Here is a 115,343-nt window from a genome sequence, read left to right on the forward strand (position 1 = left end):
GGCGTCGAACCCGCCGGCCTGAACACCGACGGCGACATCCAGATAAAGCCCGACCGCCATTCCGCGTTTAGCAGCGAGATCAGCGCATGACTGTAGCTGGGCCGCCGCGCACCATTGCACGAACTCGACGAACTTCACCTCCTCGCGCTGTAGGCCGTTGCATATGGCTTGAATTCCAGCATCAGTCGGGCGGCGCCACTCTTCCGGCCACAGCCACCAAGGCGACGGATCGAATTTCCGCCGCAACACTTCGAAGCAGGCGTAGCGTTTCAACAGTTCGCCTCTCTCCTTCCTGAAGATTTCGAATTCGGCTTGCGCGGCCTGATCATGCTGAAACTCCGAAAAAGCCTGCCGGAATGCGGCGTATTTCAGTTTCGCAACCGCCGCATAATCGACCAGTTTGCCTTCCCGGACCCGATCGAGTTGTTCACGATGTTGCCTCAGCCACGCGCTCGAAAAATTCGGCATCCGCTCGGGATCGATATAAAGCGGATTAAGAAACAGCCGGCTGTTTGGCGCATAGGGGCTGCATTCAAGAGGGCGATCATCGAACAGGGCGTGAAGCGGATTGAGGCCGATGCCGTGGCATCCCCAATCCGAGGACAGTTCGATCAGTGATGCAAGATCGGTGAAATCACCAATTCCCCAGTTGCGCGACGATGACAGCGCGTACAATTGAACAGACAGGACCCAGACGCGCTCGAACGAGCCTTGAAAGGCTTTTTCAGGCGTGACCAGCAACGGAACTGAATCGATGATGGTGCCGTTGCCACTTTCGAGCTCCAGTCGATAAGTACCAACCGCTATTGAACGCCGGATATCGATCGTTGCCGAAGCGATGTATCCTTGGGCGAGCACCGCATCACGTTGCACAAGTCGCCAAGCGATGCCGTTCGCCTCGGCTTCGACAGGAATGCGAGACTTAGCCCTGTCGGCGACGATGACCACGGGCTGTTTCAAGAAGCGATGGCGCGGGGGCGATGGCAAACTCTCAAAAAAGGCGCGCAATCGATCATTTTCCAGGAGATGACGGCGGCCTAGTCCATCGACAAAGTCCAGATTGATGCCCAAATCGCGCGCTTTTGAATAGATATCCATCCCCGTACCCCGAACCCGGGCATGAGTGTCAGGCCCCTCACAGAGGGAACAAACTCGGGAACAAAAGGGCAGTTCCATTGGGAACTTTGCGACTGCGCCGGGGTTAGCTTTCGAGTCTTTCATTATTCATCAGCAGGTTAACGGCGCGTGATGTCCGTATCGACGCAAAAAAACATGCCGTTGCGTGCAGACGAAAGAGGCGCAACCGCCGGCGCATTTCATATTGAAGACGTTTATCCCAGCATCGACGCCGGACGCTTTCCCGTTAAGCGCCTCGCTGGCGATAGGATCGATGTCTGGGCCGACATCTTCCGAAGCGGGCATGACGTCATCGTCGCACAGTTGATATGGCGGCATGAGCAGGATCGCGACTGGCAAAGGTCGGTTATGACCCTGCAAGACAATGATCGCTGGTTTGGAATCTTCGCGCCGGCCGAACCAGGACGTTACGTTTATGCCATAGAGGCCTGGACCGACGAATTCGCCACCTGGAAGCGTGATTTCGAACTCAAGCAGAAGGCCGGTCAGGACATCACCCTCGACGCACTCGAAGGCGCCGCGCTGCTGACGCGCGCGCAGTATGGCGACAAGGAGGCGACCGCGATCATCCTCCGTCAATGCGAAGACTTTCTTCACAAGGGTGACCCCGCCAGCCTGCTCGTGCCGGAACTGACGAGCGCCATGGCCGAAGGTTGCGTCCGCTCCGATCTCACACGCTCCCGGTCTTACCCGCTGACGATCGACCGCACCCTCGCCGTCGCAGGAGCGTGGTACGAGATGGTGCCACGCAGCCAGAGTGCCGTCCCCGACCAGCACGGCACGTTCCGGGATTGTATTGCTCGGCTGCCCGATATCGCGGCCATGGGATTTGACGTCCTTTACTTCACGCCAATTCATCCCATCGGCAGAACCAATCGGAAGGGGCGCAACAATGCGCTGACGGCCGCCGCCGACGATCCTGGCAGCCCCTACGCCATCGGCTCCAAGGAAGGTGGGCACGACGCGATACACCCCGATCTCGGCACTTTCGACGACTTCCGAGAGTTGATAGCAGCCTGCAAGACTCATGGCATGGAGATCGCGCTCGACATCGCCGTGCAGTGTTCGCCCGATCACCCCTGGCTCACCCAGCATCCCGACTGGTTCAAACGGCGTCCGGACGGCTCGATGCGCTATGCGGAAAATCCACCCAAAAAATATGAGGATATTGTCAATCCAGATTTCGGTTGCGAGGACGCAGGGTCACTATGGAACGCGCTTCGCGATGTGATCCTATTCTGGATCAATCAGGGCGTGCGCATCTTTCGAATCGACAATCCGCACACCAAGCCGTTCAATTTCTGGGAATGGCTAATCCGCGAGGTCCAGACCAAGGAGCCCGGCGTCATCTTCCTTGCCGAAGCGTTCACCCGACCCAAGGTCATGAAGGGTCTCGCCAAGCTCGGCTTCACACAATCGTATACCTACTTTACCTGGCGAACCCAGAAATGGGAGATCGAATCCTATCTCAACGAGCTGACGGGATATCCTGAGCGCGATTATTACCGGCCCAACTTTTTCGTCAGCACACCAGACATTCTGCCTTACCACCTGCAAAGTGGTGAGCCGTGGATGTTCAAATCCCGGGTTGCCCTGGCAGCAACACTGTCGAGTACCTACGGAATCTACAACGGCTTCGAGCTTCTGGAGCACGAGGCCATTCCGGGGCGCGAAGAATACCTCAACTCGGAGAAGTACGAGATCAAGGTTCGCAATTGGGATACACCCGGAAATATCAAATCTTACATCGCTGCGCTCAATCGGGTGCGACGCGCCAATCCAGCGCTTCTGCAAACTCGTAACCTGAGGTTTCTCCCTGTCGACAACGATCAGATCATCGCTTTCACCAAGCAATCCGACGATGGCTCCAACACGATCGTCGGAGCCATCGCGCTTTCGCGTGAGAGCCGTGAATTCTGGCTGCCACTTGATTTGATCCGAATGGAGACCGCAAGCGGATCAAAGCCTCCCGTCGCAATCGAAAACCTCATGACCTGCGAGCGTCACGCCATTGAGTGGGGCGGGGTACGCTTGAGACTTGATCCATTACGCGATCCCGCGCTCTTGTTTCAATGTTTGGCGTGAGGTCCGTTATGAACGAAATGTCGCAGATAGATGCCGACAGATACGTCCAGACCGACGATCTCTGGTATAAGGACGCTATTATCTATCAACTTCACGTCAAGGCATTCGCCGACAACAACAACGACGGCATCGGCGACTTCGTAGGCTTGACCAGCAAGCTTGACTACCTTCAGGAGCTCGGCGTCACCGCTCTGTGGTTACTGCCGTTTTATCCATCGCCAGGGCGCGACGACGGATACGACATTGCCGATTACGGCTCGGTCAATCCTGATTTCGGCACCATGAAGGAATTCCGCCGGTTCATCTCGGAAGCAAAGCGGCGTGGCTTACGCGTTATTACCGAACTCGTCATAAATCATACATCCGATCAGCACAGATGGTTCAAGCGAGCCCAGCGCAGTCCGCCAGGATCAAGCGCGCGCAACTGGTATGTCTGGAGCAATACCGACAAAAAATATCAGGACACCAGGATCATATTTACAGACACGGAAAAGTCGAACTGGGCCTGGGACGCCGAAGCCAACGCCTACTATTGGCATCGCTTCTTCAGTCATCAACCGGATCTTAATTTCGACAACCCGCGGGTCGTCCGATCTGTCATCCAGGTGATGAAGCGATGGCTCGACACGGGCGTCGACGGGTTTCGGCTGGATGCCATTCCGTATCTCTGCGAGCGTGAGGGCACCAACAACGAAAATCTCCCTGAAACGCATGCGGTGATCAAACATATTCGCGCCGAGCTTGATGCCTACGCCAAGGGGAAAGTGCTTCTTGCCGAAGCCAACCAATGGCCGGAGGATGTTCAGTTCTATTTCGGGGACGGCGATGAGTGCCACATGGCCTATCATTTCCCCTTGATGCCGCGCATCTACATGGCGATAGCTCAAGAGGATCGCTTTCCAATCACCGACATTCTGCGGCAGACGCCCGACATTCCCGACAGTTGTCAGTGGGCGATGTTCCTACGAAATCATGACGAACTGACCCTTGAGATGGTGACCGACATCGAGCGTGATTATCTTTGGTCGACCTATGCCGCAGATCCTCGCGCGCGCATCAATCTCGGTATTCGCCGCCGCCTTGCACCCTTGATGGATAACGACCGGCGCAAAATTGAGCTGATGAACTCGTTGCTGATGTCGCTTCCGGGGACGCCGATCATCTACTACGGCGACGAAATCGGGATGGGCGACAACATCTACCTCGGCGACCGCAACGGCGTTCGCACCCCGATGCAATGGACTCCGGATCGTAACGGTGGATTTTCTCGATGCGATCCGGCGCGGCTCTATGCTCCTCCTGTCATGGATGCCGTCTACGGCTATGAGTCTGTCAATGTAGAGGCCCAGTCGCGAAGCCTTTCTTCGTTACTGAGCTGGATGAAGAAGCTGATCTCGGTACGCAAATCCAGCCACGCTTTCGGCCGGGGAACGATGTCATTTGCGCGTTCTTCGAACCGGAGTGTTCTCGCTTATGTGAGACAATACGACGATGAGGTCGTGCTCTGCGTCGCCAACCTGTCGCGATCAGCGCAAGCCTCCGAACTCGATCTGTCCCACTGGAAAGGTCGTTCACCGCTTGAAATGCTGGGACGAACGACCTTTCCCGATATCGGCGAGTTGCCGTACCTAACTACGCTCGCGCCTTATGGATTCTATTGGTTCCGGCTGAATGAAAAGCCGCCGTCCCCGAACGTTGCGACCGCGACCGTACCTGATTACGAGACGCTGGTCGTACCGCTGGGTGCGACCTGGATGTCGCTGGCACGGACACGCTCGATCTTCGAGCGTGATGTGCTGCCATCCCATCTCGCCCGCGCGCGCTGGTTTCCGGAGCGATCCGCTGGCGCCATCACTGCGCGCGTACCGGCGGCGGTACCACTCACGAAGGATCAGGAATCCAGGCCGTGGCTCGTGATCTTCGACGCCGCCCATCGCGGACAATCAGGGCGATATGCGATACCGATCCGAATCCGGTGGGATCGACTGGACCGCCGAAACTATGACGCCAAAAACCTCGCCGCCGTGCGGCAAGGCTCGCGCGAAGGAACGCTGATCGACGCCGCCTATGAGAGTGATTTGATCGCGGGCATCATCGACGATCTGCGCCACTGTGCAACCTTTGAGGAAGGCTACTTGAGGCTTGCTTACGTTCCTACGGAGCGGCTGGCTTCGATTGCGGAAGAGCCCATTGAGAACGTGCGAGCAGTTCAGACCGAACAGTCGAACAGCACCGCGCTGGTCGACCAAAAATTTGTGGTCAAACTCTACCGAACGCTGGAGAATGGCATCAATCCCGAAGTGGAAGTGGGACGCTTCCTGACGGACGTTGCTGGATTTACCAATACGCCTGCCCTGCTTGGCAGCGTGGAGTTGACGGGGCCTGACATCCAGACCGCCATCGCTATCGTCCACGCCTTTGTCGGTAACCAGGGCGACGCATGGACCGTCAGCAGCGCCGCACTGGATCGCTTCGTCGACGAGCAGCGGCTTGTCGGGGCGAACGATTCAGCTCCAGCACTTGAAGAAAAAGCGGCCTATCAGCGTTACATGATGCAAATCGGTAAGCGCGTCGCGGAAATGCACGTGGCACTGGCCAGCCGCGACGATATCGAGGATTTCAGTCCTGAGCCTGTCACCGCTTCGGATATCGCACATTTCATCGATCGACTGATGGCACGTTCGGAGCAAACGTTTGATCGACTCGCTCAAGCTAAGCTTTCGGAAGCGGATCGGCTTCTTGTCGACGAAATCCAGAGTCTCCGCCCAGATTTGCATGGCTTGCTCACCGAGTTGCTGCCGTCATCGATTCAAATGCACAATATCCGGCATCACGGCGACTTTCATCTAGGGCAGGTTCTCGTCGTTCGCGACGACGTCTTTATCATCGATTTCGAAGGCGAACCGCGACGAAACCTTTCCGAGCGGCGGATGAAGGCGCCGGCAGCTCGCGATGTCGCCGGGCTGATCAGATCCATCGATTATTCCGTGACCTCGGCGCAAGAGCGCGTTCTAAAAACCGGAGCGGATGGCGATGGACGATTGACGGAGGCCCTGTCGGCATGGCGTGACGAGGCGACGCAGACCTTTATGGCCGCTTATCGAGAAGCGATGTCCGATTCGCGATTATGGCCGGAGGAGCAGGACAATAAAGGCGGGATGCTACGATTCTTCCTGCTCGAGAAGGCGCTCTATGAGATCGACTACGAGCTGGCGCATCGCCCGGATTGGCTGCGGGTCGCGCTGGATGGCGCACTGCGGGTGCTGCGTAACAGGAAGCGAGATCGGGCATGACCGAATTGTCATCCGAAGCACGCGCCATCGTTGAAGGGCGACATTCGGACCCCTTTCACTATCTGGGCTGCCATCGCGAGACCGATCGCAACGTGGTTCGCGTTTATCTACCCGAGGCATCCGAAGTACGCTTGGTCGATGAGACCGGCGAAGAGGTCCCTCTGACGCGGATTCATGACGCCGGACTTTTCCTTGGAAATTTGCCGGACGGGGCGGAGCACTACCGTCTTCGCGCTCGGTATGGTGCCGACATGGTTGAGCTTGAGGACCCTTATCGCTTTGCGCCCATCCTAAATGATTTCGACCTTTATTTGCTCGGAGAAGGAACGCACCAGAGGCTGTACGACAAGCTTGGCGCTCATCCCATAACGATGGAGGGGGTGGACGGAACAGGATTCGTCGTGCTGGCGCCGAACGCTCGGGCAGTGGCCGTCGTCGGCGATTTCAACTGCTGGGATCAACGCCGACACCCGATGCGTGTACGGGGTAACGGATATTGGGAGCTGTTCATCCCCGGTGCGCAGGTGGGTGATCGCTACAAATTCGCGATTACGACTCAAGATGGCTTTCTGCTCCCGCTGAAATCCGATCCGATGGCGTTCGCTACCGAGGTCCGACCGAACACGGCGTCGATCGTATTCGACGAAACAGCCTTGCCCCGCCCGACACCGACGGCCGCCACGATTAATGCACGTAACGCGCCTATCTCGATTTATGAAGTTCATCTTGGATCATGGCGCCGTGGCGACGGCAATCGCTGGCTATCCTATCGCGAGCTTGCCGAGACCCTGCCGCGCTATGCACGCGGCCTCGGATTTACGCATATCGAGCTGATGCCGGTGAACGAGCATCCGTTCGACGGTTCATGGGGCTACCAGCCAACCGGCCTCTACGCCCCGACCAGCCGCTTCGGTACGCCCGCCGATTTTGCATATCTGGTCGAAGCCTGTCATCGCGAAGGACTCGGTCTCCTGCTGGATTGGGTGCCAGGCCATTTTCCTGACGATCCGCACGGGCTCGGCCGTTTCGACGGAACGGCTCTGTACGAACACGCCAACCCATTGCAGGGCCGTCACCTCGATTGGGATACTCTCATCTACAACTACGGCCGCACCGAAGTTGTCAATTTTCTCGTCGCCAACGCACTGTTCTGGCTCGAACGCTATGGCGTGGATGGTCTTCGCGTCGATGCTGTCGCGTCGATGCTGTATCTCGATTACAGCCGCCCCGAAGGCGGATGGATTCCGAACAAGCACGGCGGCCGGGAGAATCTGGAAGCCATCGACTTTATGCGCCGGTTCAACAGGGAAGTATTTGGCAGATTTCCGAACGCCACAACCGTGGCCGAGGAATCGACGGCATGGCCACAGGTCTCGCGACCGACCGAGTTCGGCGGTTTAGGGTTCGGTTACAAATGGAACATGGGCTGGATGCATGACACGTTGAGCTATTTCGGCAAGGACCCCATTCACCGCAAGCACCACCATGATCAAATCTTGTTTGGACTACACTACGCGTTCTCGGAAAATTTCATTCTGCCGCTGTCGCACGACGAGATGGTGCACGGCAAGCGTTCCATCCTTGGCCGCATGCCGGGCGATGACTGGCAGCGGTTCGCAAACTTGCGCGCCTATTACGCCTTCATGTTCGGCCACCCCGGAAAGAAATTGATGTTCATGGGGGCTGAGTTCGGCCAGGAGCGCGAATGGAACCACGATCACTCGCTCGACTGGCATCTTCTCGATCAAGCTCGTCACCAAGGGGTCCAGGCTGTTGTTCGGGATCTCAACACGCTCTATCGCGATGTGTCGGCGTTGCACGAACTCGATTGCGATCCAGCCGGCTTCGAATGGATTGTAGCCGACGATGCAGATCACAGCGTCTTCGCATGGATGCGAAAGGGTGAGAGCGGGCGGGCCCGCTGTCTCGTAGTCGCGAATCTTACACCGACGGTGCATCGCGATTATCGCGTGCGCGTCCCCTTCACCGGGCGGTGGCGCGAAGCGCTTAACACCGACTCCGCTCATTATGGTGGGACCAACGTCGGAAATGTTGGCGTGGTCGAGACATCAGGGGACATCATTCCTGAGCTCAGGCTGACATTGCCGCCTCTTGGGGTGATTTTTCTGGTTCCGGAAACTGCATGACGAGAATTTCAGAAGGTACACATGTCCGCCTCGGCTCGACTTGGGACGGCCGCGGAACGAATTTTGCACTTTTTTCCGCGCACGCGGAAAAGGTCGAGCTTTGCTTGTTCGACAGTAAGGGCCGCAGAGAGATCGAGCGTATCGCCCTACCCGAGCACACCGAAAACGTCTGGCACGGCTATCTGAACGATATCGCGCCCGGGCAGCTCTATGGCTATCGCGTCTATGGCCCCTACGATCCTCAGCGCGGCCATCGGTTTAATTCTCACAAGCTGCTGCTCGATCCTTATGCGAGGAAGATCAGCGGGCGACTGGTCTGGAGCGATGCACATTTCGCCTACCGCGCCGGAAGTCCGCGTGAGGATTTATCCTTCGACAGACGCGACAACGCCCGCGCCATGCCTAAAGCCACCGTCATCGACGAGACCTTCAACTGGGGGAGGCGTGAACCGCGGCCCAGTGTCGCTTGGGAAGACACGATCATCTATGAAGCTCACGTTAAAGGCTTGACCAAGACGCGCCTGGATATCCCTCCGGAACTCCGGGGCACGTACGGTGCGCTGGCTGCGCCGGCCATGATCAACCACCTTCGGCGCCTGGGCGTCACCACGATCGAACTTCTGCCGATTCATGGCTTTGTCGACGATCGTCACCTTGTCGAGCGCAAGCTAAGCAACTACTGGGGATACAACTCCATTTCGTTCTTCACGCCGGAGCAGCGTTATGCGAAGGACGCAGCGCTGGACGAACTCCGCATGTCCGTGGCCCGTCTTCATGACGCAGGCTTCGAGATCATGCTCGATGTCGTCTACAATCATACCGCGGAAGGAAATCACCTTGGCCCGACGCTGTCATTCCGCGGCATCGATAACGCCTCCTACTACTGGCTGATGCCGGACAATCCCCGCTACTACGACGACTTCACAGGAACCGGCAATTCGCTAAATCTGACCCATCCGCGCATGCTCCAGATGGTTATGGATTCGCTGCGCTATTGGGTCGAAGTCTGTCACATCGACGGCTTCCGGTTTGATCTCGCAAGCACACTGGCGCGAGGACCCCACGGTTTCGACCGCAACAGCGCGTTTTTCAATGCAATCCGGCAGGATCCCGTTCTCGCTAACGTCAAGCTGGTCGCGGAACCGTGGGATGTCGGCCCCGGCGGTTATCAGGTCGGCGGCTTTCCCTCGCAATGGTCGGAATGGAACGACCGGTACCGCAGCACAATGCGCCGTTACTGGGCCGGCGAAGGAAATTTGATCGGCGATGTCAGCGGCCGCATGACAGGATCATCCGACCTTTTCAATCATGACGACCGCGCGCCGCGCGCCGGCATCAATCACGTCACCGTCCATGACGGCTTCACCATGGCGGATCTGTTTTCCTATAACGAGAAGCACAACGAAGCCAACGGCGAGGACAATCGCGATGGCTCCAATGATAATCTCAGCAACAATTGTGGACACGAAGGGCCAACTGACGATCCTGTAATCCTGATGCTCCGCCGTCAACTTCGCAAGAACCAGCTCGCATGCCTGCTGCTAGCCCAAGGGGTGCCGATTCTTCTTGCGGGCGACGAGGTCGGCAACAGCCAGAGTGGAAACAACAACGCTTATTGTCAGGACAACGAGATCGGCTGGATCGATTGGGGCAATCTTGGCGACAAGGACAACGACCTGACTAACCTCATCGGACGCCTTACCGCAATCCGAAGGAGCTTTGCCCAGATCAGGTCAAGACAATGGGTGACAGGGAAAAGGATAGACAATTCCTACGGCGTGCTGTGGCTCACGCCGGAGGGCAACGAAATGATCGAGGCTGACTGGAATTTCCCCGAAGGGAGGTTTCTTTCCTACGTGCTCGGACCCACGGAGCCACACCAGCAGGCGCTTTACATCGTCCTCAACGCGGCGCCGGAGCCGATCGAGTTTAAAATTCCGAACCTGGAAGAGTACAAGACGTGGTCGATCGTGCTTCATACCGCCAACGACGACGTCGACGTCGCCTCGCACCACCCTAACGCGACCCTGCAGGCACCGCCTCGCAGCGTCATCGCGTTCGCAGGCCAGCCATGAGCGTCGGCCGCTTCGGCCCTACTCTCACGCCAGACGGCGCAGCGTTCCGGCTGTGGGCGCCGGCGGCCGGCAAAGTGGCCATCGTTACCGATACCGCACACATGATGGAAAAAGACAGTAGCGGCTGGTTCGTCGCGGAAGTGGCCGCAGCAAGCGCTGGTACGCGTTATCACTACCGGATCGATGATGAGCTAGACGTACCGGACCCGGCGTCATCCTATCAACGCGATGATGTGTTCGGTCGGAGCGAACTTATCGACCACCGCCGTTTCCGTTGGAAGGCAATCGACTGGCGCGGGCGGCCATGGCATGAAACGGTCATCCTAGAATGCCATGTCGGCACCTTTACGCCTGAGGGCACCTATCGTGCCATGATCGACAAGTTCGATCATCTGGCGTCAACCGGAATCACCGCTCTCGAGTTGATGCCGCTCGCAGATTTCGCGGGATCGCGAAATTGGGGTTACGACGGCGCGCTGTGGTATGCGCCTGATCATGTTTACGGCACGCCGGACGATCTGAGAGAACTTATCGATCAGGCTCATCTGCGTGGACTGATGGTCTTTCTCGATGTTGTCTACAACCACTTCGGGCCGGAAGGAAATTATCTGGGACGCTACGCACCGCAGTTTTTCTGTGATGTGAAGACCCCTTGGGGAGCGGCGATTGATTATCGCGTTCCCGAGGTTCGCGCCTTCGCCGTAGACAATGCATTGCACTGGCTAGGCAACTATCGATTTGACGGTCTTCGCCTCGATGCGGTGCATGCCATCCCCGAGCCAGGCGAGCCGTCAATCTTGAACGATATCAGCCGAGCTGTCGGGATTCTGGCGCGGCAAGATGGACGCCATATTCACATCGTGCTGGAGAACGACGACAATCGCGCGGGTCTGCTCGATCCTTCTTCAGGTGTGCCGAACGGGAAGTATCGTGCACAGTGGAATGACGACTACCATCACGTCTGGCACGTCATCCTCACTCAGGAAACCCACGGCTATTATCAAGATTATGCCATCCATCCACGCCATCTTCTCGCGCGAACACTCCGGGCGGGTTTTGCCTACCAGGGCGAGGCCTCTGCTCATCGCGGCGGGCGAGCTCGCGGAGAATTGATCGGCGGCCTGCCCCCAGCCGCTTTCGTAAACTTCCTTCAGAACCACGATCAGATCGGCAACCGCGCGCTGGGCGATCGCCTCGAATGGTCCGCTGACGCGCGTGCTATCGAGGCGGCGCTAGCGATCACATTGCTAGCGCCGATGCCGCCACTGATGTTCATGGGCGAGGAATGGGGAGCAACCACGCCCTTCCCTTTTTTCTGCGACTTTAAAGGCGATCTCGCCGATGCGGTACGAACAGGCCGGCGGAGGGAATTCGCCAGCGCCTACGAAATGTTCGGCAATGACGTGCCGGATCCCCTGGCGCTGTCCACATTCGAAGCAGCGGTTCTTGCCTGGCCCGACCCAGGCCAGCACCTACCGCGTCATGCACTCGTCAAGCGGCTATTGCAGGTCCGCCGAAATGAACTCATGCCGCATCTTGGCAACGCAATGTTCGCATCCGCTGAGCTTTGCCAGAACGACCGTCTGCTGATCGCACGCTGGTCGCTGGGCAACGGCGCGCAGTTGCACCTTCGCGCCAATATTTCGGATCATAACGTGACTGATGACACGTCCCCGATGCCGGGACGACCGATTTGGGGTGGTGAGTTGCCAGCACGCCTGCCGGCATGGTCAGTTTTCTGGTCCATGGGAGCGACCTGATGGACAGGGCATTCCGCGCGTAAGCGGCGAACAAAGGTTCCACAGACAGAACAGGAACGATATAGTCGGAAACTAAAGGTCAGCGCCGCAAAACCGCCAATTGATCCCGGACTGCAGAAGGCGTCACTAACTCTAAGTCGTGCAAGTCGCGGCTCGCGAGTTGATCTAGGCGGAAACAGATTCGGGAGATTGGATGGTTTTTGAGATTTGGCCAAAGCGACTTCGCCGCCTCCAAGAGGACGCATCGGTGTGGCCCGAGTTTGAAGATGACATCGTCGCGGACATCAAGAGTGCGATCCTGTCCAAGATCGTTCTGGTGGCGGGAAAGGACGTCAAACATGCCAACATCCACGACTGGTACATAGCCGCGGCGCTGACGCTGCGTGATCGCATCGTCTACCAATGGTTCAAGTCCGATCGGGCCACTCAGAATCATGGCGCTAAGCGCGTCTATTATCTCTCGCTTGAATTCCTGATCGGGCGGTTGCTGACAGACGCGCTGACGAATATGTCGCTGATGGGACCATTTCGAACGGCGATCGAGGACCTCGGCATCGACTTCGACGAGTTACGCGATGTCGAACCGGATGCTGCGCTCGGAAACGGCGGCCTCGGCCGACTTGCCGCATGTTTCATGGAAAGCATGGCGTCGCTCGCGATTCCGGCACAAGGTTATGGCATCCGCTATGAACACGGGCTTTTCCGTCAGATCATCTCAAACGGATGGCAGGAAGAATTTCCCGAACAGTGGCTACTCTCAGGAAACCCGTGGGAGTTCGAACGCGATGATGTCGTGTTCGACATCCAGTTTGGTGGACATCTCGATCGCATTGAGAAGGACGGGCAGGAAGGCCAGACCCTATGGATACCCGATGAGACCATCCAAGCGATCGCGTACGATACGCCGATCGTCGGCTGGCGCGGCCGTCACGTCAATGCGCTGCGGCTGTGGTCCGCGCGCGCGGTCGATCCAATGCGCCTCGATACCTTCAACAGCGGCGATCACCTCGGCGCGATGTCCGAGATGGCGCGGGCACAAGCGATATCGAAATTTCTATATCCAAGCGACGAGACACCAGCCGGGCGCGAGTTACGCCTGCGTCAGGAATACTTTTTTGTTTCCGCCTCGTTGCAGGATATTCTCAACCGCCATCTCTACACCGATGGAGATCTCCGGTCTCTGCCGTCCCATGCGTCAATCCAGCTCAACGACACCCATCCCAGCCTGGCCGTTCCCGAACTGATGCGGCTGCTGATGGATAAATATCACATTGGCTGGAACGAGGCCTTAGAAATCACAACGAAGACAATCTCCTACACCAACCACACGCTGTTGCCTGAGGCGCTCGAGACATGGCCGGTCGAACTGTTCGAACGCATGTTGCCGCGGCATCTCGATATTATTTACCGGATCAATGTGAATCATCTTGCAGCTGCGGAGAAACATTTTGGAGCAGACACGCGGTCCCAAGCCTCGGTGTCGCTGATTGACGAAACCGGCGGCCGTCGTGTCCGCATGGGTCATCTTGCGTTCGTCGGCTCTCATCGCATCAATGGCGTTTCAGCCATGCATAGCGAACTCATGCGTGAGACAGTATTTGCCGATCTGAACAGCCTTTATCCGGATCGCATTACAAACAAGACCAATGGAATTACCTTCCGCCGCTGGCTGCATCAGTGCAATCCGGAACTCACCTCCTTGCTGCAGGATGCATGCGGAGCCGCAGTTCTCGATGAGCCCGAGCGGTTACGGATGCTGGAGCGGTTGTCGGATGACCCTGCATTTCAGCAGCAATTTCGGGCCATAAAGCGAACGAACAAGATTGCGCTCGCCCAGATCATAGCCAGACAATTCGGGATAGTCGCCGATCCGTCAGCACTGTTCGACGTCCAGATCAAGCGCATCCACGAGTACAAGCGCCAGCTTCTCAACGCGGTTGAGATAATCGCCCTTTACCAGGCCATCCTGGCGGATCCCCAAGGCAACTGGACGCCACGCGTCAAGATTTTCGCCGGAAAAGCCGCCGCGAGCTACCGGCAGGCCAAGCTCATCATCAAGTTCATCAATGACATTGGTAATGTCATTAATAACGATCCTCGAATCAGGGATCTTCTCAAGGTCGTCTTCATTCCCAATTACAATGTCAGCGCTGCCGAAGTAATCGTCCCGGCGAGCGATCTATCCGAACAGATTTCTACCGCACGCATGGAAGCGTCAGGCACCGGTAACATGAAGCTCGCGCTGAATGGTGCAATCACCATCGGAACGCTCGACGGCGCCAACATTGAAATTGCCGAACATGTCGGCGAAGAAAATATCTATATCTTCGGCATGAAAGCGGATGAAGTTGTACGGCGCCGCGCCATGGGGTTGGATGCAACCGATGTCATAGCGTCGTCGCCGAAGCTGGCTGGCGTGATCGAGGCCATCGAGCGCGGTGTATTTTCGTCGGATGACGTTTCACGTTTCGTGCCCATTGCTCACGCGCTGCGGTTTCTGGACTACTATCTGGTATCTGCCGATTTCGACGATTATTACCGCACGCAGCGCGCGATCGACACAAAGTGGGACAGTCCGGAATGGACTCACTCCAGCATACTCAATGTCGCGCGCATGGCCTGGTTTTCTTCGGACCGCACGATCCGGGAATACGCCGAGGACATCTGGAACATACCCGTGGCTTGATACCGGTTACCAAGATACCGGCAAAAACCTCGGCCCAATCGGCGCCTGCGGATGAACCGTAGGCAAGCCTCAACATCGAACCAGCGCCTGGAAAAACAAGGGCCCCGAAGGGCCCCTGCATCACACCGCGTCTTTCGCAGCCTTGACCGGCCGCGCTCTGACGATCTTTCGGGCAGGTTTCGCCTTGAAAGTCATGGGTTCACCGGTGAAAGGGTTGGTTCCTTTGCGCGCCTTGGTCGCCGGCTTCTTGATAACCACGAACTTCGCAAAACCCGGAACCAAAAAGACACCGGTCTTTTTAAGCTCTTTGTAACCTGTCGTCGCAAGCGCCTCGAGAACGCCCTTTACGTCACTTTTGGACAATCCGGCCTGAGCCGAGATCTTCTCAACGAGCTGCGATTTCGTCATCTGGGTTGCCATCATCGATCCTGTCTGTTGATTCGGCCGAGAAAACAATATTTCCAAATCCAACGAAAAAAACACGCCTTGTGGGATTTATAACAGCTTACTTCGACCGCAGGGCTGGCTTCCCCCAGCGATTTACAAGCAAAAGCCACGGTCGGGGCGGTTGGACGAGCAGGAATTGCCCGTAGCCGCCTTTAGGAACGCTTCGACTCGAGCCGGCGCAGCCCGCAGATGTAAAGCGCGGCTGCGGTTCACGCAGCCTTCCCGCGGCGGCAAATTGTGCTATGCGCCAGCGATGAAGATTCTCGTCCGCATCGGCGCTTTCGTTCTGATCATGGGGGTCGTGTTCGCAACACTTGGGCCGGCGCGCTATCGTCCGCATGCCCCGCTCGGACAAGATGGCGAACACGCGCTAGCCTTCGTTCTGCTTGGTCTCGCGGTGGGCCTTTCGTTTCCCCAGCGACGGCTACGCGTCGCGGCGGTAGCCATCCTCCTGATCGGCCTTCTTGAGATCATGCAACTGTGGGCGCCCGGCCGCCATGCGCGGCTGGAGGATTTTCTGGTTGATGCCGCGGCGGCGTGTCTCGGCCTGGTCGGTGCTGCCGCGATCGGCTGGCTTACCGCGCGATTGCGTGGATCAGTATCCCGATAACAATGAGCGTCGTTAACCGCAGCTCAACCGCTTTATAATCAGAACAATTCGCAATAACAGAGTCTGCAAATGAAAGACGCTTACGCAATCGGGCCGCGCTTTTATCCTGGGTAGCGGGCTGCTAAACCCCGCAGATGTCACGCCTTGCCTCCAAGTCAAAAACCAAAGTCGCCGCCATCTCGATGATCGCCAGCGGCAGCATGGCGACGATCAAACTCGTGGTCGGCATTGCGATCGGCAGTCTGGCGCTGATTTCCGAGGCGCTGCACAGTTCGATCGATCTGGTCGCCACGATCGTCACGTGGATTGTAGTGCGGATTTCCGACCGTCCCGCCGATGCCGAACATCATTATGGCCATGGCAAAATCGAAAGCCTCTCGGCCCTCGGTGTCATTGCGATGCTGTATGTCCTTGCCGGTGGCATTGTGGTGCAGGCTTACGTTCACCTGCGCGAAGGCGTGCCGCCGCCGACCCTCTCCGCCATTCCGTTCGTCGTGCTGGTCGCGGACATTGTCGTCAATGCCTGGCGCGCCCGTGCGCTGCACCGAACCGCGCTCGACACCCGCAGTCAGGCGCTGGAGGCCGACGCCCTGCACTTTGCCTCCGATGTCCTGGGATCCATCGCGGTCATTATCGGGCTAACGCTGTCCGGACTGGGCTACGCGTGGGGCGACGCCACTGCTGCGATCGGCGTCGCCGTCCTGATTTCCATTCTGGGTTTACGGCTCGGACGCGCCACCATCGAAACCCTCCTGGACCGTGCGCCGGATGGTGTTGCCGAACGAGCAGACGCGGCGATCAGAGCGCTGCCGGATGTCGTCGGCATCGCGAGACTAAGGGTGCGAATGGTCGGTCCTCGGCATTTCGTCGATGTGACCGCTGAGGTCCCTCGAACCTATCCGATCGACCGCATCGACGCCATCAAACAGCAGGCGCAGAACGCAGTGTCCGCCGCTCTCGGCGATGCTGATTTGACGTTTACTGCGATACCGGTCGCTCGCGACAACGAAAGCGTACGCGAACGCATCATGGTGATTGCCCGCAATTCAGGTCTCGCGATTCATCACGTCACGGTGCATGACCTTGGAGAAAAGCTGACGGTCAGCATCGACCTCGAGGTCGACGGCGAAATGCCGCTGGTGGATGCCCATGCAATCGCGCATCGGCTGGAGCATGATATTCGTCACGAGTTCGGTGCAGATGTCGAAGTGGATACGCACATCGAGCCATTGGAGCCTGAGCTTCCGCTCGGGACCGATGCTGTCCCCACGCGTATCCACGCCATCCGGACAGCCTTGTCCGGTTTCGCCGCGGGCGGGGCGATCCACGACATTCACAACGTGCGAGTCAGAGACACCGAAGCCGGCGAAATCGTCAACTTCCATTGCCGCGCCGCGCCGTCGATGAGTGTCGCCAAGGTGCACGAAAGCGTCGATGAGATCGAACGGGCTCTGCGCCGCGCGTTCCCAAGCGTTAAGCGCGTCATCAGCCACGCGGAGCCACCGCGCGAAAGCTGAAAGTCCTCGCCGCCCCCACGTTCCTGTTTCGGACTCAACCGGCGGCGGCAGCTAGGTACTGAATTTCTCTGTTGGACAAATTTTCTCGCGTTAACGAATCGTTGACTCTCGACAGATTCAAAAAAGTGGATTCAAATCGGAGTGATTCGGAGAAGTCAGAAATTACTCCGATGTGCGGAAAAATTCACACGGGGGCTAAAGGCATGGCGCGCGCTCAGGCGGCGAGCGCTTGCGCTCAATCCGATTCGATCAAAGGATTGGCGCAATCGATCGCAAAACCTGCCTATCGTAGACTGCTGACCGCCGAGCCTTTGCTTCGACGTGCCGTCCCAGCCCTGATTATCGCTTTCCTTGTGACGATATGCGTTGGCGCGCTGGTGCAAGTCATCGATCAGACGCGGCAAAAGCAGATAATGACGAAACATGATCTGCTGGCACTTGCCGATCTTCTGGCAGAACAGCTTGAGCATGCCGGCGTCGTCGATCAAAAGCGCCCCGCCTCTATCGAGCGCTTCCAAAACCTTTTGCCAAAGCTCATTCCATCGTGGGGCGTTGCCGCCGGCCGCCACGTCATCGTCACCGGCGCCGATCAACGCGTTCTCGCGCGGGTGCCGATCGGGGCCGAAGCCGGCGAAAGTGACCGGATATTCGAACTCATCAGCATCACACAATCGCCGGCCTTGCGCGGCACGTCGCCCGCGAGCGTCGCCGACATCGTCCTGCTGGATGGCAGCAGCGCGCTTGCGGTTCAGCGAGTCGTCAGATCATTGCTGGGCCAGGTCACCGTCGTTCAGGAAGCCGACACAGTGTGGCGCCCGGACACCGCGTTGTCGATCACCCTGTCGGCCACGACCGGGTTTGTTGTCCTGATTTTGGGCTTTGCCTTTCACTGGCAATCTACCAGAGCCCGCGAAGGTGATCTGATCAATGATGCGGTCCGTGGTCGCATCGATACCGCGCTCAATCGCGGCCGATGCGGACTTTGGGATTGGGATTTGTCGCGCGGCCGGATCTTCTGGTCGCAATCGATGTTCATCTTGCTCGGACTGGAAAGTCGCAGCGACCTACTCACCTTCGGCGAGGTGACCTCACTGATGAATCCCGAAGACATCGACCTGTTCGAAATAGCGGACCAGCTCATCTCGGGAAAGATCGATCATATCGATCAAAGTTTCCGGATGCGGCATAACAGCGGACACTGGATCTGGTTACGCGTCCGTTGCGAACTCAGTCGCAATGCGAGCGGCGGCGCTCATCTGATCGGGATTGCCGTCGATATCACGGAACAGAAGAGCCTGGCGGAAAGATCGGTCGAAGCCGATCTGCGGCTGCGGGACGCGATTGAATCCATTCCTGAGGCCTTTGTGCTGTGGGATGCAGACGACCGCCTGGTACTTTGTAACTCTCACTTCCAGCGGCTCCACAAGCTTCCAGACAGCGCAGTCGTGGTCGGTACACCCTACGAGACCGTGGTCGAGGTCGGCCGCATGCCCGAAATCAGGGCGCGGCAATCTGAAACCGGGACGGTGATATTGGAGGCGCATACCTTTGATGCGCAGCTCGCAGACGGTAATTGGCTTCACATCAGCGAGCGCCGCACCAAGGACGGCGGCTATGTGTCGGTTGGAACGGACATCACCCGCATCAAGGAGCATGAGCAAAAGCTTGTCGAAAACGACCTCCGGCTGCGGGCGACCGTTATCGATCTTAAACGAACGCAGGCAACGCTTGAGCAACAAGCCATCGAACTCGCGGACCTGGCACAGAAATACGCTGACGAGAAAAATCGTGCCGAAGACGCCAATCGGGCGAAATCAAAATTCCTCGCTAATATGAGCCACGAACTGCGAACGCCGCTTAATGCCATTATCGGGTTCTCCGAGATCATGAGCAACGGCATGTTCGGAACCCTCGGCTCGAAGAAGTACAGCGAATACTGCCGCGACATTCTGGCTAGCGGCCAATATCTCCTTGAGGTCATCAATGACGTCCTGGATATGTCCAAGATTGAAGCCGGCCGGATGAATCTTGACCTGGAGGCGCTCGATCTCACCCGGGTGCTCGACGAATCGTTGCGGGTCGTCTCGGGCCGCACCAGCGACAAGGGCCTAACCTTCGACGTCAGAAGCGATGATGACATCTCCATCCAAGCTGATCGTCGCGCGGTCAAGCAGATCATCGTCAATCTGCTTTCCAACGCAGTCAAATTCACGCCGGACGGCGGGCGAGTCGTGGCGCGAAGCAAGATATTCGAGAATTCTATAACTCTGACGATTGCCGACACCGGAATCGGCATCGCATCACACGCGCTCCGCAAACTTGGCAAACCGTTCGAGCAGGTCGAAAGCCAATTGACCAAAATCCATGCGGGATCTGGCCTTGGCCTTGCTATAGCCAAGTCGCTGGTCAACCTGCACAGTGGCTCGATGCGGCTTCGCTCGAAACCCGGTGCGGGGACCGTAGTTCGCGTCACCCTGCCCCGTCACTGCCAAGAGCGAACGGCAGCCTGAGCGCAGATCAAGTCTTCCCTTCTAACAATCTGAGAAATACGGCACGCACATCTGCCTGAGTATCGCGAACGCGCGCCTCGAGCGCCGAAAAATCGGGAGCGTCCCCCGCTCGCGCCAGCACCGGCAACAAATCATCGCCTGCCGTTTCCGGCTTGAATTTGTCGCTAACACAGAGCCGCAGGATTTGGGTCAGGTCGTGATAGAGCCGCGCTGCTGGCCGCAGGATTTCCGCATCCGGCAGCGACAGCACGCCAAGCCGCTGCGCGTTATCAAGGGCCTGCTGGGTATCGACGTTGAGAATGTCCGGCATGTCCGCAGCGTGGACGAGTTGAAGATACTGCGCGATGAAATCAATATCGACCATGCCTCCAGCGGCATTTTTCAGGTCCCATATATCGTCCTCGCCTTTTTCCAGCGCGATCGCGCGGCGCATCTCCGCGACATCGCTGGCGATAAGACGGGCGTCGCGCGGTCGCATCAGGATATCGCGAATAACTCGCTCGATCCGCTCACAAAAGTCGGGTGACGACGAAATCACGCGCGCCCGCGTCAGCGCCATGTGTTCCCAGGTCCACGCTTCATGCTCCTGGTATTCGGCAAATGAATCGATATGCGAGGCGACGGGACCGGAACGCCCTGACGGGCGCAGCCGCATATCGACCTCGTAAAGAACGCCGTAGTTCGTTCGCGTGGTGAATGCACTGATAAGACGCTGGGTGAAGCGCGCGAAGTATTGCGCGCCCTGCAGCGGCCGCGCCCCGTCGGAATCCGGATGATCCGAATCGAAATCATACAGCAGGATGAGATCGAGATCGGACGATGCAGTCATTTCACGACCGCCAAGCTTGCCCATCGCAACAATCGCAGTCTCCTGCCTGGAGATCTGGCCGTATTGATTTACGAACTGGTGATTCACCAGCCCATGCACGGTATCAACGATACCCTCGGCAACATCGGCGAACACATGTCCCGCCTGCCGCGCAGATACGGTGCCGGACAGGATGCGGGTGCCGATTAGAAAAAGGCTTTCCTGGCCGAACAGCCGTATCCGGTCGAGAAATTCCTCGTAGGAATCCGCGTCCTGGAGCGTGGCCGAGAGCCGCGTGGACAACTCAAGCCGATCCGGCATGGCGCCGAAAAAGCGAGGATCAATCAGCCCGTCCATGATCTGGGGCCGTCGAGCCAGCATGTCAGCGAGACGTGGCGCCGCACCGAGCACAAGTGCAACCAGCGCGACGAGATCCCTGTTCTGGCTCAGCAGCGATATCAGCCGACCGCCGCGCTGCAGCGCTTGCAGGAAACGATCAAACGTGACCACGGCGCTATCCGGCTCCTCGGCACGGGCCAAACCGTCGATCAGCGTCGGCACAAATGCTTCAAACGCGATACGCGTCGCCTCGGCCTTGAGGACTCGATATCCGCCTGCCATCCATTGCTGGATGGTGTCGGCAACCATTCTCGGCTGCTTAAAGCCGAGCTTCGTCAGATGATCGAGAAGTCGCGGGTCGTCGGGTCCGGACCTGTAATCCGCGACCGGGAGCTTTGCCGCACCCGCGGGGTCGCCCTCGAACAACCGGCTGTAGTGCCCTTGCACGCAATCCAGGTGCGCCAGCAGCTCTGCGGCAAAACTCGCCCGATCCTCAAACCCCAGGAAGCGAGCGAACCGCTCCATCGCCTCGGTGTCCGCGGGCAGAGCGTGGGTCTGCTCGTCGGCGACCATCTGGATGCGGTGCTCGACCCTTCGCAGAAACAGATATGCGGCGGTCAGTTCATCCCGGGCCTGATGGGTGATCCAGTCGCTTGAGGCGAGAATATTCAGCGCATCGAGCGTGGGACGCACCCGTAACTCGGGGTGCCGCCCGCCTGCCACCAACTGCTGCGTCTGCGCGAAGAACTCGATCTCGCGGATACCGCCGCGTCCGATCTTGACATTATGGCCTTCGACCGCGATCTCGCTTTGCCCTCGGAAGGTCTGCATCTGCCGTTTCATGTCGTGAACTTCGGCAAGAGCCGCGAAATCGAGATGCTTGCGCCAGACAAAGGGCGATATCTCCGCGATCAAGATCTCGCCAGCCTTCTGGTCGCCAGCGCAGGGCCGCGCTTTGATCATGGCGGCACGCTCCCAGGTCCGTCCTTCCCGCTCGTAGTAGTCGAGCGCGGCGGCGGTCGAGACGGCGACCTGCGTTGACGCGGGATCCGGCCGCAGGCGCAGATCGACCCGGAAAACATAACCCTCACCGGTCCTTTGCTGCAGCAGGCGCGCAAGTCCCTGCGTCAGGCGCACGAAGAAAGGCTGCGGCTCAATCCCGCTCGCGAGCGTCGGAGCCGCAAGATCGAAAAACACGATCAGATCGATGTCGCTGGAATAGTTGAGCTCGCCGGCGCCCATCTTGCCCATTGCGAGCACCACCAGGCCGCTACCGCCTTCTGGATGGTCGATATCAGGAGGGTTCAAGCGGCCGCGCCCCGTCTCTTGCCGCAACAGGAATCGCAACGCGCTCTGGACCGCGGCGACGGCAATGTCGGTTAATCCCGCCGTGATCTGCATCACCGGCCAGACCCCGCCGATGTCGCACAACGCAATCAACAGCGCGGCCTCCGCCTTGACCGCCCGAAGCCGCCGCATGGCTTCGGCTTCATCGGCAGCCTCCGCTGCTTCCCAAATCTTGGCGATCAGCCGCCCGAGACGGCCTTCGGGATCGCCTTGTAACAGACGAAGTATCCGGTCGGAATCGGAGCACACCAGATCAAAAAGATAGGGCGAGGACTCCGCGATGCCGAGCAGGATGGCTTTGACCTGCGGAAATGTACCGGCCAGCGTCCTGATCTCGCCCGATTGCTGCGGTGTCAGATCGGACAGCCAATCTTCCAGCCGGCGTTCGGTCTCGATAGGCGCGAACAGTTTTGGTCCGTCCGCAAGACGCGCCGCCAGACAGGCCGCGTCCGCGTCGCCCTTAACGGATGAAATCATGCATCAATCTGTTGCACGTCCACCGTCGGGGCTGCAAGCCCTGAGGTGCTTCGCGCGGGGAGCGACAGCGTGGCGCGCAGACCCGGCTGCGCATCGTCGAGCGTGAGATCGCCGCCGTGCAGCTTGGCTACCGCCGACGTCAGGCTCAGACCGAGCCCGGATCCCGCCAGGGTCCGGCTGGTCTCGAGCCGTACAAACCGTTCGACCGCGTGCTTGCGGTCGGCTTCGGGAATTCCGCAGCCATGGTCGGTCACGGCGAGAATAATCCGATCGCGGTCATGGCGAGCTTCGATCAGTATCGTGCCGCCGGCCGCGGCCTCATCCGCGCCGAGCGGCTGAGCAGCCTGGGCCGGCTGCCCGTACTTGATCGCGTTTTCGACGAGGTTTGCGAGCGCCTGGCCAATCAGTTCGCGATTGCCATGCAGCGGCGCAAACTCGGTCTGAACGCGGAGTTTCAGCCCGTTGTCTTCGGCTAGCGGCTCGTAGAGTTCGTGAATTCCCTGCGTGACCACTGCCGCATCGAAATCGGCCATGTTGTCGCGCGCATGCCCAGATTCCGCCCGGGCGATCATCAAAAGCGCATTGAAGGTGCGGATCAAACCATCGGATTCCTCGATAGTCTGTTCCAATGCCGCGCGATAATCGCTTTCATTGCCGGACCTGGCGAGCGCTTCCTCGGCGCGATTGCGTAGCCGCGTGAGCGGCGTCTTGAGATCGTGGGCGATATTGTCGGACACCTCCCTCAATCCATTCATCAGCGCTTCGATGCGTTCGAGCATCGCATTGAGGTTTTCCGCCAGCCGGTCCAGTTCGTCGCCGCTACGACCGACCGGAAGCCGGCCGCTCAGGTCGCCGGCCATAATGCGCTTCGTGGTCCCGGTCATAGCGTCGATCCGGTGCAGCACCCGCCTCGCCACGAAGATGCCGCCGCAAAGGCCGAGAACCACGACGATCAGCAACGACCATTGCGCGGCGGAGGCAACCACGCCGAAAATGCGATGACGCTCCTCCAGGTCGCGGCCGATCAGCAGGCGGAAACGGTTCGACAGTTCGGTCACGCGCACCAGCGCGTGGTGATGGGCCTGGTCCTGTTCGTCCAACCGGCGATAGGCGGTTTCGGCCCAGCCAGTGGTCTCCATCACGCCTGACTGAAGCGATCCGACATTGCCCGCGACCGCCAGTCCTGCCGGCGTCGTCACCAGATAAAGATTGGAGCCCGGCCGCAGCGCCCGATTTTCGATAGCGCCGATCAATCCGCGCAAGCCACGGCGGTTGAACACGCCCGTGAGCAGGTCGATTTCCTCGCTGACTGTCGTGGCGATTTGATCGGTGATCAGGCGTCGGGTATTCCAGGCGAAGTACCCGAGAAGAGAGGCAGCAAACAGCGCGAACAACAGCAGATAGACCAACGTCAGCCGGAACGCCGTGGTACGGAACAGCTTACCGAACGCCGTCACGGATCGTCACTCTTGGACCATAGGGTTACTGCCGTCCGTTGATCGAAACGCTGTTACGGTTGTCGATGATTTCAAGCTCGGGATGAGTGAACACTGTCGCGTATCATGTATCCAGCGCCTCGGATCGTGTGCAGCAAAGGCTGCTCGAAGCCTTTGTCGATCTTGGAGCGCAGCCGCGAAACATGCACGTCGATAACGTTGGTCTGCGGATCGAAATGATAATCCCAAACGTTCTCGAGCAACATGGTTCTGGTCACGACCTGGCCCGCATGTTTCATAAGATACTCCAGGAGACGAAATTCACGCGGCTGCAGCGTCAGTTCCTCCCCACCCCGCGCGACGCGATGCGACAGCCGGTCGAGTTCGAGATCGCCGACGCGATAGACGGTCTCCTCAGCCCGGCCGCCATGACGGCGCGACAGAACCTCCACCCGCGCCAGCAACTCGGCAAATGAATAGGGTTTCGGCAAATAGTCGTCGCCACCAGCGCGCAAGCCCTTGATACGATCGTCAACCTGGCCAAGCGCAGAGAGGATGAGCACCGGAGTCCGGATACCCTTGTCGCGCAGGCAACCGATCACGGAAAGCCCGTCGCGCTTGGGCAGCATCCGGTCGATCACCAGCACGTCGTAATCCCCACCGTCGGCAAGGGAGAGCCCCTCCTCACCATCGCTGGCGATATCCGCGACATGTCCGACCTCGCGAAACGCCTTCACGAGGTAGTCTGCGGACTCGCGATCGTCCTCGATGATCAGCAGGCGCATCTGGCTACTGGAATTGTCCAAGAGGTATTGTCTTTCCATCACCATGGCGTGCTCATGCCCCGCGCGCAAGACTGCAAGACCCAGACCCCACCACGCAAAAAACGGGCGGTGAAGCTTGGGGCAACTTCACCGCCCTAGTCCTTCCGACGGAGGGGGGCTTTTCCCATCGGAAGGTAACTCAAGGGAACGGGCTTTTGACCCGTCCCCCGGAAAGTGCCGTCGGCGGGGGGCGACTGATGCCGACGACGCTTCCCATCTCCTGCAAGGCTCGTACTTCAAGTCTGATTGAACTGCGCTGAACCAGACTGAGCCTTATCGATCGGGCATAACCCTATTCAAAAACCAGATTCACTTTTCGGCATCAGGCTTAACCCTTCGCGATCGGTATCGCGATGAATCGCGCCGTGCTGCCAGTGCGAACCCGCATCAGAACGCTGTTCTTCTCGTCCGCGCGTGCCGCTTTGATTGCCTCGCGTACGTCGGCCGAGTTGGACACACTCTTTCCCGCAACCTCCAAAATCACGTCGCCTTCCTTGAACCCGCGATCGGCCGCAGCGCCTTTTGGATCCACGTCGACGACAACAACACCCTCCGTTCCAGCACCCGCCACTGACGCCGCCGGCGCAACGCTCAAGCCAAGCCTCGGAACGTCGCTGTCGTGCGATGAGTCACGATCACCATAGAGATCAGCCCGGGCTTCCACAGTGTTGGGCAGGGTGCCAAGCGTCAGATTGACGACTTTGTCCGTGCCCTTGTGCAGGATATTCAGCTTGATCGACGTTCCCGGTGCGAAGCTGCCGATGGTTCGCGCCAGTTCGCGCGCATCCCTGACATGGTCACCGTTGACGGCGGTGATCACGTCGCCGGATTGGATACCCGCCTTGGCCGCCGGGCCGTTGGGCTGCGGCTCCGCCACCAGCGCGCCTTCCGCTTTCTTGAGACCGAGGCTATCGGCGATGTCGGACGTCACCGGCTGGATCTGGACGCCGATCCATCCGCGGCTCACCGAGCCCTTGTCCTTAAGCTGAGCGACGACGCTCTTCACCGTGTTTGCGGGAATCGAAAACGCAATGCCGACGCTGCCGCCGGACGGCGAATAGATCGCGGTATTCACGCCGATGACATCGCCCTTCATGTTGAAAGCCGGGCCGCCGGAGTTGCCCTTATTGACCGGGGCGTCGATCTGAATGAAGTCGTCATAGGGGCCGGTGCCGATGTCACGGCCGCTGGCCGATACGATACCGGCCGTCACCGAGCCACCAAGACCGAACGGGTTACCGACCGCGAGAACCCAATCGCCAATCCGCACCTTGTCGTCCGACAGTTTTGCAAACGGGAAATTAGAGCCGCCCTCGATTTTGATCAGAGCAATGTCTGTGCGCGGATCGGTCCCTATCACCTTGGCGGTGAAGGTCTTGCCTTCGTCTGTCGTGACTTCGACCTTGTCGGCGCCGTCGACCACATGGTTGTTGGTTACCGCATACCCGTCAGCCGAAATGAAGAAGCCGGAGCCCTGCCCCGTCACGAGGCCATGGCCACGCCGGCCACGCATTCCTGGAGGCAAACCATCCGGTCCGCCAAAGTGGCGGAAAAAACGTTCCATCGGCGAACCCGGCTGGAACGACCATTCCTCGCCGCCGGCTTCCGCCTTCTCCTTCATACGGATCTTGACCGAAATCACCGACGGTTTCACGCGCTCGACGATGTCGGCAAAGCCGATAGGCTGCGCGACCTTGCTAACGTCGGTGTTCACCTGCGCATGGGCGGGACTGGTGAAGAACTCGGCTTTGTCTGCGGAAGGGTTAAACCCGTATACGGCTACGCCGACGCCCGCGACGACCGACGCCATCAACGCGAACTTGCGCGCGGCGACTCCAGAACGAGCGGGGTTTAACTGAGAGGTCGGCAAGTCGATCATGCGAAAATCTCCAGAGACAGATTTGATATAGGTGCTGAAAACCAGCACTTCATGTCCCTGAAGATGGGTATTTGCACCTTACGGCACGCTGGCCGTGAAATTAATGTTTCGTAACAACAGCAAGTGCCCTCGTGCGGCGGTTTGGCGCACATCAAAGAGTTTCCGCTTCAGATGGAATTGAAGTGAGTTCTCCGCTTTTTCTCGCGAACCCTTTGACACTTTGCTCGGAGCCGCTGTGAGCTGACTGGGTCGTTAACCGTCGCGGTCCGGGGCACAAAGCCAAAAACCGCTCACTGGAGCACGATCCGAAAAAATCGTAAGCCGGTTTAGGGTGCGATCATGTCAACGCAGACGGGATTGAAGTCGACTCAAGTCTTGGACTTCTTACCCGCAGGGCGTTCCGTCGCCATTAGCTTCGCGAGCCGGACCTCTTCTTCCTCGCTCAATCGCGGCGGCGTATCCTGGGCCGCCTTTATCGCTTTCGACCGCCGCCGGCTGTATCCCCAAAGCACCAGTCCGCCGCCGACCAGAAGGATGGGCGTCAGAAGCCAAAGCGGCAGCGTGCTCGTCTCGAAAGGCGGCTTCAGCAGGACGAAGTCGCCATAACGGTCCACCAGAAAATTCAGCACCTGCTGATCGCTGTCGCCAGCGGCGATGCGCTCGCGCACCAGCAGACGGAGATCTCGGGCCAGCGGCGCCGAAGAATCGTCGATCGACTGATTCTGGCACACCATGCAGCGCAACACGCGCGACAGGTCGCGTGCGCGCGATTCCTGTGCGGGGTCGGACATAATCTCGTCAGGCTGCACCGCATGAGCGGAAGACACCACCACGAGCACAAAACAAAAAGCGGCGCCGAAAACAGGCAGGAACCTGCTCGGTGCAATGAACCGTCTGCGTAGCGATGATAATGCTTGCACGAGTTCATGCATGGCGGCCTTACTCCGCCGGCTGGAGGGCGTGGCCAGACTTCGCCGGTTTCGGCGCCCCGACCCGTAAACGGCGGTCTGACAGCGATAGCACGCCGCCAAAAGCCATCAGAACCGGCCCAAACCAGATCAACAGCACCATCGGTTTGTGGTAGATGCGCACCGCGATCGATCCATCGGCGGAGGCATCACCGAGCGAGATGTAGAGCTGGCTCACACCCCGCGTCAGCAGCGACGCTTCCGTAGTCGAAGCCGGGCGCGTCGTGAAGTTACGCTTCGACGGCGTCATCACCGCGATCGGCTGGCCGTCTCGACTGACGGTAAAGCGCGCGATCTGTTCACGATAGTTGGATCGCTGCTGCTGCGTCGTACCCTCGAACGTCAGACTGTAGCCACCGACCTGCGCCACATCGTTCGTCTTCATCGAGGCGATGTATTCAGTGTTCCAGGTGGTTTCGCAAACGATGCCGATCAAGGCCACTCCGAGGCCGGCATGGGCGAAGACCGTACCCCAGGCCGAGCGCGGCAGCCCCTTCGCCCGGCGCAAGGACACCGCCAGCGACGCACGGAACAGGTTGGTGCGCTCGGCGAGATCGCAAAGGGCCCCGAGAATCACGAACACCGCCAGCCCGATCGCCAGCGGCGCAAATGTACTGCCGCCCCATGTCCACGCCATCAGCACGGCCACCGCGATGACGCTACCGACGCCGGCGGCGATCAGCCGTTGCGAAGCGCCGAGCAGATCACCCCGCTTCCACGCCAGCAGCGGCCCGAACGGCACCGCGATCAGGAGCGGAACGAACAAGGGTGCGAACGTCAGGTTGAAGAACGGCGCGCCGACCGAAATCCTGTTGCCGGTGATGACCTCGAGCGCAAGCGGATATAGCGTGCCGATGAAAACCGTGGCGCAGGCGGTGGTCAGGAACAGGTTGTTGAGCACGAGCGCACCCTCGCGCGAGATCGGCGCGAACAGTCCGCCCTGCTTCAACGCGGAGGCACGCCAGACGTACAGGGTCAGGCTGCCGCCGATGAAGGTGCAGAGGATCAGCAAGATGAAGACGCCGCGCGTCGGGTCGGTGGCGAAGGCGTGGACCGACGTCAGCACGCCCGAGCGCACCAGGAAGGTGCCGAGCAGCGATAGCGAGAAGGTCAGGATCGCGAGCAGGATGGTCCATACCCGGAGCGCGTTGCGCTTTTCCATCACCACCGAAGAATGCAGCAGCGCCGTACCCGCCAACCACGGCATGAGCGAGGCGTTCTCGACCGGATCCCAGAACCACCAGCCGCCCCAGCCAAGTTCGTAGTAGGCCCAGTACGACCCCATCGCGATCCCGAGGGTAAGGAAAATCCACGCCACCAGCGTCCATGGCCGCACCCAACGCGCCCAGGCTGCATCGATGCGGCCTTCGATCAGGGCGGCGACGGCGAAGGAAAACGCGATGGAGAATCCGACATAGCCGAGATACAGCATCGGCGGATGCACCGCGAGCCCGATATCCTGCAACACCGGATTGAGATCGCGGCCTTCCATCGGCGGGTTGGCGATCCGCATGAACGGGTTCGATGTCAACAGGATGAACAGGTAGAACGCGGTCGCAATCCAGCCCTGCACCGCCAACACATGGGCGCGCAGCGTCAGCGGGAGATTATTGCCGAACACGGCGACCAGTCCGCCGAACAGCGCGAGGATCGTCACCCACAAAAGCATGGAGCCTTCGTGATTGCCCCAGACGCCGGTGATCTTGTAGATCAAAGGCTTCAGCGAATGGGAATTCTGGAAGACATTGACGACCGAGAAATCGGAAACGACATACAGTGTCGCCAGCGCAAAAAACGAAGCAGCGACAAACAGCAATTGCGCAAGCGCGGTCGAGCGCGCCACGTTCATCAACGCGCCGTCGCGCAGTCTCGCACCGATAATCGGAACCACGGATTGTATCAAGGCGAGCCCGAGCGCCAGCACCAGCGCGTAATGTCCGACCTCGGCGATCATTGCGACACCTCCGGCTTACCCGAAGCCTCAACAGCTCCGGCCTGTGCGCCATAATCGTCCTTCCAATGCCCCTGCTTCTTCAAGGCATCGGCGACCTCCTTCGGCATGTAGGTCTCGTCGTGCTTAGCCAGCACGGTGTCGGCCTGGAACACACCCGACCTATCGAGCGCCCCCTCGGCGACCACACCCTGCCCTTCGCGGAACAGATCGGGTAGAATGCCCTTGTAGGTCACCGGGAGAGTCGCGCTTCCGTCAGACACCTGGAATGTCACTGCGAGATTGTCACCGCGGACCAACGAGCCAGTCTGCACCAGTCCGCCCAGCCGGAAGCGTTGCCCCGGCTGAATGTGTTTCTCCGACACCATCATCGGCGTCGAAAAAAACACAATGGAGTCGCGCAGTGCATTCAGCACCAGCGCGGCTGCGATACCGAGCACCACGAGAGATCCGCCGATCATCGTCAAGCGCCGCTGCTTGCGAGTCATGTTTCACCTGCGCGCAAAGCAAATACCTCGATCATCCATCTATCCCGAGCGCCTTGAACCCTTCGTTGAGCTGGCGCAAACCTGCTTCATTCTGCCCGAGCGCGCGGCGCGCGTCATCGCGCACGGCGCGCGACTTCTCCGGCTCATTGAGCACCATATAGGCGCGAGCCAGCCGCAACCATCCTTCAACATCATTGCTGTCCTGCTTCAGGCGGGCAGCAAGCCGGTCGACCATCCTGTGAATCATTGCGGTGCGATCCGTTTCATTCATGTCGCTCGCCGCGGCCACCGCTTCGTCCGTCGGACGAGGCGCGCCCTCCCCGACCTGCGCCAGCGCCTCCTGTACGGTCGCACGCCACTGCGCATCCCCCGGCGCATCGGCCAACAGGGCCTTCCATATCTTGACCGCGTCGGTCGTGCGGCCGTCCTGCTCCGCGGCCATTCCGAGGAAAAAGCGCGCCTTCACCTCCTGGGGATTCAGCGCGACCGCTCGCTCGAACTCGTTTTTCGCGTCGGCGGTGACGATGCCATTGGCGGCCCCGGTCATCGCTGCGCCGAGTTCGGCGCGGCGTTGCGCGGTTTCGCCCTCGTACGTGATCACGTTGCGATAGGCGCGCGCCGCCTCATCGAAGCGACCGAGTTTTGCGAGCACCGGCGCCAAAACGGTCCAGCCCCGGCCGTCAGCGGGATTCTTTTCCAGGTGCGATTCGACCTGCGCCACGAGGTTGTCGAGGGATTGCGATGAATCGGCCGTCTGAATGCGCGCCGCAAGGGGGAAATCGGGCAGTTGGGGCGATCCCAGGGGAAGGTAGATCACGAACGCCAGCAACGGTATCCCGGCCAGCGCTACGACCGCCACCGCACGACGCAGCCAGAGTTTCGACTCTTGGGGCTGATGGCTTTCCGCATCAGCCGCCTCCAGGAGCCGCCGTCCGATCTCGACTCGCGCCGCAGCCGCCTCTGGCTCGCCGATCAGGCCCGCGGCGGCATCACGTCCGACCTCTGCCAGCTGGTCGCGGTAAACTGTGGTCTCGCTGCCACCCGAGGTTCGCCGCTTGCTCGATCGGCCGAGGGGCCACAGCACCGCAAAAGCCGCTCCGGCGGTCATCAGCGCGAACACAAACCACAACGTCATCTCATCAGGGTTCCGGTGGACCGGCGACGGAAACGGCCGATCCGATGGCCGGGTTACATCACGACTGGGAAAAGGACGCAATTGACAATTGCGGCACAATCGGCGGCAAACATCCACAACCGCATGATTTGATAGAGTTTATTCAGAAACGCCCCTGCCTGCTCACCCCGCCCGCGATGATTTGCGTTCGACCGTAAGCGCTTGTTCTGCCGCCCGGCTCATCAGCGACGAATAGTCTTGACCAAACAGAACCTCGCAGAAGCGGATCACCACCTTGACCTGTTGCTGGCGGAACGCGCGGACACGCTCATCACCGTTGCGCAGCGATTCGACCAGGGTTTCGGCGGTCCGCTCGACGTAATGCTGCAAATCCGAATAGGTCCGCATCGTGACTTCGTTGATAGCCAGTTCGCTGGCGTAGTTCCGGCACACCGCTACGAAATCGATCAACGCGGCGGTTTCCTCGACCTCGATCGGGTCGAGCTGCGCACCGGATGGAATGTCCTTGTCGGGCCGCTGACGCAGCAGACGCCGCACGCGGCCGGAGACTCCCTCGATTTCCGATTGCAGAACCTCGGAAATATTGACCCTGATCGCCGCGAGTTGACGACCCCAGTTTGAATCGGCGCGGATATCGAGTTCGGTCCGCAGCCCGCGAACGCCATCGTGCAAGGTCTTCAAGTGTTGGGAGACATTCTCGAACCGGCCGCGCCGGATATCGGTCCGCAAGCCTACGGACGTCTGCGACAGATCGTCGAGCGCCATCTTGACCGCTACGCCATAAGACGTCGCCGCCACTCGTATCTCGTCGTCCGAACCCGCTACCCGGACCGCCAGGCGGATGATCTGCCACGATGCGGACAATCGCTGCATCACCAGCGACAATGCAAACGGCAAGGCCAGCGGCGTTTGCAGGGAAGGAACATTGAGCGCCGTCATCACGGAGGCGATCTGCGACTCGCCGAAGATGTGCAGAAAACTCGGCAGCCGGCTATTCAGGGTGTCGAGGGCATCGCGCGCGTTCAGAACCGCTCCGATTGCGGCCAGATCTTCAACGACGCTGGGGGCTCCGATGCGGCCAAGTGCGCGCTGGCGATCCATATCGGAACGATCCGTGAGGGTCCGCTGGATCGCGGCTGCCGCGGCCAGCTGAAAAGTCCGCGCGGCCACCTCGATATCGGATGTCGATCCAATCTGAGTCGCCAACGCAGCCTCGAACGCGCGCGCGGCAGCCGGTGCACCCTCGCGCCCCAGCCACTGCCAGACCGGCATGAGCGAGGTGCGCCGGATCTGCCCGGGGCGTAACACGACGCCGTCCTCCACAAGAAACGGATTCAGATGACGGAACAGATGTTGAGCCGGGTCTTCACTCCGCTGCTCGCCATCACCCGATCTGCGGACGATCCGGCGCAGCTGATCGAGTACAAGGTTGGCGACCGCGGCATCTTCGCCGCGCTCCGCCGCGCGCTCGAACTCTCGCATAAGCAACGCCTGCGATTTCGGCGGAAGCTGCGCGAGATAGTCCTTCAGCCGTTCAATCGAGGTCTGGTCCATGCACGCACATCTTCGCGCGAACGATCGCGCGGGCACCGGAAAGCCCGTAGCGTGTCATATCAGAGACGGTCTTAAGGATGCGTTGCAGAAGGCCAGAGGACTTTCGAGACAACGGGATACCGGTTCGCGTGAAGAAAATACCTCAAATCAAATCACAATCCCGCCCCGATTCCATCGGAAGCACAAGGACCTCGTTCGAGACTCGAATAAAAATCAGCAGGGCTTTGATTTGATTCAAACTCGCGGGCCTTTAGAGGCCCGCGAAACGGGCTCAAACCGCAGGCAACAACAGTTCGGCGCGCAATCCGCCGATCGGCGCCGTATCGAGCGTCAGGCGACCGCCATAGAGAGCCGCCAGATCGGTGACGATCGACAAACCCAGTCCGGAACCTGGCTTGGTCTCGTCAAGGCGGCGCCCGCGCTGCGAAGCCTGCATCCGCTCGGCATCCGACAGCCCCTGACCGTTATCGTCGACAATAATCCGCAACATCGCGGGTTCCGCTCCGGAAGGCGGACGGACCGAGACGTTGATAAACGCCCGCGAATGCGCCCACTTGCAGGCATTGTCCACGAGATTGCCAACCATCTCCTCGAGGTCCTGGCGCTCCCCGCAAAACTTCGCCGCCGGACTGACGTCGACATCGATAGCGACATCGCGGTCGCGGTGAATCTTCTCCATGGTCCGGCGCAGCGCCTCGACGACGGGCCCGACATCGGTCACCGTTCCAACGACGGTGAGCCGCGCAGCCATACGGGCGCGCTCCAGATGATGAGCCACCTGATTGCGCATCATCTCGGCCTGTTCGATCATTTTCTCGGCGAAGGGATCGCGCTCATGCGCGCTGGCCTCATTGATGATAACCGAAAGCGGTGTCTTGACCGCGTGCGCGAGGTTACCGACGTGGGTGCGGGCACGCTCGACGATATCTCGGTTGGCATCGATCAGCGCATTGGTCTCGCGGGCGAGCGGCGCGATTTCGACGGGGAATTCACCCTCCAGTCGTTCCGCACGGCCGGACCGGATATCCGCGATCGCGTCTGAGATGCGTTTCAGTGGCGCAAGACCAAACTGCACCTGAAAGATCGTGGTGAAAAGCAGTCCGATCGTGAGCGCTGCAAATGTGCCGCCGAGATAATAGTCGAAAGTCCGCGATTCATCGAAAATTTCGCTGGCGTCTCCGGCCACAGCGACACGGAACTTGCCGTCGGCGCCAAGATCGACCGGCCGCTCCACCATGCGCAGGGTTTGCCCTTCTGGCCCGTCGACATATCCGACGCGGACTCCGGATAAGGAAAGCTCAATCCCCTGATCCTCCAGCTTCGGCAGCTTATTGTCCCATAGCGAGCGTGACGCGCGGGTTTCCTTTTTCTTGTCAGGATCGCTGCGGTCAATTTCCCAGTACCAGCCGGATAACGGCAGATCGAACAGCGGCTCGCCGAGCGACTGGAACTGATGATCGGCAGGCTCGTCAGGCGCCGTCACTTCGGCAATCAGGGTGCGAAGATAGAGGTTGAGGCGACGGTCGAAGGCACGCTCGGACGCTGAGCGATAGACCGACGACAGCACCACGCCGGTGATGAGCAGAACGACCACAACCCACGCGGTCGCGGAGAGAAACAGCCGCGTAGCCAGCGAATTGGAACGGACGCCCGGAAACTGCCTAGCGCGCATTTGCCGGCGGCGTGAGCAGATAGCCAAGTCCGCGCACCGTCTGGATGATATCGACGTCCAGCTTTTTGCGGATGCGGCCGACAAAAACTTCGATGGTGTTGGAGTCGCGATCGAAATCCTGATCGTAAAGATGTTCGACCAGCTCGGTGCGCGACACCACCCGACCGGTGTGGTGCATGAGATAGGCCAACAGCCGGTATTCATGCGACGTCATCTTGACCGGATTGCCGCCGACGCTGACGCGGCCCGTGCGGGTATCCAACGTCACCGGCCCGCAGGTCAGTTCGGACTGGGCGTGTCCTGTGCTCCGTCGCAGCAGCGCGCGCATCCGTGCCAGGATTTCCTCCAGATGGAACGGTTTCGCGACATAGTCGTCGGCGCCGGCGTCGAATCCCTGAACCTTGTCGCTCCAGCGGTCTCGCGCGGTAAGAATCAGGACGGGCATGGTCCGCCCCCCGCGTCGCCAAGCCTCCAGCACGGAAATGCCGTCCATCTTCGGCAGGCCGATGTCCAGCACCACCGCGTCATAAGGTTCGCTTTCGCCAAGAAAATGTCCCTCCTCGCCGTCAAACGCGCGATCGACCACGTAGCCGGCGTCGGTCAGCGCGGTCGTAAGCTGGCGATTGAGGTCGGGATCGTCTTCGACGACGAGAAGGCGCAAAGCGGACTCCTGATTCCTCCCGTCAAGATGGACCGCCACCGCATGAATGGCAAATGAACAGCAAGAACCCGCTTACGCCTTTTTTCCGCCCGGGGGCGGACACGCCTGCGCTGGCCGCCGAGCCGACCCTACCAAAGTCACGTCGTGGTCGAGCCATCATCAGGCGGCAGCGGACTCAGGAACAAGTCGGCCTCGGCGTTGATCCGGGCCAGCACCGCATCGATCTCTTCGGCGGTTGCATTGCTGCCGCGTACCAGGCCGGCGATGGCCTGAACGTAAGGGAGCGAAGAGACCACGCCTTGCTCGATCGCTGGGGCGACCTTGACGATGGCGCTGACGATGGCTTCAGCGGCCGCGAGGCCCGCTGTCACTTCTGCTGCGGTGACCATGCGCTATGCTCCTGATAAGAGGATTTGCTGGACGACGATCAGCGCCGACCGCGCCGCCGCTAGTGCGTTGGTGATGTCGACGGACGGATAGGCCTTCTGCAACGCGACCAGATTGTTCACGGCGAGGCGCGCCTTGCGCATCGCCGATTGCAACCTTTCGATCACCGAACGTTTGGCACAGATGTTGGCCACCCCCGGCTCGGTTCCCGTCCGGCAAAGTGGCAGCGCCTTGTAGGCATTGGCGGCATTCACCGCGACGCCAAAGGCGTTCTCGATGCCGTACACCGTATTGAGCGAAACGGCGGTGTTCAGATTCAACGATGGCAGCGCGACGGTCTGGCAACCTGCCAGCGCCAGACCGGAAACGACCGCTATCGTGGCGACAAGTTTTCGCATGAAAGCTCCTGTTGTCTGGATTACTTGACCGCGCCGGTCGCGGCGCTGACGGTCGGCACGTCGGGACGCGCGGCAGTGGCCGAGCGGACCGTCCTGGTGTCGGCCTTGACGTAAAGCCCCCATGCCACCGTAAAGAGCGTACCGATCGCGCCGATGATGCCGGTCACCTGGTCAGCGGTGACCCATCCCTTGCCGGTAGCGAAGCTTCCCGCCGCGATCAGCAGGTAGCGCACGATCTGCCACACCGAATCCGATGTCATGTGTTGTCTCCAGTAATGTTTTGAGGATTGCGCGAGACCGTCGCGCGGCGGTCGTTCTATTCACTCGCGACCCGCGCGTGCGAAGTAATCAAATTGGTATCGATGCGCTTGAACTAGGCTCAGGACTCATTGATCAGAGCCAAAAGATGACGGCTGCAGCGATGCAGATGGCAGACATGAAGGTATGTGAGCATCGATCGTAGCGGGTGTGGATGGCGGCGCCAGTCCTTGAGCCTGCCGAACGCATTTTCGATCTTGTGTCGTTGGCGATAGAGCATGCGGTCATGTTCGATCGGCTTTGCGCGGCTGGCCTTCGATGGGATGCAGGCCGTGATGCCGCGGGCCGCGAGCGGCTGGCGGAACCAGTTGGCGTCGTAGCCCTTGTCGCCAAGCAACTGCTTCCCGGGCGGCAGCGCATCGATCATCAAGGCCGCCCCCTTATAATCGCTCATCTGGCCTTCGCTGAGCAGCATGATGACAGGGCGTCCCTGACCGTCGCAGACGGCGTGCAGCTTGGAGTTCAAGCCGCCCTTCGTGCGCCCGATACATCGGGGAACAGGTCCTTTTTTAAAAGGCTGGCGGCGGTGCGATGCGCCTTCAGATGCGTCGCATCGATCATCAGGAGAGAGGGCTTGCCACCTTTGCGTGCCAGCTCGGCAAAGATATTGTTGAACACGCCGAGCCGGCTCCAGCGCACGAACCGGTTATAGATCGTCTTATGCGGACCATAGCCGGGCGGCGCATCGCGCCAGCGCAGACCGTTTCTGATGACGAAGACGATGCCGCTGATCACCCGTCGATCGTCAACCCTCGCAATCCCGTGCGACAGCGGAAAATACGGCTCAATCCGGCGCATCTGAGCCTCCGACAGCAACAACAAATCGGCCATGGCGATGTCCCCCAAACATCGCCATTGAATCAACCCGCCAGTCCTCTCGCAACAGATTTAATGGGTCCTGAGCCTAGATTTCGCGCTCGCTCGCCATTCTGGCCAGCTCGTAGTCTCGCTTGGCGTCGGTCTGCCGCTTGCTGCCTCCGTCCTCGTTCTGGAGCCGGATCTTCGCGAGCTCGAATTCCTGATCGAGGGCCAGACGGTTGGCCACCTTGACGGGAACGCGCATGAGCGTGATCTGGTGCTCCTGTGTCGGCCCCACGTCCACCGACGCGTCGGTGACGCGCGCCTCGCCGATCGAAACGTAAGGCAACAGCGCTCCGCGCGAAGGCTCGTCATAGATCCGCTTGCCGCCAAGCACGGCCAGAAGGCCGCTGTCGGCCGCGAGCGCATCGTAAACGGCAGCGCGAAGCGCTGCATTGGCGCTGGTCATGATGATGTCCTTTTCAAGAATACGAGAACGATCAGAGCGAATGGACGCGGTAGCTCGCGATCATGGCGCTGACGCTGGCCGGCATCGTCGCGACGCTCTGACCGATGGCGATAAGGCTGCGGTTTTCATACCAATGCGCCGCGAGCGTCCGCACCGCATGGCGCAGCACATCAGGTACGTCGGTCGCGCTCGTGCCGAATCCGATCTCGATATCGAGTTCGATGCCGGCGCTGGCGCGGCCCGGCAACACCCAGGCGGACGAAACGATCACGCCCGCCGCTTTGTCGAGAACGAACGTTCCGACGTCGATCGGCGTGGCGATCCCCGCGGAGTCGTAGACGCGCGCCCCGTCGAGCGCCCGCAACGGTCCCCGGCCCGGCTTGATGCGGCCGTCATGCGGCCACTGGTCCAACCCGAAGCGCCAAGTCTGCGCGATCAGAGCACAGCGCGTCATCGCTTCGACATGGCTTCGCGCCGCTGCGATCAGCGACGCGATGACCGCGTCGTCGTCATCGTTCTCGGCGCGCAGGAAGCTCTTGGCCTCTTCGACCGACCATGGTTCGACCGCAGGTCCGGTCAGGAGTATCGACGGCATCGGATGTCCTCGCTGTGACAATGCAAATGTTGACAGACACGCGACGCGATGGCTCACATCGCTGCATGATTCAAAAATTCATTCGTTTAGCTGCAGCCGCGACGCTCGTGATGACGCACCCTGCCCTTGCCATTGTCGGCGGCGGCGGCGGCGGCGCGCCTTCGCCTGCGATGGCGAACGCAGTCGTCACCATCGTCGGCTCGCGTGGCTCATCCTGCACCGGCACACTGATCGCGCGCGATATCATCCTGACCGCCGCGCACTGCATCGCGCCCGGCGTCACCACCAAGATGGTGGACTACACGAGCCAGCCGCCGCGCCTACTCGATATCAAGCGCGTGGCCACGCACCCGCAGTTCAACCCGCAGAGCGTGCTCGCGCACCGCGCCACCGCCGATGTCGGCTTGTTGCAACTCGCCGCGCCGCTCGCTGTGCAACCCTTCCGGATCGGCGGCGCGTTGATGCCGATCAACGTCGGTCAACGCCTCACCGTCATCGGCATGGGCGTCGCAACCGTTGGCGACGGCCGCAGCGGCGGCGTGGCGCGAGCCGCAAGCCTTGCGGTGACGGGGCAGCCCGGCACCTTGCAGATCCGTCTGGTCGATCCTTCAACCAACAACGCGCGCGCGGGCCTCGGCGCCTGCACCGGCGATTCCGGCGCGCCAGCGATGCTCGACTCCAGCAGCGGCGCTGTCATCGTCGGTGTGGTGAGCTGGTCGACGGGCGCGAACAATGCGTCAGGCTGTGGCGGCCTCACCGGCGTCACGCCGCTGGCGCTCTACCGCGACTGGATTCTGACAACGGCGCGAAGCTGGGGCGCGAGGATATGAACAAGGTTCGTCCCTCACTTCGGAATGTAGCTGCCTTCATCGAGCCGTCTGATAGCCGTCGCCGCCTCCCCGTTCTGTGGCTCGATGCCGGATTTACGGATACTCTCAAGAGCATTGCGAGCTAAATCCGGATAGAGCGCGAGGAGCGAACGTGCCGCGGCCAAACGAACCTGAACGTTGGAATGTGAAAGCAGCGGCAACAGCGCCCTTCGCTGATCGCCAGGCATTTCCTGGAGTTCCTTCCTGATACGATTCATCTCTGCGAATAGCCGATTGTATTTTGCATTATCGATCACATACATCGCATGATATTGCGCTATGCCGATCTCGACGAACTGCGCGACGAGACTTTTTACTCGGGCGTCACCCGATTGAACGGAGGTCATCACTTGAGTACTCCATTCTCGCGCAAGTCCTGCATGACGACATACGATCTATTTCCGCCCTGGACCAGACAACTCTCCGTCGTAAAGACTGAGAAACATGCCCGCGTGACCGGCCACGGGGTAGTCTCCTGAATCTGCAATCCTTTGAAGCTCTCTGCGTGCCTCCACGGGAGCAAGGTCGATACATCCCTCGGCAGCATGAAACCGCACCCAAGAATTGGGATGTGAAAGGAGCCGCGTCAAACCAATCCGTTGGGTATTGGGTCTTTTGCGCAACTCGGCCGCGATTCCGAGTATCCGTTTGCCAAGCATCTTCACGCTGGAACCTTCTTTTAACAACTCAAGGGCTTCGCCTTGTTCAACACACAAACGGACGAATTCGATCAGGAGGTTGTCGGCACTGATCTCTGAAATGTCGCGCCTCATTGAACGACCCTATATTGTTTTAACGTGCTTAAGCCGACTTGCATCTGCTCGCCCCAACTCCTGCCGCGGCGATCTCGTGGTGAAAGGCCATCATACTTTGCGTTCGGAGTGGAATACCATCCATTGATGTCCAGATGCCTCAATGTAGGGATTCGCACTATATTTCTGGACTATCGATTCGCTCGTTGCCGAACTGTTGCCTGTTTTGTGCGAACTGACCGACGATGTGATGATCCTGGTAGCCGGGCTCGCTGGGCAGCTGCGCGCGGGCTTGCAACTCCTCGAGCGTGCGCGGCGGATCATTTGCTGATCTGATCGCCGCCGTCTCTGCCCTAAGTCCCTCGGCTTGCCGCAGCGCCTCGAAAACTGAGTCAGCAGCCGGCGACATGGGACCGACGCCGCGAAGATATTTAATCACTCGGCGAATAAACTCGATCGGCCGTTCCCCTGGCTTCCGGGCAGATGGTGGAATCTCCGGCGGTTCTTCGTTGGACGGCGGTTCTCCCGCGAGCCGAACGCCGTCGATCGTGTTGTCGCGCGGCGTGATCTCAAAGAGACCGAGGCTACCTCCTCCTTCGCCGTCGTCCGTCCACTGGCCTCCGTCCGAACTGCCCGCCGGTACGCGCGGCTGGTTTGGATAGTATTTCCGGGCCAACGTCGGAAACGCCTTGGCTAGATCCGCGGCAGGCGGGAGAAACCGCGCGGCGTCGGGACGAACCCATCGTGCCGCATCCGGCCGCAGCCATCGTGATTGCTGATGGCGCAGCCAGGCTTCATGATGCGATGGTATGGAAGTATGTCCTTGAGGAACGATACGCGCTCCAAAAGCGGCGCGCCAAAGAAGCGCGCCGCTGAATTTCCGGTCATGCCTGAATGTAGGCGCGAAACGCGCGGCAACTTCATGAGCTGGTCGACAGGCGCGAACAATGCGTCAAGCTACGGCGGCCTCACCGGCGTCACGCCGCATTCTCCGCTCTATCGCAACTTGATGGCGATGACGTTGCGAAGCTAAAGAAGGCCGTGAACTACGTCGGCTTGAAAATTCCACGATCAAGGTTAAGCAAGCACATGCCGGCATCACCGGATTGAGGTAACCATCGCGAAGATGCAATAGCCTCAATTTTCCTGCGAGCCTCGTCGGGCGCAACAGCGAGCGTGGACCGGGCGGCCTGCAATTGAACTTGCATGTTGGGATAGTCGTAAAGCGCCATCAGCGCGCGCCGTTGATCGCCCGGACGCCGCTTCAATTCATCCCTGACTTCCGTCATCCGTTCATACAGACGATTGAATTTCGTGAGTTCGTGGCCGAGAAGCGCATCATCCTGTGCGGCAGTGATTGCCGCAAATCGACCGACCAGCTGATCGACGGGCATCTCATCGAGTCTGATTTTCCTAAAGATCATGGCTGCGGCCGGCCCGCTGTTCCTCGCCAGCCAGCCTGCCGCCGCGCGAAGATATTTCGTTCTTTCGGCACTGGTTGTTGGCCGCTGTTTCGGAATCTCCGGGGGCTCGTCCAGTGGCGGACCTTGGTTGTGCCCAATCCCCGGCCGCCAATCTCCCGCGAGCCGAACGCCGTCGATCGTGTTATCGCGCGGCGTGATCTGAAAGAGACCGAGACTACCTGCTCCTCCTGCGCCGCCATCCGTCCATTGCCCGCCGTCGGAATTGCCCGCCGGCACACGCGGCTGGTTTGAATTGTATTTCCGGGCGAGCATCGGAAACGCTTTGGCTACGTCTGCGCCGGACGGGAGAAACCGCGCGGCGTCGGGGCGAACCCAGCGGGCCGCATCCGGCCGCAGCCATCGTGATTGCTGATGGCGCAGCCAGGCTTCGTGATGCGATGGCATGGAAGTATGTCCTTGAGGAACGATATGCGCTCCAAAAAAGAAAGCGGCGCGCCAAAGAAGCGCGCCGCTGAATTTCCACTCATGCGTGAGGCATGCCCCACGCATTCGTCTTGCTTTGAAAGATGGATGGCCGGATCAATAGCGTGAAGACGCGCTTCGCGCTTTTGTCCGGCCATGACGCCCGATGCAGGACCGGCGACCTTCCTCAGCTCGCTGCGAACTTCATCAGCTTGATGGCGTCGAAGTCCTGTACGCCGCCGCCAACGCGCTTGGTGGTGTAGAACAGCACGTAAGGTTTTGCCGAATAGGGATCGCGCAACACGCGCACGCCGGCGCGGTCCACCACGAGATAGCCGCGGCGGAAATCACCGAACGCGATCGACAGCGAATTTGCCGCGACATCCGGCATGTCCTCGGCCTCGACCAGCGGGAATGTCATCAGCGAGGCGCGCCCGCCAGCCTGCGCCGGCGGCTGCCACAGATAGGCCCCACCGGTATCCTTGAACTTGCGGATCGCGGCTTGCGTCTTGCGGTTCATGATGAAAGCAGCATTCTGGCGATAGCCAGCCTTCAGCGCATAGATCAGATCGACCAGCGGATCGGACGAATTGCTGGACGCGAACGCGCCGGCCCCGCCCGAGGCGATGTAGCCGAGGCTGCCCCAGGTCCACGAGCCGTTGGCGACCGTGGTGGATTGCAGAAAGCCCTTCGGCTTGTTGGTGCCGTCGCCGTTAACGAAGGCCGCGCCTTCCTGCACCGCGAATGTCAGCTCGACTTCCTGCGCGATCCACTCGTCGATGTTGACGGCGGAATCGTCAAGCAGCGTCGCAGTCGCCGCGGGCATGGCGTAAAGCTCCATCGCCGGGAATCTCAAGGCATCCAGCGTCGGCGATGTGGTTTGCGTTCGCGAGTCCGTCTCACCGACCCAACCCGTGGCTGGACCCGCGGTCATGAACGGCTTCTTGTAAACATTGCCCGAGATGGTGCGAACCGACGCCAGCGCGCGGATCGGCGAGATAGCCGCCAAACGTTCCCCGATCTCGTGCTCGAGTTCGACCGGCACGAGATAACCGCCATCCGGATTGGAGCCAGCCGACATCGCCTTGGTCTCGAGCGCGCGCAATGCGCCGGTCTCGCCGCCGCGCACGTAAGCCTCGAAGGCGCTTTTGTGCTCGCGGGAGCCAGCATCCCTGACGATTCCGGTGCGGCCTTCAAGCGCCGGGCGAGCGTTCTTGAGCGCCAATTCATCCATGCGCCTGTGCTGGGCATCGAGCGCGGCATTGATGCGATCGACCTTCTCCTCCAGCAGCACGTCGCCGCGCTTTTGCTCCAGCCGCGCCAGGCGTTCGTCGTTGGCCGCCTTGAATTCCTCGAAGGTGACGCGGAAGTCGTCGTAGCCGCCGCGGACGGCACCGCCGGATTTATGCTCCGGCGCGATGTCGGTGATATCGAAGTCCATTCATGCTCTCCTCGGTGATAATAATTTCGCCCCGTCGTGTCTGACGTTTAAGACTTGCTTGACCCCAAGACCTGTTGACCCGAAGGCTTTTCTGACACCAAGACTTGCGCGCGGGCGTGCGCTACAGTGGCTTCCGGCAACGGCAGCACGTTGAGGCGAACCATGCGATTTCTGATCTTTGTCTGGATAACCCTGGCCGTCGCCGCTGCCGGAAGCGCGTGGTATGCGATGCAGCCCTTGAGGCGGGTCGTCGCCTGGTTCGCGATCGCCGCCTGCGTCGTCCTGTTGGCGGCGTTCGGGATATCCTTCGTAATGCTGAGCGCCAGCGCTGAAAAATCGCTGCTGTCGATTGCGCTTTATCTTTTGAACTGGAGCATGGCCATCGGCGGCGCGGCGATCTGCGTCGGAGCCATCGCAGGTCTCGCGCTGGCGCTGGCGTTCAAGCGGTGATGCGAATTGACGTCATCCGGGCGAGCGTCCGATCTATCGGCCCTTACGCTTCGCGTGCAGTTCCTTGCGGAATTTCATCAGCTTTTCGAACTGCTCTTCGTTCAGATAATACCATTCGATATGGCTTGGATCTTGCCGGCGCTGCGATTCCGGATAATCGTCGATCTCGGCAAGAAACTTCCGTCCTAGCCAGTATTCGCGCTCGTCATGCCACGGCAGATACATCTGAATATCTGTGGGCGCGACGCAGACCTGGATTTTATATCTCGCCATAGGCTAACGTTCTAAGTTCTGCGGAAATGCAGTCTCAACCCTGTAGCCCTTCTCACTCCTCCGATCAGACACGATCACGACCCGGACACCGTAGGTCTCCCTGATATAGGGCTGTGAGCGCTCGGTCGCCGCATATGCCTCGCTCCCGGTCGGCGAGGCATCGAAGTTCTCCTTCCATCTCTCCTATTCGATCGAGTCCCGGATCAGCGTCAGCACCCCGCGTATGTCGTCAAAGAAGTAGTTGGCCCCGGCATCGTTCCATATCCGCTGCAACTCGGCGTCCCTAAGGTCTTGCGCGAGCAATTCCTGCAGGAAGCGCTTGACGACCGCTTGATCCTGTTTGTTCGAACATCTCAGGGCCTTCGCAACCCACTCTTCCATCGTGGAGATTTCTTCGTCGCTGCCCTGATAGAAGCATTCGACCACGTGGTCGAACTCTTTCGGAACCAACATGACCTCTCCTTGCTATTTGCGACGTTCGTTTCTGGGATAGGCTGTTACCACGCTGTAGCCCCGGGAAGCGCGTGGATCGTGTACGATAGATACGCCGACCCCATAGGGGTCTCTCAGGTAAGGCGCCGCATCGACGTCTTCCCTGAAAGCCTCGCGACCGGTCTTGTAGCCAAAACGGTATGTTATAAAGTCTTCTGCTAACCGTCCATTCGCCACCGCCTCGACCCGATCCCGATTCTGCTCAAGTGTCCGGTTGACGAAATCGTTTGCACTTTCCATGGAGGCGAAAGATCCGTTAATCCTGCGCGCATAGCTGAATGCGATCGTCTGACCACGATCAATCGTCGTGCTCGCCAGCAGTTCTTCATCCGTTTTTCCGACATGCTCGCGCAAGGCGTGGCCGCCTCGCGCTTCCTCCTCCCGCAGGTCGATCGGTCGCTTGTCCGGCAGGTTTTGCGCATACTGCTCATACGGGCGTAGCCCCTCAGGGTCAGCGTCCGACAAAACACGCGGGTCGTTTATGCCACCGCCACCATCCGTCCACTGCCCGCCGTCCGGATTACCGGCGGGAACGCGCGGCTGGTCCGGGCTGAACTTGCGTTGAAGCGCGGGAAAGACGCTCGCCGGATCGGTGCCGGGAACGAGAAAGCGCGCCGCATCCGGCCGGATCCATCTGTAGGCATCGGGCCGCAGCCAGCGCGCGCGCTGGACGGCTTTGAATATGCTTTCATGACTTGCCATCAGCGCGCTCCCGCGATCTGCGCGCTCATCGCGCCGTGCAGCGCCATGCGCCGTCCTTCCCTGCCGCGCAGCGACGCCGAAACGATCGCCGGGCGCGGGCGGAGCTGCGGCGCCGGTTCATCCGCGGCCTGCCTTATGCTCCGCCACTCGCGCTCGGCTTGCGTCCGCACGCGCGAGCGCGGCAACTGGGTTGTCGCTTGCTTCACCGCGCGGACACGCGCTCCCGCCAGCAGCGGGAACGTGACAATAGAAATCTCCCACAGGTCAACCTGATGGAGATGACGCACGCGTGTGCGCGGATCGATCCGGCCGCGTACGGTGCGATAGCCGATCGACAACCCGTCCACCGCGCCAGCCTCGACCAGAGAGAGTAGTTCGCGCGCGCGCATCACGTCGGGAATCAACTTTCCTCGCGCCCAGAGACCACGAAAATCCTCGCGCAGTTCGAGCCAGACGCCGACCGGCTCAGCGGGATCGTGCTGAAACAGCATCGGGATCTTGCGTAGCCCCCGCGTCTTCAGCGTCCGCGTGAACGCACCGGGCATCATCATATCACGCGCCTGATCGATCTCGCCGAACAGGCTGGCATAACCTTCGACCGTACCGTCGCCGGAGAACGACAGATGCGACACGGATGACAACGGAGCATGCATGAACGGCCTCGCAACGGGCGGGGAGGATTTCTGAAATTCGTAACAGGACGTTGTGCGCCACGCGCCCATCAGGGCACCTGGCGTCACTGGATGAACGCTAACCCTTGCGGTTGCGCTTCACCGGCTTGCGCCGCGTCTGCGATTTGGCACGAGGCGCGCGGACCGCGGGTGTTTTGCGCTGAACGCGATCGAGATGTGCAAGGAATTCGCGAAACACGGTGAGATGATCGCGCGAGGATTTCGTCTCGGCGCCGAACGACCGTAACACGCTGTGAAGGGTATCCATCAGTCGAGATCCTCTTTGAGGTTTCCGGCGCGGCGATGCGCCTTGCGGTTGAAGCGCTGCAATTCGCGAACGAAATCATCGAAACGGCGCGAGGCCGCAGACAGTTCGCGAAGCGTGAACAGCAGACCCGCGCTCGCGGCGCTCGCCCAAAGAAACAGCGCGAGATGCGCAAGATCGCCGCGCTCGCTGAAGATGCGGATGAGGTCCGGCATGACGATCTTTCTCGCCTCTTTCCCTTGCGGCAAAGGGCTGTTTACTCCAGCCTGTCGCCGCCCTCGACCGGTGCATAACCGACCGCCTCACGCTTTTCGTTGAGCGTAAGAAACGCCGCGTTGCTGACGCGCTCCCACAATGCCGCGCGGTCGGTGGCAAGCGCATCGATCCTGTCAGTGTCGACGACGATACGGATGCTCTCGCCGAACTGCGGCGACAGCCACTGCGCGAATGAGTTACCGATACGTGACGCCAGCGGCAGCACGGTCTGACGAAAGAAGCAGCGATTGGCCTCCAGGAAATTCGCATAGGTGTTGTCGCCGGGAATGCCGAGCATCATCGGCGGCACACCGAAAGCGAGTGCAATCTCGCGCGCGGCCGTGTGCTTGGCCTCCAGGAAGTCCATGTCCTTCGGCGTCAGCGACATTGCTTTCCAATCGAGTCCGCCTTCGAGCAGCAGCGGCCGGCCGGCATTCACCGCGCCCTGATAGGTGTCGGTCAACTCGCGCTTGAGCCGATCGAACTGTGAATCCGACAGCACCGCGCCTTCCGGCCCGGAATAGACCAGCGCGCCGGACGGCCGCGCCGCGTTGTCGAGAAGCGCCTTGTTCCATTTCGATCCGGCGTTGTGGGTGTCGATGGCGACGGCAGCAGGCTCGATCGGCGCAAGACCGTAGTGATCGTCGAGCGGATGAAAAAATGTCAGGTGCAGGATCGGCGGCACCACGGATGACGCTTGATCGAAGCGCACGCTGCGCCCGCCGACGCTATATTCATACGCTTCCGCCCAGCCCTCGGAGCCGGGCACCACCTTCATGCGATCGGGCCGCAGCGCATGAAGCTCCCGAACCGCCCCGTCAAGAGCGACGGTTTCGACATAGGCATTGCCTGCCAGCAGCAGATGCGACACCAGCATCTCGAGAAATGCGCCGCCGTCCTGCCGTGTATTGGGTCGCGCGAGCAGCAGCGACAGCGGATGCGCTTCGTGTTCCTGCGCGCCCTCGAACACGAGGTAGCTGCATGACGCAACGTTCTCCGCAATCAGCCGCACCGCGCGATGCACGATGGGATTAGTTAGATATCCTTCGCGCGCCAGCGCAGCATAATCGCGTGGTGTCCAACGCGCGCGGCCGCCACTCTCGAAGGCGAGCAGTCTGGCCGTGCGGCTGGCTTTTGTCTCGGGCGGGGTGAACATATTTTTCAAGCGCAAGCGCATGGCCATTTTCCTGTTATGTCGTGGCTGCAACGCAGCGCTCTGTGCGGCACTGCAGTTCCCTCTCAGAACCCCCTTACCCGCGGCTGAGCGCGCGGTGGGAGCGCCAGCGATGTCACCGCCCACACCAGGGCGTCGAGCCGGTCGGGCGAGCGCCCGGACGACAGGCCGGACAGAGCGAAATCGCACATCTCGTCTTCCAGCGCGGCGAAGCTGCCGGCGTGCCTGACGCGGCCTTGCTCGTAGAGCGTCGCCACCGGCTCGGCGCGCAGCCATTTGCCGCGAGTCGCGCGCACCGCGATCACGGGCACCTCCGCGTCGACCTCCGCGATCACGGCTTTCACCATGTCGCCGCCCTGATTGACTTCCGCCACCAGCGCATCGGCCTCACACCGCCGCCACAGCGCGATTGCCTTCGCCGCCCACAGCGCCGGGGTCACGCCTGCCACGGTCTCATCGGCAATCAGGTAAACAGTGCCGTCCGCGGCTTGCCCCGCCGCGACAATGCCGCAGGCGTCCGCGCGCTTACTTGCGCTCGCCGGCGGATCGACCGCGACCACGATGCGTTGCAACGGCGGCGCCTCGTGCACGCGACATCGCTCCAGAAGCGCACGCGACCCCAGCGCATCCGGTCGATCCTCGATGATTTCGCCATCAAGCTCCTGACGTCCGAGCCGCGTTCCGGCGTAGCGCGCCATCACGCCTTGCAAGAAGGTCGGCGCCAGATTGAAAGCATTCGCTTGGGTCGGCGCACGCGTCACCACGCTCGCCTGGTCGTTCACCAGGCGTTTCAAAAGCGCGGTCGGCCGCGGCGTCGTCGTGATGAGCTGGCGGGGCTGCGATCCCAGCCGCAAGCCGAACTGCAGCATGTCGAACGCAGCTTCCGCGTAGCGCCACTTCGCCATCTCGTCGGACCAGGCGCAGCCGAACTGCGGCCCGCGCAGGCTTTCGGGATCTTCGGCGGAAAATGCCTGCGCCACCGCGCCGTTGTTCCACTCCAGCCGCTTGCGCGACGGCGACCATGATGGCCGCTCGTGGGCGGCGTGAACCGCGAGCAACCCGGAAACGCCTTCGATCATCACCTCGCGCGCGTCATGCTCGGTCTCGCCGACCAGCGCGATGCGCGACACCGCCTCGCTGGCGAACGGCGGCAGACCCAACGCCTGCGCACGAATCCATTCGGCTCCTGCGCGGGTCTTTCCGGCGCCGCGGCCGCCAATCATCAGCCAGATCAGCCACGGCGCGCCGTTCGGAGCGAGTTCGGAAGGCCGTTGATGCGGATGCGCGAAAACATCCCACTGTCGGGCAAGAAATCCGAGTTCCGTCTCACTCGTGCTCTCCAGCAGGAGCCGACGTTGGCGCGGCGACCATTTGCTCCAGTCGGCGCGAAAGCGCGCGCCGGAACTCGTCAAGGTCGCGGGGCACGGCGTCGTCATCGGCTGGCTTCACCTTCTCCTGACCTGCGCGCAGCCGCGTCACCTCTCCGAGCGTGCGCGCGAGACTAGCCAACGTCCGGGCACGGCGCTCGGCCTCCGTACGCTGCTGCGGTTTCAAATGGCTGCCGCCGACGATCACCTCGATCAGGGACAGTTCGCGTTCAATCGCGCGCGTCACCCTGTCAATCAAAAGCACGCCTGTCGCCGGCGGCGGATCGTCGACACGCTCGACTGCGGTGCGCTTGATGCGCGGGCTTGGTTGATCCTTGCGGCGGGCGGTTGTCGGCCGTTTGCGCTGCCGCTTCAATCCAGCCTTTGCCGCATCGTCGTCTTCATCAACGATAATGGGGACATCATCAACGTACCGTATGGTGGCAGCGATTGTCGCCTTGCGCGCAAGAACGGCGGCCCGGGTCTTGCCGGATGATGACGTTCTAACCGCGCTTTGATTTGTCGCCGCTTCGGCCTTCGCCTTTTGCGCCTTCGATCGCGATGCCGGCGCGACCCGCTTGCTCCCAGCCGACAACGGCAATGCTTTCTTCTTCGATGCTGAGGACGTTCCGGTCCTGGATGGCGTCAGCGTTGAGCGAGAGGCAACGCGCCCCGCCGCCGGCTTTCGTGCCGGTTTGCCGGTTCGCGTCGCACACATGAAGATCAAGAACTCCCTTCAAGCGGACCCAATGCCGCTAAATTCCTGGATTAGCTGGATTGCGATGAAGATTTGGGGCCCTGGCCGGTTTCATCCCCGCCGACCAAAGCCGTGTTACTGATGGACGAATACGAGCCACGTTACGCAAAGGATCAGCGCAACCAGACCGGTGCTGATGGTCGACAGCAAAAAGGCGGGAAGCTCAGGCTCGGACCGTCGCACCTCCATGGATGTCTCCACAGTTTGACTGCGTTTTTCCGTCGTCATGTTCGTTCTCCCCACGGTCCGCCATCGCATGCCAATTGATCGGGACAACAGCAGACTCCCTGCGATGTTCCCTGCAAAAAAAGGGCCGTGGTTACGACTCGCTATGAGCTTTCGTCCGGGAATTCCCGGCAATGTTCGTTTGACGGTTTCGTCAGCCGCGCGATCAGAAAGCATCGCCGTGATGTCTCGGCGCAACTGTGGAGCATGGCGTAAACCTACTCCGGCAGCGTCACGCTGTCAAGGTATATTTTCCTAGGAAAATTTACCTGTCGCCTGACCTTATTTCAGCAGCCCGTTGAGCGCTTCGAACCGGTCCTTGAGCGAACTGCCGATGCCGGTGACCGCGGCCACGATGACGATGCTAATGCCGGAAGCAATCAGGGCATATTCGATCGACGTGGCGCCTGTTTCGTCCCGCAGAAAATCCGACGCAAGTTTTGGAATGAGGTGCAACACCAACTCCAGCCTTTGAATCCCTGCGGATGCTCCAATAGTGATCGGGCGCAGCGCGACGACCTTTCAAAACTGGGATGCTAGAGTTGAAAGATTTCTCGGAGCCTAACCGACACTCTGAAAGAATGCTTAAGAGCGATAGCAAAAGTTGCGTGCGGATCAAGCCGGGGGGCCGGTGAGCGGCCGTTCCTCTATTCGCACCAGCAGCAGCGCGGCACCCGCCAGCATCGCGGCTGTGGCGGCGAATACATAGCGAAATGCGGTCGTGAGGTCGGAGGCGGAGATTACACCGACCCGACCGCCGCCCCCATTGCCGATCGAGGCATCGGTTCCCAGCGCCATCAGCAGGATGGCGGCAAATGCCGCGACGGCGAACGAGGAAACCAACGCGCGAAAAAAATTCATCGCGCCAGTGACAGTTCCGACCTGCTGACGCGCCACCGCGTTCTGCAGCGACACCACGCTGACGGGAAATATCGTGCCGAGACCAAAGGCGAACAAGGATAGCAACGTAAGCAGCGGCCATAGCGGCGGCGTCACCACAGCCAGAATCGCGGCCACGACGGCTGCAAATGTGGTCCCCAGTACCGCGACCCGCTTGTAGTGAAGCGTACGCGTCATGGAACGGCCCGCAAGCGCCGCCCCGCCGGTCGAAATCGCCGCGATCGGAATCAATGCTAGTCCGGATTCGCTCGCGCTGAGATGGTGGACGACCTGATAGTACAGCGGCAAATGCACGGTGATCCCGATAATCGCGCCGAGCGCCAAAGCGCCCGCGGCTATCGCATACGGAACCACCGGGCCGCCCATCAGCGACAGCGGCAGGAATGGTTCGGACGTCTTGCGCGCGTGCCGGACAAAGACCGTGGCAAGCACAAGCGAGGCGCCAAGCATAGCGGCGATTTGCGGCGACGCCCAGGCGAAGCGGTTACCGCCCCATGTCAGCACCAGCAGGAAAACGACGGCGGATGCCATCAGCAACAGGCCGCCGGTCCAGTCCACTCTGCGGCGGCGGTGGAACACCGGAATCTTGCCCATTTTCGGCAACAGCAACGCCAGCGAGACAAAGCCGAGCGGCACGTTGATCCAGAAAATCATCGACCAGTGCAAGTGCTCGGCGAAAACGCCCCCCAGCACCGGCCCCGCGATGCCTGCGGCAGTCCATACGCCACTGAAATAAGCTTGATACTGACCACGCTCCCGGGGCGTCACCACATCGGAGATCACGGTCTGCACCACGGGCAGGATGCCACCGCCGCCGATGCCCTGCACGCCGCGCGCCACGATCAGCGCCGCCATGTTCGGCGCCAGCGCGCACAGGACCGAACCCGCAACGAACAGACCGAGCGCGGTGACGATCATGGCACGGCGACCGTAGATATCGCTCAAGGTACCGAACAACGGCGCGACCGCTGTGGACGCCAACAGATACGCCGTAATGACCCACGACAGGGTGGTGACCTCGTGGAACTGGCGGCCGATGGTCGGCAGCGCGGTTGCGACAATGGTCTGATCGAGGGCGGCGAGGAACATGGTCAGCATCAGGCTGACCAGAATGGTGCGCACCTCGTTCCGGCCCAGCGGCGCGGGCGTCACGACCGGCGGCGCACTGGCGTCACCGTCAGCCTTGCCGGAACGCGCCGCAGCTTCTGGCGCGGCATCGCCGGACAGAATCGGGGGATCCGACGGACCCCGACCCAGACGTTCGAATGTATTCATGCGGACAGACAAAATATGAATTGGCTAACAAGAGGCGGAGGCCGGTGCGGTTCGCTGCTTTGTGAACATTAACGCTTGAGGCCCGCGTTCGGACAGCGACCGACGGAATAAAAAGCCTCCAATGCAAAATCGCAAATTTGTGATGGGAGACCGGTCAACCCTTCGGCGGTTTCCGAAGCCGGGCGCGCTTCGGCAGCCGAACCGGCCACTGCACGATATGATCCTCCAGTTCAGAATCGGGAATCTCATCCTCGGTGCCGCGGACCCGGCCACGCACCGAAACACCGGCCTCGTGGACGGTATTAGGATTGCCGGAAATCAGCGGATGCCACCAATAGAGATCGCGCCCCTCCGCGACCAGGCGATAACCGCAGCTCGGCGGCAACCAGCTCAAGGTCCGGACATTGTCCGGCGTGAGGCGGACGCAGTCCGGAACTTGTTCGGAACGCTTTGGATAATCCTTGCAGGCGCAAAGCCCGGCATCCAGAAGCCGGCAGGAAACATGCGTGAAATAAATGTCGCCGGTATCCTCGTCCTCCAGCTTCTCCAGGCAGCAGCGCGCGCAACCATCGCACAGGCTTTCCCATTCGGCGCTGGACATTTCATCCAAGGATTTGGTCTTCCAAAAGAACCCGTTTTGTTCCGACGATCGCGCGGGTCGTTGGGTCATGGAGTGAGCCAAGGGTGTGCCAGAGGTTGCGCCGAAGAAAACCGATTTTCCGTCTATGGGCTTCGCCGGCACTTCGCGCAAGCGCCCTAGGGGATCTGGGGTGCCAATAGCGGCTGTGCCAGGCTGAAATCGCAACCGACCATTGGTTTATCTTCCGCGCTCGGATAGAAGAAAATCGGCTTTCCCAAGGATGCCAAGATGATGCTCCAGCGTGGGTTTTGAGATGCCTTCTCGAGTGCCTTGGGTTTGCCGTAACGTTCTTGCATGAGGGTGGCGAGATGGCGCCTTAGATGAAGGCGCTGCGATGCCGCAGATCGGTCACAGGCCTTGGTGCGCAACAACCTGCCCTCCGATTGGAAGAAGCGAATCCGGCATATCCTGCTGGATCTCGATTCGCGCATCGATTCGACCCTGTTCTCCTCGGCGGCCGGCGCGCGGGAACTTTATGAGCGCTTCTCCACGTTCATGGACCGCTTCTATGTCGGCCATTGGAAGCGCTGGGTAATCGTCGAGCCGCTGTCTGAAGCTGCAACCTTGGGCCTCGGCGGTCTCATCCTCCTGCTGGCGCTGGCACAGCCGGCGTTCCGCGAAACCGCCGACGAGGACTGGCTGAAGAAATCCGATCTCGCGGTGGCGTTCCTCGATCGCTACGGCAATCCGATCGGCAGCCGCGGCATCAAGCATAACGATTCGATTCCGTTGGAGGAATTTCCCGACAACCTGGTCAAGGCGACGCTCGCGACCGAAGATCGCCGCTTCTACGATCATTTCGGCATCGACATTGGCGGCACCTTCCGCGCGCTGGTGACCAACGCACAGGCTGGCGGCGTGCGGCAAGGCGGCTCCTCGATCTCCCAGCAGCTTGCGAAGAACCTGTTTCTCTCCAACGAGCGCACCATCGAGCGCAAGGTCAATGAGGCCTTCCTTGCCGTCTGGCTGGAAACCCGACTGAGCAAGAACGAGATCCTTAAACTGTATCTCGACCGCGCCTACATGGGCGGCGGAACCTTCGGCGTCGACGGCGCGGCGCATTTCTACTTCAACAAGTCGGTGCGTGACGTCAACCTCGCCGAATCCGCGATGCTCGCCGGCCTGTTCAAGGCACCGACAAAATACGCGCCGCACATCAACCTGCCCGCCGCCCGCGCCCGCGCCAACCAGGTGCTCGACAACCTGGTCGATGCAGGCTTCATGACCGAGGGCCAGGTGTTCGGTGCGCGGCGTAATCCCGCCACCGCGGTCGACCGCCGCGACGAGAACTCGCCGAACTATTATCTCGACTGGGCATTCGAAGAAATGCGCAAGCTGGTCGACACGTTTCCGCGCTCCTACACCGAGCGCGTGTTCGTCGTCCGCACCGCAATCGACATGAATGTGCAACAAGCGGCGGAAGAAGCGATCGAGAGCCAGTTGCGCCAGTTCGGACGTGACTATCACGCGACGCAAGCGGCAACGGTCGTCGCAGATCTCGATGGTGGCGTGCGCGCAATGGTCGGCGGACGCGATTATGGCGCGAGCCAGTTCAATCGCTCGACGGATGCCCTGCGCCAGCCCGGATCGTCATTCAAACCGTATGTCTACACCACAGCGTTGCTCAACGGCTTCACTCCGACATCCAAGATCGTCGACGGCCCCGTCTGCCTCGGCAACTGGTGTCCGCAGAACTACGGCCACTCCTACTCCGGGACGGTGACGCTAACTCAGGCGCTGACGCGGTCGATCAATGTCGTGCCGGTCAAACTCTCGATCGCGCTCGGCAAGGGGGCAAAGAATCCCGCTAAAGCCGGCCGCGCCAAGATCGTCGAGGTCGCCCGCAAGTTCGGCATTGTCACACCGCTGCCCGACACGCCCTCGCTGCCGATCGGGGCCGACGAGGTCAACGTGCTCGAACACGCCGTCGCCTATGCGACATTCCCGAACAAGGGCAAGGCGGTGGCGCCGCACGCGGTTCTGGAGGTCCGGACCGGCGCCGGCGATCTGGTGTGGCGCTACGACCGTGACGGCCCCGCACCGCGCCAAATCATTCCGCCTTCAGTCGCCGCGGATATGGCCGGTATGATGAGTCATGTGGTCAGCGAAGGCACCGCACGCCGCGCCATCCTCGACGGCATTCCGGCTGCGGGCAAGACCGGGACCACAAACGCTTATCGCGACGCCTGGTTCGTCGGCTACACTGGCAACTTTGTATGTGGAGTCTGGTATGGCAATGACGACTATTCGCCAACCAACCGCCTGACCGGCGGCGCGTTGCCCGCCCAGACCTGGCACGACATCATGACGGCTGCGCATCGCGGTATCGAAGTCAAAGACCTCCCCGGTGTTGCAGCGCCAGCGAAACCGACCGCCGACGTGGCAGCCAAAACCGCTGCCAGCGACGACGATGCAAAACCGGCCCCCCCACCGATCCTGACCAAGCGCGGAGCCGACATCCTGGTCCGTGTGGAAAAGATGCTGGATCAAGCAGCCAAGACAATCGGAAAAACCTCGGCCGGAGAACCGGTCGATCCGGCTCGCTCCGGCGCCCTCAGTCCCACCTCCTCCGGCGGCGGCGCAGAAAACTTGGCGGCCGCGACGTCCAGCGACCGAGCAGCCCCGGCGCCAAGCAAGAACTAGAGTGGGATGCGGAAGTGTGTACGGTTTGCGACCGCAATAAACAATGGAATCGATCACGGTTATGATTTGGACCTTTCTGATCCAAACGTGGCGTGTTTCCGACATTCGCATTAGAGATGCGCGACTCGAATGGCTTCAACACTGGAGCGCCGACACGTGCGGCTGATTGTCATTTTGCTGGGCCTCGGTCTCGCCACCGCGATAGGCATCGGAACTACTTGGATCACCGCAACGCGCGGCACCAATCTCGGCACGCTGACCATCGGCGCATGGACGGCAAAACCAAGGATTGGATCCGCCGAGATCGACCCTTACTCCCGCGCCGCAATTGCGCGAAGTGGAGAGCTGCCGATCGGAGCGGGAGACGGCATAGCATTTCTTGCCACGGCCGACGACGCCAAGCGACCGCTCGATGGCCGATGCGACGTCATCATCAGCGGCGTCACACCGGCGGCGCGGTTCTGGACGCTGACGCTCCACGACCGCAAGGGCCATCTGGTGGCGAACTCGCTGCAACGCTATGGCTTCACCAGCCAGGAAATTGTGCGGAATTCCGACGGCTCATTCGTGGTGCATGTGGCATCTCGCGCGCGTGCCGGCAACTGGCTGCCGACCGGCGGCATCGAAAGCTATGTGCTGATGCTTCGACTCTATGACACGCCCGTCGGAGTGGGCACGCGAACCCGACGCGACGCCCCAATGCCTTCCATCGCGACAGAGAGGTGTTCATGATCCGCCTGCTGTTTGCGATCGTCGGCGGCATTCTGCTCGGCGGGATCGTGCATCTCGTCAGCGTATTGGCACTGCCGCGGATTGCCTCGCAGGACGCCTATTCGCGACTAACGGAAATGACGACACTGAACGCCGTGACGCCGTTGCCGCCAGCGGATCCCGCCAACTCGCTGATGCCTTTCATGGACCCTGCGTTTGCCGTCGCGGTCTGCCGCTACGACCTGTCAGGCGGATCGATCAAGCTCACGGTGCCCGTGAGCGAGGCCTACACGTCGGTGTCATTTTACACCCAAAGCAACGTCGCCTATTACGCCATCAACGACCGTTCAGCTGGACGCAAGGTGATCGAACTCAATCTGATGACCGAAGCACAGCACGCAGAGCTGCCCGAAGAAGAGGACGTGACGGCCGCGGACCGCCTCATCATCGACTCTCCCTCGACGACGGGGCTGATCGTTCTGAAGGCGCTGGCGCCTGAGTCCGGCATGACGGAGCAGGCGAAATCATCTCTCGCCGCCGCAAAATGCCGGCTGCAAACTGAGCCGCCCGTGGTGAAATCGGACGCGAAACGATAGGACGTTTTGGGAGTAGAATGAACCGCCTGTAACGGCGTTTGTCTCACCTCTGCCGAGGAAATCCGGATTGATGAGGCTTGGTCGCTTTTGCGTGAGCTACAATCAAGGACGCGCTACCCGCGCGTACGCAGGGCGCGGCCGATCACGGGGGCCGCGGTCACAGGGGGATTGGCGGCCAACATCGCGAGTTGCCCGATCAGACGGTCTGCGTCGGCCGCCATACCGTCCGGCGCCTGAACCACCAGATGCTCGAGCGCCCAGCGATAGGACGCGATCCGCTGCTCGAGGCACTGCTGCACCCACTGCACGATCAGAGTGTTTTCCTCCATGCGGGCGACGGCGTCAGCGTGCTCACGCGGCGATAGGTCGGACACCAATCTCAGGCTGGCGTTGCGCTTGCCGTCGAGAACGAAGACCTGCCGGGCGGTGTTGAAGAACGGATCAAAACGAGTGATGTCGTCGCGAACGTCATCGATCAATTGCGTATAGCGCGAAGTGTGAGAACGATGCGGCTCGTCGATGAGCAGGCGGCCGTAAGCGGAGCGATCAAATGCAGGCTTTTGCCGCCATGGCGTAGCGAGCGGGTCGTAGTCGCCGAACACACTCTTCCAGGCCGGCCGCGAATGCGGCGGCTCGACCAGCGGATAGGCGAGATCGCGCAACATCCTCTCGCTTTCGGTTAGTTGAAACCGCGACGGCTGACGACCGATGCTGCCGGTCGCTTCCGCGCCCATCCAGCGGTGCATGTCGTCGTTGCGTGCATCCTGACGAACGCGGCCGAAGTCACCACCACTGCATGCTGCGAGCGCAGTGCCTAATAGAATCACGGAAACAAGCGAAGTGAGAGATGAACGTTTCAGCCCTGGCATCGCAAGCGACGTCTCCTGCATCGGGCGTGTCCGGAAAAATCAGGAGCGGGCGCGGCGGCGGCGGCGCCGCCCGGCAGCCGTGCCCTGCTCGGGACCGCTTCCACCGCTGGTTTCGTCGGTCTCGCGGTCGATGCGTATGACCGGCAGGATCACCACCGTTCCCCTCATCTGATCCGAAGAGCGATTTACCGTTGATCCCAGCCGCGAAGCCGCATCTGCCGGAAACGCAATAACGGTGCCCATGCTCAGTCTCTCCTCGCCCCAGCGCTCGTCGCGATTTGGGCAGCGACGCGTCGGGATTTAGAACCCCGCATGGTTAACGGCCTGTTAAAGCGGCCGCGCTAGGGTGAGAACAAACTGGTTCCGTAAGCGTAAGCCGCCATGACCGCACCTCCGATGTTTCCCGGCTTCGACGGGTTGTTGATGCTGTCCCGCCGGGACGGCGTTGACATCCGTCCGACTCTGCTACGGGTCCTGACCGACCTTTACGTGCAGGCCAGCACGCACTCTGTCGAAGAGGAACGACACTTCGTCGAACTCACCTCACGCCTGATCGATCATGTCGACGACGCCACCCGCGCCGTAGTGCGCGCCCGCCTGTCGATCTACCCGCGGACGCCGGCGGCGATCATGAGCAAGTTGCGGCTCGACGCATCCGTCACCCCACCGCAGGCTGGTAGCCCCGCGCCGCCATCGCCGCCCGCGACGGTGGCCCCAGCGACGAAACCGCACACGGTCGCAACGCTATCGATGGCACCAGGTGACGCCGCCGAAATAAGTGAGATGTTCTTTGGCGCAAGCTCTAAAGATCGCGCTTTGATCCTGCACAACCTGTCCACGGCGCCGCTGCGGCCGTCGCCGCATATTCATCCGTCCCGTGCCCTGCGGGCGATCGAGATTTTGCACATGGCCGCATTCGCGTCCGACGTTGATAGCTTCGCGACCGAACTCAGCGCAACCTTGATGCTTCCCGCCGCGATCTCCGAACAGGTGGTGAAGGATCCGGGCGGCGAGCCGCTCGTTTGCGCCGCCAAGGCCATCGGCATTCCCTCTGAAATTTTCCAGCAGATTTTGCTGTTTCTCGATCCGGCCATCGGTACGTCCGTCACTGAGGTCTATCGGCTCTCGCGCCTCTACGACGCGCTCAGTGAACGCTCTGCGCGAATCATGCTGGCCGCCTGGCGCGGCGCCACGATGACGGAAGCTCGGGCGAAGTATCGCTCCACCCTTTACGATGACGGGCGCAATCGCACGCGGACAGCGCCGGCGCACGGGCGTCACGGCGCTGCACAACCCGGCACGGCACCTGCCGCGCGCGGAACTGGACGCAATCCAACAAAGGGGTAGATGGGCGGCTTAGCCTCCACCCGGTCCTTGAAGGCCGAGCGGTCAACGGCAGGCCGAAACATCGAGGCTAGGATGCCGTCATCGTCTCCTTGACCTTGGCGATCAGCGCACTGAGCGCGAAAGGCTTCGCAAGGAAAGCAAACTGCTCGTTCTCCGGCAGACTCTTGTCGAATGCTTCTTCGGCGTAACCCGACACGAAAATGATTCTGAGATTGGGATTGCGCACCCGCATTTTCCGCAACAAAGTTGGTCCGTCCATTTCCGGCATAACAACGTCGGAGACCACCAGATCGACGGTACCATTCTCGTCGAGCGCTTCCAGCGCTTCGATGCCGTTGGATGCCTCGATCACGCTGTAGCCGCGCGAACGCAGGCCGCGGGCATTGAGCGAACGCAGGCCCTCTTCGTCCTCCACTAACAAAATAGTGCCTTGGCCGGTCAGATCGGTGTTGACCGATTTGGCCGCGGGAGAAAGCTCCTTCGCAGCGCCAGTCACGCCGGACGACACCGGCGGCGCCTCGGCTTCGGGATGGTGGCGCGGCAGGAAAATACGAAACGTCGTGCCCTCGCCCGCTTTGGAGTCAACGTAGATGAAACCGCCGGTCTGCTTGACGATGCCGTAGACCGTGGACAGACCGAGCCCGGTGCCCTTGCCCACCTCTTTTGTGGAAAAAAACGGCTCGAAAATCTTATCGACGATCTCGGGCGGAATGCCTGTACCGGTGTCACCGATCTCGACCAGCACATAGTCCGCGGCCGGCATTCCCTTGTGGCCGAACGCCGCGACCTCCGCGGCCGCGACGTTCGCGGTGCGGATCGCGAGCTTGCCGCCATTTGGCATGGCGTCGCGCGCATTGACCACGAGATTGACGATAACCTGTTCGAACTGCGAGACGTCGGCCTTGACCGGCCACAGGTCTCGCCCGTGCACGACGCCGGGGAAAGTAACCTTCTCGCCGATCAAACGTTTAAGCAACATGCCGATGTCGCTCAGGGTATCGCCGAGATCGAGCACTTTCGGCTGCAGGGTCTGTCGCCGCGAGAACGCCAGCAATTGCCGCACCAGGGCTGCGGCGCGGTTGGCGTTCTGCTTGATTTGCATGATATCCTGGAAAGACGGGTCGGTCGGCTTGTGCGCGTTCAGCAGGAAGTCATTTGCCATCATGATGGCGGACAGCACGTTGTTGAAATCGTGTGCAATGCCTCCGGCAAGCTGACCAACCGACTCCATCTTCTGGGATTGATTGATCTGGCTCTCGAGCGTGCGCCGCTCGGTCGTCTCAAGCATGTAGACGATGGCTGCTTCCGCGTCGCGATCGTCCTCCACCGCGGTGACGAAAAACTGTCCCCATCGCTCGCGCGCACCCTCCAGCATCACCTCGACGGGAGGGATATCACCCTGCCCGTCCGCCGCAGCGTGGATGGCCGCGCTCAATTGACCACGATCGCGCTCCTTGACCGCCGCAAGAATCGACTTGGCCACGGCGCCGTCCGGACTGAGGCTTTGCGCGAGCTTCGCAAACCGCGCGTTGGCGCGACCAACAGCGCCGGATTTATCGACCGTCGCGATCGCCATCGGCGTGTTGTCGAAGAAGCGCATGAAGCGTACTTCCGCCGCACGCTGCGGATCGACGCGCTCGTCGCGGGCGCGGCTGATCACCAGCGTTCGCGAGGGACCGGGCACACCGTCGGCGCCGAATGCCAACTTGTGATACAGGCGCGCCGGCATCGTCTTGCCATTGCGCATCCGCAGATCGATATCGAAGACCTCGGTGCGGACTTCGCCGGGCGCAGCAATAATCGATGTCAGCAAAGACGCGCCGTCGCCCGAAACGATGTCGGCGAGCTTCAGGCCACCCGAGCCGACCTCCGCCAGATCGTGATCCAACCAGTTGGCAAGCGTCGCATTGACATAGACAAGATCGCCTGACTGGTTGACAGAGAAGAATCCGCACGGCGCATGATCGAGATATTCGATCGCATGGCGCAGTTCCTGGAATACATCTTCCTGCCGCTCGCGGTCGCGGGTGATGTCGGCGATCGACCACACGGCATATCGAGAATACCGCTTTGCCTGTGCGAGCCGGCGTACCCTCAACCGCAGCCAGCGACCGTTCGTGCCGTCGGCGGCGGCAACGCGCACCTCTTCCTGCTGACGTTTGCCCTCGCGCGCCGCCTTCAAAAGGCGGAACACCGCCTCGGAAACGTCGGGATTGCCGATGAATACGCGCTCCACCGGCCGCACGTCCTGCATCGACGTAGCCCCGGTCAGGGTGAGATAAGCGGAGTTGGCATAAATGATGTGCCCGCCGGAATCGGTGACGGCGATACCGTCGAAGGCGTGATCCGCTATCGGACGCATCAGCGGATCGTCAATGGTGCGGTCGGCAAAGCGGACGATCCCGGCCGCGAACGCGAAAAGCGTGAACAGCCCGACCATCGCTAGCGAGGCCAATAGCGCCAGAATATAAGGCTGGGCGTCAGTACTTCCCAGCGTCATAAACGCCACGGCGGCGGCGACAATCGAACCCGCGACCAGCAGGACCAGGAGGATGCTGCCGCTCCGCCGCGCCGGCTCCTGTCCGACCTGCGGTGAATCGATGTCGGGATCTGGCGTCATGGAATCCGGCGGGGCCTATCGCGGCGGGCGCGGAATGCGCATGCGCCGGGTCCTGAGTGCCTGAATCGGACCCGGCAGCGCAAGCGCCTCATAGGCTCATTCCCGCCATTTCCCCCACCCCGATGCTCTTCCGATGCCGGCCCCCGGCCTCAGATCCGGTGCCCCGAAAACCCGCGCTTCAAGCCCATGACGTAACCAATGATTTCGGCGACGGCGTGATAGTGCTCGGCCGGAATCTCCTCGTCGATTTCGACAACGGCATACAGCGCGCGGGCCAAAGGCACGTTCTCGACGACTGGAATGTCATGCTCGCGGGCGATTTCCCTGATCTTGAGCGCGATGTTATCCACGCCTTTGGCTACGCAGACCGGCGCCGACATGCCGCGCTCATAGGACAAAGCGACCGAATAGTGCGTCGGATTGGTGATGATCACCGAAGCCTTGGGAACGGCGGCCATCATGCGCTTCTTCATGCGGACATGGCGCAACTGTCTGATGCGAGCCTTGATATGCGGATCGCCCTCTGACTGTTTGAACTCCTCTTTCATCTCCCGCAGCGACATTTTCTGTCGCTCGAACCATTGCCGGTACTGGAACAGGTAGTCTGCGATCGCGACCAGCGCGAGCATTACAATCACGGCGCCGAGCAATTGCAGCGTCAGGCTTTTCGTAACTCCGAGAAGGGCGTCCGGATCGAGCCGCACCATCGCGTCGAGCCGCGAGCGCTCCGGCCAAAGCACCGCCGTCATGACCGCGCCCAGCGCGATCAGTTTGAAAAGTCCCTTGGCGAAGTTCGCAGCAGCCTGCTTGCCGAAAATCCGCTTGGCGCCGGACACCACTGAAATCTTGCTGAGCTTCGGCTTGAGCGATTCCCCCGACCAGACGAAGCGGTGCTGAATGACATTGCCGGCAACGGCGGCCATCATCAGCAAAAGCAACGGAACGCCCAGCACGGCAGCAAGGCGATACCCGATTTGCTCGGTCAGTGCCAAAAGACCGGGGCCGTCGGTCCGAATTTGCCAGGAATTGGCGATCAGATTGCGCAACGGCGTCTGGAATCCGTCGCCGATCGAGCCAGCAAACGTCGAAAGTACCAGTGTCGCACCCGCGATCACGAACCAGGTGTTGATCTCCTGGCTCTTGGCGACGTCGCCGCGCTCGAGCGCATCGTCGAGGCGCTTTTGCGTCGGGTCTTCTGTTTTCTCGGTATCGTCGCTCTCGTCGGCCATCGCGGAGACCTCAGTTCAGCGACGTCAGGTCTTGCATCACGCCGACCAGATAATCCATGTAGGTTCCCATCATGGACGCCAGCACGGCGGCGAAGATCATGAAGCCGATAAGAATCGAGAGCGGCACGCCGACGAAATAGACCTGCATCTGTGGCATCAGCCGCGCGAGCACGCCAAGCCCGATATTGAAGACCAGTCCGAACACCAGAAACGGAGCCGACAGTTGCAGGCCAATCTTGAAAGCGCCGGCAAAAGCACGCGTCGCCAGCGCCGCCACGTCGCCGCTCGGCATCAGTTCGCCTGGCGAGAATATCTTATAACTGTCGTTGAGCGCGGCGATGACCAGATAGTGGGTGTCGGTTGCGAACAGCAGCGCGATCCCGAGAAGGGTCAGGAAGTTACCCATCAATGCGCCTTGCTGGCCCTGCGTCGGATCCACCGACGTGACGAATCCAAGCCCGAGCTGCTGTGCGATGATCGAGCCTGCCACATGCAAGGCTGCGAGCGTGACGCGGGCCGTAGCGCCCAGCACGACGCCGATAATGATCTCGTGCACCAACAAGACCGCCAGTGGCGCGACCGACTGCATATCAACGTGATAGGCGGCACGATGCAGCGGCAGGATGATGAGGGTCAAAAGCAGAGCGATGGCGAGCTTCACACGCACCGGAATGAAGCCCTCGCCGAACCCAGGCAACAGCATCACCATCGCGCCAATGCGGGCGAATACCAGCATGAAGGTGGCGGCGAGAGCGGGTAGAAGCGAGATATCGATATGCATCTCGCGACTGTGCGTCAGCCGCCGATGATTCGCGATGAAATCCGTATCATTTCCGCGTGCAGCGCATCGGCCATGAACGGTAGCGCCAGCACCAGCGTCACGAAGATCGCCAGAATCTTCGGCACAAACACCAGCGTCTGCTCCTGAATTTGCGTCAATGCCTGCACCAGCGAAATCGCGACGCCGACGATGAGGCCGACCGCCAGCAGCGGTCCGGAGACCAGAACGATGGTCCAGATCGCGTCACGTGCGACATCCAGTGTTTCAGCGCCGGTCATAACAAACCTCTTTTCGGCCAGATAAGGAAGGACGCAGCATCAGCGAGCTGATGTGCGCTCCAATCAGATCGGCATTCTCATGATGTCTTCATAGGATTGGATGACGCGGTCGCGCACCGACACCAGCGTCGACACCGCGACGTCGGTATCCGCGACCGCGGTCACCACATCCATCAGGTTGGCCTTGCCCGATGCCATCGCCACCGTCTGCGCATCGGACGTCCGCCCCGCTTCCCTCACGCCGCCGAGCACATCTTTCAGCACCGCACTGAACGCTGGACCATCACCGCCCGGTGCTTTGCCACCGGCGGCGCCGGACTCCATCATCCTCGCGAGGCTTGCATAGGCATTTGCTGCAACTGTGGGCGACGCCATGGCAAATTCTCCGATCAGGACTTGAGGATATCGAGTGTGCGCTGGATCATCCGGCGCGTTGCGCTGATGATGTTGAGGTTCGCCTCGTAGGACCGCTGCGCGTTGCGCATGTCGGTCATCTCCACCAGCGAATTGACGTTGGGATATTTGACGTTGCCGCTGGCGTCTGCGGCCGGATTGCCCGGCTCGTGCTTGACGCGGAACGTTGACATGTCAGGCCTCACCCGGCCGAGCGTCACCACTTTCGCATCGAGCGCACGATCGAGGGCCGAAGAAAAGGTCGGCACCTTGCGGCGATAAGGATCGCCGCCTGGCCCTTGCGCGGTTGAGTCGGCGTTGGCGATGTTTTCCGAAATCACCCGCATTCTCCCGGCCTGCGCTCGCAGACCAGAGGTCGCAATGCTCATCGATCGCATGAAGTCGGCGCCGTTGTCTGCCATGATGCAGTCTCCTTCCGTTTAGCCCTACGTCACGCTTTGCCGACAGCCATCTTCAGCAGCCGCAGGCTGCGGCTGTAGAGCGAGGTCGCGGCGGCATAGTCCATCTGGTTGGCCGACACCTGGAGCATTTGATCCTCAAGACTGACGGCGTTGCCAGCCGGACGGGTCTGAAAGCCGCCATTGCCGTTTTGTCCGAAGTGCGAGAACGCTTCGAAACCGGCAATACTCTGACCTGAGGTGGGGCGGATCATCGCCAGCGCCGCACCGCTTGAAGCATTGCCGCCTTGTGCGTCGAACCTCGGTTCCACCAGATCGTGCGGCTTGAAGTTCGGGGTATCGGAGTTAGCGATGTTTTCGGCCAGGACACGCTGGCGCTCGTGATGCCACTGCATCCGGGTGCGCAGCGCCGCCAGCGAGGTTATATCGTTGAGGGGCACAGGGTCTTCGCTCCGGCCTCGGGACGGGGCGCCGCCGAGGTAGGCAGAATTTGCCCCCTTCATGGTTAACAGCGGGTTAAGAACGGCAAAGCGGCTAATCTTGCCTAAGCCGGCTTTCCGCTCAGGCGCACATCAAAATCTCGGATTGCCCAGATACTTGCCACGAGTGCGTTAACCACCTTTGTTAACCGGAGCGGACGACGCGCAGAAGTTGTTTTGGTCTCTTCGATTCATAGGTTATTAAGGCTGTCGGCGGCAGTTTTTGCCGGGCGGGATTAATAGACTGGGCCAAGGCTCGATCGTCAGGGGAGGAATGCCGGAAGGCATTCGACGATCCGAAGCTGAATTAAAGGCGCTTTCTGTCAGGAACACAGCATGCAGGCAGTCACATTCGTCATCGCATTCATTGTGGTCCTGGCGCTGATCGCCGGGGCTGCCTGGCTCGTGCGGCGGTTCGCGGGAGATCGCCTCGGCGTCAATGCCAATCGCGGACGCATGCCCCGTCTGGCGGTGATCGATGCCGCCGCAGTCGACGGACGTCGGCGACTGGTCCTGGTGCGCCGGGACAATGTCGAGCACCTTCTGATGATCGGAGGACCGACCGACATTGTCGTGGAGCACAACATCGTTCGCGCCGCCAGCCCCGGACGCGATCAGGCTCCGCAACGCCCGTTATCGAACGTTGAAATGCCGAGGCTGCCACCGCTGGCCGAGACTGGCTGGATGGAGTCCGACGGCACTCGCTCCGATCCGCCCGGCCATCCCGAGCCTCCAATCGCGGAATCGCCTCCCCCGGCCCGCCCGCCCTTCACCGATGCCCCGCGCCGGCCGGTTGCCGCCGAACGCCGCAGCGATCCGTTGGCCGGTTTCACGCCCGAGCCCATGAGCCGAACCGACATTCGCGGCGCCCGTCCGGCGCGACAGGAACCAGTGATGCCGCCGCGTCCAGCGCCGCCTCCTGCGCCGACGCCCTCACCGTCTCCCTCTGCCTCCAACGCGGATCAAAATCTCGCGGAGATGGCGCAACGTCTCGAGGCCGCACTCCGGCGCCCGACGGGCGACAGCAAGCCTTCGGCCGCGGCGCCCGCGACCTCCGAACCACCGCCTCGTCCGCGCAGTACGGAAATTACACCCGGTCCCGCATCCCGTAGCGAATCGTCAGGGGCACCGCCGGTCGCCCCGCCCGGTCCGAAATCCGGGTTCGAGCACCTTGAGAACGAGATGGCGTCCCTGCTCGGGCGCTCGAAGTCCCCTTCGTGAGTGCGGCGACCCACCCGCGTAGAGTTTCATTCCTTCTCATTCTGATAGCCGCCGGATCGCTCACCGATCCGGCGTTCGCGCAGGATATCAGCATCAATCTTGGCGGCGCCGGCAACGGCGGCGTGAGCGAGCGTGCGATCCAGCTGATCGCGCTGCTCACCGTGTTGTCGATTGCACCATCGATTTTGATCATGATGACGTCGTTCACGCGCATCGTGGTGGTGCTTTCACTGCTGCGCACCGCGCTAGGCACCGCGACCGCACCGCCCAACTCCGTCATCATCGCACTTGCGATGTTCCTCACCGCCTTCGTAATGGGACCAACGCTGCAGAAATCCTACGACGATGGCATCAAGCCGCTGGTCGCCAACGAAATCACGGTTGAGGACGCTTTGCAGCGCGCGTCCGTTCCACTGCGCGGCTTCATGCAGAAGAACGTGCGGGAAAAGGATCTCAAGCTGTTCATGGATCTGTCCGGTGAGCCGCCGCCGGGTACGCCCGCTGAACTCTCGCTGCGCATTTTGATGCCGGCCTTTATGATCTCCGAACTAAAGCGCGCCTTCGAGATCGGATTCCTGCTTTTCCTGCCGTTCCTGATCATCGATCTCGTGGTGGCATCGGTCTTGATGTCGATGGGCATGATGATGCTGCCGCCCGTCGTTGTGTCGCTGCCGTTCAAGCTGATCTTCTTCGTTCTGGTCGACGGCTGGGCGCTGGTGGCCGGCAGTCTCGTGCAGAGCTACGGGACTTAAAGCGGTACGCGCTCTGGTGTTTGATGCCAGACTTGATCGCCTACTCTTTCCTCAATCAAGGAATGCTAGGGACGAAATTTCACACGGCAAAAAAATGGCGACCCACAGGGATATCGATATCTGCTGTTGGGCCGGCATGGTCTTTAGAAGAAGAAACTGGTCTGGAAATAGCCATAGAAGGTGTCGCCTGTGGGAGGCGCGTTGGGGGCGGTCTGCAGGAATCTGCCTTTGATCACGTAGTCAACGCCGGTATCGAGCAGCAGAGCGTCCGGGATGAACCAATACCGCAAGCGAGTCTCGATTTGCTGGCCGGCGAAGCTGCCGGATCGGCCAGTACGGTCCCGTACCCCTGACGCGGCGAAGCTGTCGGTGGGATTTTCCAGGAAGAGCGGGCGGTAGGCGACGTACGCATCCCAGATCGGGCTCGGCGTAATCTCAAAGCGCACCGCCGGCGAAATCATATTGGACCGCTGCGCCAGCCCGTAAAGACTGGTTGGGCCGAGTTCCCACCGCCGAGCGCCAAACAGGGTGTCGAAGCGGGTGTAGGTATTGGGATTACTGCTGTCGCCACTGGCGTGATCGTATTGCACCACGATTCGCGGGAGCCACTTTGTGTTGAAGGTATAGCCCGCCTGCGCATGAATGAAGTAGGCCGAGACCTCGAGGTCGCGCCTGTCGGTGACGGCGGTTGTATCCCGGGCCAGACCGGTCTGATAGTCCGCCTCGACCTCGTAGTCCCACTGCTCAGGCTTCGGCGCCCGCCATAGCCGGAAACCGGGGGTGAACAAGCGACGGTTCCGGGTCTGAACCGCTCGAAGGCCGGTCCCGGAATCCTGCTCGTACAGGCCGTAGCCATAGACTTCCAACGATCCGCCCAACACGTTCGCGAAGGTGTAGGTACTGCCGAAGAACTGCAGGTCCAGATTTTCCCGGTCGATCACAATCGCATTGTCGAGGATGCCCGCCATGTCGCTGGGCAACCGGGTGTGAGGCATGGTCCAGAGCAGGGTCATCTGATCCTTGTTCGCACCCTGCCAGTCGAAGACGGCGCCAGTGAAGGCGTTGATGGCGTTACGGTAGTCGTTACGCGCCACGAGGCGGCGCGACCCGATGTCCCTGATGAACCGGCCGGCGGGTAAGGCTGCTCTTCGAGCCATCGCCCGTGGCGTCGGAAAGATCGAATTTGAGATAGGCTTGGCCGAGTTCGAGGGCGTTCACCTCCGTTGTGGAGGCCGACGAGTTCGGTTTCTCCAAATAGCCGCGGCTGTCCAACAGCTCCGCGCCGATCTTCACCTTGTGGCCGGTATCGTACTCGGCGAAAATGTTGGTGCGGAAAGCCGCCAACACATCATCGGACGCGACAGGCGCCGGACGGAACTGGTTGTTGATTCCTTCTATGCGGGAACGGAACATGCCGCCGATCTTAAGATTCTCGGGTCTTCCTAGTGCGTCGTAGAGTGAGAATACCGGGTTCGACGTGGTCGGCTTGAAGTAGGGCCACGTCAGCGCCTGAATTTGGACTTCCGACCACTCCTGAGCGTCAGCATTCGCCCAGTAGTTCGGGACTTGGGCATGACCCTGGCCCGCTTCCGCCTGCCGACCCGCTTGGGACTGAGCCGCAACTTGTGCCTGCGCAGGATTCGATGGGATGGCGACAAGCAGGACGGTGGACAGCAAAGCCAGTCCTGCTGTCGAGCCGAGGAAAGAACTCTTCATCAAATTCATACCAAACCCCATGTTGCTCTGTCATGGCGGGCTCGGATTCCGCTGAGTTGCAACATTCGAAAAACGTTACGCGTAGTCGTTAACTGATCGCAGCCGTGGGGGCGCTCCTCATTAACGAGGAACGCGCGCGACCACCCATAACAGCGATCATCTAAAAACAGGACGACTCAGGATGCCCCCGGCCGATAGCCTATCGATATGTTTCTCGCCATAAATCGTATATTGCGGTGTCAACATGCAGACGCATCATAATAGTCGATTTTCGAACGAGTGCTTGGCGCGGTTGAAGTTCCAAACAAGAGATATCGACACACGAGCGCGAACAGGTACGGCGCGGGGCTCGGAAGATGCGAGCGATGCCTCGAACATATTCTTGCGCGGAATCCACAGGCATTTGCTGTTGGGCCGGCACGGTCGTTACTTTAAAAGAAGAAGCTGGTCTGGAGATAGCCGTAGACGGTGTCGGCCGTGTTGGGTGCGTTGGGAGCGTCCTGCAGAAACCGACCTTTAAACAAATAGGCTGCCCCCGTTTCGAACAGCATGGCATCGGGAACAACCCAGTATCGCAGGCGAGCCTCGATCTGCTGGCCGGCGAAGTTCCCGGATCGGCCGGTGCGGTCCCGTACCTGGGTTTGGCCGAAGCTGTCGGTGCGATCCGCCAGGAAAAGCGTGCGGTAGGCGAAGAAGGCATCCCAGATCGGGCTCGGCGTGACCTCGAAGCGTATCGCCGGTGAGATCATGTTGGATCGCTGCAGCGGCCCGTAGAGGTCGACTGGGTTGTATTCGCGGCGGACGCCGAACAGACTGTCGAAACGGGTGAAGGTATTAGGGTTTCTGCTGTCGCCGCTACCGTGATCGTATTGCAGCGCGACCCGCGGCAGCCAGGGCGCAGCGAAGGTATAGCCCGCCTCGCCATGGAAGAAGTAGGCCGACACCTTGAGGTCGCGCGTGTCGGTGACGGCAGTTGTCTCCCGGGCGAGACCCGTCTGGTAAATCGCCTCGAAATCGTAGTCCCACTGCCCGGGCTTCTTCGCCCGCGCCAGCCGCGCGCCGGGAGTGAACAGGCGACGGTTCCGGGTCTGCACCGATTGCGGACCCGTTGTCCCAGTATCCTGCTCGTACAGGCCGTAGCCATAGACCTCGAACGATCCGCCGAACACCTTCGCGAAGGTATAGGAACCGCCGAACAGTTGAAAGTCCGGGCTCTCCGAGTCGAACTCGATCGTATTGTTGCGGATGCCGCGTGTGTCATCGGGCAACCGCGTCTGCGGCATGGTCCAGAGCAGGGTCATCTGATCCTTGTTCGTGCCCTTCCAGTCGTAGGACAGACCGGTGAAGGAGTTGATGGTGTTGCGCATTAAATTGCGCGCCACGAGGCGGCGTGAGCCGATGTCCTTTGTGAACCGGCCAGCGGTGAGACTGCTCCTCGAGCCATCGTGCAGGACATCGGAGAGATCGACGTTAAGATAGGCTTGGCCGAGTTCGAGGGCGTTCACCTCATTGGTGGAGACCGCCGAGTTTCGCGGCTCTCCGTAGCCACGGCTATCAAACAGCTCCGCGCCGATCTTCACCGTGCCGAGATTGTATTCGGCGAAAATATTGGTGAAGAACGAGGCCAAATAGTCATCGCGCGCGGCAGGCGCCGGACGAAATTGGTTGGCGAGCCCTTCACCACGGGAGCGAATAGAGCCGTTAATCGTGAGATTGTCGGGTCGTCCGAGTGTGTCGTAGAGCGAGTACAGCGGCGTTGGCGTGGTCGCCTTGAACTGAGGCCAAGCTTGCGGCTTCGGCTCGGCATCTCCGTTCTGGGCTACGGCATGGCCATGGCCAGGCCCCTGGCCTTCGTCGCCCTGTGCATGCGCAAGATTCGAAGGAATGGCGACAAGCAGAACGGTGGACAGGAAAACCAGCCTTGCCGTCGAGCCGAGGAAAGAACTCTTCATATAACTCATATCACCCCCCAAGTTGCTCTGTCATAGCGGGTTCGGATCCGCTGAGCCGCAACATTCGAAAAATGGTTCGCGCAGTCCTTGATCGACGCAGCCGTCCGCGCATGCCGCACACTCCTCATCAATGAGGAACGATGCGACGACTCAAAAACGATGATCATCTAAAGTAGGAAGACGCCTCAATCCGATAGCTTGTCGATGTGTCTATCGGAATATTTCGTATTGTATGATGCCGAGGTTGTATGGTGTCAACGCGCAGAGAGCATCAAACAAAACATAAGAATACTTCTGACTCCATCATAAGCGGAGAAAGAAGATCTTGAGTGCGCAAAGGCGGCTGCACAGAATTCTGTACCGCCTTGCAGCTTCGCATTTTGGCTTCAATTAAAGACAAACTTGATAGCGGTGTCATCGCTTGTCGTAGGACTGCATTCGACAGCAGTCGATCTCGACGGAGTGCTCGACTCGATTGAAATCCACGCATCAAACAGGAGATGGAGCATCGCTTCTCACTCCATCAAAAGCGAAAGAATATCTTGAGTGCGCAAGGGCGGTTGCACAGAATTCTATACCACCTCGCGATTTCGCTTCGGGCATCAATTGAAGGAAAACATGATGGTGGTGTCATCGTTTGTCGTGGGACTGCGTGCGACAGCACGTCGATCTCGACGAAGCGCTCGACGCGATTGAAATCCACACATCAGAGATGGAGCGTCGCTTCTCACTTCATCAAAAGCGAAAGAAGATCTTGAGTGCGTTCTGATCTACCTTCGCCTCTTCCGGCGACAGCGGCCTTCGTCGTCGCGCCGAAAAGAGCCCGATCTCGTTCCCGCAGGATCGCGCGCTCGCGACGATAGACGGCGTTGATCGCTCCGTCTGCGCCGTCCGCTTCTTCCATGCGTCCTTGAATATCGAGCGGGCGGTAGGGACGAAAGCATCCCATTCGTCCAAGTCTGCCTGCTCATGCGGCGGTGACCCCGTCTCGGGTATACGCATCCGTCAGCGTGATGCCTCGGCGCGCTCCGATCCGACGATCTGCGGCAGCGTGCCCGTGGGAGACGGATCTGCCGCTGCTTCTTCGGGCGGCGGTGACGTTTTTGTCATCATGTCGGGAAAGCGCGATTTCATTTCGCGCAGAAAGCCACTCAGCGTATCCACCTTCGCCGCCATCTTGGCGATCTGCTCGAATTCGGCGCTGTTGCCTGCCGCCGGCTTGCTGGCGGTATCGAAAGCGACCTTATCGGCGCTGCCGTTCATCAGCGGTGCATATTTTTCGCGGAAGCGCGCAAGCCCAAGCGCGTCCTCGGAAAGCGCGTAGCCGATGACAGCGCGAATGATGTCGCTCTTCTCGTTCGGCTTGAGCGGTTTGAAATCGCGCCAGCGCTCGCCGTAATAAAGCTCGATCTGTTCGGACGCCTCGCGCCAGCGCCGAGACGCCCAGTAAATATCGGACCGCAGACGAACCGCCTCACGCCCGGCGAGATTTGAGATGATGTCGAGCGCGAGATCACGGCGGCCGACATCGCTCTGCGCGCGCGCTTCGAGCAGCAAGCGCTGCTGACGTAATTCACCGGCGAGATCCGCGATCCGCGTCGTGCGAAGTGCGGCGATTGCCCGGTCCGGCTTGCGGTTCATCAGATAGACCATTGCCAGCCGCGCGGCGACCTGCGCGCGCGCTGCACCCTCCAGCCGATGATCGATCTGGTATTGCAGGAGTTCGCCCGCCTGATCGAGCAGATCGAAGGCGACCAGACGATCCGCGAGCCGGCGGATCATCTCGTCGCCGCGACGGCCAATCGGAGTCAGGTCGCGAAAGTCGTAGAACATCGCCAACGCATCGACCGGCGGAAGATTGCCGCCTTTCGTGCTGAGGAAGAGCTGGGCGAACAGCGCCGCCGCGTCATCCTGAATCTGGCGCGACACCGCGGAGTCCGGTTCCAGCCGCGTGGCCGTCCTTGACGCCGCCAGCGCCTCCGCATAGCGGCCGGTATCGATGTAGAGCGCCATCAGCATTTTCAGCGTCTGCACTTCCAGCCTATCGCCGCGCCACATCACCGACAGCGTTTCGAGATCGCACAGCGCATCTTCCGGTTTGATCTCGTTGCGCTTCTGTCGCAACGCGATGTTGTGAAGCTGCGCCTCGGTCGCGGCTTCGCGGTCCGGCGAGACCATCACCTCCTTGTACTGAGCAAGCGCATCCTTGTCGCGCCCGAGCGCTTCCGACAGCCGTCCGCGCATGACTGTAATCCGGGGCTTCAACTCGTCGGGAATGCCGAGCGCGTCGAGATCACTGCTGCACGAAGCGACCCCGGAAAAATCCCCGACCTCAAGCGAGGCTCGCATCGCAGCAGTGACGATCGCGCGCTGCAAATCGATTGGCAATACCGATATGGCGAAATGAGCGTTCTTGAACTTCTCCCGTGCTTCCGCCCACTTATGCTGCTGCGCGAGCGCAAGTGCCTTCCAGAGTTGAGAATCGTAATCGGCTCCGATCGCCGGATTAGCGAGATCCCGCATAGCCGACGCCGTATAGTTCGTCAGCGAACTCGCAACTGAATGTACGATCAGCAGAACCGGATCTTCCTGTCCGGGATTCCGTTCGGACAATGCGAGGTCAAGAACCGCCCTGGCTTCGTGATAGAAGCCGCGCGCCATGTAGAACCGGGCGAGGTCGATCCGTGCAGTGGTCCGCGCATCATCGTCACCCGCCGTCGACGCGGCGTCGACCAGTTCATCGAGCCGCTTGAAGAGATCGGCCTTGCTGTCCTTCTGCCATTGCTCGACATCGAAGATCGGCTGCGCCGCGGACGCCGCACGCTCGGGCGCGGCATTGGCCGCCGACAGGGTAAGACCGCCCCGTCGGGTCACCGTGACCTTGTCGGAGGCGACCTCGACGGCAATATCATCGGACTTGGGCTCGACCACCACGCCATGGATCGATTCACCCAGCGAAAACTCCACGAATTGCTGACGCCTGATAAAGCCGCGCGCCGGCGGCAGCGCGGTCACGACCATCAGGGCAGTGCCCGAGTCGGGATCGACGATCCGGTGCAGCTTGCCGGGGCCTGCGAGCGGCACAGTGACGCTTGCGTGAGCCCGATCGATCACATTGCGCTGTGCATAAAGCGCGCGCGATGGCTGTTGTACGGCATCGGCAAACGTCACGATCCAGCTCTCGCCCGCCGCAGCGGATGCAGAACCCTTCGAGTCTCCGGCCGAGAGAGAGGCCAATTGCGGACGAGCCAGGCGGATACGAATTGCCTGCCCGTTGTTCAAGGAACGACGATCGATGTCGGTGATGAGCGGCCCGCCCTCCTTTTGGATCGCGTCGGTATCGATCGGCTGCTCGGAATCGAACACCAGCCACACCGTATCGGCCCGCCGAAACAGCGCGGCCGGTGCCGGCGCGCCGAATCCGAACGTCAGACGAAAACCCTCGGTGCGTCTCTCAGCGTCGAGGGTCACAGCGTCACGCGCGATTGTCTTTCTTGATGGCGCCGGAGCGATCGCAGGCTCTGACGCCGCCGCGGCCTTTGCGGAGTCCTGCTTGATGGAAATATTTTCTGCTGGCTTCTCCTCTGCCGGCTTCGATTCTGAAGCGTCCGCCGTTGAAGGAGCGGTAGAGGGCGCTGCGGCGGCAACCGGCTTTTCGACCGGAGACTGAACAGACGCGAGAGGTGCAGCGATAGCCGGCGCGGCTTCGGAAGTTTTTGCCGCCGGCGCGGGTTTGACATCAGACGCCGGAGGCCGAACCGTCAGCCGGGCTTGCTCCGCAATCGTCTGAGAGGTCGGCGGCGGAATCTCGGCTGCCTTTCCGGCGGAAGCGCCCTGCGGCCGAGCTTCGGTTGACGCGAGCGGCACCGGCAGTATCGGTTTGCCGGCCTGCTGAAAGCCGATATCGACGATGTAGTTCTTCTCTTCACGAAACGAATGCACATCGACATCGCCGATCAGCTTTATTTCGATCCGCGAGCCCTCGCCGTCGACCTTCTGCGCGATCGAGCCGACATTGGCCGGCGCCACCAGTTTCGCATCCGCCAGATCGAACGTCAGCGCAGGCTTGAACAGCAGCGCAAGCGTTTGCTCATTGAGGTTGGAAGATACGCCGCTGCCGTCCGGCAACTCAAAAACATAGCGCACAAAGGTCGGCTGCAACGAAGCGCGCACGCGAACCGGCGACCGCTTCTTCGCCGCTTCGAGGCTGCGCTGTTCGCGCAAGGCGCGCTCGGCGGCGCGGGCACGTTCCGCCAGTTCTCGAACCACCTCCTGCGGCAATTCAGGCGGCGGCCCCTTCCAGCCGTCAGGCATCAAATCGATGAAGACGCGCTCGCCGGCGGTCATCGTATTGACGGTGACCTTGCGCGCCAGCGCCAGACGAATGGCCGAACCATCCGGATCGCGGCGCGCCGAGCCGACATAGTCCGGTACCGCGTCCGAGATCCTGTCGACGGGAATATCCACCGGCCGCTTGAATCGGATCAGAAGGACGGTGCCCGCCACCGTCACCTCTGAATCGACGTCATCCTCGAGCGTAAGCACGAGGCGCGCGAAACCGTTCGCCGCCACAAAGCTCGCCTCTCCCTGGACCACCTGCGCGCGACTTGCATCGGGAAACGCCGCGGCCAGCAGCAGCACGGCTGTCGCGACCGCCGGAATAAAGTCGCGCCGAAGCCGCCGCGCGCAAGCGCGCGCTTGCGACCAACATCGAGCGGCAATCGTCCGCGCCATTCCAGATAGTCTCTCGACTCGGATACGTGACCGGACGCTCGCACGCCGGTCAGACCGAACACTAGGATTGTGGAATTAAGGACTTGTTAAACAACGATCCTCGTGGAGTGAATTTAACGTTCGCTACCCACGTCGCAGCAAAGCCGGCAAGCGAATGTCAAATTCAAAACTCCATTGGAAACCCAATAGTTGCTAGCGGTCCTTTGATTCTAACCTTCGCAAGGAGGTTCGCTGAAGCAGAATGCGAATATTAGAACGGACCACTAGTTGTGAGTCTGCTGCGTCGGCTGACCCTCGATCTTCGGAAGATTGGAGGCCGCAGTGGCGTTGCCACCGCTCGCACGGCGCGCCAGTTCAACCGTCAATCGTTCCGCAGCCTCTGGAGACATCTGACCGAGAATCTCCGACATCTTGCGCGGCGCGATCTTCGAGGCGATCTCGAACAGTACCGGCATTTCCAGCCGGTCAAACACCTTGGCCGCTTCCTTCGGCTTCATATTCTCGTACATCGTCACGAGACCCTTGAAGCGGGCAATCTCGGCCTCGTTCTTCTCCTCGGTCGCGGTCGCGATCCGCGCTTCGATGCCCTTCATCTGCTCGACGCGGCCCTGGATACGATGTTCAGCGGCTTGCAAGAGGCTTTCGCGAATGTCAATTTCACGAGCACGCGCTTCGATTTCCTGTCGCCGGCTCTGAAGGCGCTCGAGGATGGCCCGCTCGGAGGGCGACACAGACTGACCCGGCTCGGGGAGAGTGCCTACCTTCGCCACTCCCGGCGTGTCTGCTGCCTGGGCGGGTTCTTCGTGCTTCGCCTTATCTTCTCCCGCACTGTCCTTGGCGGCGGCGTCTTTGTTCTTCGCCTCGACCGATCCGGTGATGTCGCCCGCGTCCGGAGCTGCGCCTGGAAAGTTCAAATTCTCCTGCGCCCATGATGGACGGGATGAATCCCGCCGGACATCGAAGACATAGCCGCCGTCGATCACGAGCCCCGCGACCTTGAGCACCGCAAGGCCGAAGATCGCAGCCGCTACGACGGGAATGACCCGGATGTCCCTGAAAGCACTCATGCAGCGAGGCCGTTCGTCCTTTTGCGTTCGGAAAATGCCCGCGCCGCGGCTGCGACAGAGCGGGCATCGCTCGTCACGGCGTCCGGTTCCGGGGCCGCCGGCGGGCGCGCCGCAAGCGCGATCCTGGTCAACCGCCGCATGACGGCATCGCCCTCAGCCAGTTGCTTCGCCAACTGTCGCGACAAATCGGTGGCCAACGAAATCTGGTTACCGAGATTGTCGTTGACGTCACGCACGGTGTGCTTCAGCCCGCCGATGGCGCGCTCGGCGATCTCGGTCGCCGTGATCAGTTCGCTGATCGTCGCCTTGAGCGATTGTTCATCCGACCTCAGCCGCTTCAGCCGCTTGTTCAGTAGCATGCAGTAACCGATTGTCAGAACGAGAAGAACCGCAACAAGGCTCTCGATCGCTAATCCGAAAGAGTGGTTCATTGGGCCTCCATCATCTTGGTCTGCTCGTCCGCTCTCTCGAACATGGCGAAGGTGGTGTTCGGTTTGCGCAAATGTCTCGACACGCGAATGGCGACGCGGTCGCCGACCCGTCCCATGCGGCCTTCGGTGAGCGTAACGCTGCCGCACCGAACCGCCACTGACGCATCAGGCCGCATTTCAAGCGCAAGGGTGTCGCCGACCTTCAGAGTCATAAGCTGCTTGAGCGGGATTTCGGCCTCATACAACACAGCGTCCACGGCGATCTGCGCCTGCGATATCTCGGTGGCGAGGTGGCTTTCCCAGATCGGATCACGGCCGAACTTTTCACCCATGAACATCTGCAACAGAACGTTGCGGATCGGCTCAATGGTGGCGTAGGGAAGCAGCAGTTCGATGGTGCCACCACGATCTTCCATGTCGATCCGCAGCCGGACCAGGATCGCCGCATTGGCCGGACGGGTGATCGCCGCGAACCGCGGATTGGTTTCGAGACGGTCGATCGAAAACGACACCGGCGAAAGCGGCCGGAACGCCTGCTCCGCGTCGGCCAGAACGACTTCCACCAGCCGCTTTACCAGATTGGTTTCAATCGTCGTGTAGGGTCGCCCTTCGATGCGGAGCGAGGTCTGGCCGCGACGGCCACCCAGCAACACGTCGATCATGGAGTAGATCAGGCTGGAATCCACCATCGCCAGCCCGAAGTTCTCCCACTCCTCGGCCTTGAACACGCTGAGCACCGCCGGCAGAGGTATCGAGTTCAAGTAGTCGCCAAAGCGGACCGAGGTGATGCGGTCAAGCGAGACCTCGACGTTGTCGGACGTGAAATTGCGCAGCGACGTCGTCATCAGCCGCACCAGGCGGTCGAACACGATCTCCAGCATCGGCAGGCGCTCATACGACACCATCGCCGAGTCGATGATCGCCCGAATGCCCGAATTGTCGTCGACGTTGATCTCGCCGACGCTAAAGCCGAGCAGGTTGTCGATTTCCTCCTGCGACAGAACCCGCTCGCCGCCGTTTTTGCCGCTGCCGAAATCGCGGCCGCCGTCGTCGACCATGGCGGCCCATTGTGCCGCCATCGCTTCCGTGAGTTCATTCGCGGCAGCGGACTTCGCCGCTTCGGCTGGATCCTCCGAGTCGAGCGAGGCCTCCCACTGGGCTGCGATTGCATCCTGATCAATTTGATCACTATCGTCCGACATGATCCCGTTTCCGCGCTAGCGCCCGTTTCCGAAGTTCATTTCTTGGGGTGCCGCTTGCGATTTGAAGCTCCTGATACGAGCTTGCGGCAAATGATATAGCAACTTCAAAAACAGCGGCACTTCTCACTGGATGACGACTTCCTTGAACAGCACCGCATTGACACGATCGGGCGAGATCACAGCATTCACGCGTTTGGTCAGTTCTTCCTTCAGGCGGAACAACCCGGCTGAACCGTTGAGATCACTTGGACGCAATTCGCGCATATAAGTCTGAAACAGATCGGTAACCCGCGGCAGTGCCGGCTTGATCTTCTCGACCTGCGGCTCCTCCTTCACCTCAAGAACGACCTTCACTTTCAGATATTGCACCCGCTCTCCGGGCGCGCCGACCAGATTGACCAGCATGTCCGGTATGTCGACGAAGGACGGCGGCTTCGGCGGCGGCGCTTCGGCAAGTTGCTCGCCGTCGTGATGGCGGAATAAAAAGAACCAGATGCTGCCGCCGGTGACGAAAATCAGCAGCACGGCGCCGACCGCGACAATCAGCTTGAACCTTTTCTTGGCCGGCGACGCGTCTCGATCTGCCGCTTTTTCAGCCTGATCATTCTCTGCCATCGTCAGCTAGCCCTTTCACCCAGGGTCGGTCCGAGGCCGCCGAGCAGGCTGGATACGCAGAACAGATGCCGCCGGCGCACACGCGCCCTATTGCCTTGACACTAGTGCCCGGACCCGAAGCTCGTCGCTCCCGCAACGGCTAGCGAACTTCGAATTCGACGTTCACCAGCATCCATTCTGGTGTGTTTTGGTCAGAAGTTCGCTTTCGAGGTAGTGGCGAAAATGCGGAGAACTTCTGGGCTGCCACACTAGGTACGCAATGGTTAACGGAACCTTTCTTTTAACCATAACTAGGAAGATTTTGCCGGGCCGATATGGTCAACAGGGCCTTAATTACCCGGTCCCCCACCGGGCGGATTTCAATAAACGACTGATAATCCATCGCTTCTGAAGCTGGCACGGCTTTCGCTATCCCTTTCTTGAACCGCAGGCTTGGGAGAGCCTCGAGGTTCGATCGATCCGGTGTCGCGGCCTGGGAGGGCTTTCTTCACACGGATTCTCAAGGGGAGAACCACCGATGGAGAATACGCTCCTCATCGGACTGTCGCGGCAGATGATGCTCGAACGGCGGATAGACGTCATTGCGAACAACGTCGCGAACGTCAACACCAACGGTTACAAGGCCGACCGCTCGCTGTTCGAGGAATACCTGATGCCGGGAGCGCACGAAGACAACTTCGTCGGCCGCGACCGCCGCGTAAGCTTTGTCCAGGACCGCGCCACCTTCCACGACTTCGCCGGCGGCCCGACCGAGCAGACCAAGAGCCCACTCGATGTCGCGATCGACGGCAATGCGTTTCTGGTGGTGCAAACGCCGAACGGCGAGCGTTACACCCGCGACGGCGGACTACAGCTCAATTCACAGGGACAACTGGTAACGGCATCGGGCTTTCCGGTGCTCGGCTCCAACGGCCCGATCAGGTTCCAGCAAACCGACCGTGACATTACGATTTCCGCCGACGGCACCGTGACCGTGATCGAGGGCATCAACAACGCGACCAACTCGATCCGCGGCACGCTGCGGCTAGTCTCCTTCCCGCAAGCCCAAAAGCTGATCAAGGAGGGCTCCAACCTCTACGCCGCGGGCGCAGGCAATTCCGCTCAGCCGGATACGAACGCACAAGTCCATCAGGGTTTCATTGAGCGCTCCAACGTCAATGCGGTGACCGAGATGAGCCGCATGGTCGAGGTGTCCCGCGCCTACACGCAGATGGCGACGCTGTTGCAGCAGCAAACCGATCTGCAACGATCCGCCATCGAAAAACTCGCCGACGTTCCGGCATAAGGAAACCACATCATGCGTGCTCTCTATACCGCAGCAACCGGAATGGCGGCTCAAGAACTAAACGTTCAGGTCATCTCCAACAATATCGCGAACCTGCGCACCACCGGTTACAAGAAGCAACGGGCCGCGTTTCAAGACCTCATCTACGACCACGTCCGCCGCGTCGGCGCGCAGGCATCAGCTCAGGGCACCATATTGCCCGTGGGCATCGATCTCGGCGGCGGCGTGAAAACAGTCGGAACGCCGCGGCAGATGAGTCAAGGCACGCTGTCGCAGACCGGCAACGATCTCGACATCGCCATTCGCGGCGAAGGCTTCTTCAAGATCCAGATGCCGGACGGCACCTTTCAGTATACTCGCGACGGCACGTTCCAGATGGACAACCAGGGTCGCATCGTCAATGCACAGGGCAATCCGGTGCAGCCGACAATCACGATTCCCCAAAACTCCGCAGGCATTACCATCAACGCGCAGGGCCAGGTCTCGGTGACGCTGCCGGGACAGACCACTCCGACGGTGCTTGGCCAGATCGGCCTGACCCGCTTCATCAACAAGGCGGGCCTGCAGCCGGTCGGCGACAACAACTTCAAGGAGACCCCCGCCTCCGGTCCGTTCCAGGACGGCATCGCAAACATCGACGGCTTCGGCGACATGCAGCAGTCGAACCTTGAGCAGGCCAATGTCGAGGTGGTCTCTGAAATCTCCGATCTGATCGCCGCGCAACGCGCCTACGAGATGAACGCCAAAGTCGTCAGCGCCGCCGACCAGATGCTGCAATCCGCAGCCGCGCTGTTCCGCTAAGGAGACTGATCATGGCCGTCCGCTCCTTTCTCATCGCTGGCGCGCTGCTGGCGGCGTCCATTCCGGCGCTGGCCGGCAATGACGTGGCTCCGCGCCGCGTCGTCCTGGCGAGCACGATGCAGACCGCGGCCGCCATTCCGGCCCCTGTGCTTCGCGGCCATGTCGACATTACAGACGAGGTGGTGAGAATCGGCGACCTTGTCGATAACGCCGGTGACGCAGCGCAGGTTGCGATCTACCGCTCTCCCAACCCCGGCACCACAGGCAGCCTGTTGGCTACGCAGGTGCTCGATGTTCTCCGCGCGCATCAGGTGATCGGCGTCGAGACGCACGGCATCCGCAACGTCGCGGTGACACGGCTCGCGCGCACCCTCGAACCGGACGACGTCGAATTGCGGATCGCGGTCGCGCTCGAACACCGCAATGGGCTTGGCGACGCCAAGAACCTGCTGCTGACCTTCGATAAGGATTTTACGGCAATCCATCTCGACGCCGCAAACAACGGCGCCATCAATCCGATGGTAACCCGGTTCGACCCGCGCAACGGTCGCTTCGACGTCACACTCGAGGTCGGCAACGACTCCGGCGCCGCACCGGCCCGCCTCCGCTTCACCGGAGTCGCCGTCGAGACTGTCGAGGCCGCGGTGCTGGCTCGCGACGTGGACCGTAACGCCCAGCTGAAATTTTCGGACATCGTCATGGAGCGTCGTCCCAAGGCCGAGGTCGGCCACGATGCCGCGAGCCGCGACCACGCCGTCGGGATGCAGATGCGGCGGCAGATGCGCGCCGGTCAGGCGCTGCACGGCGCCGACCTGGCCAGGCCAGACCTTGTGCAACGCGACGAGGCGGTGACCCTGATCTACCAGGCCGCGGGAATTTATCTCACCGTGCGCGGCCAGGCGACCGAAGCCGGCACCGAGGGGGACATCGTCACTGTTCTCAACCTGCAATCGAAGCGCACCGTGTCCGGCGTGGTGGTCGGGCGAGGTCAGGTGTCGGTGTCTCCCATCACGCCGGTCGCACCACGCAAGCTGGCGAGCGCCGAGCCGTCGGCAGCGGCAACAGCCCACATCTCCGCCCAGAACGGCGCGCCCACATCTTCAAAAGCCGAGTAACGTTCATGTTGAAGTTCGCGCGCATCAACCGCATCGTCCTAACCGGCACATTGCTAGCGGCCGCCGGCCTCGCCAGCGGATGCTCGTCCATCGATCGCCTTTCGCAGATCGGCGAGTCACCCAAGCTGACCGCGATCGACAATCCGACGACGCAGCCCGGCTACAAACCCGTTCAGATGCCAATGCCAAAACCGGAGACGGTGTCCTACAACGCCAACTCGCTGTGGCGGAACGGCTCGCGCGCGTTCTTCAGGGATCAGCGCGCGGCGCGGGTCGGCGATCTTCTGACCGTGACCGTGAACTTCACCGACAAGGCCAACATCGCCAACCAGACCCAGCGCAGCCGCACCAGCAAGGAAGATTCCGGCATCACCGATTTCATTGGCAGCAAAACCATCGGCAATCCAGCAACCGCGATCCTGCCTGGCCGTATCCTGACCACCGACTCCACCTCATTAAGCGACGGCAAGGGCTCGGTCCAACGTCAGGAGAACTTGCAGACCAGCGTCGCCGCGGTCGTGACGCAACTGCTGCCGAACGGCAATCTCGTGGTCGAAGGCAAGCAGGAAATCCGCGTCAACAACGAAATCCGCGAATTGATCGTCGCCGGCATCGTGCGACCTGAGGATATCCAGAGCGACAACACTATCGATTCAAGCAAGATCGCGCAGGCCCGCATCGCCTACGGCGGCCGCGGCCAGATCAGCGATGTCCAGCAGCCGCGCTACGGTCAACAGGTGATGGACGTGCTGCTGCCGTTCTAGATTCTCGAGAGCTCCCCACCGGATCGCGATCCCAGGCGCGAGACGGCGACGACCCCGGCGATGCCATGCATCGTTCGGGGGATGCGGCCTCCGGCGGCTCCCCTGCCGGAGGCCGTGTCTATCTTCGAGAACAGAGAACAGGCCTTGTTCGTTCGCTGACGAGCAGCGAATTTTTAATGAACCCTTGGTCTGTGCGTCGCACTTGCGATGGCTATATATCCGTGACATTCCGCAAGTCGAGACTGCCGGAGCGTCCAATGACCCTCGCCGTCCGAATCCTGCTTGTCGTTGCCGCCTGCCTGATCGGCTTGTCCGACACGGCACAGGCGCGCCACCGGCACCGCCCTGTCTACACGCTCATGCCTTCAGCGCCCATTATCGTGATGCCAGCGCCCTCACCGCGCCTCAGCACCGGCGGGGTCAATATGCCGGGCGTGCCGAACACAACGTGGCCTGGAACTATCGGCACAGGCGCCGTGCCAAGCGGCCTGCGTGGCGACAGCCCAACCACGCCGGGATTTCCCGGCAGGGTCGGGCGCGACTAGAACAGAGCGAAGGTTCAGCCGCTGGGTTCGAAGGTTAAGTCCTCGGGGTCAAGCCGGGGAAAGGATGGGATTTTGGGTTCGCCGCAGCGCGTCACGCGTGCGACGTTAGAGCATGATCCCGAAAAGTGGGCACCGGTTTTCAGACAAGATCATGCTCAATGAAAGAATAAAACAGAGTTTGATTCAACGCGGTTGAATCGGACTCTAGGGAGCGGATTCCACATTCGCTTCACGTTGCCGCAAACCCTGTGGGCAAGTGTCAAAATCAGAGCTTTTGCCGCAACGGAATGCAATGCTTAAACGAACCAATAGGAGTTGCGGTATTGACGCCAAAACCCGATCCCGATCTTCAGCAACGCGACGCGCTGCTCCAGACCGTGCTTCGCGACTACTTTGCGTCCGACAACGCTGCGATCCTGAACACCATCCGGTCCGAGGCCGAATATGTCGATCTCGTCTCCGGCGAGATTCTGCTGCGCCAAGGCGACATCAGTGACGACGTGTACTTCGTTCTGTCGGGACGGCTGCACGCCTTTTCCGAGACAGACTCCGGCGCAAGAAAAATTCTCGGCGAGATCGGGCGCGGTGAAACCATAGGCGAGCTCGCGCTGTTCACCGGCGAGCCACGCTCGGCAACCATCTTGGCGGTGCGCGATACGCTGCTGGTCAAAGTAACGCGCGCGATGATCGAGCGCGCAATCCTGCAACATCCGGAAATCGAAATGTCGATGATGCGGGTCGTGATCCGGAGATTCCGCGAGCGCGAGCGACAAGCGCCGCTGGTGCCAGTGAACATCTGCATCCTGCCAGTCACGTCCGGGGTGGAGTCCGCCGATTTCGCGCGAAGCCTGCGTAACGCGCAAGCCGCAAAGGCCGGGTCGGTGACGGTCGTCACCGCCGATGACGTCGCCAGACACTTCGGGATCACTCGGGACCCCTCGTCTGAACAGCGCAACGATGCGCTTGCCGGCTATATCGACGAAATCGAGGCTCAGAGCCGCGGCGTGTATCTTGCCGCCGACGGAGGCGACACCGCATGGACCCGGTTTTGCCTCCGTCATGCCGACGAGGTGCTGCTGCTCGCCGACGCCGACCACGATCCCGGTCTCTCGGCTATCGAGCAGGCTTTCCTGTCGCCCGCCGCTCCCATTTCGATCGCGCGACAGACGCTGGTTCTGCTGCACAAGGCCGATACGACAATCCCCACCGGCACGGCGCGTTGGCGGAACGCGCGGCCGGATGCGCGGCACTTTCACATTCGCCCGCAATTGCCTGCGGACATGCGTCGGCTCGCTCGCATCGTATCCGGACGCGGTGTCGGACTTGTGCTGTCGGGCGGAGGCGCGCGCGGTTTCGCTCATCTCGGCGTCATCAAGGCGCTGGAAGAGGCGGGCATTCCCGTAGACATGCTCGGCGGCAGCTCAATCGGCGCGGTCATGGGGATGGTACTGGCGCTCGGGCGCAACGCGGATGAAGTCGCAGCCGCCGTCCGAAAGGCGTTCCTCGAACACCCGAGGGGAAACGTCACCGGCGACTACAATTTCATTCCGCTGGTATCGCTGATCAAGGGTGCGCGCACGCGAAGCGCGATGACGCAGGCCGTGCGCGATGCCACAGGCCGGGACGCAATCGACAGCGAGGATTGCTGGACCACCTTCTTCACTATCGCGTCAGACTTTTCGGCCGGTAGCGAAGCCGTCCTGCTGCGAGGCGACCTGACCCGCAACGTCGGCGCAAGCTACGCAATACCCGGCGCGCTGCCGCCGGTCTTCGTCGGCGGGCACATGATGTATGATGGCAGCACGTTCAACAATTTCCCGGTCGACGTGATGGCTCGGCTCGGCGCCGGTCGCATCATCGGCGTCGATCTCTCGGTCGATCGCGGGCAGGTGTTCGACATTGACTGCGTTCCTGGAACGCTCGCCTTGCTGCGCGACAAACTGAAACCGCGTGCGAAGCGACGTTACCGTCTGCCGAGCGTGCCCGAGACGATGCTGCGATCATCCTTCATCACTTCGATCTCCAAACAAAAGGAGATGGGAAAGTTCACCGACCTGTTGTTCCAGCCTCGCGTCCCCGAGTGCCGCTTGCTGGACTGGAGCCGCTTCGACGAGATGGTCGCCGCCGGCTACAGCCAGGCCCGGCAGATGCTGGCCGACCTGACCGATGAGCAGCGGGAGATGTTCAGGTAAACCGTTGCCGGCGAGCCGCCAGCGATTATTCTGACGCGTTTTCTTGCGCCGAACCGGTACTATCGTGTCGAACACCAGGACATGCTTCGCTCGAGAACTCACGCCTATACCGCGGCCCGCGCTGCCAAGGCATCGGCGCCGCCTGCCCTACTCGTCCCGATAAATCTTTTCCCGCTTTTCGTGGCGCTCCTGAGCTTCGACAGAAAGCGTCGCGATCGGCCGCGCTTCGAGCCGCTTCAGCGAGATCGGCTCGCCCGTTTCCTCACAATAGCCATAGGTATTGTCTTCAATTCGCTGCAAGGCAGCGTCAATCTTGGAGATCAGCTTCCGCTGCCGGTCACGGGCTCGCAGCTCGATGGCGCGGTCGGTTTCCGAGGACGCACGATCGGCGAGGTCGGGAAGGTTGACGTTCTCTTCCTGAAGAGTCTGCAGCGTAACCTTCGATTCGCGGAGGATATCGTCCTTCCATGCCAGCAACTTGGCGCGAAAATATTCGCGCTGGCGCTCGTTCATGAAAGGCTCTTTTTCGGAGGGCCTGTAGTTCTTCAACTTTTCCAAATGCATTCCTGCTCGGTGCAAGGCACCGGACGGACGGCCCGGCTGCGGCGGAGCTTATATAGCGGCCGTTTGTGACAGACAATATCGTCGCACCAAAACCCATCCTTGACAGCTCGGGACTTCCGCGTTCCTGCTTCCCTTGCCCGATGTGGAACCCGGTCTGCGCCGCGTATCGAGGCCATATTTTCAACGTTCCATCGCGTCCCGGCTGCTTTCAGAATTGCCCCGCCTTGGCCAGTTCCACCTCGACGCGCAATTCAATTTCAGCCAGGACCGCGTCGAGACCGGCATCACCGGAGGACGATTTCAGCTCGGCGGCGGCAGCGCGCAGCCGGATCACGGTTGACGCGTCGAAGTTGCCGGAAAGCAGCCCGATTTTGAGATCGTCGAGCACATCCAGCGCGCCCCTGCCCCGCTGTACCGAGCGCTTGCGCCGCTCCGCCGGATCGTCTTCGACGCCCTGCAACGCCAGCAATGCATCGATGGTGGCAGGCGCCTTCGGCGCGGCCGGAGCCCTGCTTTCCGTTGTAGCGGCCGGGTCCGGCAGAGAAAATTCACTTCCGCCCATTCGCCGCGCGGACGAGGCCTGCGTTCCCGGCGTTGTGCCGTTCGGTCCGTAAATTCGCATCGATCATCTCGCCCGAATATTGATGGCGCGCCATGCCGGCCAAGGAGTGCGCGCCGGATGACTCCAGCAAGAGGAACCGTGGGCCGTTATGGTTAACGAAGCGTGAATGCCCGGCAAATTCTGCCGACGCGGGCAACTTCGCCACCCCTCCCGCCTGCGCAGCTTTATCCACCACACCGATCTTCCAACGATATCAATATTATATGCCATGCGCCGCGATGGCACGAACCTCGCATAGTTAACGGCGGATGATCGTCATGGGAGTGGCGGCCAGCCGGACCGAACCCTCAGCGGGGAGCAGAGGATGCCTGGCGTTGGTATTTCAAGGATTGTCCGGATCGCCGTCGCGGCGCTTGTCGCGCTGCCGCCGCTGGGCATGCCTGCGCACGCGACCTCACGGATCAAGGACCTCGCGAATATCGAAGGCGTGCGACAAAACCAGTTGATCGGTTACGGCCTCGTGGTCGGCCTTAACGGCAGCGGCGACACCCTCAACAATATTCCTTTCACCAAGCAATCGCTGCAGGCGATGCTGGAACGCATGGGCGTCAACATTCGCGGCGCCACCATCCGAACCGGCAACGTCGCGGCCGTCATGGTGACCGGCAACCTGCCCGCCTTCGCCACCCAAGGCACCCGCATGGACGTCACGGTCTCGGCCATGGGCGATGCCAAAAGCCTGCAAGGCGGCACCTTGCTCGTCACGCCGTTGCTCGGCGCCGACGGCAATGTTTATGCGGTGGCGCAGGGCTCGCTTGCGATCGGCGGCTTTGCTGCTGAAGGCGCCGCCGCGAGCGTCACCAAGGGCGTGCCAACCAATGGGCGAATCGCCAACGGCGCCATCGTCGAGCGCGAGATCGAATTCGCACTGAACCGGATGCCGAATGTCCGGCTGGCGCTGCGCAACGGCGACTTCACCACCGCCAAGCGCATCGCCGCCGCAGTCAACGATTTCCTCGGCACGAAGACGGCCGAACCGATCGATCCGTCCACGGTGCAACTCTCCATCCCAGGGGAATACAAAGGGAACGTCGTCGCGCTCCTGACCGAGATCGAACAGTTGCAGGTCGAGCCGGACATCGCAGCAAAGATCATTATCGACGAACGTTCCGGGATCATCGTGATGGGACGCGACGTCCGCGTCGCCACCGTCGCGGTAGCGCAAGGCAACCTCACCGTGTCCATTTCCGAAAGTCCGCAGGTCAGCCAGCCTAATCCGCTGGCACGCGGGCGAACGGTGGTGACACCGCGCACAGACGTCGGCGTGAGCGAGGACGGCAAGAAACTCGCGCTGGTCAAGAACGGCGTCTCGCTTCAGGAGCTTGTCGACGGACTCAACGGCCTCGGCATCGGGCCACGCGACCTGATCGGCATTCTACAGGCGATCAAGGCGGCCGGCGCAATCGAAGCCGATATCGAGGTGATGTGATGGAAGCTCACACTGCCAATGACCTGATAACCACCGCTTATCGCAGCACCCCTCGCATGAAGCCGATGCTGAACGGCCGCCCCGATCCACAGCTCGCGCGAGCGCTGGAACACGTCCCTCCGCGGTCAATAGAGAAAGCCAAAGCAACCTCGGAGGATTTCGAGGCGATGTTCCTCAATTCCATGTTTTCGCAAATGACGTCCGGGTTGAAGGGCGAAGGCCCGTTCGGCGATACGCCAGGCACCGGAGTGTGGCGCTCGATGCTCACCGAGCAGTATTCCAGATCGTTCGCCAAGGCCGGCGGCGTCGGCATCTCCGACACGGTGTTCCGCGCCCTGATCATGCAACAGGCGAGCCAGACCAAGCCAAGCTCAAAGGAGAGCGCATGACACCGAAGTCCCGGGATCCGCAGGCGTCCCTTCTCCCGCCTCCCGTATCGACGCCAGCGGACGCACGCAAGCTCGCCGACAACATGCTCGACATCATGAACGCGCTGCTCGCCGTCATCGAGCGCGAGACCGAGTTGGTGCGCGCCGGCAAGATTCGGGAAGGCATGGCGCTCGAGAGCCGGAAAACAGAACTATCGCGCCGCTACGTCGACGCCATCAGGCAATTCAAAACCAGCCAAGTCTACATGACTCAGTCGACGCCTGACCTGCTGACGGCGCTGCAACGCCACCACGACACATTCCGCGCCATGCTCCAGGTGAATCTCACGGTGCTCGCTACCGCGCACGCGGTTTCGGAAGGAATCGTTCGCGGCGTCAGTGCCGAAGCGCAGCGCCGCGCCACGCCGCAGACCTATACGGCAAGCGGACAGCGCAGCGCACCCTCGCGCCAGCACATGAGCCCCCTCGCAGTCAGCCGTTCGCTTTAACGCGCGAACCGGCAGCGACCATGATCCGGCGAGCTTAGAACCAATCCAGTCAGGCGATATTGCAAGGAAATTACCCATTCGGTAAAGCCGGACCTGGATTGCGTGAGCACCGTGCAATCGAGGGGATAAGGCCCGGCCCGTGTCGTTTGATATCCAAGATCTTTTCCGGCGACACAGCAAGGAGCTGACCCGCTTCCTGCGCCGACGCGTGCCGTCTGCGGAGGCGGCTGCGGATCTGACCCAGGAAGCATTTCTCGCACTCTGGTCGGCGCGCACCCGCACACCCATAACCAATGGTCATGCGTATCTGTTTCGCACGGCGACCAACCTGGCGATCAACTACAATCGCCGTCAACGCATCCTGTCTTTTGTCGATGATCCGGAGACGGCGCTTGCGACGCTTACGGACGACACGCCGTCGGCCGAGCAGGTCCTGTTGTCCCGGCAGGAACTGAAGATCGTTTATGCGACGTTGAATGAATTCCCGCCGGCTCATCGCGCGGTTTTCATTCTGTCACGCATCGACGGCCGGACTTTCGATGACATCGGCCGGATGCTCGAAATCCAGCCCAGGACAGCGTTCGGCCATATGGTGCGCATCCTCGCCCGGATGAAACTGCGCCTCGATGAAGCGCGGCGGTAAAGCACGTTGCGTTTTGATGAAAACGCCCTGTTCCGTCATGGCGGCATGAAGACAATCACGGGCGGCTGGTTCCGTCTAAAGGATTCTCTGGCAGCACCTCAGAAATTCGCCTCTCCCGATTGTCATATACTAGAGCGTTTTCAAGCGAAGTGGATACCGGTTCGCGTGAAGAAAACGCGTCAAAACAAAAATTTAGAGCTTCGCTTCTGATTCAACCAGAAGCGAAAATGCTCTAGAACGCGCAGGCACAAACTCCGGTTGTCTGCGCCGTCCGGGAGATTTGCTTGCATGGAACGTGCGGACGATAATCAGGTGACCGACGATCCCGACCATGTCCGGATTGTCGAGGAGGCGGCGGTCTGGTTCGCCACGATGCATGGCGGCAAGCCTTCCGGCAGCGACAAGACCGCATTGAAGGCGTGGCTCGCGGCCGATCCGCGCCACGCTGAAGCCTATGCGGATATCGACAGGCTGTGGACGGGCGCGATCGAGCTCCCGGGAATGAAGGATCGCCACTTCTCCGCACAAAAAGCGCTGACGCGCCGCAGGCTGGGCAAGGCCGTAATCATCGGTGCGGTCGGCGTCGGAGTATGGCGATATCTGGCGAGCCACCCGTTTGCGGATTTCCGGACTACGACCGGCGAACGCCGCACCGCGACTCTCGCCGACGGATCAATCGTCGATCTCGCGGCCGAAACAAAGCTGTCGGTGGCTTTCACGCGCGAGCGGCGCGGCCTCACGCTTCACGACGGCGAAGCCTTTTTCACGGTTGCGAAGGACACCGGACGGCCATTTATCGTCGAGGCTGGATCGGGGCGCACAACCGCACTCGGCACGGCATTCGGCGTCGACTATCGCGATGACAGCGTGACCGTCGCCGTGACGGAGAGCGCCGTCGACGTCGCGCTCGGGAGTAACTCCACCCAGGTTTCTGCCGGCTCACTGGTCACCTACGACAGCCGCCATATCGGAGAGCCGCGGCCATCGGAAACCGGAACCGAACTTGCGTGGCGGGAGGGACGGCTGATCTTCACGCAAGCACCTCTCGGGCAAGCCGTGCAGGCGCTCAACCGCTGGCGCTCGGGACGCATTGTCGTCATGAGCAACTCGCTTGCAGAGCGTCCGATCACGCTCATTGTCAACCTCAACCGCACGGAGACAATCGTGGCGCAACTCGCAGAGGCGCTGCCGATCCGGATTGTTGCCGCCACGCCATACCTGACCCTGTTGTTTCCTGCCGACTGATTTTTTTTGCGCCGGGCCTCAAAATTCCAAACCGTCGATTTGTCTGACTCTGTAACCGCGCTCCGGCATCTCTGCCGGAGCCTGTGTATAGGGGCTTTAGGGGTATGAGAAGCGGGGCAGGAAAAGGGCTGGTCGCGGAAGCATGGGCTGGAGCCTCGAACGGGTGGGTAGCTTGTCTGCTTCTATCGACGGCCCTGACAACAGGCGTAATTGGTGTTGCGAACGCTCAGGCGCCGGGATCGAACGCGCCTGTCGCGGCCCCGGCTGCAAGTTATAATTTCTCTATTCCTCCCCAGCCACTTGCCGGCGCGATCTCCGCCTTCTCCCGTGTCACAGGCATTGATGTTATCGGCGACGGTGGCATCGCGCGCAGTGTCCAGTCGTCCGGCGTATCGGGCAATCTCACTCCACAGCAGGCGCTGACCCGCCTTTTAGTGGGAACGGGTCTCAGTTATCGTTTTACGAATGCCTCAACCGTTGCAATCCAGAAGCCAAACGCGGACGGCAGTATCGGCGCGATGCCGGCCGATGCGATCTCACTCGACACCATCGATGTACAGGGCGAGACCGCATGGGGACCGGTTGACGGTTATGTCGCGAGCCGTAGCGCAACCGGCACCAAGACCGACACGCCGCTGATCGAGGTACCGCAGTCCATCTCGGTTATCACGCGCGACCAGATCGAGACGCGGAAACCGAACAGCGTCAATGATGCCTTGAGTTATTCGCCAGGCGTATTTGCGGAAGCCAACGGTTATCAGTCTGTTGCAAGGTATTTTATGCGCGGCTTTCAGGGCAACGAGGCTAACGGCTCCTTCTACCTGAATGGTTTGCAGACCACGGGGCTTCAGACCGAGACATACGGCGTTGAGCGTATCGAGGTGATGCGTGGCCCATCGTCGGTGCTCTATGGGCAAGGGCAGCCGGCCGGTATCGTGAACCTGGTGACGAAGCGTCCGACCGAGCAGACCATTCGCGAAGTGCAGCTTCAAGGCGGATCGTTCGATTACAAACAGGGGGCATTTGATTTCAGTGGCCCAGCCAATGAAGATAAAACGCTTTTATATCGTCTGACTGGCCTCGTTCGTAATGCGAATACGCAGATCGATTTTTCAAAAGACGACCGGATATTCATCTCCGGAGCGGTAACATGGCGTCCCACCGATGCAACGGATTTAACGCTGTATAGCCATTATCAGAAGAACAGCTATAACTGGAACTATGGAGTTCCTGCACTTGGATCGGCATTACCGAATCCGAATGGCCGAATTCCGAATACGCGTTTTGTGGGAGAGCCTGGATACACAGGGAATATCTCCGAGCAGGCCCGGCTTGGATATAACCTTGAGCATCAGTTCACCGACAGTATTAAATTCCGGCAGAATTTTCTTTATGTAAAATCGAATATATCGGAGCTTGGGATCTTTCCGACCGGTCTCGGCGCCGACTTACGCACGATGACACGCATGTACAATCCCCAGCAAGGTACACGCGACGATATTGCCGTCGACAATCAAGCCGAATTCAAAGCGCACATCGGACCTTCGAAACATACGATACTGCTTGGTGTCGGTCACAGCCGGCGCATATTGGACAATCGTACCGGATTCGGCGCAGCGTCTCCCCTAGATGTCTTTAATCCGGTTTATGGCCAGCTTCTCACCCCTCCTGCGCTAGGATCGGACACGGACAGGGTGCAGACTGCTTGGCAGACGGGCCTCTATCTGCAGGATCAGATCAAGCTCTATCAATGGATACTGACGCTCGGCAGTCGCTACGACTGGGCGACGTTGGATACGTTCGATCGCAAGGCAGTCACAGACGAAACTCGAAGAGACCAAGCGCTCACCAAGCGAGTTGGGCTCGGCTACGAGTTCGAGACCGGGCTTGTGCCGTATGTAGGTTACTCTGAGTCGTTTACGCCGGTCACAGGCGCAGCTTTCGACGGCACACCCTTCAGGCCGGAAGCTGGTCAACAGTACGAAGTCGGCATCAAGTACCAGCCACCGGGCACAAAAATGCGCTTCGCAGCAGCGGTCTATGATCTTCGGCGTCAGAACGTTCTCACACCGGATCCAGACCCGACTCATGGTGGGAGATCGATTCAAACCGGGGAGGTCACATCGCGCGGTCTTGAACTGGAAGCCGTAGCCAACTTGACCAATAATTTCAGTCTGAACGCTACGTATACCTACAACGACACCAGAGTCACAAAGAGCAACAACGTCGATTTTGGTAAGCGTCCGGCGCGGACGCCGCAACACATCGCCTCACTCTGGGCCGATTACGCCATTCGCGAAGGTGCGCTGAACGGTCTCGGCTTCGGCGCAGGCGTCCGCTATGTCGGAGCCAGCGAGGGCGATTTCACCAACACCTTCGAGGCCCCCGCCTACACGCTGGTCGATGCCATGATCCGATACGACGTCGACAGCTGGCGCTTCTCCGTCAACGCCAGCAACCTGTTCGACAAATACTACGTCGCAGCCTGTTTCTCGATGGCGCAGTGCAATCTTGGCCGGGCACGCACTATCCTCGGAACCGTGACCTATCGCTGGTAGCTCTCCCGCCAACGCCTCCCAACATCGGCGGCGCCCGATCGCGCTCGCCGTTCCAATCAGGTTTACGCAGGACGAACTCGGGCCCGAACGGCATCGGCTCCGGCACTGCAACCGAAACCAACTCCCGCTCGAAGAGCGAGTAGCCTCGCTGAGGAGACCTGCCCTCGCATATTCCATCCAGTTTGAATCAAATTTCTGCACTCACGGCATCACCTCATTGAACACGTTTTCTAACGCGGCGTTGAGAGACAGGCGCTAGGCTTGCGTTCTAAAGGGGGGTGGGATTTGACTCGACGGGAGCCTGGAGGCGACCATGGGTACGGATTTCAGTATCAAGCCGGTTGGCGCGCCGGTGGCGGCACCAGTCGTTCAGCCGGCAAGCCCGGCCGCGGACGATGCGGTGGCGACTCAACTTCCGCCGAGCAAAAGCGTCACGGCAGCGGACATCAGCACGCGCGCCCGCAATGACCTGCGGACCTCCGGTGATACGCTGTCACGGCAGGTGGTGGTCGATCGTGACGCCGCCTCGGTCGTCTACCAGGTCGTCGATCGCCGGACGAGCCTCGTCGTGAAGCAGTTTCCCGAAGAGGCGATGCTGCGGCGACGCGCATATTTCCGCACGCTTGATTTGATGAACACTGAGCGCGAACCCTCGGCCGCCACCGATCGACGCGCCTAGAGCCGTATGCTCAGTTCTGATGGACGTAGGCGTTCTCGAGCGTGCTTGCACCCGTCGCCGGATTACTCATGACAGTGCTGACCTTCGCGGTGCCAGCCTTTGTCAGCACGAACTTTGAATCACCGACCCGGAACGAATTGTTCTTTATCAGAACGTCCTGATACTTGATCGTGCTTCCGTACTGGTACTTGGCCTTGGCGCGGAAACCATTGACGCCGGAAATCGTCACGGAAAACGGCTTCTGGTTGGCGTACTTGCCGCTCCATGTGCCTTCGAAAACCTTGGGATCGACGTTAACATACCTTCCGGTGTTCAGATTGACGTTCTGACCGACCGTTGTGTAGTTCGATGCCAGGATGTTTAGGACGTCGGCCAATGATCCGGCTCCGTCTGTGACGGGGATTACGCTCGACCCGACAAGCCGGCTGCGAGATTGCAGTTGATGTCGATCAGCGCCGTCAGCTTTGCAGGGTCTGGATTTATCTGCATGTCGACTGTCTGCTTCATCACGAAAACGCCGATGTTGGCGATGTTCTGACGGACCTCCAACGGCTGCGGGTTACTCTCGCTGTCCGCCGCACTCATAAAGATCGACCACAAACGGCGGTTGAACAGCAGCGCCTTTTGCATGTCATTGTCGGGCCCTTTCCAGTTATCCTGGATCTCCCGAAGCTGCCGCGCCGCCTTCAGTAATGCCTGCGCCTCGATTTCACGCGGAGACGACGAGGTTTGAGCCGTCCGGGCATAGGCTTGTGCAGCATTCGACATCTAAACCTCGGGGGAAAAAGAAAGGGCGCACGCAACTTCGCGTTGCCGAACGTCTATCAGCACCACCTTTAAAATGGGTTACCCGGTGTTTTCACATGCGTCAGAAAAATGGCAAATACAGCGGGTTCTGCAATGGTGCCGCTTTGCTCCTGACTGGAATTAGAAACAAAGTTTCTAGATTGTTATTCTGACGCGTTTCGTTGCGAGTGGCTCTTTCAGTTTTCACATTCGCCGGAGCATTCACTGAAACAGGATGCAAACTTCGAAAAGCGAACCTGGCGACATCATGCCCGAGCCTGGTCATCAGCGTAGCAATTGCAGGACGCTCTGCTGTGACTGGTTGGCCAGCGCCAGTGCGGACACCGCGATCGACTGACGGGTTGCCAAGGCTTGGCTGTTTGCCGCTTCCTCGTTGGTGTCGGCGAGGGTCAGGTTCGATGAGCCGGTCTGCAACACGTTGATCAGGTTCTTCGAGAAGTCCTGACGGATCTGCACGATCGACAGGTTCGAACCGAGCGTCGAAGCCTGCGTGCGCAGGGTGGTCGACGCTCTGTCGAGGCTGGCGATCACGCTGTTGGCCGAGCCGTTGTCCAGGAAGTCGATGCCCACCGTCAGGGCCGACAGTCCAAGGCCAGCTGCATTCATGTTGGTGCCGGTGATCGTGAGCGTGGACTTTGCGGTCTCGTTGAAGATGAGCTTCAGCGTGTCGCCGCTCAGCAAATTGATGCCGTTGAAAGACGAATCCGCTGCCGTCGTGTTTATTTGCTGAATGATGTTGTTGTATTGACTGACGAGGCCGGCGCGAGCCGCCTGAACCGCTGAATCTTGAACGGGCGCGCCAGCGACAAGGCCGTTGAACGCATATCCCGCGCCAGCCGCGGTCCCGCCGATTGCACCGATGGTCTCGGCGGCGGCCTCGTTGGCGGTCGAGATCGTGATGACGCCTGCCGAATTGATCGTGGCCTGGAGATTGTTTGAAGCAAGCTGCGCATTCAGGTCGTTAAGGGTCCTGACGGTACCGTTGGTGCCGTCTCCGAACGTGATGTTGGTCGCAACGCCGCCACCGGTTGCCCCGATTGTCAGCGTCTTGCCGTCGAGATTCCCCGCGCCCCCGCCGCGCGCCGTCGTTCCCGCGCTCAAGCCTAGCTTTGCGAGCACGCCGGCCGGCGTGGAATCCGTCAGCGTCAGGTCATGAGCGATACCGGTGTTGAGCGCGATCTGCCCGCTGCCGTTGACTGTCGATGCCGTGGCGGGCGTGGTGTTGCCGTTCAGCGTATCGATCACGCCGGTCAACGCGCTGAGCGTCTGGTCGATGCCGATCGTGACGTTTCCCGAAGGGTCGGTCGTCGCCGCGCCGGACGCCGCGAACGTGATGGTCTTGCCGTTGACGGAAAAGCTCTCGCCGGCTGCGGGGCCAGTCGGCGTCGCAACCGCGCCGTCGGTCAGCGCGCTGATAAGGGTTGCGCCGGTCGCGGCGGCGTTGGCGGTGCCGGTCTTTAGGGCGGTGCCGGGCGTTGCGGCGACATTTGTGAACGGTGTCGTGCCTCTGAGATCAAGCGCGGTCGCGCCCGTTACGGGAAGACTTTCCACCGACGACTTCTGTGAATAGCCGACCTGGGATTGCAAAACCTGATTGGCGACCGACTTCGCTGTGTCCACCAGCTTCTGCAGCGAGGTCAGGCCGGTATTGGCCGCCTGCAGCACCTGTATGCCGTTGCCGATGCCGTCAAGCAGATTGCTGATATCGTTGGCGCGGTTGTCGAGCGCTGCTGCCGTGAAATAATTGGTCGGGTTGTCGAGGGCCGTGTTGACCTTCTTGCCGGTGGAAAGACGGTTCTGCGTTTGCGCCAGCAGATCGGCGGTAGACTGCAGCGAGAGCAAATTCTGGCGAACGGATGCCGAGAGAACGATGTCGGACATGACTGGCCTTCCCTAACCTGCGCGGACGCCAACTCGCCCCGAGAGCCGGTCCTGGTCGGAAAGGTGAACAACACGTTTTAATTTATGGTTAATCCCGGATTAATCCCCGCTCGATCGTCGCGGCCACAAGAAAGCAATCGTGACGTTCGCGGCGCGTCACGTGCCTTCTGAACTCAAGCGGCAGAATGCAAGGCGGATGAGGGTTTTATCCCACTATGTTAACTGCGAAATTCAACAGCTCGGAGGCATCGCCCCACGAGCAATTTTCGCCGTCCTTTCAAAACCTCATGAACAATCACTGACAATCCGGCTTCAGAAGAATTGGACAGCCGGCAAAGCTATTCCGCTTTGATGAAATCAAACCCGAACCCTTAGCTTTTTTGTTTGATGGGTTTCTTCACGCGAACCTCGTATCCAATTCACTCGAAACGCTACAATAAAAAAACGGCGGGGTTTCCCCCGCCGTTTCCGTCGTCTGATATGCGTTTGCGATCAGCGGAGCAGCTGCAGCACGCTCTGCTGCGACTGGTTGGCCAACGCGAGCGCCGACACCGCGATCGACTGGCGGGTGGCCAGCGCCTGGCTGTTCGCCGCTTCCTCGTTGGTGTCAGCCAGCGTCAGGTTGGACGAGCCGGTCTGCAACACGTTGATCAGGTTCTTCGAGAAGTCCTGACGGATCTGAACGATCGACAGGTTCGAACCGAAGGTGGAAGCCTGCGAGCGCAGCGTGCCGGACGCGTTGTTGAGTGAGTCCAGAACCTTGTTGGTCGAGGCGTTGTCGAGGAAGTCGGTGCCCTTGACCAGCGACGCGAGGCCGAGGCCAGCCGGATCGAAGGTCACGCCCTGAATGGTCAGGGTGGACTTGCCGGTTTCGTTGAACACCAGCTTGAGCTGATCGCCGTTCAGCAGGTTGACGCCGTTGAAGGACGAATCCTGCGCGGTGGTTTTGATCTGGTCGATCACCGCGTTGTACTGGCTGATCAGCGTAGCGCGGTTGTTCTGCGCGTTGGCGTCTTCCACCGGCGCACTCACCGTCACGGCCGCTCCGAACAGGCCTGCACCAGCAGCAACCGCCGTACCACCGAACGCACCGATCGTCGCATGAGCGTGATCGTTGGTGGTGGTGAAGGTCAGCGCGCCAGCCGTGCTGATCGAGGCCGTCAGGTTGTTCGCGGCCAGCGCCGTGTTCAACTGATCGAGGGTCGTCACGCCGCCCGTACCGAAGGTGATGCTGGTCGCGGTGCCACCGTCGGTCGCGGCAATCGTCAACGTCTTGCCATCAAGCGCAGCCGGAGCGCCGGGGGTGCGGGCCGTGGTTCCCGCGGTCAGGCCAAGCTTGGCAAGGCCCGAGCCGCTGACGGTCAAATCGCTGGCCGTACCGGTGTGGAGCGTGATCGCACCGGCCGCAAGCGTCGATGTGCCGCCGGTAATCGAATTGATCTTGGCGATCACGTCGCCGACGGTGTCGGTGATGTTAAGGTCGTTACCTGTCGCACCCGAAGCCACGAAGTTGATCGTCGTGCCGTTGACGACGATGGTGTCACCGGCAACGAAGTCGGTCGTGATCGAATCGGACGCGGCAGCGCCCGACAGCGTGGTGGCCGCCGTCATCGCAGGCGTGCCGGCCGCCTTGGTAAGGGTACTGGTGCCCGGGGCAGCAGCAGCGTCGGTCGGAGCGCCGCCCGGTCCGAGCAGGTTGTCAGCGGTCGCGCCGGTGATGGCGGCGGTGGTTGCCTGCGACTTGGTCGAATATCCGGTGGTCGCCTGAAGCGCCTGGTTGGCGATCGACTTGGCCGTGTCGACCAGCTTCTGCAGCGAGGTGATGCCGGTGTTGGCAGCCTGCAGCACTTGCACGCCGTTGCCGATCGAGTCGAGCAGGTTGTTGATGTCGCTGGCGCGGTTGTTGAGGCCCTGCGCGGTGAAGAAGTTGGTCGGGTTGTCGAGCGCCGAGTTGACCTTGTTGCCGGTGGCAAGACGGTTCTGCGTGGTGGAGAGCAGATCAGCGGTTGACTGGAGGGAAAGCAGGTTCTGGCGAACCGATGCGGAGAGAACGATTTCGGACATCTTTCATACCTTTCTGGTGTGAATACACATACGCCCATACGCCGAAGATCCTCGGCGAGGCGCCACACTGGTGTGAAGACTCTAAGAAAGCATGAAGCCAATCGCAGACTCGCGCGGCTGTTCGGCCGGCGGTCGAAGCGAGCGCATGGCCTTGATTCGCGCTGGTATGGGCGGGATTCAAGGACATTTCCTTTCCGGTGGCCGCCGCCGACGTTTACCCGGCGTTAACCACAATCGGGAAGGATCACGGCCAGACTGTCCGCGATGCTCGCGCCGACGCAGCCGTCCGCCGCATTTCGCAGCGAATGGCAGTGCCGTGCGTTCCGGCACGCTTCATTCAATGACAGGAAACCGTCATGGCGCTGAAAGTCGAACTGAAGCCGCATGAACGCATCATCATCGGCGCCTGCGTTGTCACCAACACCGACCAGCGCGCGCGACTTTTGATCGACGGCGACAAGATTCCGATCCTCCGCGAGAAGGACATTTTGACGCCCGAAACGGCGGACACACCCGCCAAGCTGATCTACCTCTCGGTGCAACTGATGTACTTGTCGCCGGAGCCACAGATCAATCACGGCACGTATTTCAGCCTGCTGCGCGACATCATCACCACCATGCCGGGCGCGTGGCCGATCATCGAGGGCATCAATAACGACATCCTCAACGGCGACCTCTACAAGGCGCTGAAGGAAGTCAAGAAACTGATCGCCTACGAAAAGAAGCTGGCGGGTATGAGCGACAGCACCGATCACGCCGATAACAGGCGACGGTCCGCCTGACATCGCTCTCATAGGCGCCGGCGCGGGCGCGCGGCCGTCCCGGCTTCAGGTTTCGCGCGCGCCGAATTCCAGCACCGCTGATACCAGCGCTTCGATGTCGCGCATTCCGGTGCGATGATTGACGATCGCCGCGCGGATCGCGAGACGGCCGTCCAGCATGGTCGTGGACGGCGCTGCGATTCCGGACTCGTGCAGCGATGCGACGATTTCCGCATTGACCCTGTCGGCATCGTCGGCCCGATAGCGGAAGCACACGATGTTGAGCTGCACCGGCGCGAGCAGTTCGAGTTTTGGTTCGGCCGCGATCTTCGCTTCCAGGCAGCGCGCCAGCGCGCAGGTCCGGCCGATCATCGCGCCGAGCCTTTCGGTGCCGTAGGCTTTCAACGTGAACCACGTCTTCAAAGCGCGAAAGCTGCGGGACATATCCGGGCCGTAGTCGCATGGCCACGGCGAGCCCGCCGCAAGCCCGCGTGTTTCCCGGCGCAGATAGGCTACCGGCGCTGCAAATGTACGGCGGTGCTGCTCGCCGTCGCGAACGAGAAGGAAGCCCGCGTCGTAGGGCACCTGTCCCCATTTGTGGAAATCGAAAGCAATGGAGTCGGCGCTCTCAATTCCCGCGAAACGAGGTGCAATCTCCGGCGACAAGACCCCGAGAGCGCCGAATGCGCCGTCGATATGCAGCCATAGTTTCTCGTCGCGGCACACGCCATGCAGCGCCGCGAGATCATCGATCGCCCCAATGTCGACTGTTCCCGCCGACCCGATCACCAGAAATGGTTCAAGTCCCGCGGCGCGATCGGCGGCGACCTGCGCACGCAACGCGTCGGCATCAATGCGATGACGGCGATCGACCGGAATCCGCCGCAGGGCGTCGGTGCCGAAGCCTGCGAGGTCCATGGCCTGTGCAATGCAGCCGTGCGTCGCAACCGATGTATAGGCGATGAGACCGGCGCCGCGATCCAACAGGCCCCGCTGGCGCACGGACGGGCCGATTCGCGCTGAACGCGCCACCAGAATTCCCATCAGGTTCGCCATCGACGTTCCCGTGACGAAGATGCCGCTCGCGGTATCGGGAAAGCCGAACATCTGCCGAACCCACAGAACGATCTGCCGCTCGACTTCGATCGGCATCTGATCGCGGCCCGCGACATTGGTATTCAACCCCGCCGCCAGCATTTCGGCCAGCATCCCGACAGCCGTGCCGCCGCCGTTGACCCATCCCATGAATCCGGGGTGGACATTCCCGGCGGTGTACGGCGCGATATACTCGGCAAACTCCCGATAAATGTCGGCGACATCGGCGCCCTCTCGCGGCAGCTCTTCGCGGAAACGAGCGCGCGTTTCCGCCGGTATCGGCCGCCATACCGGGCGCTCGCGAACCTTGGCTATATGATTGAACATATCATCGAGCATCCGATGCCCCTCCGCTCGAAGCTTGTTCCAGTCGTCTGGATCGAGCGTTTCATCGGCTTCCGGCAGCGTGTCGCGCGATGCAGGCTTCATGATGCGCGCTCCCCGCCGCACGCGATCATCGTGCACGGCGCATCGAAATGACGAAGGACGAATTCAATCTCAAAGCTGCGCATGAAACGTGCTTCCTTGCCGCGCGCAAAAGGGCTTCTGACCGGCATTTCCCGATGGGCTGATAAACCGTCGCGCCTACCCGCTCCAGTTCCACCTAGAGCATCTTCGTTCGAAAACGCTATAGGGAGGCGGGCAAGTCCCGGCAGCGCGGAATTCCCAATGAGTAACGCACCATGACGGGTTTTGGAACGGGTTTATCGTTCCTTCGCCAGGGCTGAAGCTATCCTGCTCCGGACGTAACTAATAACGTCAGATGAATTTTACCAGGCTGAGCTGCGAGAGCATCGCCGTGGTCTGGTATGACGCCTGCAGGTCGGTTTGCAGCGCCAACAACTGACTCGCAACCTCGTCGGTAGAGACATTCTCCGCCTGGTCGATGATATTCTGCATGGTCGCTTGCGTCAGTTTCTGCCGCGCGGTCGCATCCTTCATCACGGTCTGCGCGTTGGCGAGGTCGACCTGGATGTCCCGGATATTCTGGCTGCCGGGCGCGATCGTCAGATTTTGCGCAACGCGCGAGTTGAGCGCCGAAATCTGGTCAGCCGCGTTCGGATCGGTCGGCGATGTCGTCACCGCCGCGAGAACCGCAACGGATTCCATCAGCGAACGGATGGCGTCCTCGTTCGCGCGCATACCATACTGCACCGTCACCGAAGGATCGACCCGCACGGTCGAGGTTGCGCGCGCCGACCCGGCTCCGGCGTCGCCGGTGTACCACTGCACGGTATCGGCGGCGGTGCCGTTCACCGCGGCCGTGGCGGTCGCGAGCGTTGCGGGCGGCGTAATGTCGACGCGCTGCGGCGGCTGATCGAAGAAATCATGCGTCGCGCGGATAGCGGAGGCCGCGACCAGCGATGTCTTTGCCAGCGTTCCGACCGAGCTCGTCAGTGCGGCGTTGAGATTGGCAGCGGTTGCGGCAGGCGTCCCGCCGATCGCAAAGCTGCCGGCAGGCGTCGGGACTGTGCTGGAGGCTGTCAGTTGCACTGTCTCGCTGGTGCCGTCCGGAAGATTGAAGGTGAAGCTCACCGCGTCGCCGTCGGCCGGGTTGGTGGCACCGAGATCGATTGAAATGGCGGGAGGCGTTCCGGCCGGACCTGTGACAGTGGCCCCTGTCAATGACGACGACACCGATTGCAGTTTCATGCCGTAAACTGAAGGCGATGCATCCTCCGCGACCGACACTGAAGTCGCCGTCGGCGAGGAAATGTTGAGACGGCCGAGGCCGCTGGCACCGAGGTCGGCCTGGTTGCGCTCGGAGATGACCTGCTTCAACCCGGCCTGCCCGACCCCATTGCCGTTCAGGATCAGATCCGACGCGGCCACCGGCTGAGTATAGATTGCGCTGCCGGAAAAGATGTAGCGGTCGCCGGCTTGCGTATTCAGGATGCCGACCACTGACGAAAATTGCGCGACCGCGGTCTGCTGGCCTGCGGTCTGTCCGGCGCTGTTCAGCACCTGCGATCCGCTGTTCGCGGCATTCTGCAACTGCGTACCGATGTCGGAGAGCGCCTCCAGCGCCGTATTGGCGACTCCAATGTTGGTGTTGATCTTCATCATGGTGTCGGTATACGCGGCGATGTTCGACAGTTGCGCGCGCGCCGCGATCGCAAAGCCTTCGTTGGCGCCCATGCCCGAGTAGGTGGTCGCACGCTTGCCGCTCGTGAGTTGGTTCTGCAGATCGGCCATCTGCGTCTTGAGGTTCTGGATCGAGCCACCAAGGATGGTGTTGCCGAAGCTGATTCCGTTGATCGCCATGCGAACCGCCTTTTACGCCGTCGTTACAATTATGCCTGCAGCAGCGTCTGCATCATGCTCTGCACCACGGTCATCACATGCGCATTCGCCGCATAGGAATTCTGCAACGCGATCAGATTGGTCATTTCGGAGTCCATGTTCACGCCGGACTTGGCGTCAAACTTCTCCTGCAAAGTATTGACGACGATGTCCTGGCCTTGCGCGACCTGCTTCGCTGTTGTCGCCGTGCCGCTCTGCAAGCTGACGAACTGCTGCAGGAACGATGGCAATGTACCCTGAAACGGCGCGGCCGCCGCGCCGAGGCCGGTGTTTGGAGAGTATGTGAAAGTGGCTGACGTCAACCGGTCGAAGATGAAGTCGGAGCGCGTGGTGTCGCCGGCGGGCGTCAGCGGCGAGGTGTTGTAGACCGTGAGCTTCGAGGGATCGGCGAGCAGCGCGGCGTTGACCTGAATGCGCCCCGCCAGCCCGGTGATCTGCGACGCGGAGCCTGTGATCGCGCCGGTATAGAGCGAGGCACGGTCGGTGAAGAAAGGCAGTTGCGGACTGCCCGAGGTCAGCGACTGCACTGTCGTCGTGGTCGATGCCGCGGTCACGGTCGACGCACCCGAGCCGTCGTCAACCACCCGCAACTGCGACCCGGAAGCGGAAAACGTCAGATGCGACGTAGCTCCTAGTTGCGCATTCAGTTGCGACACGATCGAAGCGAGCCCGCCCGAGAAATCGACGCCGATCACCCTGTCGTTTGGATTCGAGGCCGTGTTCGGAAGCGGCAGCGCGGTCGGATCGTCCACCCGCACCACGGTAACGGTGTGCGAGACGTTGCTGGAGTCGGTGTAGGTGACGTTGAACGCGTTGCCCGGCAGCACGCTGGAGAGACCGGTGTCGAATCCCGACGGCGGTCCGGCCACCGGCACGCCGCTCGTGGTGACGTCCGACAATGCGCTGGCGAGCGTCGCCGCCATCTGGTCCACCTGGTTCTGTGCCTGCACCAGAACCTTGTCACGCAACTGGACATCGGCGGCGATCTGACCGGAGTTGATGCCTTGCAAGGCGATCATGTCCATCTTCGCGCCGTTCGGGAGCTGGCAGATGATGGTGCCGACGCTCGACTTCGCGGGATCCGCGTCCCATCGCGAGTTCGCGGTAAGCGAGGACTGCGCGTTGAACGTCAGCGTTGAAGCGTACACACCGCCGACGAGCTGGATGCCAGACGTGGTGAATACCGAGGTCTGATTGACGCCATCCGTCGTCACGCGGATGTCCATCAACCTTGAAAGCTGATCGATCGCTGCGTCGCGCTGATCCATCAGCGTCGCGGCCGCTGGGTCCTGAGCACTCAAGCTTTGCAGCTTCTGATTGAGCTCCGCGATTTGTTGCATCGCCGCGTTGGCCTGAGAGACCGACACAGACAGGTCCTGTTCGGCATTGGATCGCAGCGCCTGAATTCCATCTGTGGTCGCGTTGAGCTGTTGCGCCAACGCCTGCGCGGCGTTCAGCACCGACGACTGCGCCGCAGGATTGCCTGAACTCGCCGACAGTGCCTGTAATGCCGAGGTGAACCTATTGTAGGCTGCCTCCAGCGTTCCTTCGTTGCCGGGGGCGCCATAAACGTTCTGCAACTGACCGAGCACTCCGGCGATCTGATTTGCATAAGCGCTACCGCCATTTTCCGTGCGCAACTGCGACTGGACATAGGCGTCAAGCGTGCGGTTGACGCCGATAATGCGGACGCCGGAACCGGTGCTGCCGGTAACGATCTGGTCCTGCACCAGCGTCTGCGCGACGTAGCCCGGCGTGTTCGCGTTGGCGACGTTGCCAGACACGATCGACAGCGCGGCCTGGTTGGCGCGCAAGCCGGACATCGCGATGGAGAGGGCCGAACTCAAACTCATCTTTTTGCCCGCCTCGAAGCCGGATCAATCGCGTCGCGATTATCGCAGCACGTTCAGGAGATCCTGAACCATACTGTTCGCGGTGGTGATGACTTTCGTATTCGCCGAATAGGCTTGCTGGGTCACGATCAGTTTGGTGAACTCGTCGGCGATATCGGTGTTGGAGCCTTCGAGCGATGAGCCGCTGATGTGCCCTGCCGCACCCGCAATTGCGGGCCCCGATTCGTCGGTCACCGCATATGCGCCGCCGTCGAGTGCCTTAAGGTAGTTGGTGCCGTTGAAGTGCGACAGCGACACCTGCGCGAGAGACAGGTTCTGCCCGTTCGAGAAGGTGCCGACCACAATACCGTCATTGTTGACGGCGACCGATTGCAACTGTCCAGCGGCGTAGCCGTTCTGGTTGATCGAATTGATGGTGGCGTTGCCGCCGCTGCTGGCATACTGGGTCAGACCGCCAGAGCCGATATTCAGCGTGAGATTGCCGAGCGACTGAGACCCGACACTGACGCTGGGAATGGTGACGGACGACCCGACCGGGCTCGAAAGCTGGCCGTTGGTGCCGAAGGTGAAATTGGTGCCGACGTTGATCCACGCCGCTTGCGTGCCGGTGGCGTTCGGATTGGCCTGGTAAAACAGGTTCCAGGTATCGGCATGCCCGGCGCCGAGCGAGGCGCTGTCGGTCTTCGCCCAGCGCAGTTGCAGGTTCACCGCCGTCCCGGTTGCATCATAGGCCGTGACCGCGCCGCCGCTGATCGATTGCTGCTGGAAAATTGTCTGGTCGTTGGCGATCACCACGCCGGCGCCGGGGGTGCCGCCGCCGCCGCGCGCGACGTTGGTTGTCGCGCCAAAGCCCATCGCCGTCCAACCGGCTGAGGCGCTCGTCACCGAGAGGTCCTGCGCGGTGCCGGTATGCAGGGTGATTGCGCCGGTGCCGGCATTGATCGTCGGAGCCTGGCCGGTGATCGCGCCGATCTTGCCCAGCAGATCGCCGACGGTGTCGGTGATGTTAAGGTCGTTACCTGTCGCACCCGAAGCCACGAAGTTGATCGTCGTGCCGTTGACGACGATGGTGTCACCTACCGCGAATCCGCCCGGCAACGAGTCGCTCGGCGCCGTGCCCGACAAAAGCGTCGCGTTGGTGATCGCGACCGCGGGCGTCTGCTGATTGGTCGCCGGCGACCCAGTTATGGTGTTGTCGGTATAGGGCGGGGCCGGTGTGCCGACCACAAGCGGATTGAAATTGGTCGTGAAGTCGGACGGGTTCAATCCGCCGGCCGCCGTGATGCTCCCGACCGGCGCGGTCGGGCTCGACAGCGTTCTCGGCACCGCCGGAAGATTGGCGGCGTATTGCACCGTCGTCGTGGCTTGCGCCGGAACGAAGCTATTCTGGAATTTCAGCACCTGCGGCACATTGCCGAGCGGGTTGCCGGTCTTGGGATCGACCGTTACGCCCATCAGATAGTAGCCGGCGCTGTTGACCAGATGGCCGTAAGCATCGACCTGAAAATCGCCGCGCCGCGTGTAGTAAGTCACGCCGGAAAACTGCGGCTGGTTGTCGACCCGTCCCGTCGGCGCCTGGACGTTGAAGAAGCCATCGCCGTTTATCGCCATGTAAGTGCCAACCGTCGAGGCGGACACCGTTCCCTGACTGCTGATGGTTGGCGTCGCATAGGCGGTTACGCCGCCGGCAACCTGGCGATTGGGGGTGGTCGAATCCGGGATCAGGTCAACGAAGGCGGTGGTGATACCCTTATAGCCTGTGGTCTGGGAGTTCGCGATGTTGCCGGAGATATTCTGAAGTGCAAAGGACTGTGCCTGCAAACCGCCGACCGAAGTATTCAGTGCGTCAAAAATACCCATACGTCGTCTCCAACTCGATCCAGGCTGCCCAAAACGCAAGGTACGCCTCGCCGCGGCCGGCAAAAGACGTCGCAATCTCCATGCCAACGGAAGAGACAAATTATTTCAGCAGGTTAGCTCAAGGCCCGGACTTCAAAGCGCGGGAATTCTTGCCTTGCCCGGCAACTCTTGCCGAGAAGAGTCTCGCGATGGCGAGCGCTCGAGACCTATTTTTGCGAGAGGTCCGGTTCGCTGTCTTCGGAACATATGAATCGCCGGGCCGAGCCCGGCCATCACGATCTCCATCCGGGATGAAGCAAACGAACTTTACGTCGCCGATGGCGAAGCAGGATGGAAGACGAGCGCCAATCCATCCATGCAGTATCGCAGGCCCGTGGGTTTCGGCCCGTCGTCGAAGACATGGCCGAGATGGCCGCCGCAGCGGCGGCAATGCACTTCGGTCCTCGCCATCCCAAGCGTTGTGTCGGTAGATTTTCCGACCGCGTTGTCGAGCGGCTTCCAGAAGCTGGGCCAGCCGGTGCCGCTTTCGAATTTCGTCTCGGACGAATAAAGCGGCAGGCCACAACCGGCGCAGGCAAATATGCCCTTGCGATGCTCCTTGAGCAGGGGACTGGAGAAAGGCGGCTCGGTGCCGTGCTCACGCAGGATGTGATACTGCTGCGGCGTAAGTTGCGCCCGCCATTCGGCATCGGTCTTTTCGATCTCGAACTTTCGCGAAACCTCCTTCCCGGTCGCCCCAGCGAATTCACTCCCCGGCCAGCGGAGGCCCAACAGGCCCGCGAGACCGGCGGCGGATGCGAGCAGGATGCGGCGATCGATCATGGTTGTCTCCGTGCAAGCGAGAACCGATTCACCTGCATCTCATACGGGACGACCTGGGCAAAGTTGCACGGACGTGTCGGGAATGTTCTCACGTTCTTGCGAGGTGGTTTCCGGAAGCGTTTGGCTTCCTCCCATTAGCGGGGAGAGCTTGAAGAGCCACCCGCTCCTGTTTCCCCGGAATCATTTGGCGCCAGCGTATGATGAGCCGCGGATCGCCGCGGACGCGATCCCGTCTGGCGATTGGCCGCATTCAGCCGCGCCTGCCGCGCCCGCTCGCGATAGCGCGCCAGCGTGCCGGCGGCGGCGGATCGCGCTTGCATGGCCATGCTGATCGCATAGCCTGCCGCGCGTCCGGTCATTCCGCCCGCCCATACGAGTTCGAACGGCGCAAACAACCGCCAGCGGTCGTCTCCTTCCAGCATGCCGCGGGCGATCAGTTGCCCGGCCATCGCCGAGGTATTCAGCCCCTGCCGGCCGAAGCCGCTCGCAACCCACAGTCCAGGCCGTAACTGGCCGACCTGCGGCATACCGTGCACGGTCTGACCGACCGCGCCGCAGAAAGCCTTCGCGATCTCGACAGTACCGAGTTGCGGGAAGATGGTATGGATGCGCTTGCAGATCGCCCCGGCATGGCGCTCCGGCCGCGCCTCCCAGGTCGTTTCCGGGCTCGCCCACATCAGCCTGTCGCCATCAACGATCCGAAAATGATCGATCCCGTCAGTGTCGATGACAGAGCCCTTAAACCTCGTCACCTCGGCGAGCCGCTCGCCCAACGGCGAAGTGACGGCGGCATACCGCCAGACCGGCACCAGAGTATCGGACAATCGCCGCAACGCTTCGCCAAGATGGACATTACCCGCAAGCACGACGTTGGAAGCCCGCAGCCGCGCCCGCGGCGTCGTAATGCGTTTTCGAATCCCGGCCGAATCGATGCTAACCACCGGCGTCTCTTCGAAGATGCGAGCACCGGCCTTGCGCGCGAGCTCCGCGAGGCCGTGAACATATTTGCGACCGTCGATCTGGAACGCTCGCGGATAATGCACCGCGTGAAAATACCGGTCGGTGCGTAAGGTGTCGCGGACACGATCGATCTGCCACCCCTCCGCCTCGGTCGCAAAATCCTCGCTTAGCATTTGCAGTTGGCTGATGAGCCGCTCACCGGCATCGACATTGGAAACCTCAAGCGCGCCTTCCGTGAGTCCGACTCCCGGAATGACATCTTCAGCGGCATGGGCGCGAACATAATCGGCACCCTGCTGCGACAGCGACCAGAGTTCGTACGCATCATCGAAACCGACGCGCGCGATCAAATCGGAAAGCGGCAGTCCATAGCCCGGCATCGCCGTGCCGAGATGATGGCCGGACGCACTCCAGCCAACATGGCGGCCCTCGAGCACGACGACGCTTGCGCCTGTCCGCGCCGCCTCCAGCGCCACGGTGAGGCCGGCCAGGCCGCCGCCGACGACGCAGATTTCAACGTCGAGATCGAAAGTCAGCTGCTCGCGCCGCTGCGCCGCGGACTCCGCGTCACCGGGACCATCGGCCGCAACTATGCTATCCGAAATCATGACGTTTCCTACCACTACCCCTGTGACCTTGTCCCGTGCAAGGTTGTAGACTAAGCCGCCCTACCCCCCGCGTCCCGGGTCATGCTTAACCTCGAATCGAGCCAGCGTCATGCGCCGCCTTCTGCTGCTTCGACACGCAAAAACCGAACGCGATTCGCCCAGCGGAAGCGATCGGGACCGCCCGCTTGCCGCGCGCGGCCGCAACGACGCCGCCGAAATCGGCGCGTGGCTTTTCACTGAGCGATCGCTGCTGCCGGATCGCGCGTTGATATCGACCGCTGTGCGGGCGCGTGAGACCTGGGACATCGTTCGGCAAAAGTTTTCGGATCAAGGGGCTCAGGGACTTGTCGAGCACCTACCGGAGCTATACGGCGCCGAGCCGGCGCAACTTTTGACAATTATTCGTTTAGTCGGCCCGGATCCTGAGCGCCTCATGATCGTCGGGCACAATCCCGGCATGCACGACCTCGCGCTTCGTCTGATCGGCGGCGGTGACGCAGCCGGACGTGCGGCGTTAGCCGACAACCTGCCGACGTCAGGTCTTGCCGTCATCGACTTCGCCGTCGATCGCTGGGACAGCATCACGTTCGGTGGCGGACAACTCGTCCGGTACGTCAGCCCGAAACTGCTGAAGGAAGCCTGACAGTTCGGCCTTTCAGCCGACTCCGCATCGCTTTCATGATATGCTTGTATGGCACACAGCAAGCGGCCCCTTAAGTCAGCTCCTGAGGAAGACAGGATTCGACGCGGGGACTGGGCATGATGGAGGACACCCGATGTTCAAATCCATTCTCGTGCCAATCGATCTTACCAACACCGATCTCGCCAAGCCCGCCGTTGCAACCGCGGTGTTGTTGTCGCAAACCTCGAACGGAACCATCAGGCTACTGAACGTGCTGCACATGACGCCGGTGATGCTCACCGAATACGTGCCGGCGGATTTCGACATGCTGCAGCGCCAGTCGTCCCAGGAGGCGCTGGCAATCGTCGCACGCGAGGTGGACATCGAACCGTCGCGCATTTCCAGCGTGGTGCGGCAGGGTAGCAGCGTCTATCACGAGATTCTTGAGGAATCCCAGGCCGTCGACGCCGACCTGATCGTGATGGCTTCGCATCGGCCGGCGATGAAGACCTACTTTCTTGGCTCCAATGCCGGTTATGTTGTGCGTTATGCCAGCTGCTCGGTGTTGGTCGTGCGACATTGAGCGTCAAGAGCGAAGAACAGCGTCAGTTTACGGCAGCAACTCCCGCGGCAACGCATTGAATGCGTAGGCACGCGGCCTGTTGCGGTGCATGAAACGGCCGATCTGCCAGCCGAAAAGCGCCGACAGACCGACGATGAACAGCGCGCCGCCCCATTCGCCTGTCACCATCGCCCGCACCAGCAGGGCTGCCATCGCTACGGACAGCAGCGTCAACACGCCCGCGCCCGCAAAATATAGCACCGGGTTCAGGCCTCCAACGAGCATGGTGCGCGCGCCATGCGCTGCAAGCCGTCGGTGCAGTTCGACGATGAACGCGCGGTAGTCCTTGTCCTGCGTATCCATCAGCGCCAAAGTCCGCCAGGTGGTGGACATCACGATGATGCATCCGCCGTCCCTATGGCTGATCTCGGTGCGGAATCGGTGCGACTGCATCGACATCGGCCGGTAGGACATGCGCAAGACAGCGACGTCCGCATAGCGCCATCTTCCCGTCCGGCGGCCAACGCGCCACGATATCCCGTCATCCTCCAACGCGAACCGATGCGCAGAGCCGATCAGCGAGGCTCTATAGGCGTATCCAACGCTAGGCGGCGGTATCTCTGGTGGCGGCGACACAATCGGTACCCTTCGCACAGCGGTGAGCTCTCTTGCTCGACGTGCAGTTTTTATCCTAGAGTCTTCCACCGCCTCACGGAAACAGTGAAAAACTCTAGTTTTTGATTTGACGCGTTTTTTTTCACGCGAACCGAATTTCACTTCGCTCGAAAACGCTATAGAAAACCTCATGGCTGAAACCGCTTATTTTCCGCGCCACTTGATCGTCGGCGGGGCAATGGTGTCCGGCATATTGCTCGCTCTCGCCGTGCACATGCTGGGCGCTCAGATTGGCCTCGATCTCGGTGGGCTCTGGCGTTCCGATGCCAAGGATTTCATGCCGGCGGGTGCCGCGATCGCATGGTGGCTGGTCGCAACGGCCAGCTTTTCCGGCAGCTATTTTGTCGCGACGCTGATGCATAGCGCAGCGTCCAACCGTATTCAGCAGCGGCTCCGACAGTTCCTGATCGTAGTCGCCGTACTGTTTCTGGCGGGCGCGGGACAGGCCGCCTCGGCGCCCAGCACCGCGCCGACCGTCTCGAGTTTCATAACCGGCCTTGCCGTGCTCGGCCTTGGCGCGGCGATGGCCTTCTGCGGCGCTTACTTCACGCTGCGCAAGACCTGACTCTCAAGGCTACTCTTGCATGGCACTTCCGGCTCGCCGAGTCCCGACACAAGCTCATCGTGCCGGCATTCCGTCCTGTTTGTCCTGAGCACGAAGAGGTGATCGATCCGGCTTCGATTCGCGCCGGTTCGCCTGTGCACCGCGAAGCGGCCATGCACAAGTTCAGCACCAGCTTCACAAATTGTTTCCCTCGCGTAATAAGCGATGTCATATATCCGACGCATAAGGAGCTGTCGGGGGCCTTGATGATGTCGTCTGCAAGAACCTCCTAACCGGCGATGGAACACGGGGCGTCTTATGCCTATATGCATCGTCAACTCACTTTCCCCGCTGCGGACGCGCGCAGCGGGGATGTGTGCTGACGTTTTTTCGACCGGTGAAGGCGCCGCCGCGTTCAGGCCTGATAGCCACCGTCAAACGCGCCGTTTTGTCTGATGAGTTTTTCGCGTATGAGAGACGGAACAGCCGCTTGCCTTCCTCTCCGCAATCGGCTCGAAACGTATCGTGACCTGGTGTGGTGGTCAGAATTTGGCGTCATTGTCCCGACGAGGCCGTCGAGCAGCGTCTTCTGAAATCAAACCACACCGGAATAGTGAGATTACTAGTGTCCCTTGATTTCGAAATTCGCATTGAACGTTTCCACAAGGCCATAAGACCTTCGGAATCGGGGCGCTAGCGGGAGGACGAATGCAACGGCTGCTGACCGCGCTGCAGCGCGGCTTCAAGGAATGGATCGGCTGGAAACGGCTTGGTGTCGTTGCGAGCTTCGTCATCATCGCATTCGCGATCACGACTCTTATCCACACCCTTAAGGGCGTCGACTCCGGTGTTATCCTGGTCGCGCTGACGGAAAAGTCGTCCTCCGAGATCGCCTTGGCCGCGCTTTGCGTCATCGGGGCGTTCTGCACCCTGACCTTTTATGATTTCTTCGCGGTGCGGACGATCGGCAAGGATCACATCCCCTATCGCGTCGCGGCGCTCGCAGCCTTCACGAGCTACACCATCGGCCACAACGTCGGCGCGACGGTGTTTACCGGCGGCGCGATCCGGTTCCGGATCTATTCGGACTATGGGCTGAACGCCATCGACGTCGCAAAGATCTGTTTTATCTCCGGGCTGACGTTCTGGCTCGGCAACCTGTTCGTGCTCGGCATCGGCATGGCCTGGCATCCCTGGGCGGCGAGCGCGATGGACCTGCTGCCGCCGTCAGTCAACCGCCTGATCGCATTCGGCTGCCTCGCCGGCATCGCGATCTATCTCGCATGGATCATCACCGGTCGCAACCGCCGCGAACTCGGGCAGAACGGCTGGAAGGTCGTGCTGCCGTCCGCGCCGCTGACCTTCGTGCAAATCCTGATCGGAGTCGTCGATCTCGGATTCTGTGCATTGGCAATGTATCTGTTGATGCCCACGCATCCGGACATTGATTTCGTGTCGGTGGCGGTCGTTTTCATTCTGGCCACCCTGCTCGGCTTCGCCAGTCATGCGCCGGGAAGCCTCGGCGTGTTCGACGCGGCAATGTTGGTGGCGCTGCCGCAGTTCGGCAAGGAGCAGTTGCTGGCGACGCTGCTGGTATTCCGGATTCTCTATTTCATGATCCCGTTCGCCATTGCCATCACCATCATGGGCACCCGCGAACTCTGGCTCAACGTGGTGCAGCCTTGGCAGCACCGCCGCAGGATCAACGGCAACGGCAACAGCGACGTTATCGGTGACAACGGCGCTAAGGACGGCCACGGTAACGTCAACAGCGATGGCCCGCCGGATGAGGCGGCATCGCCGCGGGCGGCCAAGTCGCCGGTCGCGCAGGACTGAGCCGGCGACTTCCTCTCCGCTCTTATTTCCGCCAAAACTGTCACGTCAAAACCATTTATGCTTCGCGCCCACGCCTCGTTCCTGGTCGGTATTGCCCTCACATTTCTTGGCAGCCTTGCCGCGCAGCAAATCGCCGCGCAGCCGCTTTCCACTGGCATCGCCCCGGCCGACCCCGCCGCTCCAATCCAGGATCAGGCTGCCGGCGGAATGCAGATTTCCTGGGAGGTCCGTAGTCGCTTCCGGCTGTTCCGGGAGGAGCGGGATTTCCAGATCCATGTCGCCGCCGCCGGCAACCAGAGCATTCTCGCCGCCGAGCAAGCGCTGGAGCTGCAAAGCGACGGCCGCGGCTGGGCCCGCAACGCCGTGAACCGTCTTTGCATCGATCTCGGGGGCCACATCAGCGAGCCCTGCACGCGCGACAAGATCAAGGAAAGCTATCTGACGCCGACGGAGCATCCGGTCACCGTGCGCCTGACCGGCGCGGTCCCGGTCGGTGCCGTCTGCGCCTGGTCGTTCGACGATGGCGACGGCCCCCGCGCCACAACGCAGGACTGCGCCGAGCCGATCGACTTCCGCGCCCGCTATGGCCGCGCCACCAACGCCACCGTCGATGTCACGAGCGGCAGCGACGCACCGCAGCGCCTGATGACGCAGATCAAGGTGCGCGACATCCTCGTCGCCGGCCTCGGCGACTCCATCGCTTCCGGTGAAGGCAACCCGGATCGCCCTGTTGCGCTGTCGGACGAAGGCTTTTGCTTCCGCTCCTATCTCGGCGGCGCGGCGGACGAATTTTACCGGCCGAGCCGAGCCGGCTACAAGGGCGGCCGAGCCTGCGGCACCTCCGGCTCGCTACAGACCTGGCAGCAATACGGCGCGCTGTGGATGAATGCGGCCTGCCATCGCTCGCTTTACAGCTACCAGGCCCGCACCGCGCTCGCACTCGCGGTGCGCTATACGCACGTCGCGGTAACCTATCTACCGCTGGCCTGCACCGGCGCCAGCATTCCCGACGGGATGCTGGGTTCGCAGCGCGCGCGCGAATGCCTGACCTCGAAGTCGTCGGCCAAGTGCCAGGGCACCGTCAACGGCCAGATCGCCCAGCTGCGCGAAGCGCTCGCGGCTGCGAGGCACCGCCAGCCCGACCGCAGGCTCGATCTCGTGCTGATGACCATCGGCGCCAACGACATCAATTTCTCCGGCCTCGTGTCCGACGTCATCGTGGATGCGGCAACCGAGCGCGCGCTGTTCAGGCGCGGCGGCCTGATCGGATCGGTCGACGATTCACGATCGAGCCTCGTGCGCGACCTGCCGGAATCCTTCGCCCGGCTGCGCACAGCATTGAAGCCACTGTTGGATAACGACCTGTCGCGGGCGGTGTTCGTCTCCTATGCCAACCCGGCGCTGGCGAACGGCGGCGCGCCCTGCACCGGCGGCAAAGCGGGCTTCGACGTACATCCGTCGTTCAATGCCGATCCCGGGCGGCTCGCCGCGGTCACCGGCTATGTTCAAAACGAATTCCTGCCGCGGCTGAAAGCCCTCGCCTTGTGCCA

Annotated in this window: 102 protein-coding genes and 3 pseudogenes (2 of these 105 only partly in view); 37 read left to right on the forward strand and 68 right to left on the reverse strand. The window is 60.8% G+C overall.

All coding sequences use genetic code 11. The features are described 5' to 3' along the window. Nucleotides 1-1,098, reverse strand: the 5' portion of a protein-coding gene (gene malQ, locus ACZ5IL_RS16170) for a 4-alpha-glucanotransferase (protein WP_464593056.1). 846 nt of this gene lie to the left of the window's left edge; 1,098 of the gene's 1,944 nt are visible here — the first part of the coding sequence; the start codon lies at nucleotides 1,096-1,098; its stop codon lies beyond the left edge, outside the window. A 150-nt stretch (nucleotides 1,099-1,248) separates the two neighbouring features. Here malQ and ACZ5IL_RS16175 point away from each other — a divergent pair, with 150 nt between their 5' ends. From ACZ5IL_RS16175 to ACZ5IL_RS16200, 6 genes are all read left to right on the forward strand, one after another. Further along, nucleotides 1,249-3,222 carry an alpha-1,4-glucan--maltose-1-phosphate maltosyltransferase gene (locus ACZ5IL_RS16175; protein ID WP_464593058.1) on the forward strand — a complete coding sequence of 658 codons (1,974 nt, stop codon included), beginning with the start codon at nucleotides 1,249-1,251 and terminating at the stop codon, nucleotides 3,220-3,222. A gap of 8 nt (nucleotides 3,223-3,230) precedes the next feature. Next, nucleotides 3,231-6,515, forward strand: coding sequence for a maltose alpha-D-glucosyltransferase (treS, locus tag ACZ5IL_RS16180; protein ID WP_464593060.1), 3,285 nt, complete (start codon nucleotides 3,231-3,233; stop codon nucleotides 6,513-6,515). Beyond that, nucleotides 6,512-8,662 carry a 1,4-alpha-glucan branching protein GlgB gene (gene glgB, locus ACZ5IL_RS16185; RefSeq protein WP_464593062.1) on the forward strand — a complete coding sequence of 717 codons (2,151 nt, stop codon included), beginning with the start codon at nucleotides 6,512-6,514 and terminating at the stop codon, nucleotides 8,660-8,662. Before treS ends, glgB begins: the two co-directional genes overlap by 4 nt. Continuing rightward, the gene (gene glgX, locus ACZ5IL_RS16190) at nucleotides 8,659-10,737 is read left to right on the forward strand and encodes a glycogen debranching protein GlgX (protein ID WP_464593064.1); all 2,079 of its coding nucleotides are present in this window, start codon (nucleotides 8,659-8,661) and stop codon (nucleotides 10,735-10,737) included. Before glgB ends, glgX begins: the two co-directional genes overlap by 4 nt. Continuing rightward, the gene (gene treZ, locus ACZ5IL_RS16195) at nucleotides 10,734-12,497 is read left to right on the forward strand and encodes a malto-oligosyltrehalose trehalohydrolase (RefSeq protein WP_464593066.1); all 1,764 of its coding nucleotides are present in this window, start codon (nucleotides 10,734-10,736) and stop codon (nucleotides 12,495-12,497) included. The genes glgX and treZ overlap by 4 nt, the downstream gene beginning before the upstream one ends. Before the next feature lie 193 nt (nucleotides 12,498-12,690). Continuing rightward, a complete protein-coding gene (locus tag ACZ5IL_RS16200) occupies nucleotides 12,691-15,183 on the forward strand; it encodes a glycogen/starch/alpha-glucan phosphorylase (RefSeq protein WP_464593068.1) in 2,493 nt (830 codons plus the stop codon). Between the two features lie 120 nt (nucleotides 15,184-15,303). Here ACZ5IL_RS16200 and ACZ5IL_RS16205 read toward each other — a convergent pair whose 3' ends face one another. Then, nucleotides 15,304-15,603, reverse strand: a complete 300-nt coding sequence (locus ACZ5IL_RS16205; protein WP_079446299.1) for an HU family DNA-binding protein — start codon at nucleotides 15,601-15,603, stop codon at nucleotides 15,304-15,306. A gap of 280 nt (nucleotides 15,604-15,883) precedes the next feature. Here ACZ5IL_RS16205 and ACZ5IL_RS16210 point away from each other — a divergent pair, with 280 nt between their 5' ends. From ACZ5IL_RS16210 to ACZ5IL_RS16220, 3 genes are all read left to right on the forward strand, one after another. Continuing rightward, nucleotides 15,884-16,240 carry a VanZ family protein gene (locus ACZ5IL_RS16210; protein ID WP_464593070.1) on the forward strand — a complete coding sequence of 119 codons (357 nt, stop codon included), beginning with the start codon at nucleotides 15,884-15,886 and terminating at the stop codon, nucleotides 16,238-16,240. Between the two features lie 134 nt (nucleotides 16,241-16,374). Beyond that, entirely contained in the window at nucleotides 16,375-17,757 is a 1,383-nt protein-coding gene (locus ACZ5IL_RS16215) for a cation diffusion facilitator family transporter (RefSeq protein ID WP_464593072.1), read from the forward strand. A 203-nt stretch (nucleotides 17,758-17,960) separates the two neighbouring features. Beyond that, on the forward strand, nucleotides 17,961-20,267 hold the full coding sequence (locus ACZ5IL_RS16220) for a PAS domain-containing sensor histidine kinase (RefSeq protein ID WP_464593074.1): 2,307 nt from the start codon (nucleotides 17,961-17,963) through the stop codon (nucleotides 20,265-20,267). Nucleotides 20,268-20,274: 7 nt separating this feature from the next. Here the strand turns inward: ACZ5IL_RS16220 and ACZ5IL_RS16225 are convergent, their stop codons facing one another. From ACZ5IL_RS16225 to ACZ5IL_RS16305, 17 genes and pseudogenes are all read right to left on the reverse strand, one after another. Further along, nucleotides 20,275-23,238, reverse strand: coding sequence for a bifunctional [glutamine synthetase] adenylyltransferase/[glutamine synthetase]-adenylyl-L-tyrosine phosphorylase (locus tag ACZ5IL_RS16225; protein ID WP_464593076.1), 2,964 nt, complete (start codon nucleotides 23,236-23,238; stop codon nucleotides 20,275-20,277). Beyond that, on the reverse strand, nucleotides 23,235-24,695 hold the full coding sequence (locus ACZ5IL_RS16230; RefSeq protein WP_464593078.1) for a sensor histidine kinase: 1,461 nt from the start codon (nucleotides 24,693-24,695) through the stop codon (nucleotides 23,235-23,237). The genes ACZ5IL_RS16225 and ACZ5IL_RS16230 overlap by 4 nt, the downstream gene beginning before the upstream one ends. A gap of 71 nt (nucleotides 24,696-24,766) precedes the next feature. After that, complete coding sequence (locus tag ACZ5IL_RS16235) at nucleotides 24,767-25,459, reverse strand: winged helix-turn-helix domain-containing protein (protein WP_464596919.1); 693 nt, start codon at nucleotides 25,457-25,459, stop codon at nucleotides 24,767-24,769. A 367-nt stretch (nucleotides 25,460-25,826) separates the two neighbouring features. Next, nucleotides 25,827-27,377, reverse strand: a complete 1,551-nt coding sequence (locus ACZ5IL_RS16240; RefSeq protein WP_464593080.1) for a Do family serine endopeptidase — start codon at nucleotides 27,375-27,377, stop codon at nucleotides 25,827-25,829. 368 nt (nucleotides 27,378-27,745) lie between these two features. Further along, nucleotides 27,746-28,216, reverse strand: coding sequence for a cytochrome c-type biogenesis protein (locus ACZ5IL_RS16245; RefSeq protein WP_464596920.1), 471 nt, complete (start codon nucleotides 28,214-28,216; stop codon nucleotides 27,746-27,748). 100 nt (nucleotides 28,217-28,316) lie between these two features. Continuing rightward, nucleotides 28,317-30,299, reverse strand: a complete 1,983-nt coding sequence (locus ACZ5IL_RS16250) for a heme lyase CcmF/NrfE family subunit (protein WP_464593082.1) — start codon at nucleotides 30,297-30,299, stop codon at nucleotides 28,317-28,319. After that, entirely contained in the window at nucleotides 30,296-30,784 is a 489-nt protein-coding gene (gene ccmE, locus ACZ5IL_RS16255; RefSeq protein ID WP_079446240.1) for a cytochrome c maturation protein CcmE, read from the reverse strand. The genes ACZ5IL_RS16250 and ccmE overlap by 4 nt, the downstream gene beginning before the upstream one ends. A 31-nt stretch (nucleotides 30,785-30,815) precedes the next feature. After that, the gene (ccmI, locus tag ACZ5IL_RS16260) at nucleotides 30,816-31,919 is read right to left on the reverse strand and encodes a c-type cytochrome biogenesis protein CcmI (protein WP_464593085.1); all 1,104 of its coding nucleotides are present in this window, start codon (nucleotides 31,917-31,919) and stop codon (nucleotides 30,816-30,818) included. Between the two features lie 162 nt (nucleotides 31,920-32,081). After that, nucleotides 32,082-33,473: a hypothetical protein gene (locus ACZ5IL_RS16265; RefSeq protein WP_464593087.1), complete on the reverse strand. Its 1,392-nt coding sequence runs from the start codon at nucleotides 33,471-33,473 to the stop codon at nucleotides 32,082-32,084. A 271-nt stretch (nucleotides 33,474-33,744) separates the two neighbouring features. Next, nucleotides 33,745-35,145: a sensor histidine kinase gene (locus ACZ5IL_RS16270; RefSeq protein WP_464593089.1), complete on the reverse strand. Its 1,401-nt coding sequence runs from the start codon at nucleotides 35,143-35,145 to the stop codon at nucleotides 33,745-33,747. Further along, nucleotides 35,135-35,806, reverse strand: a complete 672-nt coding sequence (locus ACZ5IL_RS16275) for a response regulator transcription factor (protein ID WP_309774666.1) — start codon at nucleotides 35,804-35,806, stop codon at nucleotides 35,135-35,137. Before ACZ5IL_RS16275 ends, ACZ5IL_RS16270 begins: the two co-directional genes overlap by 11 nt. 137 nt (nucleotides 35,807-35,943) lie before the next feature. Beyond that, entirely contained in the window at nucleotides 35,944-36,195 is a 252-nt protein-coding gene (locus ACZ5IL_RS16280; protein ID WP_464593091.1) for a hypothetical protein, read from the reverse strand. Nucleotides 36,196-36,198: 3 nt separating this feature from the next. Further along, nucleotides 36,199-36,591 carry a hypothetical protein gene (locus ACZ5IL_RS16285; RefSeq protein WP_079446235.1) on the reverse strand — a complete coding sequence of 131 codons (393 nt, stop codon included), beginning with the start codon at nucleotides 36,589-36,591 and terminating at the stop codon, nucleotides 36,199-36,201. 20 nt (nucleotides 36,592-36,611) lie between these two features. Continuing rightward, on the reverse strand, nucleotides 36,612-36,851 hold the full coding sequence (locus ACZ5IL_RS16290; RefSeq protein WP_464593093.1) for a Pam3-gp28 family putative phage holin: 240 nt from the start codon (nucleotides 36,849-36,851) through the stop codon (nucleotides 36,612-36,614). Between the two features lie 133 nt (nucleotides 36,852-36,984). Next, nucleotides 36,985-37,740 (reverse strand): annotated as a pseudogene (locus ACZ5IL_RS16295) (IS5 family transposase). A 209-nt stretch (nucleotides 37,741-37,949) separates the two neighbouring features. Next, nucleotides 37,950-38,176: pseudogene (locus ACZ5IL_RS16300) on the reverse strand (DUF3168 domain-containing protein); the annotation flags it as partial. Between the two features lie 31 nt (nucleotides 38,177-38,207). Beyond that, nucleotides 38,208-38,771: a head-tail connector protein gene (locus ACZ5IL_RS16305; protein ID WP_464593095.1), complete on the reverse strand. Its 564-nt coding sequence runs from the start codon at nucleotides 38,769-38,771 to the stop codon at nucleotides 38,208-38,210. A 65-nt stretch (nucleotides 38,772-38,836) separates the two neighbouring features. Between ACZ5IL_RS16305 and ACZ5IL_RS16310 the strand changes: the two genes are divergently transcribed. After that, nucleotides 38,837-39,601, forward strand: a complete 765-nt coding sequence (locus ACZ5IL_RS16310) for a S1 family peptidase (RefSeq protein ID WP_464593097.1) — start codon at nucleotides 38,837-38,839, stop codon at nucleotides 39,599-39,601. 14 nt (nucleotides 39,602-39,615) lie between these two features. On the opposite strand, the gene ACZ5IL_RS16315 is transcribed toward ACZ5IL_RS16310, so the two are convergent. From ACZ5IL_RS16315 to ACZ5IL_RS16340, 6 genes are all read right to left on the reverse strand, one after another. Continuing rightward, nucleotides 39,616-39,987: a DUF2019 domain-containing protein gene (locus tag ACZ5IL_RS16315; RefSeq protein ID WP_464593099.1), complete on the reverse strand. Its 372-nt coding sequence runs from the start codon at nucleotides 39,985-39,987 to the stop codon at nucleotides 39,616-39,618. Nucleotides 39,988-40,035: 48 nt separating this feature from the next. Next, on the reverse strand, nucleotides 40,036-40,413 hold the full coding sequence (locus ACZ5IL_RS16320; RefSeq protein WP_464593101.1) for a DUF2019 domain-containing protein: 378 nt from the start codon (nucleotides 40,411-40,413) through the stop codon (nucleotides 40,036-40,038). A 157-nt stretch (nucleotides 40,414-40,570) separates the two neighbouring features. After that, nucleotides 40,571-41,068 (reverse strand): hypothetical protein, encoded by a 498-nt coding sequence (locus tag ACZ5IL_RS16325; protein ID WP_464593103.1) that lies wholly within the window; start codon nucleotides 41,066-41,068, stop codon nucleotides 40,571-40,573. Between the two features lie 17 nt (nucleotides 41,069-41,085). Then, a complete protein-coding gene (locus tag ACZ5IL_RS16330) occupies nucleotides 41,086-41,316 on the reverse strand; it encodes a hypothetical protein (protein ID WP_464593105.1) in 231 nt (76 codons plus the stop codon). 122 nt (nucleotides 41,317-41,438) lie between these two features. Further along, nucleotides 41,439-42,260: a DUF2019 domain-containing protein gene (locus ACZ5IL_RS16335; RefSeq protein ID WP_464593106.1), complete on the reverse strand. Its 822-nt coding sequence runs from the start codon at nucleotides 42,258-42,260 to the stop codon at nucleotides 41,439-41,441. Between the two features lie 205 nt (nucleotides 42,261-42,465). Next, nucleotides 42,466-43,719, reverse strand: coding sequence for a phage major capsid protein (locus ACZ5IL_RS16340; protein WP_464593108.1), 1,254 nt, complete (start codon nucleotides 43,717-43,719; stop codon nucleotides 42,466-42,468). A 162-nt stretch (nucleotides 43,720-43,881) separates the two neighbouring features. On the opposite strand from ACZ5IL_RS16340, the gene ACZ5IL_RS16345 reads away from it, so the two are divergent. Beyond that, nucleotides 43,882-44,169: a hypothetical protein gene (locus tag ACZ5IL_RS16345; protein WP_464593109.1), complete on the forward strand. Its 288-nt coding sequence runs from the start codon at nucleotides 43,882-43,884 to the stop codon at nucleotides 44,167-44,169. 33 nt (nucleotides 44,170-44,202) lie between these two features. On the opposite strand, the gene ACZ5IL_RS16350 is transcribed toward ACZ5IL_RS16345, so the two are convergent. The 14 genes from ACZ5IL_RS16350 to ACZ5IL_RS16415 all read right to left on the reverse strand — a co-directional run bounded on the left by ACZ5IL_RS16350 (nucleotide 44,203) and on the right by ACZ5IL_RS16415 (nucleotide 53,533). Next, nucleotides 44,203-44,442, reverse strand: a complete 240-nt coding sequence (locus ACZ5IL_RS16350) for a hypothetical protein (RefSeq protein ID WP_464593111.1) — start codon at nucleotides 44,440-44,442, stop codon at nucleotides 44,203-44,205. Between the two features lie 183 nt (nucleotides 44,443-44,625). Further along, nucleotides 44,626-44,895: a hypothetical protein gene (locus ACZ5IL_RS16355; protein WP_464593113.1), complete on the reverse strand. Its 270-nt coding sequence runs from the start codon at nucleotides 44,893-44,895 to the stop codon at nucleotides 44,626-44,628. Between the two features lie 12 nt (nucleotides 44,896-44,907). Then, nucleotides 44,908-45,636 carry an RNase A-like domain-containing protein gene (locus ACZ5IL_RS16360; RefSeq protein ID WP_464593115.1) on the reverse strand — a complete coding sequence of 243 codons (729 nt, stop codon included), beginning with the start codon at nucleotides 45,634-45,636 and terminating at the stop codon, nucleotides 44,908-44,910. Then, nucleotides 45,636-46,289: an HK97 family phage prohead protease gene (locus tag ACZ5IL_RS16365; RefSeq protein WP_464593117.1), complete on the reverse strand. Its 654-nt coding sequence runs from the start codon at nucleotides 46,287-46,289 to the stop codon at nucleotides 45,636-45,638. The genes ACZ5IL_RS16360 and ACZ5IL_RS16365 overlap by 1 nt, the downstream gene beginning before the upstream one ends. A gap of 97 nt (nucleotides 46,290-46,386) precedes the next feature. Then, entirely contained in the window at nucleotides 46,387-46,575 is a 189-nt protein-coding gene (locus tag ACZ5IL_RS16370; protein ID WP_464593119.1) for a hypothetical protein, read from the reverse strand. Continuing rightward, nucleotides 46,575-46,787: a hypothetical protein gene (locus ACZ5IL_RS16375; protein WP_079446212.1), complete on the reverse strand. Its 213-nt coding sequence runs from the start codon at nucleotides 46,785-46,787 to the stop codon at nucleotides 46,575-46,577. The genes ACZ5IL_RS16370 and ACZ5IL_RS16375 overlap by 1 nt, the downstream gene beginning before the upstream one ends. Nucleotides 46,788-46,828: 41 nt before the next feature. Continuing rightward, on the reverse strand, nucleotides 46,829-48,004 hold the full coding sequence (locus tag ACZ5IL_RS16380; protein WP_464593121.1) for a phage portal protein: 1,176 nt from the start codon (nucleotides 48,002-48,004) through the stop codon (nucleotides 46,829-46,831). Between the two features lie 62 nt (nucleotides 48,005-48,066). Beyond that, on the reverse strand, nucleotides 48,067-49,224 hold the full coding sequence (locus ACZ5IL_RS16385; protein ID WP_464593123.1) for a DNA-packaging protein: 1,158 nt from the start codon (nucleotides 49,222-49,224) through the stop codon (nucleotides 48,067-48,069). A 103-nt stretch (nucleotides 49,225-49,327) separates the two neighbouring features. Next, nucleotides 49,328-50,086, reverse strand: a complete 759-nt coding sequence (locus tag ACZ5IL_RS16390; protein ID WP_464593125.1) for a hypothetical protein — start codon at nucleotides 50,084-50,086, stop codon at nucleotides 49,328-49,330. Between the two features lie 114 nt (nucleotides 50,087-50,200). Continuing rightward, nucleotides 50,201-50,353, reverse strand: coding sequence for a hypothetical protein (locus ACZ5IL_RS16395; protein ID WP_464593127.1), 153 nt, complete (start codon nucleotides 50,351-50,353; stop codon nucleotides 50,201-50,203). Nucleotides 50,354-50,632: 279 nt separating this feature from the next. Further along, nucleotides 50,633-50,797 (reverse strand): Flp family type IVb pilin, encoded by a 165-nt coding sequence (locus ACZ5IL_RS16400; RefSeq protein WP_464596921.1) that lies wholly within the window; start codon nucleotides 50,795-50,797, stop codon nucleotides 50,633-50,635. Between the two features lie 168 nt (nucleotides 50,798-50,965). Then, complete coding sequence (locus tag ACZ5IL_RS16405; RefSeq protein ID WP_464593129.1) at nucleotides 50,966-52,525, reverse strand: MDR family MFS transporter; 1,560 nt, start codon at nucleotides 52,523-52,525, stop codon at nucleotides 50,966-50,968. 154 nt (nucleotides 52,526-52,679) lie between these two features. Next, nucleotides 52,680-53,195 carry a YcgN family cysteine cluster protein gene (locus ACZ5IL_RS16410; protein WP_464593131.1) on the reverse strand — a complete coding sequence of 172 codons (516 nt, stop codon included), beginning with the start codon at nucleotides 53,193-53,195 and terminating at the stop codon, nucleotides 52,680-52,682. A gap of 86 nt (nucleotides 53,196-53,281) precedes the next feature. Beyond that, nucleotides 53,282-53,533, reverse strand: a complete 252-nt coding sequence (locus tag ACZ5IL_RS16415; protein WP_464593133.1) for a hypothetical protein — start codon at nucleotides 53,531-53,533, stop codon at nucleotides 53,282-53,284. On the opposite strand from ACZ5IL_RS16415, the gene ACZ5IL_RS16420 reads away from it, so the two are divergent. The 3 genes from ACZ5IL_RS16420 (at nucleotide 53,526) to ACZ5IL_RS16430 (ending at nucleotide 57,115) form a co-directional block, all read left to right on the forward strand. Then, complete coding sequence (locus ACZ5IL_RS16420; RefSeq protein ID WP_464596922.1) at nucleotides 53,526-55,808, forward strand: transglycosylase domain-containing protein; 2,283 nt, start codon at nucleotides 53,526-53,528, stop codon at nucleotides 55,806-55,808. The two genes, ACZ5IL_RS16415 and ACZ5IL_RS16420, sit on opposite strands and share 8 nt — an antisense overlap. A 156-nt stretch (nucleotides 55,809-55,964) precedes the next feature. Then, nucleotides 55,965-56,540, forward strand: a complete 576-nt coding sequence (locus ACZ5IL_RS16425) for a DUF1214 domain-containing protein (RefSeq protein ID WP_464596923.1) — start codon at nucleotides 55,965-55,967, stop codon at nucleotides 56,538-56,540. Beyond that, entirely contained in the window at nucleotides 56,537-57,115 is a 579-nt protein-coding gene (locus tag ACZ5IL_RS16430) for a DUF1254 domain-containing protein (RefSeq protein ID WP_464593135.1), read from the forward strand. Before ACZ5IL_RS16425 ends, ACZ5IL_RS16430 begins: the two co-directional genes overlap by 4 nt. A 113-nt stretch (nucleotides 57,116-57,228) precedes the next feature. On the opposite strand, the gene ACZ5IL_RS16435 is transcribed toward ACZ5IL_RS16430, so the two are convergent. Beyond that, nucleotides 57,229-57,984 carry a hypothetical protein gene (locus ACZ5IL_RS16435; RefSeq protein WP_425909660.1) on the reverse strand — a complete coding sequence of 252 codons (756 nt, stop codon included), beginning with the start codon at nucleotides 57,982-57,984 and terminating at the stop codon, nucleotides 57,229-57,231. A gap of 39 nt (nucleotides 57,985-58,023) precedes the next feature. Further along, nucleotides 58,024-58,227, reverse strand: a complete 204-nt coding sequence (locus ACZ5IL_RS16440) for a hypothetical protein (RefSeq protein WP_079446205.1) — start codon at nucleotides 58,225-58,227, stop codon at nucleotides 58,024-58,026. 138 nt (nucleotides 58,228-58,365) lie between these two features. Here ACZ5IL_RS16440 and ACZ5IL_RS16445 point away from each other — a divergent pair, with 138 nt between their 5' ends. Continuing rightward, complete coding sequence (locus tag ACZ5IL_RS16445; RefSeq protein ID WP_464593137.1) at nucleotides 58,366-59,331, forward strand: DUF2336 domain-containing protein; 966 nt, start codon at nucleotides 58,366-58,368, stop codon at nucleotides 59,329-59,331. 67 nt (nucleotides 59,332-59,398) lie between these two features. Here the strand turns inward: ACZ5IL_RS16445 and cckA are convergent, their stop codons facing one another. The 7 genes from cckA to flgB all read right to left on the reverse strand — a co-directional run bounded on the left by cckA (nucleotide 59,399) and on the right by flgB (nucleotide 65,491). Continuing rightward, nucleotides 59,399-61,951, reverse strand: a complete 2,553-nt coding sequence (gene cckA, locus ACZ5IL_RS16450; protein ID WP_464593139.1) for a cell cycle histidine kinase CckA — start codon at nucleotides 61,949-61,951, stop codon at nucleotides 59,399-59,401. Between the two features lie 149 nt (nucleotides 61,952-62,100). After that, entirely contained in the window at nucleotides 62,101-63,180 is a 1,080-nt protein-coding gene (flhB, locus tag ACZ5IL_RS16455) for a flagellar biosynthesis protein FlhB (protein WP_464593141.1), read from the reverse strand. Nucleotides 63,181-63,190: 10 nt separating this feature from the next. After that, nucleotides 63,191-63,961 carry a flagellar biosynthetic protein FliR gene (fliR, locus tag ACZ5IL_RS16460; protein WP_079446201.1) on the reverse strand — a complete coding sequence of 257 codons (771 nt, stop codon included), beginning with the start codon at nucleotides 63,959-63,961 and terminating at the stop codon, nucleotides 63,191-63,193. A 14-nt stretch (nucleotides 63,962-63,975) separates the two neighbouring features. After that, entirely contained in the window at nucleotides 63,976-64,239 is a 264-nt protein-coding gene (gene fliQ / locus ACZ5IL_RS16465; RefSeq protein ID WP_079446200.1) for a flagellar biosynthesis protein FliQ, read from the reverse strand. A 63-nt stretch (nucleotides 64,240-64,302) separates the two neighbouring features. Next, nucleotides 64,303-64,614 (reverse strand): flagellar hook-basal body complex protein FliE, encoded by a 312-nt coding sequence (gene fliE, locus ACZ5IL_RS16470; RefSeq protein ID WP_464593144.1) that lies wholly within the window; start codon nucleotides 64,612-64,614, stop codon nucleotides 64,303-64,305. A gap of 14 nt (nucleotides 64,615-64,628) precedes the next feature. Then, the gene (gene flgC / locus ACZ5IL_RS16475) at nucleotides 64,629-65,054 is read right to left on the reverse strand and encodes a flagellar basal body rod protein FlgC (RefSeq protein ID WP_079446198.1); all 426 of its coding nucleotides are present in this window, start codon (nucleotides 65,052-65,054) and stop codon (nucleotides 64,629-64,631) included. A gap of 29 nt (nucleotides 65,055-65,083) precedes the next feature. After that, nucleotides 65,084-65,491, reverse strand: a complete 408-nt coding sequence (gene flgB / locus ACZ5IL_RS16480) for a flagellar basal body rod protein FlgB (protein ID WP_464593146.1) — start codon at nucleotides 65,489-65,491, stop codon at nucleotides 65,084-65,086. A 375-nt stretch (nucleotides 65,492-65,866) separates the two neighbouring features. Between flgB and ACZ5IL_RS16485 the strand changes: the two genes are divergently transcribed. Both ACZ5IL_RS16485 and fliP read left to right on the forward strand, forming a co-directional pair. Beyond that, nucleotides 65,867-66,751 carry a flagellar biosynthetic protein FliO gene (locus ACZ5IL_RS16485; RefSeq protein WP_464593148.1) on the forward strand — a complete coding sequence of 295 codons (885 nt, stop codon included), beginning with the start codon at nucleotides 65,867-65,869 and terminating at the stop codon, nucleotides 66,749-66,751. Next, the gene (gene fliP, locus ACZ5IL_RS16490) at nucleotides 66,748-67,503 is read left to right on the forward strand and encodes a flagellar type III secretion system pore protein FliP (RefSeq protein WP_079446195.1); all 756 of its coding nucleotides are present in this window, start codon (nucleotides 66,748-66,750) and stop codon (nucleotides 67,501-67,503) included. Before ACZ5IL_RS16485 ends, fliP begins: the two co-directional genes overlap by 4 nt. Before the next feature lie 143 nt (nucleotides 67,504-67,646). Here the strand turns inward: fliP and ACZ5IL_RS16495 are convergent. From ACZ5IL_RS16495 to fliL, 7 genes and pseudogenes are all read right to left on the reverse strand, one after another. Then, nucleotides 67,647-69,228, reverse strand: a pseudogene (locus ACZ5IL_RS16495) (alginate export family protein). A gap of 422 nt (nucleotides 69,229-69,650) precedes the next feature. Beyond that, nucleotides 69,651-71,180 carry an alginate export family protein gene (locus tag ACZ5IL_RS16500; protein ID WP_464593151.1) on the reverse strand — a complete coding sequence of 510 codons (1,530 nt, stop codon included), beginning with the start codon at nucleotides 71,178-71,180 and terminating at the stop codon, nucleotides 69,651-69,653. 996 nt (nucleotides 71,181-72,176) lie between these two features. Beyond that, nucleotides 72,177-75,905, reverse strand: coding sequence for an ATP-binding protein (locus ACZ5IL_RS16505; protein ID WP_464593153.1), 3,729 nt, complete (start codon nucleotides 75,903-75,905; stop codon nucleotides 72,177-72,179). Nucleotides 75,906-76,168: 263 nt separating this feature from the next. Then, nucleotides 76,169-76,972, reverse strand: a complete 804-nt coding sequence (locus ACZ5IL_RS16510; RefSeq protein ID WP_464593155.1) for a MotE family protein — start codon at nucleotides 76,970-76,972, stop codon at nucleotides 76,169-76,171. Continuing rightward, entirely contained in the window at nucleotides 76,969-77,403 is a 435-nt protein-coding gene (locus tag ACZ5IL_RS16515) for a DUF6468 domain-containing protein (protein ID WP_464593157.1), read from the reverse strand. The genes ACZ5IL_RS16510 and ACZ5IL_RS16515 overlap by 4 nt, the downstream gene beginning before the upstream one ends. Further along, the gene (gene fliM / locus ACZ5IL_RS16520) at nucleotides 77,400-78,605 is read right to left on the reverse strand and encodes a flagellar motor switch protein FliM (RefSeq protein WP_464593159.1); all 1,206 of its coding nucleotides are present in this window, start codon (nucleotides 78,603-78,605) and stop codon (nucleotides 77,400-77,402) included. The genes ACZ5IL_RS16515 and fliM overlap by 4 nt, the downstream gene beginning before the upstream one ends. 123 nt (nucleotides 78,606-78,728) lie before the next feature. After that, nucleotides 78,729-79,220 carry a flagellar basal body-associated protein FliL gene (fliL, locus tag ACZ5IL_RS16525; protein WP_464593161.1) on the reverse strand — a complete coding sequence of 164 codons (492 nt, stop codon included), beginning with the start codon at nucleotides 79,218-79,220 and terminating at the stop codon, nucleotides 78,729-78,731. Nucleotides 79,221-79,737: 517 nt separating this feature from the next. On the opposite strand from fliL, the gene flgF reads away from it, so the two are divergent. From flgF to ACZ5IL_RS16555, 6 genes are all read left to right on the forward strand, one after another. Further along, nucleotides 79,738-80,505: a flagellar basal-body rod protein FlgF gene (gene flgF / locus ACZ5IL_RS16530; RefSeq protein ID WP_464593163.1), complete on the forward strand. Its 768-nt coding sequence runs from the start codon at nucleotides 79,738-79,740 to the stop codon at nucleotides 80,503-80,505. A 12-nt stretch (nucleotides 80,506-80,517) separates the two neighbouring features. After that, nucleotides 80,518-81,306: a flagellar basal-body rod protein FlgG gene (gene flgG, locus ACZ5IL_RS16535; RefSeq protein WP_079446165.1), complete on the forward strand. Its 789-nt coding sequence runs from the start codon at nucleotides 80,518-80,520 to the stop codon at nucleotides 81,304-81,306. Nucleotides 81,307-81,317: 11 nt separating this feature from the next. Continuing rightward, nucleotides 81,318-82,421, forward strand: coding sequence for a flagellar basal body P-ring formation chaperone FlgA (gene flgA, locus ACZ5IL_RS16540; RefSeq protein WP_464593165.1), 1,104 nt, complete (start codon nucleotides 81,318-81,320; stop codon nucleotides 82,419-82,421). Between the two features lie 5 nt (nucleotides 82,422-82,426). Continuing rightward, nucleotides 82,427-83,185: a flagellar basal body L-ring protein FlgH gene (gene flgH, locus ACZ5IL_RS16545; RefSeq protein ID WP_464593167.1), complete on the forward strand. Its 759-nt coding sequence runs from the start codon at nucleotides 82,427-82,429 to the stop codon at nucleotides 83,183-83,185. 257 nt (nucleotides 83,186-83,442) lie between these two features. Continuing rightward, entirely contained in the window at nucleotides 83,443-83,730 is a 288-nt protein-coding gene (locus tag ACZ5IL_RS16550) for a hypothetical protein (protein ID WP_464593169.1), read from the forward strand. A gap of 323 nt (nucleotides 83,731-84,053) precedes the next feature. After that, nucleotides 84,054-85,922 (forward strand): patatin-like phospholipase family protein, encoded by a 1,869-nt coding sequence (locus ACZ5IL_RS16555; RefSeq protein ID WP_464593171.1) that lies wholly within the window; start codon nucleotides 84,054-84,056, stop codon nucleotides 85,920-85,922. Nucleotides 85,923-86,069: 147 nt separating this feature from the next. Here ACZ5IL_RS16555 and dksA read toward each other — a convergent pair whose 3' ends face one another. Further along, entirely contained in the window at nucleotides 86,070-86,435 is a 366-nt protein-coding gene (dksA, locus tag ACZ5IL_RS16560; protein ID WP_244553437.1) for an RNA polymerase-binding protein DksA, read from the reverse strand. Between the two features lie 259 nt (nucleotides 86,436-86,694). Then, entirely contained in the window at nucleotides 86,695-87,108 is a 414-nt protein-coding gene (locus ACZ5IL_RS16565) for a flagellar assembly protein FliX (protein WP_464593173.1), read from the reverse strand. A gap of 304 nt (nucleotides 87,109-87,412) precedes the next feature. On the opposite strand from ACZ5IL_RS16565, the gene ACZ5IL_RS16570 reads away from it, so the two are divergent. From ACZ5IL_RS16570 to ACZ5IL_RS16605, 8 genes are all read left to right on the forward strand, one after another. Then, entirely contained in the window at nucleotides 87,413-88,537 is a 1,125-nt protein-coding gene (locus ACZ5IL_RS16570) for a flagellar basal body P-ring protein FlgI (RefSeq protein WP_464593175.1), read from the forward strand. A 56-nt stretch (nucleotides 88,538-88,593) separates the two neighbouring features. Beyond that, on the forward strand, nucleotides 88,594-88,926 hold the full coding sequence (flgJ, locus tag ACZ5IL_RS16575) for a flagellar assembly peptidoglycan hydrolase FlgJ (RefSeq protein ID WP_464596924.1): 333 nt from the start codon (nucleotides 88,594-88,596) through the stop codon (nucleotides 88,924-88,926). After that, nucleotides 88,923-89,414, forward strand: a complete 492-nt coding sequence (locus ACZ5IL_RS16580) for a hypothetical protein (RefSeq protein WP_464593177.1) — start codon at nucleotides 88,923-88,925, stop codon at nucleotides 89,412-89,414. Before flgJ ends, ACZ5IL_RS16580 begins: the two co-directional genes overlap by 4 nt. A gap of 139 nt (nucleotides 89,415-89,553) precedes the next feature. Then, nucleotides 89,554-90,057: an RNA polymerase sigma factor gene (locus tag ACZ5IL_RS16585; protein ID WP_464593179.1), complete on the forward strand. Its 504-nt coding sequence runs from the start codon at nucleotides 89,554-89,556 to the stop codon at nucleotides 90,055-90,057. Between the two features lie 6 nt (nucleotides 90,058-90,063). Beyond that, entirely contained in the window at nucleotides 90,064-90,267 is a 204-nt protein-coding gene (locus ACZ5IL_RS16590) for a hypothetical protein (protein ID WP_464593181.1), read from the forward strand. A 78-nt stretch (nucleotides 90,268-90,345) separates the two neighbouring features. Beyond that, the gene (locus ACZ5IL_RS16595; protein WP_464593183.1) at nucleotides 90,346-91,302 is read left to right on the forward strand and encodes a FecR family protein; all 957 of its coding nucleotides are present in this window, start codon (nucleotides 90,346-90,348) and stop codon (nucleotides 91,300-91,302) included. Nucleotides 91,303-91,406: 104 nt separating this feature from the next. Further along, nucleotides 91,407-93,860, forward strand: a complete 2,454-nt coding sequence (locus tag ACZ5IL_RS16600; RefSeq protein ID WP_464593185.1) for a TonB-dependent siderophore receptor — start codon at nucleotides 91,407-91,409, stop codon at nucleotides 93,858-93,860. Between the two features lie 313 nt (nucleotides 93,861-94,173). Beyond that, nucleotides 94,174-94,539: a hypothetical protein gene (locus ACZ5IL_RS16605; protein ID WP_464593187.1), complete on the forward strand. Its 366-nt coding sequence runs from the start codon at nucleotides 94,174-94,176 to the stop codon at nucleotides 94,537-94,539. 10 nt (nucleotides 94,540-94,549) lie between these two features. On the opposite strand, the gene ACZ5IL_RS16610 is transcribed toward ACZ5IL_RS16605, so the two are convergent. The 4 genes from ACZ5IL_RS16610 to ACZ5IL_RS16625 all read right to left on the reverse strand — a co-directional run bounded on the left by ACZ5IL_RS16610 (nucleotide 94,550) and on the right by ACZ5IL_RS16625 (nucleotide 99,291). Further along, entirely contained in the window at nucleotides 94,550-94,915 is a 366-nt protein-coding gene (locus tag ACZ5IL_RS16610) for a hypothetical protein (RefSeq protein ID WP_464593189.1), read from the reverse strand. Nucleotides 94,916-94,941: 26 nt separating this feature from the next. After that, complete coding sequence (flaF, locus tag ACZ5IL_RS16615; RefSeq protein WP_425908795.1) at nucleotides 94,942-95,307, reverse strand: flagellar biosynthesis regulator FlaF; 366 nt, start codon at nucleotides 95,305-95,307, stop codon at nucleotides 94,942-94,944. A 303-nt stretch (nucleotides 95,308-95,610) separates the two neighbouring features. After that, nucleotides 95,611-97,227, reverse strand: coding sequence for a flagellin N-terminal helical domain-containing protein (locus ACZ5IL_RS16620; RefSeq protein ID WP_464593191.1), 1,617 nt, complete (start codon nucleotides 97,225-97,227; stop codon nucleotides 95,611-95,613). Nucleotides 97,228-97,719: 492 nt separating this feature from the next. Next, entirely contained in the window at nucleotides 97,720-99,291 is a 1,572-nt protein-coding gene (locus ACZ5IL_RS16625) for a flagellin N-terminal helical domain-containing protein (protein WP_464593193.1), read from the reverse strand. A 356-nt stretch (nucleotides 99,292-99,647) separates the two neighbouring features. On the opposite strand from ACZ5IL_RS16625, the gene flbT reads away from it, so the two are divergent. Further along, entirely contained in the window at nucleotides 99,648-100,073 is a 426-nt protein-coding gene (gene flbT, locus ACZ5IL_RS16630) for a flagellar biosynthesis repressor FlbT (protein ID WP_464593195.1), read from the forward strand. A gap of 45 nt (nucleotides 100,074-100,118) precedes the next feature. On the opposite strand, the gene ACZ5IL_RS16635 is transcribed toward flbT, so the two are convergent. The 6 genes from ACZ5IL_RS16635 to ACZ5IL_RS16660 form a co-directional block, all read right to left on the reverse strand. Next, nucleotides 100,119-101,576, reverse strand: a complete 1,458-nt coding sequence (locus ACZ5IL_RS16635; protein ID WP_464593197.1) for a pyridoxal phosphate-dependent decarboxylase family protein — start codon at nucleotides 101,574-101,576, stop codon at nucleotides 100,119-100,121. Nucleotides 101,577-101,906: 330 nt separating this feature from the next. Further along, nucleotides 101,907-103,412 (reverse strand): flagellar biosynthesis protein FlgL, encoded by a 1,506-nt coding sequence (locus ACZ5IL_RS16640; RefSeq protein WP_464593199.1) that lies wholly within the window; start codon nucleotides 103,410-103,412, stop codon nucleotides 101,907-101,909. A gap of 29 nt (nucleotides 103,413-103,441) precedes the next feature. Next, entirely contained in the window at nucleotides 103,442-105,304 is a 1,863-nt protein-coding gene (flgK, locus tag ACZ5IL_RS16645; RefSeq protein ID WP_464593201.1) for a flagellar hook-associated protein FlgK, read from the reverse strand. 39 nt (nucleotides 105,305-105,343) lie between these two features. Continuing rightward, nucleotides 105,344-107,164: a flagellar hook-basal body complex protein gene (locus ACZ5IL_RS16650; protein ID WP_464593203.1), complete on the reverse strand. Its 1,821-nt coding sequence runs from the start codon at nucleotides 107,162-107,164 to the stop codon at nucleotides 105,344-105,346. Nucleotides 107,165-107,470: 306 nt separating this feature from the next. Next, a complete protein-coding gene (msrB, locus tag ACZ5IL_RS16655; RefSeq protein ID WP_464593205.1) occupies nucleotides 107,471-107,986 on the reverse strand; it encodes a peptide-methionine (R)-S-oxide reductase MsrB in 516 nt (171 codons plus the stop codon). Between the two features lie 134 nt (nucleotides 107,987-108,120). Continuing rightward, nucleotides 108,121-109,554: an NAD(P)/FAD-dependent oxidoreductase gene (locus tag ACZ5IL_RS16660; protein ID WP_464593207.1), complete on the reverse strand. Its 1,434-nt coding sequence runs from the start codon at nucleotides 109,552-109,554 to the stop codon at nucleotides 108,121-108,123. Nucleotides 109,555-109,663: 109 nt separating this feature from the next. Here ACZ5IL_RS16660 and ACZ5IL_RS16665 point away from each other — a divergent pair, with 109 nt between their 5' ends. Further along, nucleotides 109,664-110,197: a SixA phosphatase family protein gene (locus ACZ5IL_RS16665; protein WP_464593209.1), complete on the forward strand. Its 534-nt coding sequence runs from the start codon at nucleotides 109,664-109,666 to the stop codon at nucleotides 110,195-110,197. Nucleotides 110,198-110,330: 133 nt separating this feature from the next. After that, nucleotides 110,331-110,759, forward strand: coding sequence for a universal stress protein (locus ACZ5IL_RS16670; RefSeq protein WP_425908776.1), 429 nt, complete (start codon nucleotides 110,331-110,333; stop codon nucleotides 110,757-110,759). Nucleotides 110,760-110,786: 27 nt separating this feature from the next. Here ACZ5IL_RS16670 and ACZ5IL_RS16675 read toward each other — a convergent pair whose 3' ends face one another. Beyond that, entirely contained in the window at nucleotides 110,787-111,374 is a 588-nt protein-coding gene (locus tag ACZ5IL_RS16675) for a hypothetical protein (RefSeq protein WP_464593212.1), read from the reverse strand. A gap of 169 nt (nucleotides 111,375-111,543) precedes the next feature. Here ACZ5IL_RS16675 and ACZ5IL_RS16680 point away from each other — a divergent pair, with 169 nt between their 5' ends. From ACZ5IL_RS16680 to ACZ5IL_RS16690, 3 genes are all read left to right on the forward strand, one after another. Next, a complete protein-coding gene (locus ACZ5IL_RS16680; protein WP_464593214.1) occupies nucleotides 111,544-111,978 on the forward strand; it encodes a hypothetical protein in 435 nt (144 codons plus the stop codon). Nucleotides 111,979-112,665: 687 nt separating this feature from the next. Beyond that, on the forward strand, nucleotides 112,666-113,793 hold the full coding sequence (locus ACZ5IL_RS16685; RefSeq protein WP_464593216.1) for a lysylphosphatidylglycerol synthase transmembrane domain-containing protein: 1,128 nt from the start codon (nucleotides 112,666-112,668) through the stop codon (nucleotides 113,791-113,793). 57 nt (nucleotides 113,794-113,850) lie between these two features. Then, on the forward strand, nucleotides 113,851-115,343 hold the 5' portion of the coding sequence (locus tag ACZ5IL_RS16690) for an SGNH/GDSL hydrolase family protein (RefSeq protein ID WP_464593218.1). It continues 547 nt past the right edge of the window; the window shows 1,493 of its 2,040 coding nt (coding positions 1-1,493); it begins with the start codon at nucleotides 113,851-113,853; its stop codon lies off the right edge, out of view.

It is taken from the genome of Nitrobacter sp. CN101 (assembly GCF_055390255.1).

Bases quoted from the DNA above. Each gene is read 5' to 3' on its own strand.
- ACZ5IL_RS16440 (WP_079446205.1), bottom strand. From the start codon at position 58,227: ATGGGCACCGTTATTGCGTTTCCGGCAGATGCGGCTTCGCGGCTGGGA.
- ACZ5IL_RS16640 (WP_464593199.1), bottom strand. From the start codon at position 103,412: ATGGCGATCAACGGAATCAGCTTCGGCAACACCATCCTTGGTGGCTCG.
- ACZ5IL_RS16320 (WP_464593101.1), bottom strand. From the start codon at position 40,413: ATGAGGCGCGACATTTCAGAGATCAGTGCCGACAACCTCCTGATCGAA.
- ACZ5IL_RS16215 (WP_464593072.1), top strand. From the start codon at position 16,375: ATGTCACGCCTTGCCTCCAAGTCAAAAACCAAAGTCGCCGCCATCTCG.
- ACZ5IL_RS16345 (WP_464593109.1), top strand. From the start codon at position 43,882: ATGCGATTTCTGATCTTTGTCTGGATAACCCTGGCCGTCGCCGCTGCC.
- ACZ5IL_RS16340 (WP_464593108.1), bottom strand. From the start codon at position 43,719: ATGGACTTCGATATCACCGACATCGCGCCGGAGCATAAATCCGGCGGT.
- flgH (WP_464593167.1), top strand. From the start codon at position 82,427: ATGTTGAAGTTCGCGCGCATCAACCGCATCGTCCTAACCGGCACATTG.
- ACZ5IL_RS16355 (WP_464593113.1), bottom strand. From the start codon at position 44,895: ATGTTGGTTCCGAAAGAGTTCGACCACGTGGTCGAATGCTTCTATCAG.
- ACZ5IL_RS16205 (WP_079446299.1), bottom strand. From the start codon at position 15,603: ATGGCAACCCAGATGACGAAATCGCAGCTCGTTGAGAAGATCTCGGCT.
- ACZ5IL_RS16370 (WP_464593119.1), bottom strand. From the start codon at position 46,575: ATGGATACCCTTCACAGCGTGTTACGGTCGTTCGGCGCCGAGACGAAA.
- ACZ5IL_RS16635 (WP_464593197.1), bottom strand. From the start codon at position 101,576: ATGAAGCCTGCATCGCGCGACACGCTGCCGGAAGCCGATGAAACGCTC.
- ACZ5IL_RS16270 (WP_464593089.1), bottom strand. From the start codon at position 35,145: ATGCGCGCTAGGCAGTTTCCGGGCGTCCGTTCCAATTCGCTGGCTACG.
- flhB (WP_464593141.1), bottom strand. From the start codon at position 63,180: ATGGCCGACGAGAGCGACGATACCGAGAAAACAGAAGACCCGACGCAA.
- ACZ5IL_RS16510 (WP_464593155.1), bottom strand. From the start codon at position 76,972: ATGAGTGCTTTCAGGGACATCCGGGTCATTCCCGTCGTAGCGGCTGCG.
- ACZ5IL_RS16365 (WP_464593117.1), bottom strand. From the start codon at position 46,289: ATGCATGCTCCGTTGTCATCCGTGTCGCATCTGTCGTTCTCCGGCGAC.
- ACZ5IL_RS16620 (WP_464593191.1), bottom strand. From the start codon at position 97,227: ATGTCCGACATCGTTCTCTCGGCATCCGTTCGCCAGAATTTGCTCTCG.
- ACZ5IL_RS16435 (WP_425909660.1), bottom strand. From the start codon at position 57,984: ATGCCAGGGCTGAAACGTTCATCTCTCACTTCGCTTGTTTCCGTGATT.
- ccmE (WP_079446240.1), bottom strand. From the start codon at position 30,784: ATGACTCGCAAGCAGCGGCGCTTGACGATGATCGGCGGATCTCTCGTG.
- ACZ5IL_RS16330 (WP_464593105.1), bottom strand. From the start codon at position 41,316: ATGAAGTTGCCGCGCGTTTCGCGCCTACATTCAGGCATGACCGGAAAT.
- glgB (WP_464593062.1), top strand. From the start codon at position 6,512: ATGACCGAATTGTCATCCGAAGCACGCGCCATCGTTGAAGGGCGACAT.
- ACZ5IL_RS16210 (WP_464593070.1), top strand. From the start codon at position 15,884: ATGAAGATTCTCGTCCGCATCGGCGCTTTCGTTCTGATCATGGGGGTC.
- msrB (WP_464593205.1), bottom strand. From the start codon at position 107,986: ATGATCGATCGCCGCATCCTGCTCGCATCCGCCGCCGGTCTCGCGGGC.
- flbT (WP_464593195.1), top strand. From the start codon at position 99,648: ATGGCGCTGAAAGTCGAACTGAAGCCGCATGAACGCATCATCATCGGC.
- ACZ5IL_RS16265 (WP_464593087.1), bottom strand. From the start codon at position 33,473: ATGGACCAGACCTCGATTGAACGGCTGAAGGACTATCTCGCGCAGCTT.
- ACZ5IL_RS16505 (WP_464593153.1), bottom strand. From the start codon at position 75,905: ATGGCGCGGACGATTGCCGCTCGATGTTGGTCGCAAGCGCGCGCTTGC.
- ACZ5IL_RS16335 (WP_464593106.1), bottom strand. From the start codon at position 42,260: ATGCCATCGCATCACGAAGCCTGGCTGCGCCATCAGCAATCACGATGG.
- ACZ5IL_RS16595 (WP_464593183.1), top strand. From the start codon at position 90,346: ATGGAACGTGCGGACGATAATCAGGTGACCGACGATCCCGACCATGTC.
- fliE (WP_464593144.1), bottom strand. From the start codon at position 64,614: ATGGCGTCGCCCACAGTTGCAGCAAATGCCTATGCAAGCCTCGCGAGG.
- ACZ5IL_RS16485 (WP_464593148.1), top strand. From the start codon at position 65,867: ATGCAGGCAGTCACATTCGTCATCGCATTCATTGTGGTCCTGGCGCTG.
- flgF (WP_464593163.1), top strand. From the start codon at position 79,738: ATGGAGAATACGCTCCTCATCGGACTGTCGCGGCAGATGATGCTCGAA.
- ACZ5IL_RS16220 (WP_464593074.1), top strand. From the start codon at position 17,961: ATGGCGCGCGCTCAGGCGGCGAGCGCTTGCGCTCAATCCGATTCGATC.
- ACZ5IL_RS16570 (WP_464593175.1), top strand. From the start codon at position 87,413: ATGCCTGGCGTTGGTATTTCAAGGATTGTCCGGATCGCCGTCGCGGCG.
- ACZ5IL_RS16315 (WP_464593099.1), bottom strand. From the start codon at position 39,987: ATGACCTCCGTTCAATCGGGTGACGCCCGAGTAAAAAGTCTCGTCGCG.
- ACZ5IL_RS16650 (WP_464593203.1), bottom strand. From the start codon at position 107,164: ATGGGTATTTTTGACGCACTGAATACTTCGGTCGGCGGTTTGCAGGCA.
- ACZ5IL_RS16600 (WP_464593185.1), top strand. From the start codon at position 91,407: ATGAGAAGCGGGGCAGGAAAAGGGCTGGTCGCGGAAGCATGGGCTGGA.
- ACZ5IL_RS16240 (WP_464593080.1), bottom strand. From the start codon at position 27,377: ATGATCGACTTGCCGACCTCTCAGTTAAACCCCGCTCGTTCTGGAGTC.
- cckA (WP_464593139.1), bottom strand. From the start codon at position 61,951: ATGACGCCAGATCCCGACATCGATTCACCGCAGGTCGGACAGGAGCCG.
- fliM (WP_464593159.1), bottom strand. From the start codon at position 78,605: ATGTCGGACGATAGTGATCAAATTGATCAGGATGCAATCGCAGCCCAG.
- ACZ5IL_RS16680 (WP_464593214.1), top strand. From the start codon at position 111,544: ATGGCTGAAACCGCTTATTTTCCGCGCCACTTGATCGTCGGCGGGGCA.
- ACZ5IL_RS16305 (WP_464593095.1), bottom strand. From the start codon at position 38,771: ATGCCGTCGATACTCCTGACCGGACCTGCGGTCGAACCATGGTCGGTC.
- ACZ5IL_RS16605 (WP_464593187.1), top strand. From the start codon at position 94,174: ATGGGTACGGATTTCAGTATCAAGCCGGTTGGCGCGCCGGTGGCGGCA.
- flgC (WP_079446198.1), bottom strand. From the start codon at position 65,054: ATGGCAGACAACGGCGCCGACTTCATGCGATCGATGAGCATTGCGACC.
- ACZ5IL_RS16670 (WP_425908776.1), top strand. From the start codon at position 110,331: ATGTTCAAATCCATTCTCGTGCCAATCGATCTTACCAACACCGATCTC.
- ACZ5IL_RS16360 (WP_464593115.1), bottom strand. From the start codon at position 45,636: ATGGCAAGTCATGAAAGCATATTCAAAGCCGTCCAGCGCGCGCGCTGG.
- ccmI (WP_464593085.1), bottom strand. From the start codon at position 31,919: ATGACGTTGTGGTTTGTGTTCGCGCTGATGACCGCCGGAGCGGCTTTT.
- ACZ5IL_RS16515 (WP_464593157.1), bottom strand. From the start codon at position 77,403: ATGAACCACTCTTTCGGATTAGCGATCGAGAGCCTTGTTGCGGTTCTT.
- flgA (WP_464593165.1), top strand. From the start codon at position 81,318: ATGGCCGTCCGCTCCTTTCTCATCGCTGGCGCGCTGCTGGCGGCGTCC.
- ACZ5IL_RS16310 (WP_464593097.1), top strand. From the start codon at position 38,837: ATGATTCAAAAATTCATTCGTTTAGCTGCAGCCGCGACGCTCGTGATG.
- ACZ5IL_RS16550 (WP_464593169.1), top strand. From the start codon at position 83,443: ATGACCCTCGCCGTCCGAATCCTGCTTGTCGTTGCCGCCTGCCTGATC.
- ACZ5IL_RS16280 (WP_464593091.1), bottom strand. From the start codon at position 36,195: ATGGTCACCGCAGCAGAAGTGACAGCGGGCCTCGCGGCCGCTGAAGCC.
- ACZ5IL_RS16350 (WP_464593111.1), bottom strand. From the start codon at position 44,442: ATGGCGAGATATAAAATCCAGGTCTGCGTCGCGCCCACAGATATTCAG.
- ACZ5IL_RS16235 (WP_464596919.1), bottom strand. From the start codon at position 25,459: ATGCGCCTGCTGATCATCGAGGACGATCGCGAGTCCGCAGACTACCTC.
- glgX (WP_464593064.1), top strand. From the start codon at position 8,659: ATGACGAGAATTTCAGAAGGTACACATGTCCGCCTCGGCTCGACTTGG.
- ACZ5IL_RS16285 (WP_079446235.1), bottom strand. From the start codon at position 36,591: ATGCGAAAACTTGTCGCCACGATAGCGGTCGTTTCCGGTCTGGCGCTG.
- ACZ5IL_RS16500 (WP_464593151.1), bottom strand. From the start codon at position 71,180: ATGAGTTATATGAAGAGTTCTTTCCTCGGCTCGACGGCAAGGCTGGTT.
- ACZ5IL_RS16225 (WP_464593076.1), bottom strand. From the start codon at position 23,238: ATGATTTCATCCGTTAAGGGCGACGCGGACGCGGCCTGTCTGGCGGCG.
- ACZ5IL_RS16410 (WP_464593131.1), bottom strand. From the start codon at position 53,195: ATGACCCAACGACCCGCGCGATCGTCGGAACAAAACGGGTTCTTTTGG.
- flgJ (WP_464596924.1), top strand. From the start codon at position 88,594: ATGAAGCCGATGCTGAACGGCCGCCCCGATCCACAGCTCGCGCGAGCG.
- ACZ5IL_RS16405 (WP_464593129.1), bottom strand. From the start codon at position 52,525: ATGAATACATTCGAACGTCTGGGTCGGGGTCCGTCGGATCCCCCGATT.
- ACZ5IL_RS16175 (WP_464593058.1), top strand. From the start codon at position 1,249: ATGTCCGTATCGACGCAAAAAAACATGCCGTTGCGTGCAGACGAAAGA.
- ACZ5IL_RS16290 (WP_464593093.1), bottom strand. From the start codon at position 36,851: ATGACATCGGATTCGGTGTGGCAGATCGTGCGCTACCTGCTGATCGCG.
- flaF (WP_425908795.1), bottom strand. From the start codon at position 95,307: ATGTCGAATGCTGCACAAGCCTATGCCCGGACGGCTCAAACCTCGTCG.
- ACZ5IL_RS16375 (WP_079446212.1), bottom strand. From the start codon at position 46,787: ATGCCGGACCTCATCCGCATCTTCAGCGAGCGCGGCGATCTTGCGCAT.
- ACZ5IL_RS16665 (WP_464593209.1), top strand. From the start codon at position 109,664: ATGCGCCGCCTTCTGCTGCTTCGACACGCAAAAACCGAACGCGATTCG.
- ACZ5IL_RS16445 (WP_464593137.1), top strand. From the start codon at position 58,366: ATGACCGCACCTCCGATGTTTCCCGGCTTCGACGGGTTGTTGATGCTG.
- fliR (WP_079446201.1), bottom strand. From the start codon at position 63,961: ATGCATATCGATATCTCGCTTCTACCCGCTCTCGCCGCCACCTTCATG.
- ACZ5IL_RS16200 (WP_464593068.1), top strand. From the start codon at position 12,691: ATGGTTTTTGAGATTTGGCCAAAGCGACTTCGCCGCCTCCAAGAGGAC.
- ACZ5IL_RS16565 (WP_464593173.1), bottom strand. From the start codon at position 87,108: ATGCGAATTTACGGACCGAACGGCACAACGCCGGGAACGCAGGCCTCG.
- ACZ5IL_RS16660 (WP_464593207.1), bottom strand. From the start codon at position 109,554: ATGATTTCGGATAGCATAGTTGCGGCCGATGGTCCCGGTGACGCGGAG.
- ACZ5IL_RS16250 (WP_464593082.1), bottom strand. From the start codon at position 30,299: ATGATCGCCGAGGTCGGACATTACGCGCTGGTGCTGGCGCTCGGGCTC.
- ACZ5IL_RS16685 (WP_464593216.1), top strand. From the start codon at position 112,666: ATGCAACGGCTGCTGACCGCGCTGCAGCGCGGCTTCAAGGAATGGATC.
- flgG (WP_079446165.1), top strand. From the start codon at position 80,518: ATGCGTGCTCTCTATACCGCAGCAACCGGAATGGCGGCTCAAGAACTA.
- ACZ5IL_RS16385 (WP_464593123.1), bottom strand. From the start codon at position 49,224: ATGATTGGCGGCCGCGGCGCCGGAAAGACCCGCGCAGGAGCCGAATGG.
- ACZ5IL_RS16395 (WP_464593127.1), bottom strand. From the start codon at position 50,353: ATGACGACGGAAAAACGCAGTCAAACTGTGGAGACATCCATGGAGGTG.
- ACZ5IL_RS16625 (WP_464593193.1), bottom strand. From the start codon at position 99,291: ATGTCCGAAATCGTTCTCTCCGCATCGGTTCGCCAGAACCTGCTTTCC.
- fliL (WP_464593161.1), bottom strand. From the start codon at position 79,220: ATGGCAGAGAATGATCAGGCTGAAAAAGCGGCAGATCGAGACGCGTCG.
- ACZ5IL_RS16390 (WP_464593125.1), bottom strand. From the start codon at position 50,086: ATGTGTGCGACGCGAACCGGCAAACCGGCACGAAAGCCGGCGGCGGGG.
- fliQ (WP_079446200.1), bottom strand. From the start codon at position 64,239: ATGACCGGCGCTGAAACACTGGATGTCGCACGTGACGCGATCTGGACC.
- treS (WP_464593060.1), top strand. From the start codon at position 3,231: ATGAACGAAATGTCGCAGATAGATGCCGACAGATACGTCCAGACCGAC.
- ACZ5IL_RS16580 (WP_464593177.1), top strand. From the start codon at position 88,923: ATGACACCGAAGTCCCGGGATCCGCAGGCGTCCCTTCTCCCGCCTCCC.
- flgK (WP_464593201.1), bottom strand. From the start codon at position 105,304: ATGAGTTTGAGTTCGGCCCTCTCCATCGCGATGTCCGGCTTGCGCGCC.
- ACZ5IL_RS16380 (WP_464593121.1), bottom strand. From the start codon at position 48,004: ATGCGCTTGCGCTTGAAAAATATGTTCACCCCGCCCGAGACAAAAGCC.
- treZ (WP_464593066.1), top strand. From the start codon at position 10,734: ATGAGCGTCGGCCGCTTCGGCCCTACTCTCACGCCAGACGGCGCAGCG.
- dksA (WP_244553437.1), bottom strand. From the start codon at position 86,435: ATGAACGAGCGCCAGCGCGAATATTTTCGCGCCAAGTTGCTGGCATGG.
- ACZ5IL_RS16430 (WP_464593135.1), top strand. From the start codon at position 56,537: ATGATCCGCCTGCTGTTTGCGATCGTCGGCGGCATTCTGCTCGGCGGG.